Here is a 115,343-nt window from a genome sequence, read left to right on the forward strand (position 1 = left end):
GGTAATGAAAGTGCGGGCGGGGTTGCAGCCCCGCCCGCTTCGATACGCTTCTTGCTTTTAATCCTTAATGTTTCGCTCTTCAAAGCCTGGCCTTTTGCCAGGCTTCTTTTTTTGCATCATTGCGCCGGCGGACGTGCACCAAGCTGGCTGCGCAGCAGTTGTATCTCGGCCATCATCGCTGCAACCGCCTCCTTCAATTGCGCAACAGTCACGACGTCATCCGGTTCGGTGCCCTTCGCCACGTGGATGATCTGCCGCGTGCCGATCGAACCACCACCGATGGAAATCGCGTTGCCACGGTCCGCCACCGCACCATGACCCAGTGCAACACTGCCCATGGCGCCCGCTGCCACACTCGCCTCGGCGCCCAGTGCCAGTGCATCGCTCGCGTTCGCGGCGACCCTCGCACGCCGACCGATCGCGATGCTGTGATCACCATGCACCTTCACACCCTCGCCCATCGCGATGGCGCTTCGGGCAATGGCCCAGGTCTCGTTGCTGCCGACGGCCACTGCATGCTCGCCGTTGGCTTGCACCCGTGTACCGAGTGCCACGGCACGCGGCGCATTGGTCACAACCTCCGACCCCACCGCGACGGAGTACGGGTGATCCACGCCCGTTTGCGCCATGCGGCCGAACGCCACCGAGTAATCGGAGCCCGCCACATTACGCAAACCCACCGCAATCGCGTTGCGGCCGCTGGCCACGGAGAAAACACCGATCGCCGCGGCGGTTTCGCTCTCGGGATCACCACCGTTCAACGAGGCAACGTTGTTGCCACTCCGGCCTTCGATGGCCGCCAGCGGATCAACCACGTCCTTCACGCCCTTCGCTCCACCCGCACGGGTGATGGCGTTCAGTGCCTTGTACACGGCAGACAACTGATCACCGGTGATGGCGTCCGTGCTGCCAGGACTGACATCGCCATTGGCGACGTTGACGACCTTGCGCTCACCGCCAACGCTGCCCACGGCGAACACATTGGGTTGATTGGCCACGGAGTTGGTGCCGATCGCCACCGCATTCATACCCGATGCACGCGCGCCTGTTCCGATGGCCAGCGAATTGTTCGCGGTGGCGCTGGACGCCGAGCCGATCGCTACCGCATTGACACCGCTTGCACCGGCCTGGGTGCCGGTGGAACTGACCTTGATGTATTTCATGTTGATGTTGATCGTGCCATCGACCAATTCGGTCACAAGGTCGCTCAGCCCTGTCGTCAATTGAGCCACGTTGACGCCATCGGTGTCGGCCGTACCGGTCGCGATGTTGTGCAGCGGCACCGGGGTCGTCGACCCCACGCCGCCCAACGTCACGCCATCCTTCGAGGCATCGTCATACGCGACCAACGCAAGAGCTTGGCCTGTGACTGAATCCACCACGCCGGCGTCGGCCAACTTGGTGTTGATCACATCGTAGAGGTTGGTGATCGCACCACCCACGTCGTTCGCCGTCGTACCGTCGATCGCATAGGTGGGTGGCGTCACCGTGCCATCCGGATTCACCGTGGCACCCCCGCCTAGGCCGGTCGCGATGCTTTGCGCCGTGCCGAACAACTGCGAACCGTTGATGGCATCCAGGCTGGTCGCATCGACGCTGCCATCCTGTACGTTCGTCAACAAGGTGCCGTCGGCGCCGTCCAGCGTTACCGTGTCCTTCGCCGCGTCGTCATACGCCACCGCATTGGGATCCGTCCCCGCGATGGCGGCCACCGCGTTGATGGCCGCGCCCACGTCGGGGTAAGGCGTGCCGTCTACCGTGTACGAAGGTGGCACGATGTTGCCATTCGGATCCACACCCGCGCCACCGCCCAAGGCGCTCGTCACGCCTTCCAACTGGCTGATGTTGACACCATCCGTCGCCTGCGTACCGGGCGCCACATTCGACACCGTTACCGGCGTGCCCAAGGTACCGAGCTCAACAGCGGTTTCCGTATCGTCGACGTACGTCACCGCCAACGATTTGCCTGAGGTCGGATCGATGACGCCGCCCGTTTGCAGCGCATTTGTCAAATCGTCGACGATCTGATTCGTCGCGGACAACTGCGAACCGTTCACGGCGTCCGTGCTGGTATCCGACAAACTCCCTGGCGCCAGATTATTCATTCTCACCGTCTGCGTCGCGCCGGTACCGCCCAACGTCACGCTGTTCTTCGACGCGCCGTTATAGGTCACCGCGGCAATGGCCTGACCGCTGCTCGGATCCACCAGCCCGGCATCGGCCAACTTGGTGTTGACCACGGTAACGACATTGCCCAGCGCCGTCCCCACGTCGTTCGCGAGCGTCGGGCCAATCACGTACAACGGCGGGCTGACGGTGCCGTCCGCATTCACCGCCGCACCGCCACCCAGGTTAGTCGCAAGGCTATCGGCTGTGCCGAACAATTGGCTACCGTTGATCGCATCCAGGCTGTCCGCGGCAACGCTGCCATCCTGCACGTTGGTCAGCAGGGTGCCGCCCGCGCCGCCCAGCGTGACGGTGTCCTTCGCCGTGTCGTCGTACGCCACCGCGTTCGGGTCCGTCCCCGCCATGTTCGCCACGGCGTTGAGGGCGGCGCTCACGTCGGTGTACGGCGTGCCGCCGATCGTGTATGAGGGCGGCGTGATGCTGCCGTCCGCACCGACCGCGGCACCGCCACCAATGACATTGGTCACGCCTTGCAACTGGTTGATGATCACCACATCGGTCGATTGCGTACCGGCCGCCGCGTTGATGATCTGTCGCGTGATGGGCGTACTGCTCGTGTTGCCCAGCGACACCGCGTTGCCGCGATTGGCGACCGACCCTTGCCCGAGTGCGACGCCGCCATTCACGGTCACACTGGTGTTTGCGCCCAGCGCCAGTGCATTCGTCACATTGTTCGGCACGTTCGCGCTGGTACCGATGGCGATTGAATTAACCGTGTTGGTGCGCGATTTCGCACTGCTTCCTATCGCAATCGAACCCTGACCGATCGCATAGGTGGCGCGGTTGCCCACCGCCAACGCATAGTCGGCGTTAGCCTGGACATCGTTCCCACCCAAGGCGACCGCATTCATGCCGTTGGTCTGGACGTTGGCGCCGATGGCCACCGAATAGTCCTGACCTGCTCCCGTTTGGGCGTAGGTGCCAATGGCCACGGCGTTATCGGATAGGGCCAGGCAGTTCAGACCAAAGGCCGCCGTATTCAGACCACTGGTGCCCGAACTCACACCGAACGCCAAGGCGGTGCCCGAGTCGAGCGGCTGCCCGTTGAGCGACGCCGTGTTGTCGCCCGACAAGCCTTCGATCGCATACAGCGGGGCGGTGACATCGAACACGCCCGAGCGCGAGCCCGCGACCATGCCCAGTGCAGCAAACACCTGCCCACACGTGGCGGCATCCGTGCTGCCCGCGCTGAAATCGCCGTCGGCCACGTTGATGACCTTGCGCTCTTGGCCAACGCTGCCCACGGAGACGGTGTAGGACTGACTGGTCACGGAATTAAAGCCGATCGCCACGGAGTTCGTGGCCGACGCGCGCGACCCGGTGCCGATCGCCACCGTCGCCGGCGCCGTCGCGTTGGCGGTCGATCCGATCGCCACCGCATCGTTGGCACTGGCATTGGCATTGGTGCCCGTCGAATTGACTCGGACGTACTTGAGGTTGTTGCTGAACTGGCTGCTCAGACCGTTGATGGCACCCGTCAGTTGGTTGACGGTGACCGCGTCGCTACCGGCGATGCCATCGGCGACGTTCATGATCTCCACCGGGGTATTCAGGTTGCCGAGCTGGATCAGGTTCTGCGAGGCGTTGGTGTAGGTCACCGCCAACAACTTGCCCGTGCCCGTATCGATCAGGCCGCTGTTGTCCAGCGTGTTTTCCAGCACCCCCACCCTCAGGTTGGTCGCATTAAGCTGCATGCCCGTCACCGCATCCGTGCTGGTCGCCGATAGATCACCAGCGGCGACGTTGACGATCGTGCGTTCGCTGCCTGGGCTGCCCATCGACACGGTGTTGTCCGCACCCGCTACGGTATGGGCGCCGATCGCCACGGCATTCTTGCCGGTGGCACTTGCGCCGCTGCCCAGGCCAATCGATTCCTGGCCCAGCGCGGCTGCATCCGGTCCGGTGCTGTTGATGGCCAGATACGGGTTGTTCGCGCCGCTCTCGCTCACGGCCTGGTCCAGCGCACCCAGCGCATCCTCGAGGCTGGTCTGCACACCGCCGTTGGCGAGCGTGTAGGTGGGACCTGTCACCTCGCCGGTGCTTGGATCAATCGAGGCATTCCCGCCCAGCGCCTTCATGATCGGCTGCAACTGTCTCACGCTCACCGCATCGTCCGCGTCCGTACCGGCTTGCAGGTTCATCAACCGACGCTTCAGGCCCGCCGGTTTATTGCCGATCGACACGGACAACACCGTATCGGCCAGGCTGTCGCTGCCGAGCGCCACGCCATGGGCGGCCGACGCGCGTGCCCGCACGCCAAAAGCGGCACTGCCTTCAATCGTCGCGATGGCGTCCGATCCGATCGCCACGGCGTCGAGACCGGCCGCATTGGCATCCGCACCGGTGGAATTGACCTTGACGTAGGGGAGGCTGTCGCCCAGTTCGCTACGCACGTTGTCCAACGCGATCGTCATTTGATTGAGGTTGACCGCATCGGTCGCCTGGAGCGCGGGGGCGACGTTCATGAGCTCCACCAGCTGGCCCCGGCTGCCGAACGTCACGGTGGTCTTCGACGCGGTGTCGTAGGTGATCGCCAGCGTACTATTCGGGTCATTCGGGTCGATCAGGCCGCTGCTGCTCAGTGCCGATCGCAGATCGCTCAGAGTCTGGTTGGTGGTGAAGAGCTGTGAACCGTTCACCGCCTGCCGGCTGGTGGCCGTTACGTCGCCCGCAGCCACGTACATGATCTTGCGCAGAAGGCTAGGGTTGCCCACCGACACGGCATTGGCGGTGTCGCCAGTGGAGTTGGTACCCAGCGCCACCGAAAGCGCGGCGTTGGCGACGGCATTGCTGCCGATGGCGACGGCATCGGTGCCTGTCGCCGTGGCGCTCGCTCCTGTGCTGTTGACGACGACATACGGGTCGCTGCCGCCCGCATCGCTCACCGCCTTGTCCAGCGCATCCAAGGCGCCACTGAGCGTGGTCTGCGGGCCGCCGTTGGCGAGCGTGTAGGTCGGGCCCGTCACCACACCCGTATACTGGTCGAGCGCCGCACTGCCGCCCAGCGCCGTCAGGACGGATAGCAACTGGCTCACGTTCACTGCATCGGTGGTTTGCCCACCGGCATCCATGTTGACGAGTCGACGCGTCAGGCCGGTGGACTTGTTGCCGATCGACACCGTCAACGCCCGATCCGCCAGGCTGTTGGTGCCGATCGCTACCGCATCATTGTTGGCCAAGGCTTGGGCACCGGCACCCAGTGCAATGTTGCTGGTCTGCCCCGACTGGGCGCCGTTACCAATGGCCATGGAATTATTGCCGTAAACGCTCGCGCTATTACCGAGTACGATCGATCCGGCTCCCGTGACGGCAGCATCACCACCGTTGGGTTGAACAAGCGCAGTGTAGCCAATCACTATCGCACCCGCTCCCGTGTTATTGATGAGAGCACTCGTACCAATGGCGATATTTCCCTGTCCATTGCCTGTGTTTACGTCGGACCCGATGGCAATGGTATATGGCCCGACGGGATAGGTCGCGTGTCCATAAGCCGTTGAATGGGTTCCGCTAGCAACTGCATACGAGCCGAAGGCACACGACCAATCGCCAGGTGCCGAACCGCCATATTCAACACTGCCGTACCCAGCCAGTGGCGCTATCGTATTGGATTTTGTCTTAGCCAATGCAGCATGGACGCCCGCACTCAACTTTTTTCCAACCATCGAGTAGCCATTACCCTTTTTGGGAACGTTTGGGCGGGCGCTTGGATTGGGTTTTTGCGGAATGCTGGAGTGGACGTTTGGTTTAGCCGTTTTGTGACCGCCGTTGTGGCCGCTGAAGTGTGTGTTCATGACGACTCGTCCTTTCGGGAATGGGGGGAATGGGTGATTGGCTTTACGGCACAGATACCTAAGGCAGGCTTGGCTTCATTCCGATGCGCGACAGTTCAAGTAACTGGCTCGCTTTTGGCACCGGTGATGACGATCCGCACACGCGTATGCCTGGCGTCGTGCGAACCTTTGAAGAATTGCTGCTTCAACACGTTGGCTTTCACACAAAAAAACCCAACAACCCGCGAAGGTGGTTAGGGGATCGATGGTTTATGGGCGGACGACAAACCGACCCCCTCCGTGAAGTAGCTGTGAAATGCAATGAAGCGAGGCACGACTGATTCTGGCCACGCGCGCGTTCACGCATGGGGGAGCAGTAACCATTCGTTTCAAACATGCCGCTCGGTGGAGTGGATTGGCGGCAGTGACCGCAACTTAGATCACGTCACACGTAACTATCGCCGCTTCATGCTGTTCCAATTGATGAAGCGGTTCGTGAACATCACATATACACCGGTAAGATTTGGTGGATGACGCAGAAAGCGGTCGTTAATTTTCACGCGCGAATTCGCTACTGCGTGCTTTGGCCGTCTATTCAAACGCGATGTTCGAGGCACACATCGCATTCGCCACTGAAGGCTACGTCCGGCTTTCGCCGGGACGACGAGCAAAAAAGCACAGCAAGCTGAGATTCGACGCTAATCAGGAGGCTGCATGGGCAAGATCGATCTTCTTCGCAAGTATTAATTGTGCGGCGTTTCTCGCGACGCCGGCATACCAGGCTGCGACGCGCCGGCAACGATGCCGTGCTCGATGGCGTAGCGAAGCAGATCCACATCGCGTTCGATGCCCAGCTTCTGCATGGCCCGGCCTTTCTGGGTGCTGATGGTTTTCTTGCTGCGATTGAGGCGTTCGGCAATCTCATTGACGGTCAGGCCGCTGGCATATAGCCGCAGCACTTCAAGCTCGCGCTTGCTCAGCGCTTCGGAGGTTCCGCGCCGCCCGTTCATATCGAGCATGCGCACAATTTTCTCCATGGCAGGCGAGTAGTACGTACCGCCCGTTGCGGCCGCATGGATGGCGGGAATCAGATGACTGACCGCGTCGGCCTTGCTGACCAGGCAGCAGATGCCCTGATCCCGCAAGGCGCCGAGCATGGCCGGGTTGTCCAGCATGGTCAGCACGACCAGCTTGATCGACGGATAACGGCGCCGGATGAACGAAAACAGCGTCATGCCATCGCCATATTCCTTGCCTGGCATGGAGTAGTCGGAAACAAGGACGTCACAGCCATCCATGTCGAGTAGGCGAATCAGTTCGGTCGAGTTGCCCGCCGTGCCGGTTACCCGGATGGTGCCGACCGAGGACAGGCCCTGCTGCACGCCCGCTAGCAATGCCGGATGATCGTCCGCAAGCACCACGCTTAGTGAAAAACCGTCCATATGTTGGTCTTCCGGATGCGATAGGGCGTTCCGTGTGTCGTGTAGATTATGTGAACACGGTGATCATGAAGGCTGTGTGGAGAAAGTATCGCGCTACCTGCGCGCTCCCTCTCCCCTCCGGGGAATAGGTATCTACACAACTTGCCGGAGGCTCCAATCCACCCCGTCGTCGTCCCAGCGAAAGCTGGGATCCCGTGACGTTGGCTTTTTTGATGTGCCAAGGCGAGGTTGAAAGGCGCTGGATCCCAGCTTTCGCTGGGATGACGGTGAGGAAGGTTCGGACTTCAGAAAAAAATGTAGATACCCATGCCTCCGGGGGAGAGGGAACTGTTCAAGGCAAAGCTAGAGCTTCGGGGCTAATCAGGTCCTGCCAAGCCGATGGTCCGAATGAATCGGACAGCCGGTGATACCCGCGAGCTTCACCCTTGCGCAGTGCCTAACCATAAGCCTTCACCACGCGGCGTACGATTGTGTCTTCGCGAAGCAAAGGCTCAATGGCAATCTGCTCGCCTCATCCACCGGAGGTCCCATGAACATTCAACCGTACATTTTCTTTCAAGGCCGCTGCGAAGAAGCCATCGCGTTCTACCGCGATACACTCGGCGCCGTCGAAGTGTTCAAGTCGCGTTTCAAGGATGCACCGCCGGATCCCTCGTATACGATATCGCCTGAGTCCGCTGACATGATCATGCACGCCACGCTGGCGATTGGCCGCACGCATTTGATGATGTCGGATGGCCAAGGTGGCAAGGACGAGATTACGCACTCCGGTTTCAGCCTCTCTATCACGGCGGACGACGTCGCTTCGGGCGAGAAATCTTTCAACGCCCTGGCGCAAGGCGGCCAGGTCACCATGCCGTTTCAGAAAACTTTCTGGAGCGAAGGCTTCGGCATGCTGGTGGACAAGTTCGGCGTGCCGTGGATGGTGAATGTGCAGCATGAGGGCGACAAGCAATAAGCCCGCTCGTTTCCACTGTTGTCCGTGGACATTTGCGCCGCTCTGCAGAGGTAAAAGCGAAGCGTGGAACAAGCCCCTCCCCCTGCTTGCAGGGGGAGGTTGGGAGGGCGTGAACACTTGCGGGAAAGTTCATGGCAAGTACTCACCCCACCCCAACCCTCCCCTGCAAGCAGGGGAGGGAGTCGATTCCGGCATGGATGGAGATACCCGCACGACTGCTGTTCCCTTCGCTAATTTTTCGCGGACAGCAGTGCACTCGTTCTGGGACCGTCGCGGCACACCCCGGCGACAAGTCCTGAAGCGCGAAGGAATGATGCTTGCGGCAGCACATACGCCGCCGCACTGCGCTCGCTATGATCGGACGCATCGTCCGCCAAAGGAGTGCAGCATGTCGATCCACTATCGAACCGTTCTCGCCGTCGCCATGGCCGCTTTGGGCGCATCGCGGGCGGATGCCGCGGATGGCGCGTCGATCACGCTGTATCGCAGCGACAGCCCTTCCTTGTACGCAAGCAGCGGCGATACCAACGCCAATGATGGTTATGCGGTCGTACGCGAACAGCGCAGCATTGCCTTGCAGTCCGGCGTGCACGACGTAGTGCTGGGCGATCTACCCAATCAGCTCGATGCCGAAGCGATGGCGCTCGGTTTTCCTGGTGGCGAGGCCAAGGTCATTTCGCAGCGCTTGTTGCTTGCGCAAGGCCCCAATTCGGCATTGACGGGTCTGACCGGTAGCACCATCAGCGTGCTTGGCGACAACGGCCAGCCCTTGGCCAACGGCACCTTGCTGCGCGCCGGCGCAGATGGGCTCGTGGTGCGCAGCGGCAATGGCACGACTTTGATCCGGCAATACGCGGCAGTGAATGCTGAGGGTGGGAATTTTCCGACCGGCTCTAGCCTGCGCTTGCGCGTCGACGCCTCACGCGGCGGCCAGGCCGATGCGGTGCTGAGCTATCCCACCTCCGGCATCGGCTGGCGCGCGGCTTACGTCGCCACGTTGCAGCCAGGCAATACATGCAACATGCAATTCGAATCGCGCGCCAGCATCGCCAATCGCAGCGGCCGCGACTGGCACGATATTCATTTGACCTTGATTGCCGGCGAACCCAACTTCGCCAAATCCAGCGCGCCGCGCCCGATGATGATGCGCGCGATGGCTGCACCCGCGGCGGCCGAAGCGATGCCCGAGCAATCGTCCATGGGCGATTACCGCAGCTATACCCTGCCCGCGCCGGTCGACCTGCCCGACGGCAGCATCAGCCAGGTGCCTCTCTATGCCGCGCGTGCGGTCGGATGCGAGCGCACGGCGCTCTATGAGAACGGCGGCAACTGGATGCCACCGCAGCCGATGCTCAACGAAACATTCAACACCGACAACAACACCAGCATCATCAGCACACTGCGCTTCACCGCCTTCGACAGCCTGCCCGCCGGCTATCTGCGCGTGCTGACTGCCGATCGCAACGGTGTGCCGCAATTCATCGGCGAGGGCCGTATCAACGACACGCCCAAGGGCAGCGATGCCATGATCACGCTGGGCACGGCGTTCGATCTGCGAGGCCAACGCGAGCGCACGAGTTTCCATGCAGACAAAGCCGGACGCACGATGGATGAGGCGTTCCGCATCACACTCACCAATGCTGGTGAAAGCGCCCGCACCGTGACTGTGCGCGAACATCCGAACCGCTGGCGGCAATGGACCGTCACCTCATCCAGCGTAAAGCCTAGCAAGCAGACGACCGACACGCTGGAATTTAAGGTCGAGGTGCCTGCCAATGGCAAGGCTGTGCTTGAGTATGCGGTGCGGTATACCTGGACGGCTGATGATCAGCCGCAGCCTTGATCCTTCGTGAGGTTCAAACTTGCCTCATCGTCATTCCGGCGAAGGCCGGAATGACGATGAGGCAAGATACGCCTTTACTCATCATCTGGACTCCTTATGCTCCACATCACCAAACACGACGCCGTCACCGAAATCCAGCTCGCGCGTCCACCCGTCAATGCGCTGAACCTTGAACTGCTGCGCGCCCTACAAAACGCTTTAGCGGAAGCGGTGCAAGAAGGCGCGCGCGGCATCGTGCTGTCCGGCGCGCAAGGCATGTTCTCGGCCGGTGTGGATGTGCCAGCCTTGCTGACACGCGATCGTGCTGGCGTACGCGAATATTGGCGTGAGTTCTTTGCCACTTGCGCCGCGCTCGCGCATTTGCCAGTGCCGGTTGCCGCGGCTATCACCGGCCACAGTCCCGCGGGCGGCGCGGTGCTTTCGCTGTTCTGCGATTACCGCGTGATGGCGCAAGGGCCTTACCGCATCGGTTTGAACGAAGTGCAGGTAGGATTGATTGCGCCCGATTGCATCCAGATGGCGCTGCGCCGCGTGGTGGGTGCGTATCGCGCGGAACGCCTGCTGGTTTCCGGTGCACTGATCGACGCGGACCAGGCGCTGGCCTGCGGTTTTGTCGATGAGCTCACCGGTGTGGAACAGGTCACCACGCGCGCACTGCATTGGCTCAACGAAACGATCGCCCTGCCCTCGCATGCCATGCTGGGGACGCGCCAGATCGCACGTGCGGATCTCACTTACACGTTTGCGGATGTCGATGCGTTGCCGATCGATACGTTTGTGGATGCGTTCTTTCATCCGCAAACGCAGGCGGCGTTGCAGGCGTTGGTGGATAGGTTGAAGAGCAAGGCGAAATAAGCGTCTGACTTATTGAACTTTCCATTATTCGCAACAGGCAAGCGTTCCTTGCGAGGATGCTCGGCCTCGCCTTGTCGTCATTCCGGCGAAGGCCGGAATCCATCTTCACTCTCGCACAGAGCAAAATGGATTCCGGCCTTCGCCGGAATGACGGTAAGGAAATGTTGGATCTTTTCGCAAGAGTGTTGCGAATAGCGAAAAACTCAGTAGTTACTTCGCCACAGGCCGCGACGGATCACTAATCCACCCACTCCACGACGGCGCATACAAGCGCGAACCTGCAAGCCCGGCATGCTCCATCGCCAGCAGGTTGTGGCAGGCGGTCACGCCGGAGCCACACATGTGCACCACGTGTTCCGGCGCGTGATCCCCGATCACCGCGCGAAATGCCTCACGCAACTCGGCAGGCGACTTGAATCGCCCATCGGCTTGCAGGTTTTCGGTAAACGGGCGGTTCGCCGCGCCCGGCACGTGGCCGGCGGCGCGATCGATCGGTTCGACTTCGCCGCGATAGCGCGGTGTGGCGCGTGCATCGAGCAGCAGTTCGTTCGGCATGTTGGCGACGGCGGCGTGGTCGAGCACGACTTGGCTCGGATCGTACTGCACGCTTACCTGTGTCGACTGTCGCTGGGGAATCTCTTGCGACACCGGCAGATGCGCCGCCTTCCACGCAGCGTAACCGCCGTCGAGCACCGCCACTTCACGCACGCCGCACAGCCGCAGCAGCCACCACAAACGCGCCGCTGCGAGCGAACCATTGCTGGCATCGTAACTCACTACTTGCAAGCCGGGCCGCCAGCCCAAGCGCGCCAGCACGGCGGAAAACGCTGCTTCCGAAGGTAGCGGATGGCGCCCCAGGCCGAGCGAAACGCGGCTGAGATCGGAGAGATCGCGATCCAGATTTGCGAAGACCGCGCCAGGAATGTGCTCAGCGTGATAATCGCGCTCGCCCTTTTCCGCATCGGCAAGATCGTGACGGCAATCGACGATCAGCACGCCATCCGGCGGCAGCGCTGCGAGTTCTTCGGCGGAGATTAAAGTGCTTTTCATGGCTGCTCCATCCTCTGCAAGAGATGCTGCACTATGGCTGCCGTAGCGCCCCAGATGCGATAACCCTGGTAGCGGAATTCCACCATCTCACGGCGGTGGCCACGGAAGTCCATCGCATAGCGTTTCAGGTTCGAAGGTTCCAGGAGGAAGTCCAGCGGCACTTCGAACACTTCGGCCACTTCGTCCGGCGCAGGATGGAATTGCGCATCGGCGGTGATGCGCGCAACCACCGGCGTGATGCAGAAACCGCTGATGGTTTCAAAGCAATCCAGGTAGCCCAGCGGCGTCACCAGCGAAGGATGCAGGCCGATCTCTTCCTCGCTTTCGCGCAAGGCGGTGGTCAGCGCATCGGCGTCCGTGGGATCGGCGCTGCCACCGGGAAACGCAACTTGCCCCGCATGTGAGCTCAGATGATCGGTGCGTACGGTGAAGATCATGCGCGGCTCGTGCTCGTCGCGCAGGCCGATCAGCACGGCGGCGGGTCGGCGTTCCATCTCGCCGATCAGTTCGGTCATCTGGACATGATTCCAGCCGGGCGGCGTCGGAGGCTGCGACAGCGGACGCAAGGCGCGCTGCAGGGCTTCCATCATGCGGACTCGCGCGCGGGAAGTACCACGTCCATGTAATGTGAACGCTCGTCCTCGCTCATGCTGAGCCAGCGCGCGATTTCATCGCCGGTGCGATAGCAGCCCTGGCAATAACCGCGCTCGTCGAGACGGCAGATGCCGATGCACGGACTGAGGATGGCTTGGGGAGAAAGCTGGGGAGAGTTCGACATGCGCCCACAATGCTAATTGAAGCGGGGAACGGGGAACAGGGAATGGGGAACTTGTAGTGGGCGCCGGACCTTAAACTTCTAGCACGATTCGCCTTGGTGTGGCCGCAAAACTAACGAGAATGCGCCATTCCACGTTGTTCTACACGTTCCCTGTTCCCCGCTTCCAGTTCCCCGCCTTCAAGGGCTCGGCGCCTGCGGATTCGGCGGCTTGATGTCGAGCAGTTCGATGTCGAATACCAGCGCCTGATTGGGACCGATACGCGGCAGCGCACCGTGTTCAGCGTAGGCAAGCGAAGGCGGAATCACCACCTTCCAGCGATCGCCCACGTGCATGCGCGGGATCACGTACTGCCAACCACGGATCACCTTGTCCACGGTGAAGGTGACGGGCGAGCCGTGCGCCCAGGTGCTGTCGAACTCGGTGCCGTCGATCAGCATGCCGCGGTAGTTGACCGTGACCAGGCTGTCGATGCCCGGGTTGATGGTGCCGCTGCCTGTCTTGATGACCGAATACTGGATGCCCGAAGGGAGCTGCACCACGCCCTGGAGCGTGGCGTTATGGGTCATGTATTCGGTACTCTTTTTCGCGTTCTCGGCCGCGATGCGATTGAACTCCGCCAGAGCCTGCTCGTGCATGCGCTCGCCCAGGCTGACCAACTGGTTGTACATGTCTTCCTTCGACACGGACGGTGCGCGCTTGGCGTAGGCATCTTCGATGGCCTTTTGCAGCACGGCCATGTCCACCGGGAAATCGCCCTCGGAGAACTGGCTGCCGATGCGGTAGCCGATGGCGTAGGAAAGCTTGTGCTTGTCGAGCTTCACCACCGGGGGCTGCGACGGGCTGGACGCATTCGTCCCCTGCGCCTGGACCGCGAACACGGCAAGCAGCAGAAGAACTGGAAGCAGCCAACGCGTATGTGTCATTGCTTTCTCCATGGAGCGGTGCCGCCCAACGCCTCCGTGCGGCCGGCATTTCTTGTGAGCGGCCAACAGAACCGGCATGGATGACCTGGGGACATATGGGCGGGCTCTAAGCATACGGCGAAAACCACCATCCTAAGCGGTTCGGTCGTCCGATGCAGCCATGCCGAAGGTTCGGCGCGATGCGCAGAGGGTTCGACATCCCCGGATGGCAACATCGGACAACATGATCGAAAACCTTGAGGAGACATCGAACAGGCTGTGAGAAAGCCGGGAATGGCAAAGGTTCCCGCTGCTAAAATCCGCGTTTTACGTTGATACGGAGTCCATCGTGGCTTACCGCAACCTTGAGATCGCCAACCGCGGTGCCGTGCGCACCATTACCGTCAATCGCCCGGACAAGCTCAATGCGCTCAATCGCGAGACTTTGAACGAGCTGACCCTGGCCTTCAGCCAAGCCGCGCAGGACGACGCCGTGCGGGCGATCGTGCTGGCCGGCGCCGGCGACAAGGCGTTCGTGGCCGGCGCGGACATCAGCGAGATGAACGGTTGCACACCAGTCCAGGGACAGAGCTTTTCGCGTACTGGCCAGCGGCTGATGAGCAGCATCGAACGGCTCGGCAAACCGGTGATCGCGCGCATCCAGGGCTTTGCGCTAGGCGGCGGCATGGAACTGGCCATGGCTTGCCATCTGCGCATCGCCAGCGAGAAAGCCAAGTTCGGCCAGCCCGAAATCAACCTCGGCCTGATCCCCGGCTTCGGCGGCACCCAGCGCCTGCTGCGCTTGGCGGGTCGTGGCGCCACGCTTGAACTATGCCTGACCGGCGGCACCATCAACGCGCAGCGCGCCTATGAACTGGGCATCGTCACCCGCGTGGTCGCGCCCGAAGCGCTGGATGAAACGGTTAATGCGCTGGCCGATCAACTGGCTGCCGCCGCGCCGCTGGCTGCGGCCAGCATTCTCGATGCTGTGCTGCAAGGTGGTGAGACATCGCTGGACCAGGGGTTGGAGTTCGAAACCCAAGGGTTTGCGTTGATGTTTGCGACGGAAGATATGAAGGAAGGGACGGGTGCGTTTTTGGAGAAGCGCAAGGCTGTGTTTGTCGGAAAGTGAATCCGTATTCCCATGGCCGTCATTGACCAGCTTCGCTGTTGTAAAGCGCCTCCGCGAAAGCACACTGTTGTCCGGAAAAACTGCGGAGCATGATTCGCCGTAATGCTTGGAGCTCGTCATCCCGGCGAAAGCCGGGACCCAGCGACTTATAAATCGTCAAAGTCACTGGACCCCGGCTTTCGCCGGGGCGACGAATCGGTGGCATTGAATTTCAAGGAGAAATTCAAGCATCAGGAGACGTGCGAGACTTTTTCCTGGCGCTTCATTTTCCCTGACAGCAGTTCGCTTTCGCGGAGGCGCTTTACAACAGCGAAGCTGGTCAATGACGGCCATGAGGATTACGCATGTTGTCAGTGCCCGCCGCGGTATTTCTTCTCACCCGCCGTGATCCGCAAATCAAGCCGATTCTCCGGCGGCGCCAACGGGCATGTCGCGAATGGCGTGAACGAGCACGGCGGGTTGTACGCCTTGTTGAAATCCAACACCACTTTGCCGTTCTGCGGTAGCGCGGCGTAGAGGAAACGCGCAGCGCCGTAGGTTTCGTGACCGGAGGTGCGATCGGCAAGCACGAAGAATAGTTCGCCGCCCGGCTCTTCCTGATACGGCAGCAATTCGTAAGTGTGTCCGTCGCGCGTAAACACCGCTTTGCCCGGCACTTTCACCGTGTCGATGGTGCCGATCACCGAACCGATCTGCAGATCGTGCGGCGGATCGAAGGGCACCCAGTCGGCCACGATGTGCCATGAAGGATCGATGGGGAAATAGTCGATGCCAAGGAAGTGCTTGCGCGTGGCGGCTTCGGTGTCCTTTACGCGCAGCGCCTTGCGGCCTTCGCGATCGATCACGTAGAAGTTCGCCTCTCCGAAGGAAACCTTGGTGGGCGATGCGTTGCCGGTTACGTGCGCGTCATCGATCAGCGTGGCTTCTTCCACCGGCTTGCCGTCGATCGTCGCGCCGCCGTTTTTTTCCAGCTTGATATGCAACTGCCCGCTCTTGTCGAGCGTGATCACGCCCAGATGCGCGGGGCCAGCTTGCAGAATAATGTCGTTATCGGATGCGGTGCCGACTTTGTTCGCACCTTCCTGCAGCCATTCCAGCCCGATCAGGCTGAGCCAGCCGTCTGGTGCGGTCAGCCGCGCAACGCGCGCGGTGCGCCATTGCTCGATGCTTTGCTGGTAGGCATCGGGCGTCACAGGTTGTTGCGTTGTATCGGCATGCACGAGGGCCACTCCTGTACTTAGGATCAGTCCGGCCAGGACGTTACGCCACATGGGGTTCACTCCGCTCGATGCAATGGGATGCCCCGAGTATGGACGTCCATTTGTGCGTAGCACAAGCGATCGTTAACGACCGCGCAGAAAAAGCTTATCCAGTTCCGTCATGCCCAGTTGCACCCAGGTGGGGCGGCCGTGATTGCATTGGCCGGAGCGCTCGGTGGCCTCCATCTCGCGCAGCAGGGCGTTCATTTCCGGCAGCGTAAGGCGACGGCCCGCGCGTACCGAGCCATGGCAGGCCATGGTGGACAGCAATTCGTTTTCCAGCTCCTGCAGCTGGCGCGAGCTGCCGTGCTGCGCCAGTTCGCCGAGCACGCTGCGGGTGAGTTCGGCGACATCCGCGCCTTCCAGCAAGGCCGGAATGCGCCGCACCACCACTGCGGAAGGACCGCTGCGCGATAGCTCCAGGCCCCAGTCGGCCAGCGCCTCAGCGTGTTCTTCGGCCGCGGCGGCTTCCTTCGCGCTAACCGGCACCGACAGCGGTACCAGCAGGATCTGCGAACGCAGGTTGCTGCACGCGCGACCGGTTTTCAGTTTTTCATAGGTGATGCGCTCGTGCGCGGCATGCATGTCGACCAGCACCAGACCATGCGCATTCTCGGCGAGGATGTAGATGGTCTTGAGCTGCGCGATGGCGTAACCCAGTGGCGGCGCTTCGCTGGCATCCGCCGCGGGCATGGCCTGAAACGCCACGGTCGTCGGCGCGACTGTTACGTCGCCGCCTAGCAAGGCCGCGTAATCGGCAAGCGGTTCTTCGCGCACACCCAGATGCAGGCGGCTCTGCGCTGCGTTGTTCGGCCAGTTGTTGCTCACTTGTCGGCTGAACTGCTGCACTCCGTTGGACGCCACATCCGCAGAGGCATTCCAGTCCGGCGTTTCCACTGGCACGTGCTGGCCAGCGCGCGTTTCCGCGAGCGCTTCATGCAGGGTGCGGAACAGGAAATCGTGCACGAGGCGCTGTTCGCGAAAGCGCACTTCGCTCTTGGCCGGATGCACGTTGACGTCCACGCCGATGGGATCTAGTTCCAGATAAAGCACAAAGGCCGGATAACGGCCGTGGAACAGCACATCGGCATAAGCCTGCCGCACCGCATGCGCCACCACACGATCGCGCACCAGGCGGCCGTTCACGTAGAAATACTGGGCATCCGCTTGCGGTCGCGAGGCGGTCGGCAATCCCACCCATCCTGACAAACGCATGCCTGCCGAAGCATGATCGATGCGCAGGCTTTGCTGTGGAAACGTCTCGCCAAGCACTTCGGCCACGCGCATCAGCATGGCCTGCTCATCGCGCGCGGACTTCCACACACGCACCGATTTGCCGTTGTGGCTTAGACGGAACTCTACGCTGCCGCGCGCCAGCGCCAGAGATTTGAGCAGATCGTCGATATGCGCGAACTCGGTGCGCTCGGCGCGGAGAAATTTGCGTCGTGCCGGCACGTTGTAGAACAGGTCGCGCACTTCCACGCTGGTGCCTTGCGGATGTTGCGCGGGACGCACGTCTTGCATGCGACCGCTGTCGACTTCGATGCGAAAGGCGTTGTCCGCGCCGCGCAAGCGCGAGGTCATGGCGAAGCGTCCCACCGAGGCCATCGATGCGATCGCCTCACCGCGGAAGCCCATGCTCGCCACATGTTCCAGATCGTCGAAGCTGCCGATCTTGCTGGTGGCATGCGAGGCCACGGCCAGCGGAAGATCCTCGGGAGCGATGCCGTCGCCGTCGTCGCGCACGCGAATCAAACGCGCACCACCGAGCTCGATGTCGACTTCGACGCGCGCCGCACCGGCGTCGAGACTGTTCTCGACCAGTTCCTTCACGACCGACGAAGGCCGTTCAATCACTTCGCCGGCGGCGATCTGGTTGATGAGCTCGGGGGGAAGTGGGCGGATGCGGGACATGGGACGCAAGCTTAGCAGCGCAGCGTCCCATCAACTATCCGGATATCGATGTGGCTCGTAGGCTGGGATGCCAATCCCAGCCTACGCAGCCATTGCTAACTGTTCGGGATCACCAGCATCGTGCCGGTACGCACGCTGTTGCTGTTGATGCCATTGACGCTCTTGAGCGAGTCCACACTCACGCCGTATTGCTTGGCGATACTGCGCAAAGTTTCGCCATTGGCAACGCGGTGCAAGTCGCGCGCATCAGCATCCGCAGGCTCGGAAGCGCTGGCGATCGTGTCCGATTTGGCTGCTACGTCGCTGTCAGCCGGCGACATGCCTTTGCGGCGCGCGGCTTCCATCGCAAACCAGGTGCCAGGCGGCGGGCTGCTCATGAAGTAGCCCTTCACGCCATCCATAATCGCTGTCGCCAACTGCTGCTGATGCGAGGGATCGCGCAGCTTGCGCTCTTCCGTCGGATTGCTGATGAAGGCCGTCTCGACCAGGATCGAGGGTACGTCGGGCGAACGCAGCACCACGAAGTTGGCGTGCTCCACGTAGCCACGATGCGTCGGGCCGATCGCCGACAGGGCGTTGAGGACGTTCTGGGCCACCGTTTCACTGGCCTGCACGGCCCAACCCTGTTGCATATCCAGCAGCACGGAAGCGAGGCCGTCGTTCTCCGCGGCCAGCGATACGCCACCGATCAGGTCGGAACTGTTTTCGCGATCGGCCAGCATCTGCGCGGCCACCGAACTCTTGCCGCGCGGGGACAACACCCATACCGACGCGCCCTTGGCGTCGCTGCCCGGGTACGAGTCGGCGTGAACGGCGACGAACAGGTCGGCCTGATTCTGGCGGGCGATTTCGTAGCGCTGCTTCAGCGGGATGAAGTAGTCGCCATCGCGCGTAAGGATGGCCTTCATGCCGGGCTGGCGATTGATCTGGGCAGCCAGTGCGCGCGCCACCGCGAGCGTGACATCTTTTTCCAGCACGCCGTTGGGGCCATGCGCACCCTGGTCCTTGCCGCCGTGGCCCGCGTCGACGGCCACGACTACCTGGCGCTGGCTATTGAGCAATACCGCCGCTTGGCGTGTGGTAACCCCTTTGCGCGAGGTCAGCTTGCTGCTGGCGTTGACCACCACCGGCGCCGGAGCATCGTCGTCTCTGTCGGCGACCGTGGAAGCGTTGGAACTGGTCGGCGCCGGCTTGCTCGACGCCACGGCCGTATCGCCTGCCTCATCCGGCGCGGCGGACTTGGCGGGTGCCTGGCCGCTACCCGGGTAAAGATCCAGCACCAGTCGATAACCCGACTGACCGGACGGGCCAAGCAGGAAAGTCTTGGGCTGGCTATTCGGCGCTACCGACGCCGTGATGCGCAGGCCATCGCCCTGTGATGCGCTGTTCAACCCCTTAAAGAGGCCTTGCGCCGAAGGCGCGAGCTTGCCCGCGGCGCGGCTGTCGGCCAGATCGAGCACGATTTGGTCGCCATTCTGGCTGAGCTTGTACTTGGCTGGGCCGGAAAGATCGAACACCACGCGGGTGTAGTCGGGGCCGGCCCAGACGCGGGCGTCCTTCACATCGGAGGCATGCAGGACAGCACCCGGCGCCGCGACCAGGATCGCGGTACCAACCAAGCTAGCAATGCGAGTGAGATAGCCCCTCATGGTGCCGCATTGAAGCGCAGCAGTTGGCTGAATGCAAGAGGTTTTCCCTTGTTTTTCCATGACCTGCACGGCATTTGTCAGATCAGGTCAAGCTATCGGCCATAAGCCACGCATTTTGCGGGGTAGGTTCTGCGCAGTCTGCCCGTTCAGTTTTCCTAATTGGCTCCAGCACTTATGGCAGGCTGCGTCTCATCCGAGGCAAGCCAGCGCCCGTTCGCCGCGTGCCGTTTTCGATTGCAGACGCGCATGGCGGCCGGTGCCGCGATATCCCAGTTGCACTTCCATATCCGGCGCGGGCAGCGCGCCCCGGCCACGCTCGGGCCATTCCACCAGCACCACCGCGGCGGAGTCGGCCAGCGCGTCCAGGCCCAGCCATTCGAGTTCACCGGGATCTGCAATGCGATATAGGTCCAGATGCCAGGCGGGGCGACCATCCCGGGTCTGATAACCCTCGACCAGGCTGTAGGTCGGGCTCTTGATGCGTTCGCCCACGCCCAACGCCGTCAGCAGCGCCCGAGCGAAGCTGGTCTTGCCGGCACCCAGCTCGCCGCGCAGGTAGATGACCAGGCCGCCGTCCAGCGCACCGGCAAGCTGTGCACCCAAGGTACGCGTGGCGTCCTCGTCGGGCAGGTCCCAGTGTTGTTCAGTCATGCTCGATTCCATTGCCGAGCGCGCGCAGCGGTTCCAGCAGATCGCTGGCAAGCAAGCCGCGTTCGCCCTTGCGAGCAGCAATGTCGCCGGCGCGCGCATGCAGGCCGACACCAATACGCGCCGCATCCCAGGCCGAGCAACCCTGGGCCATGAGCGAGGCGATCACGCCGGTGAGCAGATCACCCATGCCGCCGCTGGCCATGCCGGGATTGCCCCACGTACAGACGTCTAAACGTCCATCTGGATTAGCGATGAGAGAACCCGCTCCTTTCAGCACGACCACGGCGCCATAGCGCTGCGCCAATTCACGTGCTGAGGCGAAGCGATCCGTTTGCACTTCGGGGTTATTCTTTTCGAGCAGTCGCGCCGCTTCGCCGGGATGCGGCGTAAGCACCGCCGGTGTCGTAAAACGACGCTGCTCGCGCGCGAGCAAGTTCAGTCCATCAGCATCCAGCACCAGCGGCTTGCCGCTGTCGAGCGCGGTCAGCCACAGTGCGTGGCCCCAGGCGCCCTGCCCCAAGCCAGGTCCCACGGCGAGCACGGTGGCGCGTGCAAGCAGCGGCTGCAGCTCCTGCGGGCCGTGGATGCCGTACGCCATCAGTTCCGGGCGCGCACTGTTCAAGGCAAACAGGTTTTCTTCGCGTGTGGCGACGCTTACGAGACCGGCACCGCTACGCAGCGCCGCTTCGCCGCACATGCGAATCGCGCCCGCGGTGCCGTGATCGCCGCCGATCGCCAGCACATGTCCGGAATCACCTTTATGCGCATCGCGTGCGCGCGGCCCAAGGTGCATGGCATCGAGCAGCGATGCGTCGGCAGGCATGCCTTGCCAAAGGATGTCCGGCAGGCCAAGCGGATCGACGAATATCGTGCCGACTTTCGTTGCTGCTTGTCCGGTGTACAGGCCCCGCTTGGCGGCGATGAAGCTCACCGTTACCTGCGCGCGAGTCGCCACGCCCGGACAATGACCGGTATCTGCGTTCAATCCCGACGGCACGTCCAGCGCCAGCACGGGAATGCCCGAAGCGTTGATACGTTCGATCAGCGTGCTCGCGACAGCATCCGGCGCACGGTTCAAACCGGTGCCGTAGAGCGCATCCACGTACACGTCGGCTTGCGGCAGCGAGGCATCCTGATGCCAGCGATGCGTTACACCCGCACCGCGTTGCCAGGTGTCGCGCGCGTGCGCGGCATCGCCGCTCGCCGCATCGGTGAGTTCCACCACCTCGACACCCATGCCCGCGCCATAGGCAAGACTGGCCAGCAGATAACCGTCGCCGCCGTTATTGCCTGGCCCGCAGAACACCACAAGCCGCCGTGCTTGCGGCCATTGTCGACACAGGCAAGCGAGAGCCGCAGTGGCGGCCCGGTTCATCAGCTCGAAGCCACTGATGCCCAGATCGCCGATGGCGCGCCGGTCGAGGGCGCGAACCTGCTCGACGGTGTAGAGATCGCGAAGATGGCGGTCAGCGTGCATCGGCGGATTATAGGGATGGCTCTAAACTATGCACATGTCCACGCACATCGCCCCCGATTACGCCGCACTCGCCCGCGATATCAAGCGCTGGGCGCGCGAGCTCGGCTTTGCCGAGGCCGGCATCAGCGGCGTGACACTGGAGCAGGACGAACAGCATCTACAGAATTGGCTGGACGACGGTTATCACGGCGAGATGGATTACATGGCGCGCCATGGCACCAAGCGCAGCCGGCCGGATGAACTCGAACCTGGCACGCAGCGCGTGATTTCGGTGCGCATGGATTACCTGCCGCCCGGTACGCAGCATGCCTGGGATGTCATCCGCGACACCGAAGCAGGTTACGTGGCGCGTTATGCGTTGGGCCGCGACTATCACAAGCTGATGCGCAATCGGCTGCAGAAGCTGGCGGAACGCATCCGCGGCGCAGTCGGCGATTTCGGCTATCGCGCTTATGTGGATTCCGCGCCTGTGCTGGAAAAGGCGCTGGCACGCAATGCGGGCTTGGGATGGATTGGCAAACACACCGTGCTGATCGATCGCAACGCAGGCTCGTACTTCTTCCTCGGCGAGCTCTATACCAACCTGCCGCTGCCGGTCGACAAACCAGCCAGCGCGCATTGCGGCACGTGTCGCAAGTGCATCGATATCTGCCCGACACAGGCGATCGTCGCGCCATATCGGCTCGATGCCCGTCGCTGCATTTCCTATCTCACGATCGAACTGAAAGGCTCGATTCCGGAAGAACTGCGCGCGCCGATGGGCAACCGCATCTTCGGCTGCGACGATTGCCAATTGATCTGCCCGTGGAACAAATTCGCGCAAGACGCGACCGAACCGGATTTCGCGCCGCGGCACAGCCTGGATGGCGCCAAACTGGTGGAATTGTTTGCTTGGAGCGAAGAGGAATTCTTGCAACGCACGGAGGGCATGGCGATTCGCCGCACCGGTTATGAAGGGTGGTTGCGCAATATCGCAGTGGCGCTGGGGAATGCGCCGTCATCGGAGGAAGTTTGCGCGGCACTGCGGGCGCGGGCGGAGCATCCTTCGGCAATTGTGCGTGAGCATGTTGCTTGGGCGCTGGCGAAACACAGCTAAAGTTTCATTCGACGTCATGCCCGCGAAAGCGGGAATCCATTGTTGCCCTCAGGCGAAAAGCGAAAATGGATTCCCGCTTTCGCGGGAATGACGACCATGGACGACCATGGGGATTACACACCGGGGAGATTTCAGGCCAGTTTGGCCCCTCACCCTGCCCTCTCCCCGAAGGGGAGAGGGAAAAGCACAGCGGCGATTACGCCGCAGCCATCTGCTTCGGAATCGAGCGATTCATATGGCTGATGCGGTTGCCTTCGCCCACATAGACGAGCGTCGGCTGGAACTTCTCCACTTCCGCCTCGTCGAGGTGCACGAAGGCCGCGATGATGACCAAATCGCCGGGCTGCGCGCGGTGCGCGGCGCTGCCGTTCACCGAGATGATGCCGGAGCCTTCTTCGGCACGTAGCGCATAGGTGACGAAGCGCTTGCCGTTGTTGATGTTCCAGGCGTGGATCTGTTCGTATTCGCGAATGCCCGATGCGTCGAGCAGCAGGCCGTCGATAGCGATCGAACCTTCATAGTGCAGTTCCGCGTGGGTCACGGTGGCACGATGGATCTTCGCCTTCAGCATGTTCAGGTGCATGACTTCATTCCAGCAGGAACTGCCTGCATAGCTCGCTATTATCCAGCCGCTACCGCCATGGCTGCAACGGCACACGGGCCGTAAATGGGGATGGCCGTTAGGCGTTCAATCCCCCGGTAACCGCTAGTCGAACAACAGGTTATCGATCAACCGGGTAGTGCCGAGGCGGGCCGCGATCAGCGCTACCAGGCCCTCGTGCTCGCCGTCGGCAGGTTCGGCGAGGTCCTCGGCGCGCCGGATGGCGGCGTAATCGGGGACGAAGCCGGCGCGTTCTAGCTTGGACGCCGCCGCCTGCTCTACCACCTTGCGGGCGTGCCCCTTGGCGATCAGGTCGCGCATCTGCTGCAGGGTTTCATAGATCAACGGCGCAGTGGCGCGGTCGGCCGCCGACAGGTACTGGTTGCGGGAGCTGAGCGCCAGGCCATCGTCGGCGCGCAGGGTCGGGCCGCTCATCACCTTCACCGGCAGGGAAAGGTCGCGCACCATGCGTTCGATCACTTTGAGCTGCTGGAAATCTTTCTGCCCGAAGATCGCGATATCCGGCTGCACCAGGTTGAACAGCTTGCAGACCACGGTGGCGACGCCGTCGAAATGGCCGGGGCGATGCGCACCTTCCAGCGTGTCGGTAAGTTCCGGCACATGCAGGCTCACGCTTTTGTCGGAGCCGAAGGGATACACCGTAGCCACGTCCGGCGCGAACAGCACATCGCAGTCCGACTCGGCCAAGCCGGCTTGATCCTGCGCCAGCGTGCGCGGATAGCGTTCGAAATCCTCGTTCGGCCCGAACTGGGTGGGATTGACGAACACGCTCGCCACCACGCGATCGGCGCGGGCGCGCGCCAGCTTCACCAGCGAATGATGCCCCGCGTGCAGGTTACCCATGGTCGGCACGAAACCGATCATGTGCCCTTGCGCGCGCCAGCCGCGAATTGTGGCGCGCAGGCCTGCTGCGTCTTGAATGGTTTGCATGAAAAGACTGCTCTAGTTGTAACCGTGTTCGGCTGCGGGAAACGCGCCGCTGCGCACGTCGGCGACATAGGCGGCAATCGCCTCGTTCACCGAACCGCGGCCGGCAAGGAAGTCCTTGCTGAATTTGGGACGCTTGCCGGGCGTGATGCCTAGCATGTCGTAAATCACCAGCACCTGACCATCGCAATGTGGGCCAGCGCCGATGCCGATGACAGGTATGTTCAGCGCCTTGGTGACGCGCTCGCCCAGCGGCGTGGGTACGCCTTCCAACACCAGAATGTCGGCACCGGCCTGCTGCACCGCCAGCGCCTCGCTGAGCACACGCTCTGCCGCTTCGTGCTCACGGCCCTGCACTTTGTAGCCGCCGAACTTGTGCACGGACTGCGGCGTAAGGCCCAGATGCGCGCAAACCGGAATGGCGCGTTCGGTGAGTGCGTGAATCGCTTCAAGAATATGCGGCGCGGCGCCTTCGATCTTCACCATCGCTGCGCCCGCTTCGCCGACCAATCGCGCGCCGGCTTCCAGTGCGTAATCGACGTTGCGATCGGCCATGAACGGCATGTCGGCCACCAGCAACGTGGCGGACAAGCCGCGCGCCACCAACTCAGTGTGATAGACCATCTGATCGAGCGTTACCGGCAAGGTGCTACGCTGGCCTTGCACCACCATGCCCAACGAATCGCCGACCAGCGCGATGTCAACGCCAGCCAGTTCCAGTTGTGTAGCGAAGCTGGCATCGTACGCGGTGAGCATCACGATCTTGCGCCCTTCCGCCTTCATGGTGTGAAGACCCGGCACGGTGACCGGCTTACGAGACGGAGCGCTAGCGTTTTCCACGTACATGGGTCAGTGCAGCCTTATGTTGCGATGAACAATTATCCGCGCGGGGTAGGCAACGCTCAAGCGAGCGCTTCACAGCCTTGCGTATCAACGGTTCGCAGAAGGTCGAGCACCTTACCCTGCCCCGGAATCTCGAGATCGGACGCCACGTCGTGCAGAGGCAGCAGCACGAAGGCGCGATCAGCAATATGTGGGTGAGGCAAGGTCAAGCGCTCATCGTTGACCGTTTTGCCGGCAACATGCAGCAAATCCAGATCGAGCGTGCGCGGCCCCCAGCGTTCGCCGTTGCGTTGCCGCCCGGCGGCGCGCTCGATCTGTAGCAGCGCATCGAGCAGCTCGTGCGGCTCTAGCACCGTTTCCAGCTTCACCACCGCATTGAGGAACTCCGGCTGATCGACCACGCCCCACGGTGGCGTGCGGTAGATTTTTGAGCGTGCGATCACCTGGGTATGCGGCAACGCTGCCAGCGCCTCGATGGCGTCCAGCAGGTGTTGTCGTGAATCGCCGAGATTGCTGCCCAAGGCAACGTAGGCCTGCATCAAGCCGTCCCGGATTTGCCGGCAGCAGGCTTGCGCCGGCGCTTGCGTTTGCGCGTAGCGGCTGCACGAGGCGCCGGTTCGGGCTCGCCTGCCGCGGCTGCCTGATGCAGCGGCAGCGCCGCGGCCAGCGTCTCATGCGGCAGCTGTTGCGCATGCTCCCACCACTGGCCGAGTTCGCCGATGGCCGGCGATTCCGCCGCACGCAGCAGCAGGAAATCGAACGCAGCGCGGAATCGCGGATGCGCCAGCAACCGAAACACTTTCTTGCGCTGGATCTGCTCGAAACGCGGCTGCAAGGACCAGATTTCTTCCATGGTGATGGTGAAGCGGCGCGGGATCGCCACGCGCTGGCACTGTTCGGCCACCACGTGCATGGCAGCACGCGACCATGCTTCGTTGACGTCCTTGCCGTGCGTGATCCAGGTGTGCGCCAGATCGCGCACTTCGCCCCACAGCAGCACTGCGAACAGGAAAGCCGGCGTCACCGACTTACCTTCGTCCACGCGCGCGTCGGTGTTTTCCAGGCCCTGCTCAATCAGCGAGCGCAGCGCCTTGTCACCACGCTTGAGCGCGCGCGCCGTGGCCGGGAACATGTATTTGAGCAGTCCGCTTTCCTCGAGCATGCGGAAGCTCTTCAGGCCATGTCCGGCCAGGAACATCTTCAGCGATTCGTCGAACAGTCGCGCCGGCGCAACGCCGCTCAGCAACGGCCCGAGTTCCGCGAACGGCGCGGAAGCGGAAGGATCGATGCGAAAATCGAGCTTGGCCGCCAGGCGCGCGGCGCGCAGCATGCGCACCGGATCCTCGCGATAGCGCGTGGTCGGATCGCCGATCAGGTGCAGCACGCGATCCTGCAGATCCCGCATGCCGCCGACGTAGTCGCGCACCGAGAAATCGCTGATGTCGTAGTACATCGCGTTGACGCGGAAGTCGCGGCGTAGCGCGTCTTCCTCGATAGTGCCCCACACGTTGTCGCGCACGATGCGGCCATCGACGATGTGGCGGTCACCCTCGGTGCCCTCTTCCTCGCTGGCACCGCGCAGTGTGGCCACCTCGATGATCTCATTGCCGTACACCACATGCGCGAGGCGGAAGCGGCGGCCGATCAGGCGGCAGTTGCGGAACAGTTTCTTGACCTCGTCGGGCGTGGCGTTGGTGGCCACGTCGAAGTCCTTCGGGTGCCCGCCCAGCAGCAGATCGCGCACGGCGCCGCCGACCAGATAGGCGTCGTAACCGGCTTCGTTCAGGCGATAGAGCACGCGCAAGGCCGCCTTGCTGATGTTCTTGCGGGAAATCGTGTGCTGCTCGCGCGGAAAGATGCGCAGGGCAAGCTTGGCGTCGTTCCTGGCTGTGGGATTCAAGCGATCGAAATCCTTGCGGGTTTCCAAATCCGGACGGATGGGCGAGCACGTCTGGCATGCGTCGACCATCCGAAACCGGTCGTAAGCATTGTCCTGCAAGTGCTTGAGCTGATGCGAGGGGGCGTCTGCAGGCGTTGCCGGACGGGGCGATTCAGCTATACTAGCGCGCTTCGCAGCAATACGCTCCCATCGTCTAGTGGCCTAGGACACCGCCCTCTCAAGGCGGGAACACGAGTTCGAACCTCGTTGGGAGCGCCACCCTCCGATTATGATCGGATTTTTCGATCCAGAGGCACACGGCAGCATGACCTTCGTCGTTACCGACAATTGCATCAAGTGCAAATACACCGATTGCGTCGAAGTTTGCCCGGTCGACGCCTTTCACGAAGGTCCCAATTTCCTGGCGATCAACCCCGACGAGTGCATCGACTGCACGTTGTGCGAGCCGGAATGCCCGATCAATGCGATCTATCCGGAAGATGACGTGCCTGCCGGACAGGAAGGTTTCACTGCCCTGAACAAGGAACTCGCCAAGGTTTGGCCGGTGATCACCGTGCGCAAGGATGCCTTGGCGGATGCGAAGGAATGGGAAAACAAGCCGGATAAGTTGAACTTGCTGGAGCGCTGATAAGCGCTGCGTTCAGTACTGCAAGAACGAAAAAAGGCACTGCGCGAAGCGCAAGTGCCTTTTTCTTTGTTCTGAATGCACGTTTTTCGATAAGCGTAAATCTTACCTGATGTCATTCCGGCGAAGGCCGGAATCCAGTTCAGATACGCCGTCCGAAGGACACCAAACCGATTTCGAGTGCTTCGCACGGTTTATTGAAACTGGATTCCGGCCTTCGCCGGAATGACGATAAGGTGGGATTCGGTTTTTCGCGCAACTGCTCATTCGCGCTAACAGCAGAGCCGAATCCCGCAAAAAATCAGCCCTTGCCACCCAACCGCGACTTCAGGCTATCCACCACCTTCGCCACCGCTGCGGCCTCACCCTGCGCACGCACTTCGCTCGAACCCTGTCCACTGCTGGCAACGGTGACCACCACCTGACGCGGCGCAACGTTCGGGCCACTCGCACCACTGCTGCCATGACCGAACATACGACCGAAGAAGCCCGGCTTTTCGGCCGGCTGGTCGGAGGCCAGCACGCTGATGTTGTAGCTATGCGAGGCGTCGTCATGCCCCTGCAGGGTGCCGATTTCGCCGTTGCTCAGCGCCTCGCCGACGCGGCGATAGGTTTCATCCACGTTGTCGGCCAGGACGAAGCCGTCGGTGATGGTGCTCGGTGTGTTGCCTACGCGCGCAGTAGCGCCGTTGGCGGTCGGCCGATTGGCGCCGCCCGGCGGGATCACCAGCGCGGCACTGGCGTTGGGTGTATCCATGCCCGGCGGAATTTCCAGCGGCGATTCCTGCTTGGCCGACTGCCACGCTTTTTCGGAACGGAACATACCGCAGCCCGAAAGCAGCAGGCCAGTGATAACCAGGGCCGGCAGGGCGACGGCGAGAGAAGATTTCTTCATGTAATTGGATTCCGTTGTATTCCGAAGTTGAGTCGAGCAGGTCAAGCGGCATCCGCCAAGGATGCCAGAGTCGCCAAGGCCTTGCGCAACTGCTCGCGCGCCGGCCCCTGTTCCAGCTCCACCAGCGGCAGACGCGGCATCGCCGTGCCTAGCCCCAGTTCCGGCAAGCCGGCCTTTACCGCGATCGGATTCGGCGCGCAGTTCAGCGCCTGCACCAACGGTTCGAGCGCGGCATCGCAGCGTGCGGTGGCAGCGCGGTCGCCCGCGGCAGCCGCATTGCACAACGCACGGAAAGCCCTGGGCACCAGGTTGGCTACCACTGAAATGACGCCGGCGGCGCCTGCCAGCATGGCTTGCGCCCCGCTGGCATCGTCGCCGGACAAATAGACGAAATCCGGCCGTACAAGTTCCGCAGTGCGCTGGATGCGCTCGGCATCACCGCGGGCTTCCTTGATGCCGATGATGGCGTGATGCTCGCGCAGCGCCGCCGTGGTTTCCGGCAGCAGGTCGCAACCGGTGCGGCTGGGCACGTTGTAGAGGATCGTCGGCAGGCCGCCATGCTCGGCCACTTCCAGGAAGTGCCGGCGCAGGCCCTCCTGCGTGGGCCGCACGTAGTACGGCGTCACTACCAGCGCGACATCCGCGCCCAGCGTCCGGGCGCGCTTCGTGATCGCCACTGTTTTGGCGGTGCCCGCCTCGCCGGTACCGGCGATCACCGGGATACGACCGGCGACGTGCTCGACCGCAAAGGCCAGCAGGCGATCGTATTCATCGTGTTCGAGCATGTGGGCTTCGCCGGTGGAACCGGCAACGACCACCGCTTGGGTACCGCCTGCAATCTGGAAATCGAGCAGACGACCGAAGGCCACCAGATCGAGCGCCCCATCCGAGCCGAATGGAGTCACCAGGGCGCAGACGCTTCCGTGAATCTTCATGGCGCGATTCGCACAAATATGGACCAGGCATATTACTTGCGGGCTTCGGGGACGGGCAAGTAAGCTGGCGTATCGTTCGTCGTCATCCCGCACGACGCGGGGTCGCCACCATCCATGTCCACCAACCCTTTTTCCGCGCGATCCAGCAATGACCATCAACTGCTGATCCAGACGCTGACGCCGGCTACTCGTACGCCGCTGCTCGCACTGGCCCGGCGCATTGCCGATGCCGGCTGCAATCTTTCCGATGCACGCGTCTCCACCATCGGCGCAGATACGTCGCTCACTCTGCTCGCCAGCGGCGCCTGGGATGCGGTGGCCAAGCTCGAAACCGCGCTCACCAAACTGGCCCGCGAGGAAGAACTGCGCCTCACGCACTATCGCACCAGCTTGCGCGAACCCAGCGGCCATCTGCTGCCCTATCTGGTTGAAGTGGTGTCGTCCGACCGCCCAGGCATCCTGGTGAAGATCGTGGATTTCTTCAGCCGCCACGACATCAGCGTGGAGCAGTTGAGTTCCATGCGTTACCAGGCCATGCAGACGGGCGCCGCGATGTTCCAGGCGCAGTTCACGATCGGGGTGCCGGATAAGTTACACATCGCCGCCTTGCGCGACGATTTCCTGGAGTTCTGCGATGGCCTGAATCTGGATGCCATCATGGATCCGGTGAAATTCTAGAATGCTCCGTGCGGAGCGATCTGACAAGGCTGTTTCCGTCACATAACACGCGCTAGTCTCCGTTCCAGCAAGTGCAATACGCAAGCTGGCTACCGGAGAGCCCATGCCCGAACTAGGCAAGAAAGTCCCCAAGCTGCAAGGCGTCACCGGCGACGGCAGTACGCTGAAACTCGATTCACTGAAAGGCCAATGGGTAGTGCTCTACTTCTACCCCAAGGACAGCACTCCTGGGTGCACTAACGAAGCGAAAGACTTTCGCGACCTCTATCCGAAGTTCAAGAAGCGCCATGCCGAAATCCTCGGCGTCTCGCGCGACTCGGTGAAATCCCACGCCAATTTCGCTGCCAAGCAGGAACTGCCCTTCCCGCTGGTATCCGACCCCGACGAAACCTGGTGCAAAGCCTTCGACGTGATCCACGAGAAGGTGCTGTACGGGAAACGTCATATGGGCGTGGTACGCAGTACCTTTCTGATCGATCCCGACGGCAAGCTCGCCGCGGAATGGCGGGGCGTGAAAGTGCCCGGTCATGCCCAGGCGGTGCTCGACGCCATTCCTGCCCGGTGATTTCCACGTCTCACGCTCTCGTCAACGTGCCACGTTTCCTCCACCTCCTGCCTCGCGAGGTTCCTTCCGCATGACCGGAAGCAAGCGCATCTACGCTCTCGATACCAACGTATTGCTGCATGATCCCACGTCGTTGTTCCGCTTCGAGGAGCACGACATCTTTATCCCGATGACGGTGCTGGAGGAATTGGACGAAAAGAAGAAAGGTGCTTCGGAAGTCTCGCGCAACGGACGCCAGGTCAGCCGTTTCCTCAATGAACTGATCGAACGCGGCAATGGCCACGGCATCAGCAACGGGCTGGCGCTGGAGAACCCCGAAGGCGTGTCGCTCAAACGCGGCGGCGCGGTAGGACGCCTGTATTTCCAACAGCGCACTAGTAACGGGCACGGCAAGGCGGACAACCAGATCTTGTCCGCGGTGATCGAGCTGCGCGAAGAGAATCCTGGGCGCTCGGTGATCCTGGTCACCAAGGACATCAACCTGCGCATCAAGGCCAAGATTTACGGCATCGATGCGGAGGATTACGAGAACGACCGCGCGCTGGACGATTTCGCCCTGCTCTACACCGGTTCGTCCGCGCTGCCGGAGGATTTCTGGGATCGCCATCCGGAAGTGCAATCGTGGAACGAGCGCGGCCGCACTTTCTACAAGTTCGATCGCCATGAAGACGAGGATTGGTACGCGAACCAGTGTCTGTACCTGCCCGGCGACAACAGCGTGGAACTGCGCGTGCTTCACGTCGACGAAATGCGCGCGACACTGGTGTTACTGGACGATCACAGCCACAGCAATCACAGTGTGTGGGGTATTGCCGCGCGCAACCGCGAACAGAATTTCGCGCTCAACGTGCTGATGGATCCGGACGTGGATTTCGTCACCCTGCTCGGCACTGCCGGCACCGGCAAGACACTGCTCGCGCTTGCAGCGGGCCTGGCGCAGGTAATGGACCAACAGCGCTATCGCGAAATCATCATGACGCGCGCCACCGTGTCGGTTGGCGAAGATATCGGCTTCCTGCCTGGTACCGAAGAAGAAAAGATGACGCCGTGGATGGGCGCCCTCACCGACAACCTCGAAGTGCTCGCCAATCCGGAAGAAGGCGGCAGTTGGGGGCGCCAAGCGACCAACGATCTTCTCGCTTCGCGCATCAAGATTCGCTCGCTCAACTTCATGCGTGGGCGTACCTTCCTTTCGCGCTATCTGATCATCGACGAGGCGCAAAACCTCACGCCCAAGCAGATGAAGACGCTGATCACGCGCGCCGGTCCCGGAACGAAGATCGTGTGTCTGGGCAATGTGGAGCAGATCGACACGCCTTACTTGACTGAAACCACGTCAGGTTTGACGTATGCGGTGGATCGCTTCAAGCATTGGGCGCATTCGGCGCATATCACGCTGCGGCGTGGCGAGCGTTCACGCCTGGCGGATTTTGCGTCGGAGTCGTTGTAATCCTCACGGCCGTCATTCCCGCGAAAGCGGGAACCCATTTTGCTCCGATGCAAAAGCAAAGATGGATTCCCGCTTTCGCGGGAATGACGGCCAGGCAAGTTTTACCTACACGGTAAACTGTGATTCCTGGCTAGGGAATCAAAATGAAAAGTGCCCCTCCCCTCATCGCCCTCACCATCGCCGGCTCTGACTCCGGCGGTGGCGCAGGCATCCAGGCCGACCTGAAAACCTTCCACGCGCACGGCGTACACGGTGTTTCAGTAATCGCCGCCATCACCTCGCAAAACACGCGCGGCGTTACGGCCGTGCATCCCGTTCCGCTCGCACATATTCGCAGCCAGCTCGATGCCGTGTTCGATGATTTCCCCATCGCCGCGGTGAAAACCGGCATGCTCGGCAATGCCGCCACGGTGCGCCTGGTAGCGAAGGAGCTGCGCAAGCGCAAGCCCGCATGGCTGGTGGTCGATCCGGTGATGATTTCAACCAGCGGATCGCGTCTGCTCGACGAGGATGCCGTTGAAGCGGTGATCCATGAACTGATTCCGCTGGCCAACATACTGACGCCCAACCTGCCTGAAGCCGAAGCGTTGCTGGGGCATCCACTAAAAACGTCGAAGCAACTTGCGAAAGCCGGCGAAGCTTTGCTTGCCCTTGGTGCGCAAGGCGTACTGCTGAAAGGTGGCCACGGACGCGGCAGCGAAGTGATCGACCGCTATTTCGACGCACACGGCGTGATGGACATTCGCCATCCCCGTTTGCAGCGCGAAGGCCACGGCACCGGCTGCACGCTGGCTTCAGCCATCGCTGCGGAACTGGCCAAGGGCGCGGCGCCGCGCCAGGCGGTACGCCGGGCTGTGGCTTACGTGCAACGCGCGCTGAAAAACGGCTATCGCCCGGGCAGCAGCGTGGCCTTCGTGCTCCGTCACTGACCGGGATTTGCCGTAAAATTGACCAGCGGCCATCCGGCCACATATTCCCGGGTATTGTCCCAGGCGCATCCGAGCCGCTTCCACGATGGATTTCCTCAGCCCCCGTTTCATCATCCTCTACGTGCTGCTGGCCTTCGTGCTGTGCGTGCTGCTGGTGCATTTGCGCGGCCGTGCGCGGCTTCGCTTTGATCGCCAGTTGGTGGATCACTCGGCCGTGTTCGCTCCGTACAACCTGTTGATGTACGCCTTCTCAGCGGTGCCGGCGCGACCGATCCTTGATCGAAACGGTTTTCCGCAACTGGACCTGTTGCGCGACAACTGGCAAACCATTCGCGAGGAAGCACTGCAATTGTTCGACGAAGGCCATATTCGCGCTGCGGAAAAGCACAACGACGCCAGCTTCAACAGCTTCTTCAAGCAGGGCTGGAAGCGTTTTTACCTGAAGTGGTACGGCGAGCCACTGGCGTCGGCCGAAACGCTGTGCCCGAAAACCGTGGCGCTGCTCAACGCCATCCCCAGCGTGAAGGCGGCGATGTTCGCTACGCTTGCGCCCCACAGCAAGCTCAATCCGCACCGCGATCCGTTCGCCGGCTCGTTGCGCTATCACCTGGGTTTGATCACACCGAACTCGCGCGACTGCCGCATCTTCGTCGATGGTGAAGAACACGCGTGGGGCGACGGCAAGGACGTGGTGTTCGATGAAACCTACGTGCATTGGGTGGAAAACAAAACCGACCAGACGCGTGTGATCCTGTTCGCCGACGTAGAGCGCCCGCTGCGCACCGGTTTCATGAATGCCATCAACCATCGCGTCGGCGCCTTCATGGGTAAGATCACCGCTTCGCCCAACACCGAGTCGCCGGAAGAGAAAACCGGCTTCGTCAACCGTGTGTTCGCGCTCAATCAGCGTGGGCGCGATCGCAGTCGCGTGTTCAAGAAGAAGTATCCGAAGCTGTTTCGCACGGTGAAATACGTCGGCATGCTGATCTTTATCTGGCTGGTGTTCTTGGCGCCTTGGCCGTTCGTGCACTGAGCGTTGTCACGTTTCCTAGGGCTTGCGCGTCCTAGCCATAGGCCCCAATGGAAACGATCATGGATTCGCACACCGAACTGTTTCAGAAACACCGCCCGCGCCTGCTGGGACTGGCCTACCGCATGCTAGGCACCCAGGCGGATGCCGAGGACGTATTGCACGACGCCTGGCTGCGCTGGCACGCGCAGGACAAAACCAGCCTGGACGATGCCGAAGCCTGGCTGGTCACCGTTACCACTCGTCTCGCGCTTGACCGGCTGCGCCACGCCAAGGTGGAACGTGCGCGCTACACCGGCCCATGGCTGCCCGAACCGCTGGTGGCTCCGGAAGAGCAGCCGGATTCGCAAGCCGAGCACGCGGAAACGCTCACGCTATCGTTTCTGCTGATGCTTGAGCGCTTGAGTCCGGAAGAGCGCGCTGCATTCCTGCTGCGCGAAGTGTTCGATTACAGCCACGCGGAAGCGGCGGCCATTCTCGGCATTACGGAAGAATCCTGCCGTCAGCGCGCACACCGCGCCAAGCAGCGGCTGCGCGAGGAACGCACCCGTTTTACGGCGAGTGCGCCAACGCAGAGGCGTCTACTGGAGTGTTTCGCGCATGCTTTGCAGCGCCCCACGGAAGAAAACCTGCGCGCTTTGTTCGCTGAAGATGCCATCCATATCTCCGATGGCGGTGGCATCGTGACCGCCGCGCTGCGTCCGTTGCTCGGCGGCGAACGAATCACTCGCTTGTATCTGCAAGTGGCCAAACACGAACAGGATCACGACGTACGCCGCAACCTCCATACCTTGAACGGCGCACCCGTGCTGCTGACCTGGGTGGATGGGCAACTGGCTACTGCCAGTTGGATCGAATGCGACGACGACCGCATCGTCGCTGTGCACTCCCTGCGCAACCCGGAAAAACTGGCCCGACTAGCTGGGAGTCTCTCCAATATCTCAGCGTAGTTCGCGTTGTGTTCAAGCGGTCGTCAGGTGGTAGCTCGTGGCGCAGCGCTTGACCGGTGGTCAAGTCAAGCCGCGCGCTGCCGCATGACGGCCGCTTGGGCGCAACGCGGGCCACGCTGAGGTATTGGAGAGACTCCTATGTCACGAAATGGCCGGGCAACACGTCCTTGCATTGAACGGCCGATGATGGCCGCGCCACACGAGGACCCAAGCCATGTCACGCTTTTCCTATTACACCTATCCCGAAGCCCTGAAACCGCTGTTCGCGATGAAGGCGCATATCGACAAATCCGGTCTCGAAGCAAGCCTGGTGCATCTGGTGACGCTGCGCGCCTCGCAGCTCAACGGCTGTGCCTATTGCATGGACATGCACAGCAAAGAAGCACGCGCGGAAGGCGAAACCGAGCAGCGCCTGTATGTGCTGCAGGCCTGGCGCGAAGCACCGTTCTACAGCGCACGCGAACGCGCGGCGCTTGCCTGGTGCGAAGCGGTGACACGTCTCGATCCACTACACGGCGTGCCGGATGAAGTCTACGAGCAGGCACGCGCGCAATTCAGCGAGCGCGAGCTGATGGATCTGAACTTGCTGGTGATCATGATCAACGGCTGGAATCGCATTGCGATACCGTCGAAGACAGAGCCGGGAAGTTTTCAGCCGGCGAAGCGCGAAGCGGCGTGATGCTGTAGCCCCCTCTCCCCTCCGGGGAGAGGGCTGGGGTGAGGGGCCAACCTCGCGATGAAGGTAGATCGAAGCGCCGTGTCAATTGAAAGATGAGGCAAGCCTTGCCCCCTCACCCTAACCCTCTCCCCAAAGGGGAGAGGGAATGGATAACGCTTAAGACTTCACCCGCTTGGCAATCGCCTCACCAAAACTCTGCGTGCTGCCCTTGCCACCCAGATCCGGCGTGACGTGCTCGCGATCGTTCGCCATCGTGTCGCGGATCGCATCGCGCAGCTTGGTGCCCTTATCCACCATGCCCAAATGATCGAGCATGTCAGCGGCAGCAAGCAGCAGCGCGCACGGATTGGCGATGCCTTTGCCGGCGATGTCCGGCGCGGAGCCGTGCACGGCTTCGAAGATCGCCGCGTGCTCGCCGATGTTGTCGCCCGGCGCCAGGCCGAGGCCACCGACCAAGCCGGCGCACAGATCGGAAAGAATGTCGCCGAACAGGTTGGTAGTGACGATCACGTCGAACTGTTCCGGACGCATCACCAACTGCATGCAGGCGTTGTCCACGATCATCTCGTTGAACTCGATCTGCGGAAAATCCTTGGCGATTTCACGCGCAACGTTCAGGAACAGGCCTGACGCGGTCTTGATGATGTTGGCCTTGTGTACGGCCGTGACTTTCTTGCGGCCTTTCTTCACCGCCATCTCGAACGCGTACCGAACGATGCGCGCGCAACCCTTGCGGGTGACGCGAATCATCGAAGTGGCTAGTTCACCGTCTTCCGACAGCGTCTGCCCTTCGGAGAGATACGCGCCCTCGGTGTTCTCGCGCACGGTGATGATGTCGATGTTGTCGTAGCGCGCTTTGGTACCGGGGAAGCTGATCGCAGGACGCACGTTGGCGTAGAGATCGAAGTGGCGGCGCAGCGTAACGTTGATCGACGTGAAGCCGCCGCCCACCGGCGTGGTCAACGGCCCCTTCAACGCCACCTTGTGCTTGGCGATGGCATCGAGCGTAGGTTTGGGCAGCAGGTCACCGTGCTTGTCGAGCGCGATCATGCCGGCTTCGACCGTGTCGTAGGTCAGGCCGCAATCGAGCGCGTCGAGCACGCGCAGCGTGGCGGTCATGATCTCCGGGCCGATGCCATCGCCCGGGATCACCGCAATGGTCTTGCTCATGGGGGAACTCCTTGGGAATGAAGCGGGGGAGCCGGCGCGCAGGGGACGGCGCCTGGCTGAAATCCGCTCAATTATCCCTGATGGGCCTGTCGGCGAATAGCCCAAAATGCTGCTGAGGCGTTGCAAATGCTCGTATGGAGCATCGCCTCAATTCGAACGTTCACCCTCTCCCATCGCACACCTCATGGCCGTCATTCCCGCTTTCGCGGGAATGACGGCCATGAGGACTACGCAGGCTTGTCGCGAGGTTGGCCCCTCGCTCTCCCTGGAGGGGAGAGCGAATACATCACGCATGCTCGCCGCAATTTTCCGCAGCCGTGTCGCCAGCTTCCAGCCGATCCAAAAAATCCACCGCGCGGCGCAAGTGCGGAATCACGATCGATCCACCCACCACCAGTCCCACGCTGAACACTTCGAAGAATTCATCGCGCGTCACGCCCACTTCCTTGCACTGCGCGATGTGATAGCTGATGCAGTCGTCGCAACGTAGCACCATCGAGGCGACCAGGCCGAGCATTTCCTTCGTCTTCACATCCAGCGCGCCGGCCTTGTATGTCTGCGTGTCCAGCGCGAAGAAACGGCGCACCACCTGGTTGTCTTCGGCCAGGATGCGTTCGTTCATGCGCTGGCGAAAGGCGGTGAATTCGGCGACACGATCCTTTTCGGTGCTCATGCGGCGGCTCCCAGGAGCTGCGCCAGCTTGCCGCTGCGGTCGGCGGCGACCAGGTCGTCGTAACCGCCCACGAGTTGATCGTTGACAAAAATTTGCGGGACCGTGCGACGACCGCCGCTGCGCTGAAGCATGGTGTCACGCTGGACCGGGTCGGTATCCACCCGCACCTCTTCCCACGCCAGGCCCTTGGCCTTCAGCAGGTTCTTGGCGGCCACGCAGTAAGGGCATACCGCGGTGGAATAGACTTCGATCTTGGGCATTGCAAAAGCTCCCGGAATAACCTGCGCAATAAATGGCGGTAGCGGTGTTCGAAAGCAAGCGAACCGCCACACCGTTGAAGGGTCTCAGTGCTATTGTCGTTCATCTATGATCATGCCGCATCGACACCTCCATAAACGTCTGCTGACCGCGCTGGTCTCGGCCGCCGTGGCATTCGCCGCCGAGGCCCAGGACCGACCCGACGACGTCCGCCTGCCGGACCTCGGCAGCTCAGCCAACGCCTTGATTTCACCGCAGGAAGCGCAGGATTACGGCGCCACGATGCTGCAGCAGATGCGCGCACTGGACATGGTGGTGGACGATCCGCTGCTGGATGACTACATCAACAATCTGGGCTTCCGCCTCGTCGCCAATTCGGCCAAACCCAAGGACCACTTCGCCTTCTTCATCGCCAAGGATCCGGTGATCAACGCGTTCTCAGCGCCGGGCGGCTACATCGGCATCGATTCCGGACTGATCGTGATCACCCGCAGCGAGGACGAACTGGCTGCGGTGATGGCGCACGAAATCGGTCACATCACGCAGAACCATCTGCAGCGTGCCTACGAAGCGGCTAAGAAAGACACCCCGCTGATGGCGCTGGTCGCCTTGGGCGCGATCGCCGCCGGCGGCGCGGCAGGCGGACAGGCCGCGGCAGCCGCGCTACTGGGCGGCCAGGGTGTGCTGATGCAGAAGGAAATCAACTTCACCCGCAAGGACGAAGCCGAGGCCGATCGTACCGGCATCGAAACGCTGTCCAAATCAGGTTATGACCCGAACGCGATGGCCGGTTTCTTCCAGCGCATGGAAGATGAAATGAGCGCCGATTCCGCCATCGACGTGCCTTCGCTGCTACTGGATCACCCCGTCACCGCGCAGCGCATCAGCGACGCCAAGGCACGCGCCGGCGCGCTGATCGCCGCGCAGAAACTGCAACCCAGTGGCAACCTGCTGGACAAGGATCGCTGGGCGCAGCAGACCGCACCGATCGCCTATGTGAAGGATCCCACCGCCCTGCTCACCGCTCGCGGCGCAAGCAAGGGAGGGGCAAACACTTATCTGTTTATGCGCGAACGGGTGCGCGTGTTGTCGAACGATGCGTACCGCATGAGCACCTACTACGCCGGCTTACTCGGCCACCAGGACGGTCGCTACAACACGCCGGAAAACCATTACGGCTATGCCTTGGCGCTGATCCGCAGCGGCCAGGGCGCCAAGGCTGTCGCCCAGCTGCAGCTGTTGCTGGAGAAATATCCTGACAACCTGGTGCTGCGCCTGGCAATGGCGGATGCGCGCCTGCAAGATGGCCAGCGCGCCGCGGCGCTGGAACTGTACGCCGCGCTCAACACCGAATCGCCGCGCAACAAGGCCATCGGCTTGGCGTATGCCACCGCGCTTACGCAGGGCGGCAGCGCGGAACAAGCCACACAGGCCGCCAATCTGCTGCGCCCGATGCTGGAAGACACCGACGAACCGAGCCTGTTCACCGCCTACGCCCGCGCCAGCGAACGTGCCGGCGATACCGTGCGCTCCGGCGAGGCCTACGCTCAGGCGAGCTATCTTTCCGGCCGGCCGTTCGACGCCATGGAGCAGCTCAAGACCCTGCTCAAGCGTAACGACCTGGATTACTACGCCCGCGCCCGCATCCAGGCCCACATCGCCGACCTCACCCCGCTGGTGCTGGAACTGCGCAAGCGGCGGGTGTCCACCGATGACAATCCGGATGGCACCAGTCAGACACAGCAGCAGTTAGGGCCTGGCTGCAAGGGAAGGTTTTGTTTCAACATGGGAGCGGTCCGCTGACCCGATCCGGGGTAGATCGCAGCAAGTAGGGGGCTTCAACCGTGCCAAAAGGCTCATTCGGACAGCAATTTCCTGCTGTGTCATCGCCACGTAACATTGCACCGCTGCAATATTTGCGTCATAGGCCACCCACTCGGAACTTCGCGTGCACAAACGCATCCTGATAGTTGAAGACGAAGCTTCCATCCGCGACATGGTCGCCTTCGCCCTGCGCAAGGCTGGAATGGATACCGCACAGGCCGCTGACGCACGCACCGCGCAGATGTCCATCGCTGAGCAAGTGCCGGATCTGATCCTGCTCGACTGGATGCTTCCGGGCACCAGCGGCCTGGACCTGGCCCGACGTCTGCGTAAGGAAGAGCTCAGCCGCGAGATCCCCATCATCATGCTCACCGCGCGCGGCGAGGAGATGGACCGCGTAAACGGCCTGGAGGCCGGGGTGGACGACTACGTGGTCAAGCCCTTCTCCACCCGCGAACTGATCGCCCGCATCAAGGCCGTGCTGCGACGCAGCCAGGGCGACGACGGTTCGGGCATGGTGGAGCTGGGCCGACTACGCATCGATGGTCCTGCTCATCGTGTCTTCGCCGGCGACGAGCCGGTGCCGATCGGGCCTACCGAATACCGTCTGCTGTATTTCTTCATGACGCATCCGGAACGCGTCTACTCGCGCGCACAACTGCTCGACCACGTATGGGGCGGCAGCGTGTACGTGGAAGAACGCACCGTGGACGTGCACATCCGCCGACTGCGCAAGACGCTCGAGCCGTGGAAGCTCGAGGACATGGTGCAGACGGTAAGAGGCGCCGGCTATCGCTTCTCGGCGAGCCCTTGAGGCAAGCGCCCGCATGAAAACCCTGGTCGAAAGCGCCTGGAAACTTCCCCTCGCGCTGACCGGCGGCTTGTTCGTGGGCGGGTTTGGCGGCTGGCTAGCCAACGGTCATGTAGCCACCGGTGTGGCGTTAGTCGCTTTAGCAGAAATTGTCTTGCTGCTGACGCATTTGCGTCACATCGCTAAGCCCATTATGAGCTTATCGCCCGCCGCCCCAGGCGATGCTCCCTCCGACCCCCGGCATGACCGATTCATGATGCGCTCCCGACGCCTAGCCGCCAACCTGCATGATCTACGCCGTGCCGCAGGCAGCCTGCCGGACGCGATCGTGTTGCTCGACCAGGACCAGCACGTGCGCTGGTTCAATCACGCGGCGGAAAGCCTGCTTGGCCTGCGCCGTCCGCAGGACCGCGGCGTGGTGCTCAAGGAAAGACTGCACAACTCCGAACTGGCCGGCTGGTTGGAAGACCCCTCGCCCGAGCCGCTCAACGACGTAAGCGCGCCGGGCGCGCCCAGCCGCCACATCAACGTAACCCTGCTGCCGTTTGGCCAACGTCAGCGCCTGCTGCTGGCGCGCGACATCAGCCACATGTCGCGGCTGGAGCAGATCCGCCGCGACTTCGTCGCCAACGTCTCGCACGAGTTGCGTACGCCGCTTACGGTGATCCACGGCTATCTCGAACTGCTCGATCCGGAAGACGTGCCGCACCTTGCGCCGGTGCTGAGCGAAATGCGCGCGCAGTCCAAGCGCATGGGTCAGATCGTGGAAGACCTGCTCACGCTGTCACGCCTGGAAACGCAGGATCACGTCAGCGAAGAGCGCGTGCAGATGGCGCCGCTGCTGGCCACCCTGCGCAAGGAAGCCGAGGCGCTGAGTCAGGGTCGTCACAGCATCACGGTCGAAAACGTCGCGAACATCGATCTGCTCGGCTCGCCCAAAGATCTGCACAGCGCGCTGTCCAACCTGGTCAGCAACGCGGTGCGCTACACGCCCACCGGCGGACGCATCACCGTTCGCTGGGAGCGCACGGCCGAAGGCGCGAACTACTCCGTCACCGACACCGGCTACGGCATTCCTGCCGATCATCTGTCCCGACTTACCGAACGCTTCTACCGCGTGTCATCCAGCCGCTCGCGCGACAGCGGCGGCACGGGCCTGGGGCTTTCCATTGTCAAGCACGTGCTTGGGCTGCACCAGGCGCGCCTGGATATCCGCAGCACGCCGGGCCAGGGCTCTACCTTCACCTGCTGCTTCGGCCGCGAGCGGTTGCTTGCGCCAGAGACGCATGAGTCCAGGTCCCTGGAAAACTAACCTCGTCGAAGCAGACTTCTCTCGGAAGTCGCACTCTCTATGGCCGTCATTCCCGCGAAAGCGGGAATGACGACCTGAGGTTGGGTCACATTACAAAACGTTGAACGACTTCTTACAAATGCATAGGCGTAAGCCAGCGCATGAGTAAGAATGTGCGAATGCCTCGTCGCCAAGCCGCCCAACCTGCCGTCAACGAAACCTCCCAGCCCGAGCTGTTCCTGAGCCGCGAGTTGGCCACGCTCGAGTTCAATTTCCGGGTGCTTGCGCAAGCGCGCGATACCAGCATGCCGCTGCTGGAACGCTTGCGCTATCTCAGCATCGTGGCGAACAACCTCGACGAGTTTTTCGAAGTGCGCGTGGCGATGCTCAAGCATCATCACCAGTTCGGCTCGGCCGCACCCGGCCCCGACGGCATGCCATCTGGAGAATTGCTGGCGCGCATCCGCGAGCGCGTGCTCGACTTGGTAAGTGCGCAGTACACCACTTGGCAGGACGAGCTCGGCCCCGCGCTTGCCGCCGAGAGCATCCATTTCCTCACCCGCAAGCAGTGGACGCCGCGCCAACGCCGCTGGCTGCACGGCTACTTCGAAAATGAAGTTTTGCCGGTGCTGTCGCCGCTGGGGCTCGATCCCGCCCATCCGTTCCCGCGCATCCTCAACAAGACCTTGAACATCGCGGTAGTGCTGCAAGGCCGCGATGCATTCGGTCACGAAGGCCACATGGCACTAGTGCGCGCACCGCGCTCGCTGCCACGCATCATCCGCATTCCCAATGAAGTCTGCGGTCCGGGCGATCACTACGTGTTCCTGGCCGAGCTGCTGCAAGCCTTCGTCGACATGATGTTCCCCGGCTTCAAGGTGGCCGGCTCGTATCAATTTCGCGTTACCCGCAACAGCGAGCTGATCGTCGAAGAAGAAGAAGTCGACAACCTGGCGCGCGCACTGGCAGAAGAACTACACGGTCGCGGTTATGCGCGTCCGGTACGGCTGGAAATCGGCGTCGATTGCCCGCAGCCGATCGTGTCGATGCTGATCAGCAACTTTGAGCTGGAAGAAACCGACGTCTATCGCTGCAACGGGCCGGTCAACATCATTCGCGCGGGACTTGTCTACGACGACCTCGACCGCCCCGCGCTGAAATTCCCGCGCTTCACCTCCGCCCTGCCCGAAGCACTCGGCAACGGACGCAAGATCTTCGACGTGCTCGGCCAGCGCGACATCTTGCTGCATCATCCGTACGAGTCGTTCAACGCGGTGGTCGATCTGCTGCGTGAAGTCGTGCAGGACCCGGACGTGCTGGCGATCAAGCAGACGCTCTACCGAGCCGGCAAGGACACACCGCTGGTGGATCTGCTTGTCGAAGCCGCACGCAATGGCAAGGACGTCACCGTAGTGATCGAATTGCGCGCGCGCTTCGACGAGGAAGCCAACATCCGCTTCGCCACGCGCCTGCAGGAAGCCGGCGTGCAAGTGGTTTACGGCGTGGTGGGCTTCAAGACGCACGCCAAGATGATGCTGATCGTGCGCCGCGAGAACGGCCATCTGCGCCGCTACGTGCACCTGTCCACCGGCAACTATCACCAGACCAACAGCCGCCTCTACACCGACATCGGCCTGATGACGGCGAACCCGGAAATCGGCGAAGACCTACACAAGATCTTCCAGCAGCTCTCCGGCCTGGGACCGGTGATGAACTTGAAGCGCCTGCTGCACTCGCCCTTCACGCTGTACAAGAGCGTGGTGGAGAAAATCGAGCGCGAAACCGCGCACGCGCGTAACGGCAAGCCGGCGCGTATCGTCGCCAAGCTCAATGCCATGAACGAATCGCATGTGATCGAAGCGCTGTACACGGCAGCGCAGGCGGGCGTGGAGATCGACCTGATCGTGCGCGGCGCCTGCACGCTGCGGCCGGGTTTGCCGGGCATTTCCGAACGCATTCGCGTGCGCTCGATCGTGGGGCGCTTCCTCGAACACAGCCGCGTGTACTGGTTCGCCAACGATGGCACGCCGGAAGTCTACTGCGCCAGCGCGGACTGGATGGAGCGCAACCTGATGCGGCGCATCGAGGTGGCCTTCCCGATTCTCGATCCGCTGCTGGCAACACGCGTCTACGAGGAAGCGCTCGCCAACTACCTGGCCGACAACACGCAGGCGTGGCTGCTGGACAGCCATGGCAAGTACACGCGCGCCACGCCAGGCGAGGACAAGCCGCACTCGGCACAGGAAACCTTGCTAGTGCAATTGTGCAGCGCCGCTGCTGTCGCGCCTTCGCGCTCGCAGCTTCCTACTAGGCTCAGGGAAGAGGAGTAGCGTTGGAGTGAAAACCTCAACATCCTCATCTTCATGCGCATGAACATGGAGATACCGGGTTGATGCCAGGCTGATACATGCGAGAATCCCCGCCAGTTCGAACAGGAGTCCCGCGTGAGCCTCGGTGACCAGATGCAGATCAAGGATGGCGAGCTGATGGCCGCCGTCGACATCGGCTCAAACAGTTTTCATATGGTGGTCGCCCGCATGGAGCACGGCGAGCCGCGCGTGATCGACCGGCTGCGCGAAACCGTGCGTATGGCCGCCGGCCTGCGCGCTGACGGTACGCTGGATGCAGAACACCGCTCCCGCGCGCTGAACTGCCTGGCCCGCTTCGGCCAGCGCATCGCCGGCATTCCTACCGCCCGTGTGCGCGCGGTGGCCACCAACACGGTGCGCCGCCTCGCTTCGCCGCAGGCGTTCCTCACCGCGGCAGAAGCCGCGCTGGGCCATCCGGTGGAAGTGGTGTCCGGCCGCGAGGAAGGCCGACTGATCTTCCTCGGCGTGGCGCACGATCTGCCAACCTTGCGCGAACCGCGCCTGGTGATCGACATCGGCGGCGGCAGCACCGAATTCATCATTGGCCGCGGCCTAGCGCCGCTGCACACCGAAAGCGTGCAGGTGGGCTGCATCGCCACCACTCAGCGCTTTTTCCCCGGCGGCAAGCTCACTCGCAAACGCTGGCAGCGGGCGCGCGGCGAGATCGGTGTGCTGCTACAGCAGTTCTCGGAGGAATACCTGGAAGCCGGCTGGACGGACGCCTACGGCTCCTCCGGCAGCGCCAAGGCCATCGGCTCGGTGGTGCAAGCCATGAAGCTCTCCGACCACGGCGTAACGCCTTCCTCGCTGGCCACCTTGCGCGATGCCGTGCTCGAACAAGGCCAAATCAGCACGCTGAAGCTGCCCAGTCTGGCGGAAGAACGCGCGCCGGTGTTCGCCGGTGCGGTGGTGATCTTCGAGGCGGCCTTCGCCGCGCTCGGCATCCAGCGCCTGCAGGTATGCGAAAGCTCGATGCGCGAGGGCCTGCTGTGGGATCTGATCGGCCGCGCTGGCGGCACCGATCCACGCACCGCCAGTATTGATGCGCTTGCCAACCGCTATGGCGTGGACCGCGCACAGGCACGTCGCGTGGAATCCACCGCCCTCATGCTGTTCGACCAGGTCGCTCCCAGTTGGAAGCTGGACGCCGAAGCGCGCGAATGGCTGTCGTGGGCGGCGCGCGTACACGAAATCGGCTTGGCCATCGCGCACAGTCAGCATCACCAGCACGGCGCCTACATCCTGCGCAACGCCGACCTGGCCGGTTTCTCCAAGCAGGAGCAGCATCTGCTCGCCGCCGTGGTGCAAGCGCATCGACGCAAGCCGGAAAAGACGGCTTTCTCCAGCTTGCCACAGCGTTACCGCCAGCTCGCCAGACACATCACCGCGCTGCTGCGCCTGGCCGTGCTGTTCCGGCGCGCACGCCGCCCGGAATCGCTGCCGCCGATGCGCCTCGTCACCACCGCGCAGCGCCTTGGCTTGCGCCTGCCCGCTGTGTGGGTGGAGCAGCATCCGCTTACTCAGGCGGATCTGGAGCAGGAAATCACGCCGATGACGGAGCTTGGTCTGACGCTGTCGATTGGAACGGATTGATAAAGCGGGGAACGGCAAGCTTGGCGACAATGCCGTTGACGTCAAGCAGCCGTTTTTGCAGCGCAATGGCCGTTCTGACGTAAAGCCTCACGTTCCATGTTCCTCGTTCCCTGTTCCCCGCTCCAATAAGCCGCGTATCATGCGCGGATATTTCAGCCGTACAGCCCCTTATCATGCCCAAGTACCTGCTGACCGCCCTCTTCCTCGTCGCTCCGCTCGCCGTTGCGCAGACCACCAAGCCGGCCGCCGAGCCTGCTGCACCGGCGGTCGCCAATCCAACAGTGATCGTGCACACCTCGCAAGGTGACATCACGCTGGAGCTCTACGCGGATAAATCGCCCAAGAGCGTGGCGAATTTCCTGCGCTACGTGCACGAAGGCTTCTACGCCGGCACCGTGTTCCATCGCGTCATTTCCGGCTACCTCGTCCAGGGTGGTCTCTACACCGCCGAACTGCAGCCGCGACGCACGCACTCCCCCGTGCCCAGTGAAGCGGACAACGGCCTTTCCAACCTGCGTGGCACGGTCGCCGTCGCGCGCGGTGCGGACCCCAATTCCGGCACGTCGCAATTCTTCATCAATCTGGTGGACGATCGCCGCCTCGATTACGCCGGCAATCAGAACGGCCTCACCTGGGGCTACACCGTATTCGGCAAAGTAGTGAAAGGCATGGACGTGGTGGACAAGATCGCCGGCCTGCCAACGCGTGCGCAAGGCCCCTTCGCCGCAGACGTGCCCAATCCGTTAGTGGCGATCGGGAGCGTGAACGTGATCGGCGAAGAAGCACCGGCTGTACCTGCCTCCACAGCAAAACCTGCCGTCGCTACACCACGCAAGTCGAAATGAGCACGCTGTTCATTTCCGACCTGCATCTGGACGACAGCCGCCCGCACATCACCTCGCTGTTCGAACACTACCTGGCCGGCGACGAAGTGCGCCGCGCGGATGCGCTGTACATCCTCGGCGACTTAGTCGAGGCATGGGTCGGCGACGATGACGATGCGGAATTGCCACAGCGCATCGCCCGGGCCACCGGCGCCGTGCGTGACGCTGGCGTGCCGGTGTACTTCATGGTCGGCAATCGTGACTTTCTGCTCGGCGAAACGTATGCCGCGCGCGCCGGCCTCACGCTGGTCGAAGACGGCGCGGTGCACGATCTCTACGGCACGCCGACTCTGCTGATGCACGGCGATGTGCTATGCACCGACGACGTGGCGTACCAGCAGATCCGCCGCCAGGTGCGCTCACCAGAATGGAAACAGCAGGTGCTGTCCATGCCGCTGGAAGCGCGTCGCGCGCTTGCCGCGAAGGCGCGTGCAGAGAGCCGCGCCCACACCAGCAGCGCCCAGGAAACCATCATGGACGTCAACGCCGACGCCGTGGCCCAAGCCATGCGCAATGCTGGCGTGAAACACCTTATCCACGGGCACACTCATCGCCCCGCCGTTCACCATTTCGAATTGGACGGCCAGACGGCCGAACGTATCGTGCTGGGCGACTGGTACGAACAGGGCTCGGTGTTGCGCGTATCGCCCGAAGGACGCGAGTTGCGCGCCATTCGGGAATAAATCGTGCCAACAAAAACGGCAATCTGTATGCATTTTCGGAAATAGCGCACCACGTCACGCAATGTAACGTCGGGCTACACGGATTCTCCACAATCCATTCACCTGTGTGCACGCAGGATCAAGACGCCCGATCCCACTCATGTAGGCATTCAGGCAATCCACACTAGGGGTCCCAAGCTACGAGCGTCGCCGGCGTGCATGAGCCGGTCGGGGGGATTGATGTCTACTTTCACTGGCGCATCCAAACAGGCGCAACGCCTGCGCTGGAACGCACCGCGTTCAAGGAGTGATGAGTCATGCGTAGCGTATCTTCGGGCAACATTTTCAAGCAGACCCTTCTGGCCAGCTTGATCGCAGCAACCGTCTTGTCTTTGGCGGCGTGCAGCGGATCAGGTTCGGTGCGCAGTTCGTCGGGAGGTCTAGGGGTTGGTCCTGCAGGCAGCGGATCGAGTAGCAGCGGCAGCTCTGGATCGGAAGGTTCGGGTACTTCCGGTAGCAGCGGCAATAGCGGCACGGGTAGCAGTGGCAGTGGTAGTAGTGGAACAGGTACGGGTACCGGCAGCGGTTCCGGCTCGGGCAGTGGTGGTATTACCGGCACAGGTGGTAGTGGTAGCGGCAGTGGTGGCAACGGCAGTGGTAATGGAGGAAGTGGTGGCGGTAATGGAGGCGGCGGCGGTGGTAATGGCGGCTCCGGCACGCCGCAACCTTCCAACCTGATCGGCAGCGTGGCCACTGGCGCGGGTGGCGTGGTATCGGGTCTTGGCGGTGCCGTCAGCACTGTCGGTTCGCAACTGACCAATCAATCGCTATTGGGCAACAACGCCCTTACACAAGGATTGAGCGGTGTCATTGCCAACACCGGCAATGCCGTTGTCGCACTGGGTAGTGGCGTAAGCAGCGGGCTCGGCCAGATCGGCAACAGCAGCGATCCGGTCGGCACCACAGTACAAAGTCTGGGCGGCGTCGTGAACGACTCCGGTAAAGCCGTGAACGATCTCGGCCAGACAGTGGCCAGCGTCGGTTCTTTCCAGGGTTCGCCGATCCAACCGATCACCTCCACGCTCGGTGGCGTGGTATCGACCGTCGGCAACGATGTTTCGGCGGGCAGCACGCCACTCGATCACACCTTGAGCACCGGATTAGTGAAGACGGTGACGCAAGCCGTCAGCAACACGGTGACGCCCGTAGCGACGCTGGGTCAAAGCAACACTGCCGGCGGCGGCAATCTGGTCGCAACAGCGTCGCAGGTGGGCGGCAACGCCACCAGCGGCGTGGGTAGCATTGTTTCTGCGGTGGGCGCACAGGTGGCCAGCACGGGTTCCTCGGTGCCCGGTGCATCACCTGTCACGCAGTTGGTGGGCAATACGGTGCAAGGTGCTGGCAGTGCCGTTACGACGCTTGGCAATGGCGTTACTGCCGGCCTCGGTCAGTCGGGCAGCATCAGCAATCCGGTAGGTGTCACCGCGGCAGGTGCCACGAACGCAGTCACCGGCGTTGGCCAGACGCTCGCAAGTACAGGCCAAGCGCTTGCCAGTGCCACAGGCTCTGGTACGGCCTCGGGACTTAGCCCGGTGACCAGCCTCGTCGGCAACGTCGTCACTACCGCTGGCAATACGGTCGCTTCGGTAGGCAGCGGCGGTACGGCCGGTGTCAACGGCGCCTTGCAACCGGTCACGCAAACCGTGAGCAACGTGGTCAATGGTGTGGCCAGCCTCACCGGCACCAGCGGCACGGGTGGATTGATCGGCGCGGCGACCGGCAGCTCCTCATCGAGCAGCAGCAACAAAGACCAGGGCCTGCTCGGCTTGCTCGGCAAGCACAGTCTGTAACTGACACGACGACAGCGATGAAGCGTTGAACGGAGGCGGCTTACCGGCCGCCTCCGCCTTATCGGTGTGAACTCTTTTCGCGCCTGAAACTGCAAACAGGGGCATCGCATGAAGGCATGGATCGGCCCAGCTCTCGGCGTCTCAATCGTGATGTCGATGCCGGCGGAGGCACAAGTGCGTCCGCCGGTAACCGCCAACCCACTGCAAAACCTGCCACGCGTGGAAACGCCGGTGGCGCCCAAGGTCACTACCGAAGTACAAACTCGCGCGGCCAATCCGCGTCTGGCCGCACTGCTCGCTACATCCATCACGCCGAGGCGTTTCGACGTGGTCGGTGTCCACGCGGTGCCGTTCAAGGAAGTCGCTGCGCTGTTCAGCCCGATGACCGGCAAGACAGTGCACGTTTCCGATGTACTCGATGCGGCGGCGAAAATCAGCGCCGTCTACAAGGCGCATGGTTACGCCCTCTCGTTCGGTTTTGTGCCCACGCAGGATTTTGCCAACGGCGACGTGCACATCATCGTGGTAGAAGGCTACGTGGCGGAAGTAGACGTCCATGGCGACGCGGGCAACGTCGAACCGAAAATTCGCGCGATCGCCGCGCACATCGCGAAAGACCGTCCGCTGCGGCAGAAAACCTTCGAGCGGTATCTGCAAGTGTTGGGCATGCTGCCAGGCGTGCATATCGATGCGAACGTACCAGCGCCCACCACCACGGATGGCGCGACCCGCCTGGTGCTCACGGTGAAGCGCTCACGCTTCAATGCCACCACCGGCATCGATTTCAATCATCCTGGCGTGCAGGGCCTGACCAGCGTGACAGAAAACGGGCTACTGCCGTTCGCCGAGCAAATCGGCTTCTCCATCCTGCTCCCGCCCGGCCCGGGCCATCAGCACCTGTATTCGCTCAGCTATCTGCAGCCATTGGCCTCGGACGGCGCGATGCTGCACTTCAACGGTTCGCACTACCAAGGCAATCCGAATACCGACAACCAGCTGCCCTACTACCTGCAGCAGACCTTGCACCAGGATCAGTTCGCGCTTTCCGTCAGCTACCCACTGCTGTTGAACAACCACACCAATGTCACCGCAACCGGCGGTGCTTACGTCACCACGCTCACAGAGACGTACACCAACACCATCACCGGTGCACGCCTGATCCAGCACGACGGCCTGCGCGTCTTCAACGGCAAGCTGGACTACCTCAAGGCTAGCGACACGAGCGTGCAGAAGATCAACCTGGAGATTGCGCGCGGCATCGATGGTCTTGGTGCCAACGCCAGCGTGGTGACTCGCTTCGGCAATCTCGTGCTGGTCTCGCCGGTCGACCCGACCTTCACACGTTACGACGCTACCTTTCTGCAAAGCGACGTATGGCCACATCGCTTCGGCACGGTTTTCAGCATCACCGGGCAATACAGCCACAACACACTGCCGACCACCGAGCAGGTGAGCTTCGGTGGTCCACGCTACGGCTTGGCGTACGATCCCGGCGAAACCGCCGGCGATAGCGGCTGGGGCGCATCGTTCGAAGTGAACCAGCATTACGACTTGTCCAACCGCTGGGTAAGGCAAGTTACACCGTATGTGGTCACGCAGTTGGCGCGGGTGTATCTCAACGTCGGCGCGCCCGCACCTGCCAAACTCGGTTCTGCCGGCATCGGCGTGCGATGGACGGATAAGCACTACTATTCGTTCGATCTCACCGTGGCGCAGCCGGTGGGCGACAAGCCGCTGGGTACTACGCATCGCTCGCCGCGGGTGAATTTCGCTTTTAGCTATCAGCTGCGCTGAGGCATCCCATTTCCCTCACCGTCATTCCGGCGAAGGCCGGACGGAGCGCGAAGCGCGGAGAACGTCCGAAGGACGGCCCCGAAGGGGTGAGCGAAGCGAATCATCCAGTGCAAATACGTTGTGCGAAGCACTCAATACAAAAAGTGTTGTGTCCTTCGGACGCGTATTCAAACTGGATTCCGGCCTTCGCCGGAATGACGGTGAGGCAAGAACGAACCTACTTACCAAATTGATGCCGTAAAAAAACGGCCACCCTCACGGATGGCCGTTCGTTTGGCGATGCGAAGCCGTGAATTACTTCTTCGCAAACAAATGCTCGACGCCAGCGCGCTCTTCACGCAGTTCCTTGTCGGTGGCTTCCATACGGGCACGCGAGAAGTCATTGATCTCCAGGCCCTGCACAATTTCGTACTTGCCGTTCTTCACGGTTACCGGATAGCCGTAGATCACGCCTGGTTGGATGCCGTACGAGCCGTCGGACGGAATGCCCATCGACACCCAGTCACCTTCCGCGGTGCCGAGTGCCCAGGTGTGCATATGATCGATCGCGGCGGACGCGGCCGAAGCAGCGGAAGAGGCGCCACGCGCCTTGATGATGGCCGCGCCGCGCTGCTGCACGGTGGGGATGAAATCCTTCTCGTACCAGGTCTGGTCGACCAGGCTGAGTGCAGCCTTGCCGCCCACAGTGGCGTGGTGCAGGTCCGGATACTGCGTGGAGCTGTGGTTGCCCCAGATGGTGACCTTCTTGATGTCGGTGGTGTGCTTGCCGGTCTTCTCGGCGAGCTGCGATAGCGCACGGTTGTGATCCAAGCGCACCATCGCGGTGAAGCACTTCGGATCAAGACTTGGCGCATTCTGCTGTGCGATCAGCGAATTGGTGTTGGCCGGGTTGCCGACCACCAGCACGCGCACGTCGCGCTTGGCGTGATCGTTCAGCGCCTTGCCCTGCGGCGCGAAGATGGCGCCGTTGGCTTCCAGCAGATCCTTGCGCTCCATGCCCGGGCCACGCGGACGCGCGCCGACCAGCAGCGCGTAATCGACGTCCTTGAAGGCAACATTCACGTCATCGGTGGCGACCACGCCGGCCAGCAGCGGGAAGGCGCAATCGTTGAGCTCCATCACCACGCCCTGCAGCGCGGGCAGTGCCGGGGTGATTTCGAGCAAGTGCAGAATTACCGGCTGATCTGGACCGAGCATGTCGCCGGCGGCGATGCGGAACAGCAGGGCGTAACCGATCTGGCCGGCTGCGCCGGTCACGGCAACACGAACGGGGGCTTTCATCGTGGCAACTCCTTCAGGTGCATAAAATGACAAAGCCCGCATCGTAGCGACGCGGGCCGTAAAAAGAGGTCAAGTCAGCTCGGCGAAGAACTCGGCGATGCGCGCAAGGCCGGGTTCGAGCTGAGCCGTAGGACAGGTATAGGAAATACGCATGGCGCGCGGCTCGCCGAACGCCGAGCCGGGCACGCAGGCCACACCTTTTGCGCCCAACAGCGCGGCGCAGAAATCCACGTCGGTCTCGATGCGCGTGCCGTTGTGGCTTTTGCCGAACGCCACCGAGATATCCGGGAATGCATAGAAGGCGCCTTGCGGACGCGGACACACCACGCCCGGAATCTGCGCCAGCGCGGCCAGCACTACATCGCGTTTCTGTGCGAATTCCTTGCACTTGGCCTGCGGAACATCCTGCGGGCCACTGAAGGCGGCGATGGCCGCGGCAGCGATCACTTCCGGCACGCTGGTGATGTGATTGGAATTGAGCGTGGTTACTGCCTTGGCCACGTTTTCCGGCCCGGCGATCAGGCCCACGCGCCAGCCCGGCATGCCGTAGGTCTTGGACACCGAATCGACGAAGATCAAGCGATCGCGCAGGCCCGGCTGCGAAAACACAAAGTTGTGATAGCCGATGCCATCGAACACCATCGAGTTGTAGATGTCGTCGGTGATGATCCACGTATCTGGATACTGTGCCAGCACGTCCGCCAGCGCCGCGATTTCCTCGCGCGTGTAGACCATGCCGGTGGGATTGGACGGATTGTTGAACAGGAACACTTTCGGCTTGCGCGCCAGCGCCGTTTCCAGTTGCTGCGGCGTGAGCTTGTAGTGCTGCTCCGGGCCGCAATGCAGCACGTTGGTTTTCGCGCCCACGATGTCGGCGATGTCGTGATAGGTGGTCCAGTACGGCGCGGCGAAGCAGATCTCGTCTCCTTCGTTGAGCAGCGCTTCGGCCAGGTTGTACAGCACCTGCTTGGCGCCGATGCCCACCGACAGGTTCAGGCGCCCATAACCGGTAAAGCCGAGCGCCTCGATGTGTTTGAGGAAGGCATCCAGCAGCGCGTCGGAGCCGCGGTTACTGCCGTACTGGCCGCTGTCATGCGAAAGCGCTTCACGAGCCGCCGCGTACACGTGTTCGCCGGGCAGGAAGTTAGGTACGCCGATGGAAAAGCTGATGATGTCGCGACCGGCGGCCTTGAGCTGCTTGGCCGTTTCGGCGATGACCATGATCGCGCTGGGTTTGGCACGACCGACGCGTTGAGCGAGCTGGGGCATGGCTTTCCTCGGGGGTACGGGACAGCAAACCGGCGGATTTTAGCATGCGGCGCTGCGTCAACCGGAGGGGCAGCGGATACAGACCCAGAAAATTCCTATTGCGTCGACATGCTGCACTGGCATGATGGCGCGGGACCGCCTTAAGGCGGTGGGGTGTCACGACCAACCTGCAAGGCTCTGACAAAGGGGAAGTCCATGTTTCATATCATCTGGTCCATCATCGTCGGTTTCGTCGTCGGCCTGATTGCACGCTGGATCGTGCCCGGCGCCGAGCACTATGGGTTCATCATGACCACCGTGGTGGGCATCGTCGGTTCCGTGATCGGTGGTTTCATCGGTACGTTGTTCAGCAAACCCACGCCCGGTCAGAAATTCCACACAGCGGGTTTTCTGCTGTCGATCGTCGGCGCAATCATCCTGGTGTACCTGCTGCGCTTCATCCAGCACTGATATCTCAGCGCTCAATGGACGTAAAAAAAGCACGGCGGGGGAATCCGCCGTGCTTTTTTGTATGCACTACGCTCAGGCTGTCTTCGAGGCGAGCAGCTTTTCGGCCAGACCGCCCAACATGGAAAGATCGAAACCGCCACCACCGTTCGACGGCACTTCACCGTTCGGTGTGAGGTGATCCACCGCGTGCGGCAACACCTGCGCGAGCTGACCAACCAGTTGGCCGGGATCCACGCCGAGCTTGCCGGCCGCGTTGTTCACCACCGAATCCAGGCCAGACTTCTGCAGCACTTCATTGAGCTGATCACCGGAAATGGCCTGGTTCACACCCGTGCCGACCCAGGATTGCACCGCTCCGCCCAGACCGTGCTGCTGCAACGTGCTGGTCAGACCCTGCACGCCACCGGCCTGCTGGATCAACGCCCCGGCTACCGATATCAACGAATTGCCGCCACCGCCCTGATTTCCGCCCAACAGACTGCCCAAGCTATCGAGTAACGACATGGCCGTGCTCCTTTGAGAAAGATCCAAGCCTGCCGATTCTATGTCGACGCGGGCTACACAGTCGTAACAGTGGCGTGAAAACGCGTCTGATATCGTTCCCTCTCCCCGAAGGGGAAGAGGGAACTAGCAACCTTCAGCCGCGCTGATCGAGCACCGCGTTCCATTCCTTCACACGCTCGGCCTGGGCGGCCAGCAGGGCGTCCACGTCACCTTCCACGGTGACCTTCTCGATCGCGTCACCCTGTTTGATCGCATCGACCACCTTCTGGTCTTCGGCGCCAACCACTTCGCCGAACACGCTGTGCTTGCCGTCCAACCAGGGCGTGGCGCCGTGGGTGATGAAGAACTGGCTGCCGTTCGTGCGCGGACCGGCGTTGGCCATGGACAGGATGCCCGGCTTGTCATGGCGCAGTGAGGTATGAAACTCGTCCTCGAAACGATAGCCCGGACCGCCGCGGCCGCTACCCTCGGGGCAGCCGCCCTGGATCATGAAGTCGGGGATGACGCGATGGAACGCCAAACCATCGTAGTAGCCGCGACGCGCCAGGTTGACGAAGCTCGCTACCGTCACCGGCGCCTTGTCGTCATGCAGGCGCAGGTGGATCGGGCCGCGGTTGGTGGTGATCGTGACTTGGATGGTCATGGATATTCCTTGTGGTATTGAACAAACGTGCGCCCCGGAAACACAGGGTGCCGAACCCACAAGAATACCCCCAAGAACGCCTCAGGCGTAGGTCGGGGTGAGAACCCCAACCTACATGCCGAGCATGCTCGCTTGCAGCTCACCTGTACCGCGTGCAGTCCCTGCCGGTACCGGCAGTTCCGCCGGCCAATGCTGCGCCTGGAACAGATGCGCCCACAGCCGATCAAGCGCTGCATAGCCATACGGCAGCAGCGGCAGGTGCTTGTCGCCAAAGCCGGGCAGCGCGAGGAAGGCATCGAAGTGCTGTGCATGCGGCACCTTCCAGTACAGCGGCTGGCGCCCTTCTGCATGCAGCCATGCGATATACGGTTCCGAAGTGAATGCCGTGGGCAGCAGGCCATCGTCGGCGCCATGCAATACCCACATCGGCAAATCCTTGCGCGGAAGCCGCGCCGCCAACGCCTGCACCGATGCATGCAGTGCGCGCGCATCCGCATCGTCACTCGTCCACAGCTTGCGCAGGCAGGCGATGCCGGCAAGCTGCGGGTCGGCGCTTTCATCGATACCGCCGAACAGGCCGATGCCGTTGCCGGGTGGAATACCGGAACCGTCCGCCCACCAGCTTGCGCGCATGGCTTCGTCGGCCACGCCCGGCTTGCCGTTGATGATGGCCGCATAGCGATAGCCGCATGGCATGTTGTCAGCGTCGCGGCGCAGATACGCCGATGCATACGCTGCGCTGATCACGCGCCACAGATCCAGCGCGGTCGATGACGCGGCGGTGGCCATGGCTTGATCTGTCCAGCCGGTGCCACGCAAATGCTCGTACGCTTCGGCCGCTTGCTGTTCGGGCGTAGCGGTTTTCAGCAAACCTTGTGCATGCAGGCTTGCGCAGCGCGTCGCCCATGCAGCGTGCGGCGCGCCCTGCGCATCGCGTGCGAACGGCGTGGATGCAAAGCGTGCATCCATCAAGGCGCAAGGCAGCCACATCGCCGCTTCGGTCGCGTAGTCGTACAGCGCGCGTCCGTGGTTCGGCGTGTGCACGTTCGGTTCCAGGGCCACTACGCCGGCAAGCATGTGATGCTCATCCAGCCCCGCCGCCTGCAGCACTGCGCCGCCGCCATTGGAAAGGCCGGTCGCGATAATCTTGGTGTTCTGCGGTGTGAAAGGCGCCTGATCCGGAAACGCGCGATCCAGCATCGACAGACCAAACTGTGCAGCCTGCAACACATGGCGACCCCAGTCGGCTTCCGGGTTGTCGCCCGAATGCGCGTGCTTGAAGGCAATACCCTCGCTTTTCGTCGCGGGCGGTTCGAATTCCAGCATCGTCGTGCTGCGCTTCGCACGTTCGCCATTCAAGGCGACGCCGCTGTTGTCGGCATAATCGAAATAACCGGAACCTGTGCCCTTGTCCGTGTACGCAACCGCACAACCGCGAGGCAGGCCCCACGCACCGGCCAGCGCGATCGCGCCATAGATGCCACGCGAACCGGACGAAGCCGTCACCACCAGGCAGCGATGCGCTTTGTCGAAATGATCAGGCACCTGCACCATCACACGATGCGACGCATGCGCACCGGGAATCTTCGCGAAAGCCTGATATTCCCGCCCCGGCACCGCGGGAACGGCGCCGTAGACCGTGCCGTATCCACCCAGCGGGCCGAGATCAGCGATGCCCTTCCAACTCATCTGGATCGCGCGACGACGCAATTCCTGCACGGTGGGCTGCGCCGGGTTCGCAAACGGTGCGGGCGCTCCCTTCAAACCTTCCAGGCCAAGGCCCGCACTGAGCAGATCATCATGGTCGCGATGCGTGGTAACGCTCACCTCACCCTGCACGAATTCGATTCCTTGCATCGAAGGCTCCGTCGCAAATGCCTGCGCAGCGCAAGCGAAAAGGGCCAGTGCGGCGATGCTCGTCACGGGATTGCGGATATTCATCCGCCTACCATAGCAAGCTCGCACAGCCACGCCATCGTACGAAAGTACAACATGCCGAATCAGTGACGTCACTGACCGGCATCACCGGCTCGGCCTCCGGCGGCATGAGCATCGCACTTGCCGCGATGGCAGAGACATTCGTGCAGAACGCGAAGGCGGCGGGTATTCCGATGGACGTGTTGCATCGCGTGGCTGCGATGGCTTCGGGCGGCATGGACACGCTGCCACACAACGGCGCGGTGATCACCTTGCTGGCGGTCACGGGGCTGACACATCGGCAGTCGTATCGGGATGTGTTTGCGGTGACGCTGATCAAGACGGCGGCGGTGTTCGTGGTGATCGGCGTCTTTTATGTGACCGGCCTGGTGTGACAGCGCACATCCGCTTGCACGCTTGCGATCGTCATGCACGCCAGTCATGCTTGCGCGTTCTCATCACGCGGAGCTGTCATGTCCAAGCAAACGAACATTCTGCAGATTCTTCCCGCCACCGGCTGGGTCGCTGTCTACGACGAAAGCGGCGAGGAAAGCGCCGCGGCGCTGGTCTGTTTCGCCTTGACCGAAACGCTCGACAACGGCAACAAGCAGCAGGAAGTGCGCCCAATGTGCGCCAATGGCAAGCGCATCGTCTTTGCCGATGAAATCACTCACTTCCTGCGCGTCGAAGAGCTGTCCGAATTCGCCGAAGACGAAGAGGATGACGAGGAAGAAGAGGACGACGCCGAGGCCTGATCGGCATCGAAGCGAGGTAGCACGTAACTCTCCTTGGCCGTCATTCCCGCGAAAGCGGAGGCGCTTTTCAACAGCGAAGCTGGTCAATCCATCTTCGCTTTTGTATCAGAGCAACATGGATTCCTCGCTCCTCAAAGCCGAGCACATCCATGTGCTCTCCCCGCGTACCCGCTTTCGCGGGAATGACGGCCACGGAGCTATGTTCTATACCTATTGACGATTTTCGATTCCCTTTCCTATTGTGGCGCACCACTCTAAACAGAGCACTCCAGCGCTCTACCTTCGCGCCATGACTGTGTCGCCAGCTCCGCGAGTTCCAGCGCCTTAATGCCGTCCTCGATGGTGGTGCGCACCGGCGTGCCGTTGGCGAGCGCATCGAAAAAGTGTTCGATTTCCAGCGCGTACGCATCGCGGTAGCGCTCCAGGAAGAAGGCTTCCGGCTTGTCGCTGCTGATCGCCTGCTCGCCCCACGCAACGACCTGCGTCGGCCGCACATTGCCGGCCTGCAGCAGGCCCTTGCTACCAAGTACTTCGAAACGCTGGTCATAACCGTAGGCAGCGCGGCGCGAGGTGTTGATCTGGCATAGCGCGCCATCACGCGTGCGCAAGGTGACGGCGGCGTGAGAGATGTCGCCAGCAGCTGCGACCTCCGGCAGGTTCGGCGAAGCGCCAGTGGCGTGCACGCTGACCGCTTCGCCGCCAAGGATCCAGCGAAAGATGTCGAAGTCGTGGATCAGCATGTCCTTGAATACACCGCCTGAGCGCGCGATGTAGGCAGCCGGCGGTGGCGAAGGATCGCGGCTGGTAACCACCAGCATTTCCGGCGTACCGATCTCGCCTGCATCCAGTCTTTGCTTGAGCGCGGCAAAGGTGGGATCGAAGCGTCGCTGGAAACCGATCATGCAAGTCACGCCGGCTTTCTTCACCGCCACGGCACAAGCGCGTGCGCGCTCCACATCAAGGTCCACCGGCTTCTCGCAGAAGATCGCCTTGCCGGCGGCGGCGGACCGCTGGATCAGATCGGCATGCGTATCCGTGCTCGAACCGATCACCACGGCACGGATCGCCGGATCGGCCAGCGCCTGCTCCACGGTAGCAACGGCAGCACCGTGTTTCGCAGCCAGCTCTTCAGCGAAGGGTGCGTGCACGTCGACCACGTAGCGCAATTGCGCGTGCGGATGACGCGCCAGGTTTCCGGCGTGGATCTTGCCGATGCGACCGGCGCCAAACACCGCTACGCCGATACGTTGCGAATCAGTCATCGTATTCTCCGGGATGCGAGGTCTCTTCGACCTTCAGTTCGAGTTTGTAAGCCAGTGCCACGAACAGCGCCTGGCAAAGACAGATGGTGCTGGTGAGTGCGCGGAAGGCGAACGCGCTGCCTTCGTTGACCTTGAGCAGTGCGGAGGCATCGCGCGCCAGCGGACCCAGTGCGCTGTCGGTTACCGCCAGCACCTTAGCTTTGTGCTGATGGGCAACCCGCGCGCAATAGAGAGTTTCCTTGCCGTAAGGCGGGAAGCTGATGGCGATCAGCACATCGTTCTTGCCGATGCTGCGGATCTGCTCGCGAAACATGCCACCCAGTCCACTGACCAGATGCACGCGTTTTTCCGTGTGTTGCAGGGCGTAGGCGATGTAGCTGGCGATGCCGAAAGTGCGGCGCACCGCAATTACGTAGATATTCTCGGCCTTCACCAACAGATCGACTGCCTCGTCAAAAGCCTTGCTGTCGAACTCGCCGGCCAGTTCGTCGAGGCCGGCACGGCTGGCGTCGATGAAGCGCAGGGCCATCTGCGCCGTGGTCATCGGTGCACTTTCGTCGGCGATCACTTTGCGGATGCGCTGTTGATAGCTTCGTGCCGGCGTCACAGCTTCGGTGTAGGCGCTGCGAAACACCGTTTGCATCTCGCTATAGCCCGAGTAGCCGAAGCGCTGGGCGAAACGCACCACGGCCGAAGCGTGCACGCCGCAGCCGTCGGCCACTTCATTGATGCGCTGGACCATGATGTTGGCGCGATGCTGCTCGATGTACGTGGCCACACCCTGCAATTGGCGCGGCAGCTCGTCGTACTCGTCGGCGATCCGTTGCAACAACTCGTCCACCGGATTGCGTTTGCTCATGACCATTTCCTGCGATGGGTATCCGCCGCCCCGCCAAGAAGGCGCAAACCAAGCGGCGCGCCATGTTATGCAACAGATAGAATTTTTCTTCCAGTTTTTTCTATGTTGCAATGCAAATTGCAAAATCGGGATCGGCGTTCCTATTCTCGGCCTCTCTGACCCGGCGCCGCTCCGCCTGGATGCAGCGCTACCCGATAACCGCCGGCCGGGATGCCGACCTGCTCGAGGAAAGGCTTTATGCGCGTATGGAAATGCTCTCTGTGGCTGGCGGCTCTCATGGTCGCCGGCGCGGGTCTGTCGGCATGCAGCGGCAAGAGGGAGGCTCCGCAGAGCAGCGAACGTTACGTGCTGATAAGCCACGCACCCGACTCCGATTCATGGTGGAACACCGTGAAGAACGCCATCAAACAGGCGGGCGAGGATTTCGACGTGCAAGTGGACTATCGCAACCCACCAAACGGTGACTTGGCCGACATGGCCCGCCTGATCGAGCAGGCTGCTGCGCGCAACTACGACGGAGTGGCTTTCGACATCGCCGATTTCGACGTGCTTTCCAAACCCGCTGTGCGTGTTACCGCCAAGGGCATCCCGCTCGTCACCATCAATTCCGGCACCGCCGAGCAGAGCGCCAAGCTGGGCGCGATCATGCATATCGGCCAGCCCGAATACGACGCCGGCAAGGCCGCCGGCGAGCGCGCCAAAGCGGCAGGCGTCAGTTCGTTCCTGTGCGTGAATCACAACACCACCAACGTGGCCGCGATGGAGCGCTGCAAGGGTTTTGCCGATGCCATCGGCGCCGATCTACATACGTCGATGATCGACACGGGCGTTGACCCCACCGTGGTCGCCAGCAAGGTGGGCGCCTACCTGCGCAACAACCCGAATACCCAGGCAGTGCTGGCACTGGGCCCGAATTCCGCTGAACCGACTATCCAGACGCTGCAGCAGATGGGTCTAGCCGGCAAGATCTACTTCGTCACTTTCGACCTATCGCCCGCGATCATCCAGGCCATCAAGCAAGGCACGGTGAACTTCGCCATCGACCAGCAGCCTTATCTGCAGGGCTACATGGCGATCGCGGCGCTGGTGATCGCGCACCAGGACAAGACCAAAGACCCGGCAGCGATCGTCGCCAAACTCCAGAGCAACCCGAAGTTTCAGAACCGCTTGAAGGAATACGGGCTGGAACCTGTCTACAACAAGGATGGCGTGAGTTCCGGCCCCGCCTTTGTCACCAAGGACAACGTAGCAACCGTCGAGAAGTACGCAGGCCAATACCGCTAAACCCGCGAACCGTATCGTCGAACGCTTCACTACAGGTACGTAAACCATGAGTGCGACCTCCCCCGACATGACCATCGAACTCGGCCACAAGAGCTCAACCACCGCCAGCGGCGACGAACGCGTACGGCGCATTTCGCCCTGGCGTGCCCTGCTGCATCGCCCGGAGGTCGGTTCCATCGCCGGCACGCTGTTGGTCTTTGCCTTCTTCGGCGTGTTCGCTGGCGACTCGGGCATGTTCAACCTTGATGGTGTGATGAACTGGGCCCAGGTCGCCGCCTATCTCGGCATCATCGCGGTCGGCGCTTGCGTGCTGATGATCGCCGGCGAGTTCGATCTATCGATCGGTTCGATGATCGGCTTCGCCGGCATGATGATGGCGGTGCCTTCGATGTTCATGGGCTGGCCGATGTGGGCGGCGATGTTGTTCGCCTTCGCAGGCTGCATGGCGCTGGGTTGGCTCAACGGTTATCTGGTGGTGCGCACCAAGCTGCCAAGCTTCATCGTCACCCTCGCCTTCATGTTCATCCTGCGCGGACTTACTCTGGTGCTGTCCACGCATTTCTCCAACAGCACGATCGTCAGCGGCGTCGGCGAGAGCGTGACGCGGGATCCGGTAGTGCACGCGCTGTTTCAAGGCAGCACGCTGCAGGGCGTGTTCGGCTGGCTGGCCAGTGTCGGCCTGATCGACAAGCTGCCCAATGGCGCGCCGGTGGTAAACGGCCTGCCCAAGGTGATGCTGTGGTGGCTGGTGATAGCGGTGGGCGCGGGTTTTGTGTTGTCGCAAACACGCTATGGCAACTGGATCTTCACTGTAGGCGGCGACGCCAACGCCGCCAAGAACGTTGGCGTACCGGTGAACCGCGTGAAGATCAGCCTGTTCGTGTTTACTGCGTTCTGTGCCTGCCTGTTCGGCGTGCTGCAGGTGGCCGACGTGGGCTCCGCCGCTGCGGATCGCGGCCTGCAGAAAGAATTCGAGGCGATCATCGCGGCCGTCATCGGCGGCACGCTGCTCACCGGCGGCTACGGCTCAGTGCTGGGTGCTTGCTTCGGCGCGCTGATTTTCGGCGTGGTGCAGATCGGCATCTCCTATACCAACTTCGATTCTGACTGGTACCGCGTTTTCCTCGGCGCGATGTTGTTGCTGGCGGTGCTGTTCAACCACTACATCCGCTCGCGCGCGGGCAACGGCAAGTGAGGGCATGGTCATGACTACCGATGGCAACGACTACATCCTCCAGTTGGAAAGCATCAGCAAGTTCTTCGGCACCGTGATTTCGCTGCAGGACGTAACCCTGCGCCTGCGTCGCGGCGAAGTGCATTGCTTGCTCGGTGACAACGGCGCCGGCAAATCCACTTTGATCAAGACCCTGGCCGGCGTGCATCGGCCGAACAAGGGCCGTTATCTAATCGAAGGCAAGGAAGTGCAGTTCAAATCCCCTCGCGAAGCGCTCGACATGGGCATCGCCACGGTCTACCAGGACCTGGCCCTGGTGCCGCTGATGAGTGTGGCGCGCAACTTCTTCGCCGGCCGCGAGCCGATGCGCAAACTGTTCGGCGTGATTCCGGTGATGGATATGCGCCATGCGGCGGAAGTCTCCGTCGAGAAGCTGGCCGAGATGGGCATCCACGTGCGCTCGCCGCACCAGCCAGTGGGCACCATGTCCGGCGGTGAACGACAGTGCCTGGCGATCGCCCGCGCGATTCACTTCGGCGCCAAGGTGCTGATCCTCGACGAGCCCACGGCCGCACTCGGCGTCAAGCAGAGCTGCAACGTGCTCAAGCTGATCCACACGGCGCGGGCGCGCGGCATTTCGGTCATCTTCATCACACACAACGTGCACCACGCCTACCCGATCGGCGACAGCTTCACCCTGCTCAACCGCGGCCAATCCATGGGCACGTTCACCAAGAACGAGATCAGCAAGGAGCAGGTGCTCGACATGATGGCCGGCGGCACCGAGATCCAGAGCCTGGTCGATGAACTGGAAGGCCGCGCCGCAGCCTGAGCGCGCCTTCTCACCACTTAAGTAGCCAGCGATGACCTCACACAAGTACGACTTGATCTGCCTCGGCCGCCTCGCAGTCGATCTGTATGCCCAGCAACCTGGCGCCCGGCTCGAAGATGCCTCCAGTTTCGCCAAGTATCTGGGCGGCTCCTCCGCCAATACCGCCTTCGGCGCGGCACGGCTTGGACTGCGCACAGCCATGCTGAGCAGGGTGGGTGATGACCATATGGGTCGCTTCCTGCTGGAGACGCTGACGCGCGAAGGCTGCGACGTCAGCCAGGTACGTGTCGACCCGCAGCGGCTGACGGCGCTAGTGCTGCTCGGCATCAAGGATCGCGACACGTTTCCACTGATCTTCTATCGCGAGAATTGCGCGGACATGGCGATCAACGAGGCCGACATCGACGAGGCATTCATCGCTTCCAGCGGCGCGCTCGCCATCACCGGCACGCATTTTTCGACACCCGGCGTTCATGCCGCCAGCAGCAAGGCGCTGGCCTTCGCACGCAAGCACGGCGTGCGCACCGTGCTGGATATCGATTACCGCCCGGTGCTGTGGGGTCTGACCGGACGCGGCGATGGCGAAACCCGCTTTATTGCCAATGACAGCGTGACCGCGCATCTGCAAGGCATCCTGCCGCAGTTCGATCTGATCGTCGGCACCGAAGAGGAATTTCACATCGCCGGCGGCAGCGACGATCTCATTACGGCCTTGCGTGCCGTACGCGCGCTCACTTCCGCCACGCTGGTCGTAAAGCGCGGCGCATTGGGTTGCAGTGTGATCGAAGCGGCTATTCCTGCACGCATCGACGAAACACCGACCTTCCGCGGTAGCCGTGTCGAGGTGCTCAACGTGCTGGGCGCGGGCGACGCTTTCATGGCGGGGTTTCTCTTTGGTTGGCTGCGCGACGAAGGCATCGAACGCAGCTGCGCTTATGCCAATGCATGCGGCGCCATCGTGGTATCGCGCCATGGCTGCGCGCCGGCAATGCCCAGCCGCGCAGAACTGGACTACTTCCTCGCCAACGCCGAACGCCTGCAGCGCCCGGACCAAGATGCCGAGCTGGCGCATCTGCATCGGGTGAGCGTGGCGCGCCCGATCTGGAACGACCTGCATGTCTTCGCCTTCGATCATCGCAGTCAGTTCTTCGAACTGGCACGCGAGTGCGGTGCGGATGAAACGCGTCTGCCGCGCCTGAAGCAGTTGCTGGTGGAAGCGGTGGCCCGCAGCGAACGCGAACTTGGGCTCCACGGCCGCATCGGCGTACTGATCGATCAGCGCTATGGCGAAGATGCACTCCACGCGGCAACCGGCCGCGGCTGGTGGGTCGGCCGTCCGGTCGAAACACCCGGCTCCAACCCGCTCGAATTCGAATACGGCCGCTCGGTGGGCAGCCAGTTGCAACATTGGCCGGCCGAACATGTCGTCAAATGTCTGGTGCCGTTCGATCCGGACGGCATGCCGGAAGCCCGGCTGGAGCAGGAAACCCAGTTGCATACGCTATACGACGCGGTGAAGCAGAGCGGTCACGAACTGCTGCTGGAAGTCATTCCTCCAGCCAACCCGGCCGTCACCGCCAGCCAAGGTGAGCGCGTGCTGCGAGCGATGAAGCGCATCTACAACCTGGGCATCCGCCCGGAATGGTGGAAGCTCAAGCCGCTGCCGCGCGCCGATTGGGATGCGATCGATGCACTGATTGCCGAGCGTGATCCGCATTGTCGCGGTGTGTTGCTACTCGGCCTCAATGCCCCGTTCAACGAATTGGCCGAAGGCTTCACTGCTGCCGCGCATAGTCACAGTTGCCGTGGTTTCGCCGTCGGTCGCAGTCTGTTTATGGAGCCGGCTGCCGCGTGGCTACGCGGCGAGATCGACGACGATGCGCTGATCACGCGTGCAGGCCAGCAGTTCGCCGAACTGGCAAGCATCTGGCGCCAAGCTCGCGGCGTCGCGACGCGAACCGCTGCCGGAGCGGCCGTATGAGCGCCACCGTGCGGCTGACCATGGCGCAGGCGCTGGTGCGCTATCTCGATGCGCAGAAGGTCCATGATCCCGAAAGCGACGCCTTGCTTCCGCTGTTCGGCGGCGTGTTCGCCATCTTCGGCCACGGCAACGTCGCCGGATTAGGCGAGGCGCTCTATCAACAACGCGAAACCTTGCCCACCTATCGCGCGCACAACGAACAGGCGATGGCGAACGCGGCGATCGCTTATGCCAAGGCACATATGCGCCGGCGCATGATGGCGGTAACCACATCGATCGGGCCCGGCGCAACCAATCTCGTTACCTCCGCCGCGTTGGCCCATGTGAATCGCCTGCCGGTGCTGTTGTTGCCTGGCGATGTTTTCATGTCACGCGCACCCGACCCGGTGCTGCAACAGCTTGAGGACTTCGGCGACGGCACGGTGAGTGTCAACGATTGCCTGCGTCCGGTATCCTGTTACTTCGACCGCATCGTCAAGCCGGAACAACTGCTCACGGCACTGCCACGCGCGATGCGTGTGCTGACCGATCCGGCCATGTGCGGCCCGGTCACGCTAGCGCTTCCGCAAGATGTGCAGACCGAAGCCTACGACTGGCCGGTGACGTTCTTCGAAGATCATTTGCACACCTTACGTAAGACCACGGCCGCGGCCGAGGAGATCGCGACGGCGGCGCAGGCGCTGCGCGATGCGAAACGTCCGGTACTGATTGCCGGTGGCGGCGTGCTTTATGCGCAGGCCAGCGCCACGTTGCGTCACTTTGCCGAAACCCATGGCGTGCCCGTCGCTGAAACCCAGGCCGGCAAGGGTGCGCTGCCCTGGAATCACGCGCTTCAACTGGGGCCAGCCGGCGTGTGCGGCTCAAGCGCTGCCAACGAGTTGCTGGCTGAGGCCGATTTGGTGCTCGCCGTCGGCACACGCTTGCAGGATTTCACCACCGGCTCCAATGCGCTTTACAACAGAGCGCGTATCGTCACGCTCAACGTCAATGCGTATGACGCCTTGAAAGGTGGCCATCTGGAAATGCTTGCCGACGCACGGCTCGGGCTTGAGGCGCTGTCCACTGCGCTGAGTGGCTGGCAGAGTGACATGGCGTGGCGCCAACACGCCGAACGCGGCGCCGATCAATGGCGCGCCGTGGTCGATGGCATCACCGGCCGCCACGAACTTCCCGCCGGCACCCTGCCTTACGACGGCGAGATCATCGGCGCCGTGCAACGCTCGAATCCCGACTCCACTCGCAACGACATCGTGGTCTGCGCCGCCGGCACGCTGCCGGCCGAACTGGAAAAGCTGTGGCGCACCGAAACACCCGGTGGCTACCACATGGAATACGGCTACTCCTGCATGGGTTACGAGATCGCCGGCGGTCTGGGCGTAAAGATGGCCAAGCCGGATCGCGACGTGATCGTGATGCTCGGCGACGGTAGTTACCTGATGCTCAATGCAGAGATCGCCACCTCGGTGATGCTCGGCCACAAGCTGATCGTTATCGTGCTGGATAACCGCGGCTTCGGCTGCATCAATCGCCTGCAGCAAGCCTGTGGCGGCGCGCCGTTCAACAACATGCTTGACGACTGCCTGCATGGCCCCGACGGCGTACCGACCATCGATTTCGCCGCGCATGCCCGTGCCATGGGCGCGCAAGCGGAGCACGTGGGCGGCATTGCCGAACTGGAACAGGCACTCGTTCGCGCCCGTGCTGCAACACGTACCTATTTGATCTCGATCGATACCGATCATCGTCGCACTACCGAAGAAGGTGGCTGCTGGTGGGAGGTCGCCGTGCCCGAAGTGTCGCCGCGCGAAACCGTGCGGCAGGCGCGGCGCGATTATGAAATAGCCAAACAGAAACAGCGGCACGACGGCGGCACACCATAGGTATGCACGCATTTGGAGCCAAGCCTGACATTTCCTCACCGTCATTCCGGCGAAGGCCGGAATCCAGTTCAAATTGGCGTCCGAAGGACACAAAAAAGCTGCTTTTGAGTGCTTCGCACGGTTTATTAAAACTGGATTCCGGCCTTCGCCGGAATGACGACTGGGCACAGTTGAGCCTCGCGAGAGATCTGTATATACCTATGCACCACAGGCAAGACGCATGACTAAAACATTCGACGTGAAGATCGGCATCAACCCGATCAGCTGGAGCAACGACGACCTGCCCTCGCTGGGCGGCGAAACGCCTTTATCCACCGCGCTCACCGAGGGACGCGCGATCGGTTATCAAGGCTTCGAACTCGGCAACAAGTTCCCGCGCGATCCTGCTGCCCTGCGTGAATTGATGGCTGGCTACGGACTGGATGTTGTGTCTGGCTGGTATTCGGGCCAACTTGCCACGCGCACAGTGGAAGAAGAGATCGTCGCGGTTGAACCGCATCTTCGCCTGCTCGCCGAGAACGGCTGCAAAGTGATGGTGTACGGTGAGGTCGCGGACTCCATCCAGGGCGAACGCACGATTCCGCTCTACAAACGTCCACGATTCAGGAGCGACGACGCGTTCAAGCGCTATGGCGAGCGCCTCACGGCATTCGGCCGTCATCTGCTCAAGCATGGCGTGCGACTCGCTTACCACCACCACATGGGCGCCTATGTGGAAGCGCCCGCAGACATCGATCGCGCCATGGCTTACACCGGCGAAGAAGTCGGCCTGCTGTTCGATAGCGGCCATGCATATTTCGGTGGCGGCGATCCGCTGACCGTTCTCACTAAGCACATCGGTCGCGTCTGCCATGTGCATTGCAAGGATGTGCGTCCGACGATCATCCGTCACGCGCGCAACCGGCAATGGAGCTTTCTCGACTCGGTGTTGAACGGCGTGTTCACCGTACCCGGCGATGGCGCCATCGATTTCGCCGCCATCATCGACACGCTGCGTACGTACGGTTATCAGGGCTGGCTGGTCGTGGAAGCCGAGCAGGATCCGGCCGTGGCGCCGAGCTATGCCTATGCGAGCAAGGGTTACCGCACCTTGCGCACGCTGGTCGACGGCACATCGCTGGAGGATGCCGCATGAGCTTGCTGGTAAAAGGGCGCCCGCAAGGGCGAGAGATCGTCAAGGTCACGCCGGCCTCCGCGGGATGGAAACACGTCGGTTTCGAGGGTCTGCGCCTGGCGGCAGGCGAAAGCCTGCAGATTGCGCTACCGGCCGATCGCGAAGGCTGCCTGGTGGTGCTGATCGGCAGTGCTGACGTATCCACCAATGACGAATCGTTTGCACGACTCGGTGGTCGCTCCAGCGTTTTCGACGAGCGCGCTCCCGACGCGGTCTATGCACCGCCCGGTACGATCCTGGAAGTGAAAGCGCATGACGCCGTCGAACTGGCACTCGCCAGCGCGCCTGCGAGCGGGCGCTATCCGATGAGGCTGATCCCCGCTGCCAGCATGAAACGCTCGATACGCGGCAAGGACACCAACACGCGCTACGTGTGCGACATCCTGCCGGAAACCGAGCCGGCGGAATCGTTGCTAGTGGTGGAGGTCGTCACGCCTGCCGCGCACTCCTCCAGCTATCCACCGCACAAGCACGACACCGACAACCTGCCCGAGGAAAGCTTCCTCGAGGAAACCTATTACCACCGCATCGATCCGCCGCAGGGCTTCGCCTTCCAGCGCGTCTACACCGACGAGCGCGATCTGGACGAATCCATGGCCGTTGGCGACCACGACGTGGTGATGGTACCGCGCGGCTATCACCCCGTCGTGATGCCGCACGGTTATCGCGGCTACTACCTCAACGTGATGGCCGGCCCCCGTCGCGAGTGGCATTTCAAGAACGATCCCGCGCACGACTGGCTGATGCCGCGCTGATCTTATCGACAGGAACCACACTCATGTCCGCCCAGCTTTCCGAACGCACCTCGCCCCGGCCGATCGGCCATTACATCAACGGCCAACATCTGCCCATCAGCGGCGCTAGCGTGCCCTCCTACAACCCGGCCAGCGGCGTTGCGATCGGCGCGGTCGCGCTGGCATCGTCGGCAGAAGTCGATCAGGCTGTGCAGGCTGCCGAAGCGGCTTTCCACGCCTGGTCGCAGACTCCACCATTGAAGCGCGCACGCGTGATGTTCCGCTTCAAGGAACTGATCGAGCGCGACATGGACAAGCTCGCCGCCACCATCACTCGCGAACATGGCAAGGTGCTCTCCGACGCCAAGGGCGAAGTGGTGCGCGGCCTGGAAGTGGTCGAATACGCTTGTGGTATTCCCGAACTGCTCAAGGGCGACTACACCGAACAGATCGCCAACGGCATCGACGCCTGGACCATGCGCCAGCCGCTAGGTGTGTGCGCCGGCATCACGCCGTTCAATTTTCCGGCGATGGTGCCGATGTGGATGTTCCCGATGGCGATTGCCTGCGGAAACAGCTTCGTGCTGAAGCCATCCGAGCGCGATCCTTCTACTGCCCTGCATCTGGCGGAGCTGCTCAAGGAAGCCGGCTTGCCTGACGGTGTGTTCAACGTCGTGCAGGGTGACAAGGTCGCGGTGGATGCGCTGCTCGATCATCCGAAGGTGCGCGCGGTGAGTTTTGTCGGCTCCACGCCGATCGCCGAATACATCTACGCGCGCGGCACCGCCAGCGGCAAGCGCGTGCAGGCCCTGGGCGGCGCCAAGAATCACATGCTCGTGATGCCGGATGCCGACCTGAACAACGCCGCTGACGCACTGATGGGTGCCGGCTACGGCGCTGCGGGCGAGCGCTGTATGGCGATCTCAGTAGCCGTGGCCGTCGGCGATGCCACGGCTGACGCTTTGGTCGCCAAATTGGCGCCGAAGGTGCGCGCGCTTCGCATCGGCAACGGTATGGACGAACAGGTCGAGATGGGCCCGGTGATTACCTCCCAGCATCGCGACAAGATCACCGGCTACATCGACGACGGCGTCGCTGCCGGTGCCGAACTGGTGGTCGATGGCCGCGGCCATCGCGTGGCCGGTTGCGAACAGGGCTATTTCCTGGGCGGCTCGCTGTTCGATCGCGTGACGCCGACCATGCGCATCTACAAGGAAGAAATTTTCGGCCCCGTGTTGTGCGTAGTCCGCGTACCCGACTTCGCCAGCGCGCTCAAGCTCGTCGACGAACACATGTACGGCAACGGCACCGCCATCTTCACCCACGACGGACACGTGGCGCGCGAATTCGCTCATCGTGTACAGGTCGGCATGATCGGTATCAACGTACCTATTCCCGTGCCCATGGCCTTCCACAGTTTTGGCGGCTGGAAGAAGAGCCTGATGGGCGATCACCACGCACATGGTCCGGAAGCGGTGCGCTTCTATACACGGCAAAAAGCGGTCACGCAGCGCTGGCTGGCTGGAGCCTCCGGCAACGGCGCAGAGTTCGCGATGCCGACGCACTGACCATCGATAAGTGCACCACACATGACAAGCGTCTTTGCAGCATCGCCAGTGCTGAGACTTGCGAGGAAATTTGCTGAGTGAACCCTTCCCCCTCCGGGAGAGGGTGCCAAGAGGCGGGTGAGGGTTCGGACGAAGCGCGGTGATGGCTTCTTGTGCAAGCCGTTGTGATCGCGCGCTGATCGCACCCTCACTCACCCCAACCCCTCTCCCGGCGGGAGATGGGCTTGCAGCGGGTTGCGAAGGTCTCTCTCCGGGGAAGAGAGGAAGCCTCCAGAAAGCAAGCAAGCTGTCACACAACCCCGTATAATCCGCAGGTTAACCCTACCGAAACCTGCGTGGCGGCCTTACTGCCCGCCTGAGCCCTGTACTCATGTCCATCGAAAACCTGCGCAATATCGCCATCGTCGCTCACGTCGACCATGGCAAAACCACCCTCGTCGATCAGCTGCTGAAGCAGTCGGGCACGCTGTCCGAACGCACGGTGCTGGCCGAACGCGTGATGGACAGCAACGACCAGGAAAAGGAGCGCGGCATCACCATCCTGGCCAAGAACACGGCCATCAAGTGGCGTGAAAACCGCATCAACATCGTCGACACACCAGGCCACGCCGACTTCGGCGGCGAGGTGGAGCGCGTGCTGTCGATGGTGGACACCGTGCTGATCCTTGTCGACGCGATGGACGGCCCGATGCCGCAGACCCGCTTCGTGACGCAAAAGGCGTTTGCGATGGGTTTCAAGCCGATCGTCGTCGTCAACAAGGTTGACCGCCCGGGCGCCCGTCCGGAGTGGGTCGTCGAGCAGGTGTGGGATTTGTTTGACCGCCTCGGCGCCACGCCGGAGCAGATGGACTTTCCGATCGTCTACGCCTCCGCACTGAACGGTTACGCCTCGCTCGACCAGGACGTCCGCGAAGGCGACATGACCCCGCTGTACCAGGCCATCATGGACCACGCGCCGAAGCCGGAAGTGAATCCGGACGGTCCGTTCCAGATGCGCATCAGCCAGTTGGACTACAACAACTTCGTCGGTGTCATCGGCATTGGCCGCATCCAGCGCGGCACGCTGAAGAAGAACATGCCGGTCGCCGTGATCAACCGCGAAGGCAAGAAGCGCCAGGGCAAGGTGCTGCAGGTGCTCGGCTTCATGGGCCTGGAGCGCATCGAGCAAGACAGCGCCGAAGCCGGCGATATCGTCGCCATCTCCGGCATCCAGGATTTGACCATCTCCGACACCGTCTGTGCGCTGGACACCCCGGAAGCGCTGCCGGCCCTGACCGTCGACGAGCCGACGATCAGCATGACCTTCCAGGTCAACAACTCGCCGTTCGCCGGTAACAAGGATCTCTCTGGCGGCAAGTTCCTGACCAGCCGCCAGCTCAAGGATCGTTTGGAGCGCGAACAGGTGCACAACGTGGCCCTGAAGGTCGAGCAAGGCTCCGATGCCGACAAGTTCCTGGTCTCCGGTCGCGGCGAACTGCATCTGTCGGTACTGATCGAGAACATGCGCCGCGAGGGCTATGAGCTCGCCGTGTCGCGCCCGGAAGTGATCATCAAAGAGATCGACGGCCAGAAGATGGAACCGTTCGAGCAGCTCGTGATCGACGTCGAGGAAACTCACCAGGGTCCGGTGATGGAGCGCCTGGGTGTCCGCAAGGGCCAGCTGAAGAACATGGAGCCGGACGGCAAGGGTCGCGTGCGCCTCGAGTACATGATCCCGGCGCGTGGCCTGATCGGCTTCCAGAACCAGTTCAAGACTCTTACCCAGGGTTCGGGTCTGCTGTTCCACGTGTTCGACCACTACGGTGCGAAGGAAGAAGGCCAGATCGCCAAGCGCCTCAACGGCGTGATGATCGCCAACGCAGCCGGCACCACCCCCGCCTACTCGCTGGGGCCGCTGCAGGAACGCGGCAAGCTGTTCGCGGCCGAAGGTGACTCGGTCTATGAAGGCCAGTTGGTCGGCATCCATGCCAAGGACAACGACCTCACCGTCAACGCGATCAAGCCCAAGCCGCTGACCAACATGCGCGCCTCGGGCAAGGACGATGCGATCCAGCTGACCCCGGCGACCAAGTTCTCGCTGGAACAGGCGCTGGACTTCATCGATGACGATGAATTGGTCGAGGTCACACCCAGGGAAATCCGTCTGCGAAAGAAGCACCTGACGGAGAATGATCGCAAGAAGGCGTCGCGCGGCGGGTGAATGACTCGTCAGGATGATAAGAAAGGCCACCCTTGAGGTGGCCTTTTTTTGAGTTCCATGCGGCTTGTGGGAATGCTTGCCTCCACCTCACCGTCATTCCGGCGAAGGCCGGAATCCAGTCTAAATACGGGTCCGAAGGACACAACATTTTTTTGTTAAATGCTTTGCACGCTGTGTTTGCACTGGATTCCGGCCTTCTCCGGAATGACGGTGAGGCAAGGAACTGCATTACCGCAACGTTGACACCCCAACACCCACCCTCCAGCATCATCCGCACGCAGCAACAGGGGTTTGCTTCGTCATCGCTCATGACCAAAACGTCGAAACATCGTCACAAGCTTTTGTCATACCTGCTGCTCATCGCCCTGCCGTTGTGCTCGCATGCCGATGACGCCCCACTGTTCATCCCCCAATGGCTCGGCGCGCAGTACACCTTCGTCGATCAGAACCAGTCGCGCGTGCATTCGCCCTACAGCGGTCCGCTCAGCCTGAAATCGGATGGCTCGACCGCGCGCTCGCACACCTTCGGCGCGTATTTCGGCATCGCCCTCCCCTGGCATCTGCAGTACTACTGGGACGTGGAGATGTTCAAAGGCGAAGGCGTAAGCAACGCCACAGGCCTTGGTGGACTCACCAATGGCGACATCATCCGTTCCGGGACAGCCAGCCTGGGCAAGCGTCCGTATGTGGCACGCAATTACCTTCGCTGGGTGTTGCCGTTGGGCGACGAGACCCAGGTTGTGGAACGTGGCCAGGACCAACTGCCCGGACACGAAGCGGTCAAGCACATCGAAGTGAAGGTCGGCTTCATGGCCGTGAACGACGATTTCGACAAGAACCGCTACGCCAACTCCACGCGTACGCAGTTCATGAACTGGTCGCTATGGAACAACACCGCGTGGGATTTTGCCTCCGACACGCGCGGCTATACCGATGGCTTGATGATCGGCTGGGTGATGCAGGGCTGGAGTTTGCGCTATGGCATCTACCGCATGCCGGTCGAAGCCAATGGGCAGGCGCTGGTGAAATCGCTGAGTGCTTCCAACGGACAGCAACTCGAATTGACCGTGCAGCCTAAACCGGACGGCTGGGCACTGCGCTTCCTCGGCTATCGCAACAAGGGAAACATGGGCATTTATCAGCAAGCGATCGAGATCGCCGAGCTGACCGGACAAACGCCCGATATCCATACCGATGACAAGCCGGACCGTCACAAATTCGGCTTCGGCATCAATGGCGAACTGCCCATCGCTGACAACGGCGATACCGGCTTTTTCATGCGCACCGGATGGAACGACGGCCATACCGAGTCCTTCATCTTCGCCGAGGTCGACCGGTTGCTGAGCGGCGGTTTTCAGTTATCGGGCGCGCATTGGCATCGTTCCGACGATCGCTTTGGCGTGGGTATCGCCATTGAAGGGCTTTCGCATGGGCACGCCCAATATCTATCCATGGGCGGTGACGGTTTTATGTTGGGCGACGGCGCATTGCGCTACGGACCGGAGCAAATCCTGGAGATGTACTACAGCATTGCGGTGATCGATCACCTAACCATCAGTCCTGATCTGCAGTTCATTCGCAACCCGGGGTACAACCGGGATCGTGGGCCGGCACGGTTTGCCGGATTGCGAGCGCATGTTCAGTTCTGAAATTTGCCGACCATCTACACATTGCCGTCATTCCCACGAAAGCGGGATTCCACTTTTGCTTTAGACGCAACAGCACAATGGATTCCCGCTTTCGCGGGAATGACGGCATGTGTGAAGTAGCTTGCTAAAGATTACCCCATCAACCGATCACTGCAACGAATCGCCGTCGGCATCACGCGATGCATGTCGAATACCAGCAACTCATTGTGCCTGCGTGACAGCCATGAAGCCGGGCAATACAGCCGCTGCTGCGGTCCAATGCGCCAATAACGCCCGAGCAGCTTGCCATTGACCCACAGATAACCCTTATCCCACGCACTCATGTCGATGTAGCAATCGCCAAGTTTGTCGAGCGTGATGAAGGCTTTGAAAAACATCCCCGGGCGAAGCGTCGAGGGTGAATTCCCAGTCATCGGCGGAAGGCCCGCCACATAGGCCTCGTCCATGGGCAGACTGTGCGCCTGCCAGTCGTGCAATTCCTCGCCGTCCAGCGTTACGGCGCCGACGATGCCCTTGAAGTCGTACATCGCCTGGCCATAACCCACGTGGCCGAAACTGTCGACCAGAATCTCCATCGTCGTACCCGCGCCATTTGCCGGCGGCGGAATATCCACGTAGTTCTTCACGTGCAGGCCTGGCTTGTTGACACGCGAAACGTAGTCCAGGTACTTGCCGTCACTGAACACGATACCGTAATCGCGCAGACCTTCGATATTTAGCATGCCACCGCTCAACAGCGTCTTGCGATACACCACCATGCCCTGATTCTGTGCAAACAGAATCTCGTTCGGATCGGGCTTTTTCACCAGCCTCGACGGCAGCGGGAGGTTGTCCCAGATCGATGCGAACGGACGCGCGATCACTTCGGCGAAATGGCTCGTCGGCGGCGCTGGCGGCGGCTCGGGAATGGGATGCGCCACGCGTGCCGCAATCAAGCTGCGGAAGGCGCGGTAATCCGGCGTCGCCTCGCCGCGCTCGTTGATCGGCGCGCCGTAGTCGTAGCTGGTGATGACCGGTTCGAATTCCGCGTAGTCGTTGCGCGCATTGGCGCCAGCCGTGAAACCGAAATTGGTGCCACCGTGCACCACGTACATGTTGAACGAGCGGCCTTCGGCCATCAGCTTGCGCAAGGTCGGTACGTAGTTGCCGCTTTGAAACGTCAAGTCGCCCCAGTGCGTGAGCCAGCCGGGATAACCTTCGCCCACCCACACCGGCGCTTCGCCGGCAATCGTCTGCGCTGCGGCGAAATCGGTATCGCCATCCAACCCCAGCGCCACACCCGGCACATAGGTCTTCGTTTTCTGGATTTCACCCAAGCCATCGGCGATCGAGAACGGCCCTTCGATGCCATGCTGCTGCCACATCGTGCGTAGGCGCAGCAAGTAATCGAGATCGTGACCGAACGAGGCGTACTCGTTCTCGATCTGCACCATCAGGATCGGGCCGCCGCGGCTCGCCATCAGCGGCGCAAGTTTTGGCGCGATGGCATCCAAGTAGCGCTGCACTGCCTGCATGTAGCGCGCATCGTCCTTGGTGCGCACGCGAATGGTGGGATCGCGCAGCAGATACGCCGGCAAGCCGCCTAGATCCCACTCAGCGCACACATAAGGGCCGGGGCGCAGATACACCCACATACCCTCCTGCTGGCATAGCTTGATGAAGCGCACGAAATCGCGACGCTCCGTGGTGAAATCGAACACACCCGGTTCGCTTTCGAAGTAGTTCCACATCAGGTAGATCGCGATGGTGTTCAACCCCATCGCCTTGGCCATGCGGATGCGGTGTTCCCAGTATTCGGCAGGAATGCGCGCCGGATGCATTTCGCCGCTGCGAATCTGGAACGGTGCGCCGTCGAGCAGGAATTGACGACGGCCGAGTTCGAAGCGGCGCGTCTTGCCATCGGGCAACGGTTCGACGGTGGCCTTTGCGGTGACCTCGCCATAAGCCAGCGGTACGGCGGCGGCGAGTGGTGTCAGTACAGCAAATCGAAGAAAGTCGCGTCGTTGCATGGATCCCTCACTTCCACATGATGCACCTCACGGCCGTCATTCCCGCGAAAGCGGGAATCCATTTTCGCTGTTACTCAAAAGCAAAGTGGATTCCTGCTTTCGCGGGAATGACGGCCATGAAGATTGCGCCAATCCGCGCACGCGGAAAGTGGCCGAGCGTACCTCAAGGCGTCAATTCAAGGGTCAATACCTCGAACGGTGCCAGCGTGATCGTGCTCACATGATCAGCATCCAGTTGCTTCGGGACGTCGCCCCCGCTCTTCCATACATCGCGCACGGTGAACCCGCGTGCGGCACCTTTCGGCAATTCCAATTGCCGCTGCAAGTCGATCACTGCCACCTGCGAATGCGCATCCGGATTGCGCAGCGTAATGATCGATTTATCCTGCGACCATGCCGCCCAACCATACACATCGAGGCGGCCAGGATCACCGCCGATCCAATGCGTATCGCGCAGCACGTCGGCATTGGCCCGCGACCACTTCGCAGCCTCGGCCAGCACGTCCCAATCTTGCTGGCTGAGCAGCGAGGGCGTGATGTACATCTCCTGCAACTGCGTGCCGGTGGCGAAGTATGAGCGCACCTCGTTGACGAAATCGTGACCAGGATCGGTATTGAGCCGCTTGTTCATCTGCGCGTAGATGATGCCGTGAAGCATCAGCGAATTGAGTGGGAACAGCGGCCCCTGGATCACGATGTTCTCGTAGGTCTGCTGGTCGCGATAGGTGATCCATTGCTCGCGCTCGGTGCCCACGCCCGCATGCCAGTCGTCCTCGCCACCGCGCCAGATCGAATCGGCATAGCGCAGCCAGAACGTCGAGGCCCATGTGCCGGTGGTGAGGTTGATGAAGGTCTCGGGCTTGTCGGCGCGGATGTCCTTGATCAGCTCGATCGCGGCGGCGAAATCGCTGTCGAAACGGCTACCCGGAAATACGCTGTCCGCATTGCCGGTGCCATCGAACTTGAACTGGTTGATGCCGTCCTGGTCCAGCAACTTCATCACCACGTCATGAAAGCGCTGGTAATACTTCGGCCCCGACAGTGCCAGCCCGTCGTTGACGATCTCGTAGCCGGCCGCCTTGCCGTTCTTGACGCGCTCATCCTTGGGGATGCTGTAGCCACCCCAGGGCGATAACCACATGCCCGGCGCTGCACCGTATTTCGCTGCAGCTTCGCGCAGCGGCACGAAGCCGCGCGGAAAATCCTTGCTGAAATTCCAGCTACCGGAACGATCGTCCCAGCCGTCGTCGAACAAGAAGGAATCGAGCTTCACGCCGCGCTTTACGCTCAGCTCCTCGCCGAATGTGTTGATGCGATTGAGCGCTTCTGATTCCGTGTACGGCGTGAAGTAGCCGATGTCGTACCACGAGTTGTAGTGCAGAAACGGCCGATAGGGATGCGCCCGCTCACGCTCGACATAGGTGGCGAGATCGCGGCGAAGCTGGCCATCGCGCACCACGCCGACTACCGCCGAATAGGTGATCGACTGGCCTTTGTGCAGTGGCAGCGTGCGCGCCATGGACAAAGTCACATGCTTCCCACGCACTTCGCTGTCGGAAAGCGGATTCTCCAGCCCCATGTAGACATTCCCGGCCACTACCGGCGAGCCCTTCACCACGCCACTCACTTCGGCGTGATCGATATGGGAAGGCAGCAGGGAAATGCTGGTGAGCGGCTCGTCCTGTTTCAACGCGGTGATCGTCACGATCTCGCGCAGATACGCCGAGCCTTCGCGCTGCACCAGCTGCCAATCGACGCGGAAACGTTGCTCCGCATCGCCGAAGCTGACACCGATCGCCTTGCCCGGCACACGATCTGCCAGATTGGACGCCTTGGCATCCACAGGCAGCGCATGCTCGGATAGTGGCGTCAGCAGATGCATGCTGCTGCTCTTGATCGATTGCTTTTCGGGCAGTGCCAGCGCGAAAAGATCGTCCACGCTCAACACCTGGCTGTCGTCGCGATCGGTAATCGTCATGGTCGAGAGCTTGCCGTCCGCTACGTTCCAATGGGCTTCGATGGCTGCGTTGCCGAAGGTCGCCTGCCCTGCGTTGGTGGCATAGTTCGGTGCGCCTGGTTGGAGAATGGTAGCGTCATTGGCGAATGCCACGACGCCAGTACCCAGCCATGCGTAAAGTGTCAGCGCAGCAATGGTCTTTGGATGAAACATGTGGACCTCTCAAGATGTTGCAACTTAGCATCGAACTTCATGCATGCCACGAGCCGCTCCCTCCCCTGCTTGCAGGGGAGGGTTGGGGTGGGGTGAGTACTTGCCGGAAACTTTCCCGCAAGTGTTCACCCCCTCCCAACCTCCCCCTGCAAGCAGGGGGAGGAGCAGCTCGCTTCGCCGCGCTGGTTAGAACCTCTGCTGATACCGCATATACACAAACCGACCCAAGTCATACGACGAATTGAAATCAAACGGCGTATCGCCACTGGCGTACCCACCATAGACGTTCGGGCTCACGCGATTGAAGACGTCGTTCGCCCCTAGCGAGATGGTGGCATTCCACGGGGCATTCCAATACACCTGCACGTCGTTGAAGGTTACCGACGGAATCTGCGTTTGCGGCATCACACCCACGCCTGGTGCGTAGTAGTTCGGCAAGGTGCACGGGAAGGCGGTAGTGCCGAGCGAAGGATCAAACGCGCAATTCGACTTGTACGGCGAGAAGTAGCGCGCGGTCCAGCTTGCACCAAAATTATGCCAGCTCCAGTTCAACGTGACGTTTCCGCGCAGGCGCCAGGAGCTATAGAAGTTCTGCGTGTTGCCCGCCATGTAAATGACGTTGGAACCAATCGTCGGCAGCATGTTGAACGCGCTGATGTACGTGCCGTTCATGCCCAGCTTGAAGTTGCCGAAGCGCGTCTCCGGGAAGCGGTAATTGAAGGCGAAATCGTAACCGCGCTCCTTCAACCAGCCGGCATTTGTTTCCAGATTGAGCATGTTGACGATCTGGCCGGTGGCGGGGTCACGTGTGAACTGCCCGCACGCCGACGTGATGCTGTACTGATAGCAATCGGCCAGCAGTTGGTCGTTGCTGATGTTGGTGATCAGGTTGCGGATGTTGTACGACCACCAGTCGACGCTGGCGTCAAAGCCCGGCAACCACGAAGGGCTGTACACCAGGCCGACGTCACCGTTGTAGGACGTCTCGGGATGCAGCTTCGGATTGCCGCCAGTCCAGTTAGTGCTGGGCTGATAGCCCTCACCGCTGGGCGTGGTGATGGGAAGGCCGGTGTTGTCGGTCTGGCGGAAATTCGCCGGTACGCCCGCAATGCCGCCGTAGCCGGTCAGACAGCGCTGCGCCACCACGGTGCTTTGCCCGTAGGCCGAAGGGCCGTATACCGCATCGCACGGATCGGTGAACGTGCCGGCCGGATAACGCCCCTGGTACAGATCATTGACGGTCGGCGCGCGAAAGCCCGTGCCGTAGCTGGCACGCACCAGCACGTCGTTGATCGGTTTCCAAGTCAGCTTGAACGAGCTGTTGGTGGTGCTTCCGAAGTTGCTGTAGTGCGAGTAGCGCGTGGCAACGTCGATGCTGAGGCTCTGCGCGCCGGGTAGATCCTTGAGCAACGGCGCGTTGATTTCCGCATAGGCTTCGTTGAGGTTATAGGCACCGCTGTTCGGGCCGACGCCGCCATCCGTGGAATAGCCGGCATAAGCGAAGGAATCGGGACTGTCGTAACCGGATTCATCGCGATGCTGCACACCGGTGGAAAAGGTCAGGTCGCCGCCCGGCAGTTCGAGCAGATCGCCACCGAAATCCGCCACCCACGCGCGCTCGTTGCTGCCGTAATGCTCTACGCTGTTGATCGCGATGTAGTTCATCATCTGCGGCGTAAGCGGCGCCAACGGATTGATCGGCACGCAGCCGGCAATCACATTCCCCGGTGTACCGCACACCACGCTGCCGTTCTGCAAGAAAGAAGGCCCCAGCGCATTGGCGACGTTGATCAGGTTGAAGTAACCCGTGCGCACGTTCACACCGCTGATCTTGCTGTCGTACATGTACACATCCCAGTTGAACTGGTGTTCGCCGAGGCTGAACACGCCATCCAGGCCAAAGCTATAGCGGTAGTTCTTTGGGTCGTTGTAGCTGCGATAGCTGTCGCTGGTGAGGCGCTGGGCAATGCTCAGATCCTGCACACCGTACAGCGGGTTGTAATAGCTGTACTTGGAGAGTAGCGAAGGGAAGCTGCTGTTGGCGCCCATGCCGGAATAGAACAGTGGCGCGCCGGATTTGGCGTACTCGTAGTCCGCGTTGTAGCCGTAGTTGAACTTGAAGGTGATGTTGTTGGTGATCTTGTAGTGCGTGTCCAGATACAGGTTCTTGGTCTTGTCGGCGGTCAACACCATGGTGCGGCGCGCGGCATTGTTGTTGTAGTTCTGGTCGCCCGGATCGGTCACGTCGCCATTCGGTCCGTAGGTAGGTGATACGAACGTATGATAATCGCCGGGATTCATCGGATTGCCGCCCGGATTGAGCACCAATCTGCCGCCACCTGCGAATGAGGCGGGTGCATTGCGGATCTGCGGCTGCGAACCATACGTACTCAACCCGTAATAGGGATGCTGCGCGGTATAGGGATACGCGGAGAACGACCGGTCATCTGCCCACACCGGGCTCTGGTTCTGATACGAAACACTGAAGATGATGCCGAACTTGTCGGTGCTCTTGCCCGCCGTGAAGCTGCTCTGCGTCTGACGGCCATCACCGTGCGGCATGTACTCGCCGTTGTACGTGTCGAGCTGCACGCCGTTGAAGTTCTTCTTGGTGATGATGTTCACCACGCCGGCAATCGCATCCGAGCCGTAGACCGCCGACGCGCCGGTGGCCAGGATGTCGATGTGATCGACAACAGCGGTGGGAATCACGTTGATGTTGGTGTAACCGCCGTGCGCTGCGCCGATGCGCTGGCCGTCCACTAGCACCAGCGTGCGCATGGCGCCAAGCCCGCGCAAATCGATAAACGCGCCGCCTTGGTTGGGGCCGAGGTCGCCCGGCGCCGAGCGGCTGAGATCCGGCGGCGACATGGACGAAACGTTCTGCAGTAATTGGCCGACGGTGGCGAAGCCCTGCTTCTGGATATCGTCCGAGCTGATCGTCACCACCGGCTGCGCGGCTTCGACGTCCACGCTGCGGATGTTGGAGCCCGTCACCGTTATCGCCTGCAGATTCACCGTCTTCTTGGTGGATGGCTGACTGCTGTCGCCCGTCTGCGTAGCGCCGTCGGATGTCTGCGCGCCCGCGCATCCCATGAAAGAAAGGCCCGCCAAGACCATGCTTACCTGCAGCGCCAGGTATTTCTTTCGGCAAGCCGAGCCCGTTGTGCCGCGCGTCGCTTCGCGGCATCTCGTGTTGTTTGCAAACATCAGAACCATCCTCCCGTTTTGTTATGCCGCATCACGCGGTATGTGGGGCGCGCGTGCGGTGCTGATGTCCGGGCGAAAGCTCCCCTTGCGCGCCGGACTTTGTCAGTGCTTCAAAACTCCCGTGTCACTTTCCATTACGCCGGCTGCAGCCGACGCACCATCACGTTGGGCAGCAGCGCATCCACGCTGCTGCGCTTTGCAAAACCGGTTTCTTCCGACTCCGCGTTGGCAACGCCGCATGCCACGCCCAACTGCAAGGCATGCTCAAGCGGCATGCGCCGCTGAATCGCCACCGCCATGCCGGCAAGAAAGCAATCGCCAGAACCGACAGCGTTGCGCGCACGCGTGGTGGCGAGCTGCGCATGCCACACGCCGGTATCGTCCGCAGCCACCGCGCCCAGCTCGCCCATGGTCACCACCGGCATGGCGATGCCTCGCTCGCGCAGCGCCATCACCGCCATTTCGGCGGCCTGCAGATTGATGACGGGATGGCCGACCAACGCGCTGATCTCGTCGCGATTCGGCTTTACCAGGAAGGGCTTCGCGCTCACCGCGTCGCGCAACACCCCGCCGCTGGCATCGACCAGGCAGCGTTTGCCCAGACCGTGCACGAAGTCCACCAGGCCGGCGTACAGCGTTTCGGAAAAACCGCGCGGCAAGCTGCCGGAGAGAATCACCAGGTCGCTCTCTTCGGCGCTGCGGCCAAAATCGCGCAGCAAGTTGTCTTGCTCGATCTGGCTGAGCTGCGGCCCCTGACCAAGAATCTCGGTGATGCTGCCGCCCGCTTCTTGCAAAGCCAGGCATTGGCGCAGCTCACCGTCGATCTGCACACCGCGAAACAGCACGCCGCGCGCGCTCATCTGGCGCGAAATCAGTTGACGATGCGTGGTATCCACCAGGCCGATCAGGCGCACACGTTCGCCCAGCTCGGCGATGGTTTGCGCCACATGCACACCCTTACCGCCGGGATAGATCTTTTCTTCGCGCACACGATGCACTTCGCCGAGCGTCAAGGCATCGACCTGGATAAAGCGATCGATGGCGGTATTGAAGCCGGCGACGGTGATCATGGCGTCTCCGTGATCAATGCCTGCGCTTCGCTCGCGGTGGCCTGGCGGGTGGTGCCGCCGACACCGCGCGTGGACAGGCTGCCGCACGCGCTGCCCCAGCGCATGCAGTCGACCCATGACATGCGACGCAACCATGCGTGCAGGAAGCCTGCGTCGAACGAATCACCGGCGCCGGTGGTATCGACCGCATCAAGGGGATACGCCGGCACGTTGAGCCATTGCTGATCGTGCAGGCTGGTGCAGCCTTGACGCCCGCGCTTCACCACCGTGCGTGTGCGCCCGTTCTGCACGAAGCGCAACGCGGCGTGCAGATCGCTGCAGCCGGAGATCGCTAGCAGTTCTTGCTCGTTGGGAAGAAATACGTCGACGTCGTTCAAGGTGTCGATCAGATCGTCGCCCCAGTGCTGCGTGGGATCGAAGCCCGGATCGAGCGACGTGGTGAGCCCGATGGACGTGGCGCGTTCGAACAGTTCACGGCAACCCGCGCGCAAGCCTCGCTGCAGGTAGTACGAGGAAACGTGCAGATGGTCGGCATTTTTCAGCCACGCATCATCGATGTCTTCCGCGCGCAGTTCCGACATCGCGCCGGCAAACGTGACCAGCGCGCGATCCTGTGGTGTGGACAGGGATGCAGTCACACCCGTGCGCAAGGTGTGATCCGGAAATACCGTCGACACATCGATGCCTGCATCACGCAACGCCTCAAGGCAAAACGTGCCAGAAGCATCCGCACCCACGCGGCCGTGGAACATCACATGATTACCCAGACGCGCGAGGCCCATCGCGCAGATCATCGACGAGCTGCCGGGCGTCATCACGAAATCCTCAGCCAGCACTTCCCTGCCTGGCGTGGGCAGCGCGTGGCAACCTTTGAACACGAAGTCGACGTTGATCTCGCCGACCACCAGGATGCGCGCGATGTGCTCGAGCGTGGTCACGGCGTGGTTCCATGCAGGGCGAAATCTTCCACCACGCGCGTCAGCACGCCTTCGGAAGGTGTATCGGGTTTGCCGCCCAGTTGCAGGCAGCGAAAGAACGCCAGCAACTGCGTAACGGTCACGCCCGCCAACACGGCGGGCACGTCCGGATTCGACACGCTGGCCGACGTTTCGATGGCCACATCGCCTGCGGCTAGTACATCGGCAGGAATGTCATGACCAACGATCAATTTCGCCATGCCCAATTGCTTGCGTGACAGCTCCCGCAGCAGATCGCACTCGTAGCGGCGCACGGCCGCATCGGCCGATAGCAACGCGACGATCAACGTCTGCGGATGGACGAAGGACATCGGCCCATGGCGCAGGCCGAGAAAGGTTTCCGCCATGGTGATGACCTTGCCGCCGGTCATCTCCAGCATCTTCAGGGCGCCTTCGCGCGCAGCACCGAACATCGGGCCGCTGCCCAGATAGACGGCCGAACGCATGTCGCGTTCCGCCAGCGCAGCGATGGCATCGGAATGGCTATCGAAAATGTTTTGCGCATTCGCCGCGGCTGCCTCGACGGCACTTTGCACAATGCCGGCGCGCGTGCTCTGCAGCAGGCCCAACCCACCCAGCAACAAGTTGGTGAAGCTGCTGGTCATCACCAGGCTGCGGTCGTTGGTGCGCTCGTCCAACACCAGGGCCGTTACGCGCGGCTCGTTGCGGTACTGCGTGGCGAGTTTGCCGTCGGCATTGCAAGTGATCGCCAAATGTCGCCATGCCGGCGCTTCGGCCAGCAAGGTGTTCACCACCGCCGCGCTTTCGGGGCTGTCGCCGGAACGCGCCAGCGAAATGAGCAGGCCCGGCCCCGGCGGCAGCACGCTGCGCCAATGCGTAAGCAAGGTACCGGCGGCGATGGCCTGCACCGGCACGCCAAGGCCCGACTGCAGCAGCGGCGCAAGGCATTCGCCAATGTAGATGGAGCTGCCTGAGCCGGTCAGCACGATGTGCGCCGGTCGCGGGTCCAGCGCCTTCGCCAGCCGCTGTTGCGCTACCGTGCCGTGCAGCAGATCGAAGGTGTCCTGCCAGGTGCCGGGTTGCTGCAGGATCTCGCGCAGCGTATCGGCATAGCCCGCGGCCTGCCGTGCCTCCACCGGCTTTTCGTGGAGCACGTCCAGCTTGTTTTTTTCTTTCGTTTTCTTATGAAGACTTGACATTTTGTCCGTTTCACCCGAATGTGAAATCATTCGATGACGCCTCCAGAGTATTCGAAATGAAAGACTCGTTACAAGACCTTTCGATAGCTTCCGAAAAGTTTTCCCGCCTTTCCCTTTCCCACGGCAAGCGCACCCGCCTGTGGCGACTGATGTACGGGCACGGCCCGCGCAATGGCAGCCTCTTGGTATTGCCCTTGGACCAGGGCTTGGAACACGGCCCCACCGACTTCTTTCCCAACCCGCCGGCGATCGATCCGGATTACCAGTTCCGGCTCGCGGTGGAGGGCAACTTCTCCGCCATCGCATTGGGCGTCGGGTTGGCCGAAAAGTACATGGGTGAGTGGTGCGGGCGGATTCCGCTGATCCTCAAGCTCAACGGCAAAACCAATATCCCCAGCGACGCGGAGGCAACCTCGCCGCTATTCGCTTCCGTGGAAGACGCCGTTCGCCTCGGCGCGGACGCGGTCGGCTACACCATGTACGTGGGCTCGCCGCGCCAGCATGATGAGTTCCGTCAATTCGAAAAAGTGCGGCAGGATTGCGAACGCTTCGGCATGCCGCTGGTGCTGTGGTCGTATCCGCGCGGCGCGGCGATCGACGCCAAGGGCGGCAAGGGCAGCTTGTATGCGCAGGATTACGCCGCGCGCGTGGCACTCGAACTGGGTGCGGACCTGGTGAAGCTGCACGAGCCCGACGACAACACCGCCAACGTGCCGAAACCTTATGACACCCTGCAGGAAGATGCCTCCACCCGCACCCAGCGCGTGGTGCGCTCGGCCGGCCGCACCATGGTGCTGTTCTCCGGCGGCGAGAAAAACGATGACGATGCCGCGGTGCTGCGCAAGGTGGAGTTCTACATGGCTTCCGGCGCAACGGGTGTGATGTTCGGCCGCAACATGTGGCTGCGGCCGCTCGATCAGGCGATTGCGCTGGTGCAGCAAGTACATCGGATCATGGCGAAGTATCCGCGGTAAGTTTCCGCGCTGCTGCCGGGAACCTCCCCACCCCCTGCTCCCGGCGGCGTTGCGCGGCGCCCCTTCCTCCCCGGTGGAAATCACCGGGGAGGAAGGCCAGGCGATAAGCTGCCTTTTGCTCGTCATTCCGGCGAAGGCCGGAATCCAGTACAAACATGCTGTGCGAAGCACACGATAAAAGTAGGTTTTGTGTGCTTCGCACGACGTATTAAAACTGGATTCCGGCCTGCGCCGGAATGACGATAGGAAGCATCCCGAAGGGTTTGAATCTCTTCACTCTCATCCTGCCGCGAAGCGATGCCACACTCCCACCGCAAACCTACCCCATCCACCTGGTCCTTCCGCACGCAAACCCGCGCCGGCTGCTTTTGCTGCGCGCCGCCCCGTGGCGCAGGCACCATCCACGCCAACGATAAAAATCCGCTGCAAACCGCCGCCGACCGCAGCAAAAGCGATCTGCGCCTGCAGGACTTCAAACCTCGCAGCATGCTGCGCGTGCCGAAAAACCGCATCGAACGTCCGCGTTTTCCGGTGATCGATGCGCACACGCACCTCACGTGGTCCAGCAAGGTGCGCAACGGCGTGTCGGTGGGCGAAGACATCACCGTGTTCGCCAGACCGGAAGATCTGCTGCCGGTGATGGATCGCAAAGGCGTGCGCACGCTGGTCAATCTCACCGGCGGCGTCGGCAAGGGATTGGAACAAAGCATCGCGCTATTCGATAAGGCCGCACCCGGGCGTTTCATCACACTCACGGAACCTTCGTACGAACACTTTCCCGCATCGAATTACCCGCAGCTGCAGGCCGATGCCATTGCACATGCGCACCGCGTTGGCGCGCGCGGATTGAAGCTGCTGAAAACACTGGGGCTGTATCTGCGCGAGCAGCTCGACAGCGGTCCGCTGGTGGCCGTGGACGACCAACGCTTCGATCCGATGTGGGAAGTCTGCGCCGCATACGGCATGCCGGTATTCATGCACGTGTCCGATCCGGAAGCGTTCTTTCTGCCGACTGACGAATACAACGAGCGTTACGAGGAATTGAGCAAGCATCCAGACTGGTCGTTCTACGGCCCGGAATTTCCCAGCAACCAAGAACTGCTCGCCGCGCGCGACCGTGTGATCGCGCGCCATCCCAAAACCACCTTCGCGCTGATGCACGTGGGCAATTGGGCCGAGAATCTTCAAGCAGTGGCCGATTGCCTCGACCGCTTTCCTAACACCCTGGTGGATATCAGCGCGCGCATCGGCGAACTCGGGCGCCAGCCGCGCACGGCCCGGCGATTCTTGGATTGTTACCAGGACCGTATCCTGTTCGGTACCGATGCCGTGCCCTCCCCTTACGGCGACGACGTGCCCCAGCAATTGTTCGGCGACGAGCTCTACGAAATCTATTACCGCTTCCTCGAAACCGAGGACGAGTACTTCGACTACGCCCCCGCCGACACGCCGCCGCAAGGCCGTTGGTCGATCTACGGCCTGGGTTTGACAGACACGGTGCTGCGCAAGATATACCATGACAACGCCGCCCGACTTTTCAGCCTCCCGCCATGAATGAAACCCGCGCCTCCGCTCCGCCGCAACGTCTGCTGGTCGAGGAGCGCCGACGCCTGATCGTCGATCACGTCGAAACCCAGGGTCGCGCCACCGTCGAGGAATTGGCCACGCGTTTTGGCACTTCGACCGTCACCATCCGCAACGATCTGGAAGCGCTGGCACGCAACGGCGCTCTTGCGCGCTCGCACGGCGGCGCGCTACCGACCACGCAGACCGTCACCAACGACGTGCCTCTGAATATCAAGGAGACACGCTCGCATCCGCAGAAACTGCGCATCGGCCAGGCCGCCGCCAAACTGATCAAAGATGGCGAAACGATCATCCTCGACTCAGGCTCCACCACCGCGGAAATCGCGCGGCAGATCCGGCAGATGAAATTCGAGTCGCTGACGGTCGTAACCAATGCGCTCAACATCGCACTGGAGCTTTCCGGCCTGCCGAACATCCGCGTGATGATGCTCGGCGGCCTGTTGCGACCCACGTCGTATTCGCTGGTCGGACCGGATGCAGAACAGGCGTTGTCGCGCATTTCCGCGGACAAACTGTTTCTAGGCGTTGACGGTCTCGACCCGCTGGTCGGCGTGACGACACCCGATCCACTGGAAGCCTCGCTCAATGCGCTGATGATTCGTGTATCGCGCGAAACGATTGCAGTGTTCGATGCGAGCAAGCTGGGACAGCGCAGCCTTTCGGTAATTACGCCGGTGTCGACGTTGAACGCGGTGATTACTGATGGCAGCGCACCGGAAGAGATGGTCGATGCGCTGCGTAGTGCGGGTGTGGAAGTAATGCTTGTCTGACGAGTTCCAGAGAACCGTCAGCCTTCCCCGTCAGTAACACCTCCCTGATCGTCATTCCGGCGAAGGCCGGAATGACAACTTAGGAGATTCTCGCCATGGACTGGCGACAACCATGTACCTATATGCTCGCAAGCCAGAAGAATGGGACGCTATATGTCGGTGTTACGAGCGATCTCGTTAAACGCATCTGGCAGCACAAGACTCATGTCGCCGAAGGTTTCTCTAGTCGATACCATGTGCACGCGCTGGTGTGGTACGAACTTCATCCAACCATGGAATCTGCCATTACCCGAGGGAAGACGTTAAAAGGATGGAAGCGTGCTTGGAAAATTCGCCTGGTTGAAGAGGTTAATCCTCAATGGAATGATCTCTACCCAACGCTCCTGTAACCCACATTTTATCCTCAGCGTCATTCCGGCGAAGGCCGGAATCCAGTACAAACATGACGTGCGAAGCACACAACATAAATGAGGTTATGTGTGCTTCACACGGCGTATTAAAACTGGATTCCGGCCTTCGCCGGAATGACACTCAGGTATATCCGAAATTACCAGCAAGCTCACGCCAACCACGCCCTCTCCAACGCCGCCACCTGCCTCTCCAACCGCGGCCCCAAATAGCACTGCGACCCGCACGGCAACAACCCCACCTCGCGAAACTCGCGCAAATACCACGCCGGTGACCGCAGCCGCAGATCGTGCCGATCGCCTTCCAGATCATCGCGGTTGGTAAACACTTCCAGAAACGCAATCCCTTCCAGCATCTCGCCGATGCCGATCAGGCCCGCGCGTATCTCGGCGGGTTTCAAGTAATGCAGCACATCCGTGCACACGATCACGTCGAAACGCGTATCGAAGCGCAGCTCCGCCAATTGCCCGAAACGAGCCAAACCGATATTGCGGCTGCGCCCGTAGCGCTGCACCGCGTACTCGCTCGCATCCAGGCCGCGATATTCGACCGCCGGACGCAACGCACGCAGCGGCGCACGCCACACACCCTCCCCGCATCCCACGTCGAGTACGCTGCGAATGGGGCGCCCCAAGTAATACTCCGCCAGGGCCACCACCATCGTCACTTTGCGCTTCACATCCGACGGGGACTTCACGGCATGTTTTGGGTCGCGGTACCACTTGTCGAAATAAGCCTGGTCGTAAGTTTTCTGCATGCTTCAGCTCCCTGGAAGCGCGCATGGTAACCGGGCTTTAACAGACAGAGCGCAAATTCGTGAATCGCAGCCGAATATTCCTTACGCTTCGCCATGGCCCGGTCAGCGCCGCGCGTCGCCGAGCGTTGAGGGCTTATGTGCCATAGGGGGACACCTGCCATGCCCATTCGCTTGAAGTATCTGGGCCTGTTGTTGCTAGCCATGACGCCGCTCGCGCAAGCCTCCGGCGGCAACGCGCTCAGTACCGACGATATTGCCTGGCTACGCCGTGCCAGCTTCGGCCTGGATAGCGCGACGGTGGAGCGCTACCGTGAACTGGGCCGCACCCGTTTTCTCGACGAAGAACTGGCCGGCGGCGACGATCCCCTTCCCCCACCCGTCGCGCCATTGATCAACAGCTACGAGGTGTACACCACCTCCCCCGCAAAGCTGATCGCCGACTACCGCGACGAGGCAAAAAAAGTAAAAGAGGTCGACGCCGCCGACACCAGCGCCAAGGACATGGCGAAGAAGGATTTTCAGATGTACCGCCGCGATCTCTACAAACAGAGCGCGGAAGTGGAGCTGCTGCGCGCCATCTACGGCCGCAATCAACTTAAGGAACAGATGGTGTGGTTCTGGCTCAACCACTTCAGCATCTACGCGGCCAAAGGCGGTGTGGGGCTGTTCGCCACCGATTACGAAGAAAACGCAATTCGCCCGCATGCGCTGGGCAAGTTCAAGGATCTGGTGATGGCCACGCTGGAAAGCCCGGCCATGCAGTTGTACCTGGACAATGCACACAACATACGTGGCAAGACCAACGAAAACTACGCGCGTGAGTTGATGGAGTTGCACACGCTGGGCGTCAACGCCGGCTACACCCAGCAGGACGTGCAACAACTGTCCTTGATCCTGACCGGTGCCGGCATCGAGCCGCAGCGGGGCCCTAACATCATCAACGGCATTGATGACCGCTTCCTCTATCAGCGCCCCGGCGTGGTGCGTAACGGCCTGTTCGTATTCCTGCCGGGGCGGCATGATTACTCCACGAAGCAGTTCCTGGGGCACACCATCAAAGGTAGCGGTTTCGATGAAATCGAAAAGTCGGTGGATCTCATCGTGCACCAGCCTGCGTGCGCGCAGTTCATCTCTCGCAAACTTGCCACCTATTTCGTGGCGGATGATCCGCCGCCGGCCCTGGTGGATGCGATGGCGCAAACCTTCCAGCGCACCGACGGCGATATAGCCGCCGTCTTGCGCACCATGTTCCTGTCCAAAGACATCACCATCGGCTACGGCAAGAAATTCAAGGACCCCACGCAGTTCCTGGTCTCGGCCATGCGCATGAGCTACGACGGTAAGCCAATCACCAACGCCGATCCGCTGGTGAACTGGCTCAATCAGATGACTGAACCGGTGTACGGCCATAGCACGCCGGATGGCTGGGCCAGCGATAGTGCAAGCTGGTCCAGTTCCGGACAGATGGCGAAACGCTTCGATGTTGCGCGCGCCATCGGCAGTGGTCGCAATCGCTTGTTCGCGAATACAGATGGCGACGTGCCGCATATCGATCCGCCCATGCTGAACTCCTCACTGTTCCAGCAGACGCTCGAACCGGCTTTGTCCGCTGCCACACGCGATGCATTGGCCAAAGCAACTTCGCAAGTAGAGTGGAACACCTTCCTGCTGTCCTCACCCGACTTCAATTACCGCTGAGGTATCGTCATGAACCGTCGCGAATTCCTGCTGGCAGCCGCCGGCGCCGCCGCGCTCCCTGCGCTGTCCTTCTCCGGGCGTCTTTTCGCAGCACCGACCACCTCGCCGCGCTTCCTGTTCGTGTTTCTGCGCGGCGGCTACGACTGCAACAATTTCCTGGTGCCTTACAGCAGCGATTTCTACTACGAATCGCGCCCGACCATCGCCATCGCAAAACCCGCTGCTAACAATCCCAACTCGGCCATTGCGCTGGATGCGAACTGGGGCATGAATCCCGTGCTACGCGATTCGATCTATCCGCTGTGGCAAAAGAAGCAGGTGGCTTTCATTCCGTTTGCGGGCACGGATGATCTCTCGCGAAGCCACTTCGAAACGCAGGACAACATCGAGCGCGGCGAACCTTCCAGCACAAACGGCAACTATCGCTCCGGCTTCATGGCGCGATTGTCTAGCGTGCTTACAAGCGTTCCCGCGATCGCCTTCACCAACAGCCTGCCGCTCAGCTTCCAGGGTGCGGGCAAGGACATTCCCAACATCTCGCTCAAGGGCAATACCAAGGCCAATTTCGATGAGCGCCAATCGTCCATCCTGGCCGGCATGTACAAGAACACGCCGCTCGCTTCCGCCGCGGCCGATGGCTTGAGCCTGCGCAGCACGGTGTCGATGGACCTGCAAAACGAAATGGTCGCCGCCAGCCGCGGCGCGCCGAACGCATCGGGCTTTGCGCAGGAAACGCAACGCATTGCCACCTTGATGCGCGATCAATATCGCTTGGGCTTCGTCGACGTCGGCGGCTGGGATACGCACGTAAACCAGGGCAACGTCACCGGCGGCCTAGCCAACAACCTGCACAATCTCGGCGAAGGCCTCGCCGCATATGCCGCCGCGCTCGGCAATGAGTGGAACAACACCGTGGTGGTGGTGGTATCCGAATTCGGCCGTACCTTCCGCGAGAACGGCGACCGCGGCACGGATCATGGCCACGGCACAGTACATTGGGTAATGGGTGGCAAGGTCAACGGCGGGCGCATTGCCGGCGAGCAGGTCGCCGTGAACCAACAGAACTTGCTACAGAATCGCGATTACCAGGTGCTCAACAATTACCGTGATGTGTACAGTGGTTTGTTGGCGCGGGTTTGGGGTTTGCGCGGCAATCAGCTGCAGGCTGTGTTTCCGCAAGCGAAGCCGCGGGATTTGCAGTTGGTTTAAGCCGTAACAGAGCCTCGAACAAACTCCTCCCCCTGCTTGCAGGGGGAGGTGGGAGGGGGTGAACACTTGCGGGAAAGTTCATGGCAAGTACTCACCCCACCCCAACCCTCCCCTGCAAGCAGGGGAGGGAGCCAATTCCCGCAGTTGGTCGATACTTGCTTCTTCGCAGAGAGATTCGACGCAAATTCATTCACAAGAGTCCGATACCATCCGCAACCAAGTAGTTTCGTTTGAACGTCATTGCGCTCATGGAAACCGTCGCATGCGCCTCATCGCCCTCACAACGCTCTCGCTATCGATAAGCTTGCTGTTGCCCGCTCCTCTCACCTATGCGGCAAGCACCACCGCGCCCAACCAAGACGACATCGCCTGGCTGCGCCGCGACAGCTTCGGTCTCAATACCACTACCGTCACGCAATACCGCTCGCTAGGCCGCAAGGTGCTGCTGGATAAGCAACTCAACGATAAGCTCGGGGACACGCTACCCACCCCTATCGCAACACAAATCGACGGCTACGAAGCCTTCCACACACCGCTCGATCAACTACTGACCTCGTTGCAGCAGGAACAGCAGCAACTCAACACCATGCCTAACGGCCCTGAAAGACAAGCCGCTAACAACGCCATCCAGGCGCACGGCAATGAGGTCGGCCTGGAAGCGCAACAGGCAGCATTGCTGCATGCCATCTATGGCCCGAACCAGCTTAAGGAGCAGATGGTTTGGTTCTGGCTCAATCATTTCAGCGTCTATGCCCCCAAAGGCCGCGTGCGCTGGGAACTGGCCGATTACGAGCAGAATGCCATTCGCCCGCACGCGCTCGGCAAGTTTCGCGATCTAGTCATGGCAACGCTGCAAAGCCCGGCCATGCAGGAATTTCTCGACAACGCGCAAAACGCGAAAGGCCACGTCAACGAAAACTACGCGCGCGAACTGATGGAGCTGCATACGCTGGGCGTCAATTCCGGCTACACCCAGCAGGATGTGCAGCAGCTTGCCCTGATTCTTACCGGCGTCGGCATCGCCCCAGTGGATGGCAAGCCGCAAAATTTCAATCCCAAGATGGCACCGCTGATTGTTCGTGACGGCATGTTCGAGTTCAATCCCCAGCGGCACGATTTCAGCGATAAAGTGCTGCTCGGCAAGACCATCAAGGGCAGCGGCTACGATGAGGTGAAGCAGGCCGTCGACCTGATCGTAAAGCAACCGGCCTGCGCGCAATTCATCTCGCGCAAGCTGGCGGAATATTTCGTTGCCGACAATCCACCGCCCGCGCTGGTGAACAAGATGGCGCAAACCTTCCAGCGTACCGATGGCGATATCGCCCAAGTGGTGCGCGTGATGTTCCAATCGCACGACCTGGTTGCCGGGACCGGCAAGAAGTTCAAGGACCCCACGCAATTCGTCGTCTCGTCCGTGCGCCTTGCTTACGATGGCTCGCCGATCGTCAATGCGCAACCACTGGTAAATTGGCTCAACCAACTCGACCAGCCCATGTTCGGCCGAATCACGCCAGACGGTTGGCCGCTCGATGGCGAAGCCTGGTCCAGCTCCGGACAAATGGCCAAGCGCTTCGATATCGCCCACGCGATCGGCACCGGCAACAATCAGCTGTTCACGCCCGTGGGCAGCACCACACGCACCGCTGGTTTTCCGATGCTGACCACGCGTCTTTACTACGACGTCATCGATCCGTACTTATCGAAGGCAACGCGCGATGCCCTGGCGAAAGCAACTTCGCAGCAGGAATGGAACACGTTCCTTCTTTCGTCACCTGATCTCAACTACCGCTAACGACTTTCTTTTAGCTCCCTCTCCCATCCGGGGAGAGGGCTGGGGTGAGGGGCAGCCTCGCGACGAACCACATTGCAGCCGCGTAGGCTGGGATGCCAATCCCAGCTTTTCTGGCGGTTTCAATGGTGCTGTGATTGGCATCCCCCCGCCTACTCGTCAGCCACGCGGCGATAATCCATCAACAAAGCCTTGCTGCCGAGATCAAAGCGCACATGCACACGCCTGATCGCAGGTCCGCCCCGGCCCCAACGCGTCGCCGCGATCCTTTCCTCGCCGATCTACTCGCCCGCAAAAGCAGCCAGCGCATTGCCTTCCAAGGTTGTCATGCCTGATTCCCTTATCGAAGTGTCCGAAAAGGCTTGATCAAGACGCCGTTTTCACATGGCGCCCCTTCAGAATATCGCCTGCCAATCAAGGAGGAATGCTCTATGGCTACAAATTCCGCTGTTCGCCCTACGCCGTTCGAGCGCGCCACCCCCACCCGACCATCCCTATTCGAGTTTCCCTTCGTCTGGCGAGTGAGTCCGGACGCCGACGCCGCCGATCGGCATCACCTGGAATGGGCTCAGCGTTTCGGCCTGGTCGCCAGTCCTCGCGCCATCGCAAGCTTGGAACAAGTAGCGTATGGGCTGATTACCGCAGTAATTGAGCCCGGATTGCGAGGCGAGGATTTGAACCTAGTCACAAACTGGATCGGCTGGATCGTTACCTTCGACGACCAGTTCGACGGGCCCTTTGGCGACAAACCCCACTTGGTCGCCCAGATCATGGAGAACATGATCGACATCCTTCGCGGCAAACCCGGTGCCCCACCGCATTCCTACCACCCTTACGAAAAGGCCCTCGGCGACCTGATGGCCCGCACCCAAGCCAGAATGTCGCCTGCCTGGTGCGAACGCTACTACAACCACCAAGCCAGCTTCATGACGGCGGTTTCCACCGAGATGACACAGCGCCAGACCTCCCGCGTGTGGGACCTGGACGAATACCTGGAGCGCCGCTACGACACCATCTGGGTCCGCGCTTTAGTCGACTTGGTTGAGATATCCGTCCGCTACGAACTGCCCGACGTAATCAACCACTCATGGGAATGCGCCACCATGCGCAAGGAACTGGTGTTCTCCATGAGCATCTACAACGATTTTTACTCGCTACCCAAGGACATCACGCGCAAAGACTCTCACAACGCGATCTTCGTCCTATCCCGATTGCACAACATGACCCATGAGCAAGCCATGGCCAAGCTCCGCGACCTGCTCGACCAATCCTTGGCCCGCTACCTGGCCGCCCAGGCTGAACTGCCTCGTCTATTCAATTCCCTGGCGCTATCCAACATAGACAGGGAAGGCTGCCTGCGCTGGTCTACAGGCATGGATAACTTGTGGGCCGGCATCAACAACCTCCATGTCTACCATCACCGCTACTCTGCCGAGACCATGAGCAAACCTCCCGCCGAGGCAGACCTCCTCGACTACTGGGATCTCCTGCCAGACCACAAGAACACTACCAACGTCCTCAGCCGCAACCCCCACACGTGAACCAACGCGGCTGAGCTACCCGCTGATCGCGGCAGCATCATGGATGACGCTGCCGCGCGTGAACCAGTCACTAGCACCGTTCAACTTCGAGATATTCGTACTCGGCGCGGGTAACTTCGCGTTCTGGCGTGGAGACAGGTAAGGAACAATGTACGCATCACTCAACCCGCCGATACTCCCCTTCCATCACCCGCTCCCAATTCACTCCGCCATCGAAGGAGCTTTCCAACACCAGGCGATAAAGGCCATCTGCCACCCATTCATAGATATGCCGCGTCTGTCCGCGCAGCGAACTGCGTAGAAACACCAAACGCTTGCCATCCCAGTGACCGGTTGCCGGTTGCGAAGGTGTGAAGCCGTAGCTATCGAACCAATACAGCGCATATTCCCCGGGCTCCTGCCCAGCCACGAATACCGCATCCGCCTGCAGCGAGGCTTTACCATCGCGCTCTTGGCGATAATCCATCAACAAAGCCTTGCCACCAAGATCGAAGCGCGCATGCACTCGCCCGATCGCCGAACCGCTCTGCCCCCAGCGCGTGGTCGCAATCGTCTCGTCGCCCGTCCAATCACCCGCCAAAGCCGCCAGCACATTCCCTTCTAATAGGCTCATGCGTGCTTACTCCCTGGCTGTGCCTGCTACCAGCAGATGCTTGGCAATCTGTCCATGCAGATAACCCAGTGCGCGCACCAAGTGCAGCGTGGCGAACAACATGACGATCCCGATCAGCGACGCACAGATCGTGCCCGGCCAGCTGTTCCACCAGGACACGAATTCGCACAACTGTGATGGACCATCACAATTGGAGTAAGGAATACCTAGCGACTCCAGCACCACTTTCGCTATAGGCGCCAATGTCAACGCCAGCGAGGTAGCGAGCATGGTTATAGCAATCGTGAAATACACAATACCCAGCGGCAGCATCATGAACATGTAGAACAGCGTGCCCCAGGTACGCGGATCTCTGAACACCGCACTGATTCGCTGCCAGAACGACATGCCGCGCGTGGAAAACACCGGTCGCCGCGGCATGCGCACGCCGAGCATGGTTTCGACGATGCGCCCTTCCACCAGCGACAACATGCGCACGGAACCGAGGAACAACAACGCAAAAGGAATGCCGATGATCAGTACTAACAGGCCGAATGACATGGAGATACCCGTCACCGCCCAGGTGAAATAAAAGATGCCCGTGGCCAACGACAACACCATGTAGAACAGGGCACCGTAAGTGTGCGGGTCCGCCGCTACACCAAAAAACTGGCCAAGCCATGAACGCTGCTTCGGTGGTCGTGGTGGACGCAGTGCTCTCTGTATCTTTATTTCCTGATCGCGATAGATTTCCGCGACTTCCTCCGGGGCACCGTAGCTTCCCACCACTTTCGCCAGCATCTCAGTTTCGCTGCGCCCAGGCTGCTCAGCCAGTTCGGCACGCAGATGTTCTTCCGCGTCGTACAACGCATCCTGGATCAGCGCCGGGTCCGCGCCGCGCAGCGCGGCTCGTAATTGCTCCAAGTATTCGGCTATCGTCCTTGGCAGTTTGGGTGCATCTGCATTCATCGCCAGTCTCCTTGCAAAACTTTATCGACCGAATCGCGCGTAGCCTCCCACGCCGCAATCCACTCACGCAGCACTTCACGTCCGAATTTGGTAATGCGGTAATAACGCCGTGGCGGCCCGCTCACCGAAGGCTCCACCTCGCTAGCCAGCAGTCCGCTCCCTTCCAGATTGCGCAGCACCGGGTAAAGCGCGCTCTGCTTGCCTGCAAGCGCACCTTCGTCTCCCAGTTCCTCCAACCGCTTGGCAATCTGATAGCCATACAACGGCTGCCGCGACTGCCCCAGCACCGCCAGCAACACCAGCGAAACCGTGCCCGTGGACAGTTCCTTCTGAAACTTCTTGAGTTGAGCCCCACTATCTTCCACGGCTGCCCTGCTCTGCCGCTTATGGTGGAGAGAATAGTAGTGTGGAGTTCGCACTAGTACATGGGTATGAAGTCATGGCTCTTTGGCGCTACGACTTGTGGGCATGACACCAAAGTACGTACACGTTGTACAAACATTGGTGTCAGCCGGCTCGGCTGGCCCTGAGATTTGGCAGCGAAGGAGCAGCCACGATCGACGAAGTGGCCGCAACCGAACTTAACAACGGCTTCCTGAAGCCCGAGAGGACAAGTTGCGCCCCGTACACGGGATTGAACCATCAATCCTCGGCGATTGCCGATTGTGAGCAATGACAACCTTCATATGCTTAGATGGACTTCGAGCAGTACGCTTGGGGGAACGATTGGTGCACCCCTTCAATAGGACACTGTTATGAAGCCCGTGGACCGCCCCGCAGATCGTAAGCACTTCCAAGCTATGCGCCTTCTCACGTGTCTCGTTGGGTTGCTGCTAGCAAACAGTGCGCTTTCCACGCCCCTCAGCGATAAGCCAACATTGATTCGATCCGTGCCGGTTCACGCAGCAACCTTTAGAGATGACGTGTCATCGACAGGGTGGATTAACTTCGACTTCGCAGACGGAAGAAGCATCCTTGTTCCCGCAAAAGTCAACGGTCAGAGTGTGCTGGTGAAGCTCATTGACGGCGCCGACACCTCTTACATCGACAAAGATTTTGCGGCATCCATTGGATTTCAACCGCCCACTGGTACTAAAACGTTTGGAAGTGTTAGCACGCAGGTTCAGCTGGGTGCGCTAACGCTAAGGCGCGTTAAGACGACGACCGCAGACTTGGGCGCCAAACGTACCGATTCTTTATTTGCTCCGTTTATCCTGAGCGATGATTTGTTCAACCAAGTAGTGGTCGACATTGATTTTGCGCATCGCCGCGTCGCCTTTCAAGATCCCCGTAGTGCGATACAACTGCCAAACGGCGCAGTGGAAATTCCACTGATCCGGCACTTGGATTCGCGAACAGTCCCAGTCTCGATCGAAGGCACAGCACCTGTCCCATTTGAATGGTTCCTAGGTGACCCGTCTCCCGTCACGGTGTATCAGCCTTATTACGAGACGCACAAACTGCTAGAGAGCAGATCTACCTCCGTCAGGCTCGGTGGTGGCCTCAATGGCCAGCGTCCGCAGGAGCCCGTAGCGACTCTGAGTCGTGTGCAGTTTGCTGGCGTAAATTTCTATCAGGTGCCGGGCGTGTTCCCGTCCAACGCAGTGCGCGGGAGTGACTCTCCGCTTATCTCGGGCAATATAGGCTTGGAATTACTCGCACGATTTCGGCTGATCATTGACTATCCCCACGCTCGTCTCTATGCAGTGCCCAACATCGAAGCCGAAAGTGCACCTTTCGTCAAAGATCGGTTAGGTCTGTACCTAAGCAAACAAGGCGTCACTTTTGTCGTGGATTTCGTTTCTCCAGGAAGTCCCGCGCAGGCAGCAGGTTTTAAGGTCGGCGAACGGATCGCCATGATCAATCAAAAAGCAGGACCGGCCTGGACTCAGGCCGAGCTTACCAATCTGCGCTTTGCCACCAAAGAGACCGCTATCGTGTTCACCATGGAAAGCGGCAGCACACGGCAAGTCAAAGCCAAGGACTATTTCTGACGAACGCTCAACTGGCTCTATAGCAAGAGCCACAAGAATGATTTTCGAATCACTGTTCGCATTGGTTCCAGCGCTGCACGTTAATCTGCTTTAGGTTGCAGAAATCTAACTAGATGCTTCCAGCACACACTTTGGTTATCAAAGAGCCCCCACTGACCTAAATTCGAAATTCCTAACCAATTGCTTTACTTGCCCATGCACATACTTTGCCATCCAAGAATAAGCAAAGTATGTGCTGTAAGGAGCTAGTTAAATGTCTGCTTTTGGCTGAAGCGGACAGATTCGAAGGAGATAGTCGTGCCCTACGAATTCCAAGTTGAGTGCATATCGCAAGATGGCCTCATTCTGGGTCGAAACGGCCTGGGTGATATTCCACTTGGAACGGTGTTCGTTACTCTTGCAAAAAGCCTGCTTGAAGCGGATCGCACAACGCTGATCGATCTAGGATCGCTGGCTAATGTGGATCTCCGATTGGCAGAAGTACAGTGGTACCGACGATCGATCGGCCGAATTCCGGCAGGCCATACTGCCGGCCTTAGGTTGGAAGGAACCGGCTGGAGGAGATAGCGGGGGCTCTCGCTACGAAGCGAGAGAGGGAGTCAATTCTGCTGCGGACGTAACGCCTGCTTTCGACTGCGACTTCACCCGAGCTATCCGGCACGCGCAGCATTAGCCGTTGCAAAGCTGTCTTCGAGCATAAGGAAGCGAGTAATCTCGCCACCCGAAATCGTCAGCACAATCGCGAAGGCCTGCTCGATGACTTTGCCTGTGCTTTTGATACGCGTGGCTAGCTCACCAAAAATAATGGCGCGCTCGTCGCTGGCGATCACATCGTGAATTTCCAGGCCAAGTCGTTCGATCATGCGCCCGGTATCGCGCACGAATTCAACGACGGCACCACGCCCTGTCTTGTGACCTATCCAAGGCAGCACACCGGTGTCTCCGGGGATGTCCCAGTCCAAATTCGCACTAAACAGCTTCGCGATTTCGTCGGGCGACGCACCACCACCGAGTTTGGCCAGAAACTGTTGGGCGATATCGAGATTCTTTTTCACGCTCATGATGATGATTCCTGCGGTGAATGATTGATGTTGCGGGATCAGATCTGCGTCATACCGCCATCGACCACCAGCTCAGCGCCGGTGATGTAGCTGGCGTCATCAGATGCCAAAAACGACATGGCCTTTGCCATCTCGTCTGCGCTTGCTACGCGCCCCAGCGGTATGCGGTTGACGACGTCCGTGAGGTACTGCTCGATATCCTGATCGCTCATCCCCAGCTCGGATTTGTAGGCCGGCGTGACGACCACACCCGGCGCGATGAGATTGACGCGAATGTCCCGGTCTTTGAGGTCAGAGGCCCAGGTACGGACAAACGACCGGAGCGCGGCTTTGGTCGCGGCATAGACGCTGAAAGCCGGCGTGCCCTGATTGCCGGCGATCGAACCGGTCACCACGATGGCACTCCCCTTACCCATCAGGGGCAGGGACTTCTGCACGGTGAACAGTGTGCCCTTGACGTTGATGCCGAAGTATTTGTCCACCTGGGCCTCCGTGATGGTGCCGAGTACGGCAAATTCGCCGCCGCCCGCGTTGGCAAACAGGATGTCCAGGCGCCCGTGCATGTTCTTGATGGCGGCGAAGATGCGATCCAGGTCCGCCGCCACGGCGACGTCGCCTTGAAAGGTCGTGACGCCGTGCCCGATGTCGGCCTTGGCTTTGTCCAATTCAGTCTGGCGACGGCCTGTAATGAAGACAATTGCACCCTCGCGGGCGACGCGCTTGGCCGTGGCCAGGCCAATGCCAGAGCTGCCTCCGGTGATCAGGACAACCTTGCCGGCATGCTTGGTAGTGTGGAGATGGGTGAGGTCTGAAATCTGCATGGGGAGGACTCCGTAAGCCGACATATGCGGCGTGACGAAGCCCAATCTATGTCTTGCAAAAATGGTAATAAACTAGGTAGAAGCATTTTCTTTTTCCACACAGGTGAATAATGGATCACTTCCAGGCCATTCGTGTCTTCGCCCGGATCGTGGAAACCGGTGCATTCAGCCGCGCAGCAGAATCGCTGCAAATGCCTAACGCCACGGTGAGCAAGTCGATTCAAATGCTGGAACGGCACCTCGGCGTAAAACTGTTTGAGCGCAGCACGCGGCGAGTCAGCGTTACCGTGGACGGCGCTGCCTATTACGAGCGTACGCGGCATTTAATGAGCGAATTGGAGGACATCGAGGCCACCCTTGGTAGATCGCAACGTAATCCTCGGGGGCCACTCCGAGTGGATACGGGCGGATCGACTGCCAGCGCTGTCATCATTCCGAAGTTGCGAGAATTTCGATCTCGCTATCCGGACATCCAGGTACAACTAAGCGTCACCGACCGGACGTTGGATCTGATCGGTGAAAACATCGACTGCGCAATTCGCAGTGTTGCGGATGACCCCGCACTGGTGACTAAGCGATTAGGCTCGCTACGGTGGACGACATGCGCAAGCCCAGCGTTCCTGAAACGTCACGGAGTACCTAAGCACCCACGAGACATCAGCCGGAAAAAACTGCCTGTCGCAGGGTATTTCTCGGCGCGGACTGGCTTGGTCCAACCTTTGCAATTTCTTGATCAAGGAGAACTCATCGAAGTGCCGGCTACTAACAGCGTCCTGGTCAACGAAAGCAACGCGCACCTAGCAGCAGGCCTGGCGGGCCTCGGTCTGATCCACACCATGGATTTCAACGTTCGGCCGTGGATTGAACGAGGTGAGTTAAGACCCGTTCTCGAACCCTATCGGCCGAGGCCTTTAGAGGTTTATATCGTTTACCCACCCAGCCGTAGGCTGAGTACGAAAGTCAGGGTGTTCGTAGAATGGGTGACAAGCATTTACGAGGCGATGGATCGTGGATAAGAGCTGCGATGCTTAGAGCCCCGGAATATTAACCGCAGAACAAAAGCAGACTTCTAGCCAAATGCTTCCAGCACATACTTTGGTTGTCAAAAGCTCAGCACACACCCGATTAGCAAGCATCAAAGTGGTTGTTTTAATTAGGCACGCACATACTTTGGTTTCCAAGGGTGCACAAACTTTGATGTCAGAAGCCTTGATTCGCCCTTTCAACATCGGGTCGAACCTCAATACGAGGGCCCGCCAGGGCCGCGTGCGAACCGCCCTATAGGCTTCGAGATGCATGGCGCCCGGCCCGTCCGAGCCCCCTACCCCCGACGAGCGACGTTTACTTGAGCAAGCCCACTTCGCCCGCCTTGCAGTTGAGCCAACGACTCTTCTCTTCATCTGTTGGTGCGCGATGGAGCATGCGATCGGCAGCACCACGAAACACAGATCACTAGTAGAAGCGATGCTCGAATTGCTCGAGGAGAGTGGCAAATATCACGAGGATTTTTCGATTTCGCAAATGCACCTATATTAGGTCGGGGCACCCGCCTAATCCTCGTTAATGAGTCAGTGCCGACTCTGACTCGTTCAAGCGCGAGCCGGATGCGTCTGACCGGGGTTTTCCATCGGTGCTTTGTGCGGAACGAAAGCCAATACCAGCCATGCCGTCAGCGCGATCAAATCCAACCATGCGAACCAGTCTCCCCATTGCGCATAGAACGTGTGCGTTTCGTGCAGCGGAAGATCGCCCACCAATTCGGCATCGCCAGCTTCGCTGGATGCTTCCGCCACGACACGGCCGCGGTCGTCGCTGAGCGTGAGCCGGCCGGCATGCGCGGCACGCGCGACGGCGAAGCCGCTTTCCACGCCGCGCATGATCGCAATGCGGCTGTGTAGCCAGCCGTCCACGGTAAAGTCAGACGCAGGCACCAACAACAGTTGCGCGCGGCGCGCGGCATAAGCGTCGCCAATGTCATGGAAATCCATGTCCTTGCAGATCGCCAATCCGATGCGCGGGTCGCCTTGAAGCATGGTGTAGTTGTCGCCCGGTATAAAAGGGTCCATGCCGGGGAGCAAATGGTGTTTGTTGTAGGTGGCCGGCGACGTGGCGCCAGGTTGAAACACCATCAGCATGTTGCGATGTCCGTGCGGATCGCCGTAGAAGTCAACGCCAGAAGCTACGATCAGATCGCGCTGTTTCGACATTTGAGAAAATGCGGGAATGCTCGTATCCGCGGCGGCGAATGTCGTTTCCGTATCCAGCACGATATGTGCGCCGTCGTTGGCAAGACGACCGAATGCTTCCATATAACGTGCTTCGAGAGCTTGCCCCTTCGGCTCGCTCAATGCAGCATCGGTCGGCTTTTGCAGCGATACTAGGCCAATGCGCATCGTTCCGGTCGCAGGAGCCTGAAGTCGCCAGCCGCCATACGCCACAGTGCCGGCCACCAAAATAGCTGTAAGTACGGCCACCGTGACACGACTGCGTTTGGAAGCGTGCGGCGTCGCTTGCAACGCAACGGCCGTGGGCAGCAGCAGCAACAGAAAACCAATGCCCCAAATGCCAGTTATCGCCGCAATTTGAATGACGGCCAGCGCATCCATTTGCGTGTAGCTGATATTGGTAAACGTGGCGTGCGGCGAAGTCAGATTGGTGACGTATTCGATGGCGACCCACATCGTCGGCACCGCCAGTGCAGCGGCCAGCGTATGACCCCGCAGCAGCAATCGCCGATATAGCAGTACGCACAGCATCAACATGACGCCCGATGCGCTAATCGCATACACATCGAAAAGCCAAGGCAGGCCGATATACGTGTGGAGATAAGTCCAGGCGCTAAACGCGCCTGCGGTATACGCGACAAATGCCGACAAAGCGGCCGAGCGCGCTCGAACCCGTGGTGCGAGCCATAGCACGGGCAAAGGTGCGAGCCATGTCAGCCACCACTGCGGATGTATGCCGCCACCGAACCACCAGCACAGCGCGGAGAGGGCGGTCGCTGCAAACCAAGTCTGCAGCGCGGAATAATCATGCTTTGATGCCATCGAGCAACCTCCTCAAGGATTGCAAGTAGAAGGCGCGAAACTGCGCCTCGTCATAGCTGAAACGTCCGGCGCGATAGAGCGCGATCAAGCCGTGCTGATGCGCCCACATCGTCATAGCGACGTCATGCGGGTCGTCCTTTTTCAACACGCCCTGGGCCATGCCCTCGATCACAGCATCGAGTGCGACATTGAAGGTGGGCGAAAGGCGCGCATGAAAATCTTCCGGGTAACGCCGCGCATCGTCGCGACGCACCGAAAAGGCGTGATCAAATAAATGCGGATGCGTCAGCGCATAATCCAAATAGGGTTCCATTAACGCGGTCAGCCGCTTTAGCACGTCCCGGCTTCGCGCGCGCGATTTCCATTCGTGCGCAACGCTTTGGAAGCTGTCGTCGGAGAGCTTTTTCAGCAGCGCGTCCCGATTTGGAAAATGGCGATAGATCGCCATGGGCGTAATGCCCACCGCATCGGCGACCCGGCGCATGGTCACCGCTTCGGCGCCTTCGCGTTCAAACAGCGCGTGCGCGGCCTTGAGAATCTTTTCGGGGGTCGTCAGGCGGGCCATGTATACACTGTATACATGATGGCCACGACGCAGCAATACTTACTAATGGGCTAGTCGGGTCGTGTCACAAAGCGACCGCCGGGGAAAAGCGGGCCGCGACTTTGGAGGCAGTTTGTTGACCGCTAGAGGTGGTTTTTTGTTCGCTCGGGCGTTCCAGGCCAGGCAAGCCCCGAATCGGTAGATACGTGAAGGTATGTTTTGAGCATCATCCAAGGTGCGCTTTGGGTCGAAGGCGAACGGCTCTTAAGGCTTCCAGCACATACTTTGGTTGTCAAAAGATTCGTATGCGCACAAATCGAGTACGCCTAAGTCATTGTTTGAGTTGTACCTGCACATACTTTGCTTTCCACCAACAAGCAAAGTAGGTGCATTGCGAGCTGAAACTGCCCACACTTTGGTTTCCAAAGCTGCACATACAATGGCGTCATGCCCGCATTGGGCACTAATGTCTGTAACTAACTATAGATGTCCATGGCGCTCGTCTATACTCGCCCCATGCGCCTTATCCTGCCATCTATCAGACGTTCGCTGCCGCTACGCGTGCTCGCGGCCGTCGCCTGGTGGATGCTGGTGTTGCCGGTGTTCGCGACGAACGTGACTATGACGGCAACTGCGGACGCCATGCCGGCGATGCATGCCGCCGACACAACGATGCATCGGTTGGTTTCCTCATGCGACACCATGAGCATGCAAACCGGCGGCTGCCCTGATCATCATCACAACGCACATCATCTGAACTGCACGTGCCACTGCCCGACGTCCTGTACGGGCCTGCTTTTGTCGATCGAATATGACCCCGCGCTGGCTTTCGTCTTTTATACAGACGAAGGTATGTTCGCTGTCGCCGATGCGCCGTCACCGATAGCTTCTCCTCCGCTCAGGCCGCCGGCCACCTGAAACTCCTCGCAATGCCGTCGCACTCCACGCACCGTCGCTGATCCGCGATGGTCCGGCGTGCATGTACGCATCGTTCGCCGATGCTTTGAGGAATACATCGATGACAATCTCAAACACTGTAACAAAGCGCTCTCTCGTTGTCGCAATCACCCTTCTGATGGGAGGTGCCCATTTCACCGACACATTCGCCCAGGCCAGCGATGCGCCGGCCGATGTCAGGAACGTGCTGTATGCCAACGACGAGCTGCTGCTCACTGCCATTCATCGCGGTGATCGGGCGACGTGGGCGCGGCTGACCACTTCCGACTTCATGTATGTCGAAGAGGGGCAAGTTGCCCGGCGCGATGAGTTCTTGCGTGAACTAGAAGACGACGGCTCCCTGCCGCTGATCATTCGCAACTACGAGGTAAAGATCATCGGCAACACCGCGCAGGTCTTTCATCAGGATGATGTACCGCAACGTCCCGGCGGTATTGACGTAAGCAAGGCTCACCTGCTCATGACGGAAACTTGGCAACGCATCGATGGCAAGTGGTTGCTTCGGATCGTGCACACCGACCGGATCCGCATCAATCCGCCGCCGATAACGCTTACCTCAAGCCAGATCGACGCGTTGGTCGGAACGTACCGAAACATCGAAGGAACCTACGTGATTCGGCGCGAGGGCGATCGCATCCTGGGCGGCAAGCCCGGCGGACCTTTTGTGGTGTTGAAGGCGGAAACACGCGACGTGCTGTTCCAGCCCGACAACGTCTACAGACGGGACGTGTTTCAGCGCGGTGCAAACGGACGCGTCACGGGCTTCGTCATGAGGAACGAAAACACCGATCGTCCATGGGTGCGCGTCGGCGCGTGATGGCCACGTTCTACGCCCATCCAGCATGTCCCCTGACATCGCTGCGAGGTGACGTTCAAGGAAACAGGTCACCTCATTGCGACGCTATGCTTCACATGCCACCAGGATAGTGGCTGCCGTGCGGGCGGCAGATGCCGTCCGCACGTTGCTGGCCGCTTCTTACTTCAGCTCAAAGATCCGGTCTCAGAAACACGCAGCTGTTGAAGATCAGCAATCAACCCAGGTCCGTTCGGGTGCCATCCCAGCTTTTTCCGCGTCTGCTCGCTGGATGCGGGAGAATCGCGCCCGGCAAACATGGCGAGCCATCCGAAAAAGGCTTGAGCTTCGTCTGGTGCGATGGATTTGACCGGCAGGTTCAGGCGTGCACCAAGGGTTTGTACGGTATCGCGCAGCGATACGCCCTCTTCCGCAACGGCGTGATACTTCGCATTCGGCTCAGCTTTTTCAATTGCCAGTCTGTATAGGCGGGCCACATCGAGAACGTGCGCTGCTGGCCAACGGTTGTGTCCTTCTCCGATATAGGCGCATACACCCTTTTCACGAAATATCGTAATGGCTTGGGTGATCAGGCCCTGCTTGACCGGGTCGTGAACTTGCGGGAGACGCACCACCGACACATTGACGCCATCCGCCGCGACAGCGGCAGCGGCTTCTTCTGACGCTGCGCGTGGAATGACGTTTGAGGCGATCGTTGCATTGTCTTCCTTGGCCGGCTCACCAGGCACCGTGTTGGCTAATCCGGTTCCGGAGGTGACGATCAACGGTCGATTAGAGCCTGCGAGAACCGAGCCGAGTGCCTTGATCACATGTCGATCATCTTCGCAATTCGCTACGAATGTCGAGAAATCATGCTTGAAGGCAAGGTGGATGACACCATCACATTGGGCGGCCCCCTTCTCGAGGCTATCCAAGTCCTCAAGCGATCCGTGATAAACCTCTGCACCAGCGGCAGCCAGACTCGCAGCTTTGTCATCCGAGCGACAGAGGCCGAGCACTTGATGGCCTGCCCCGATCAACTCTTTGACGAGGGGTGTACCGATAAATCCCGTAGCACCTGTGACGAATACACGCATGATCAACACCTCCGGAGTTCTTTACATATAAATCTCCATGCTTGATCTATGCTAGTAAAGTAGTGAGATTATCCTGTTATAACGGTTAATAGGATGGACACACAGATCACGCACGAAAACCAGCTTGGCACCTATCTGAAGAATCGACGCCTGAAGCTCGATCCGGCCGCATTCGGTTTTTCCGCTGAGCGACGCCGTACGCCAGGGTTACGTCGCGAGGAAGTGGCGCAGCGCGCCAACATCAGTTCGACTTGGTACACATGGCTGGAACAAGGCCGAGGTGGCGCGCCATCGGCTGATGTGCTCGATCGGATCGCTCATGCCTTGATGCTGACCGATGTCGAGCGCGAGCATCTGTTTCTGATTGGGCTCGGTCGCCTACCGGACGTGCGCTATCAAAAGAATGAAGGCGTCACGCCGCGACTGCAGCGCGTTCTCGATGCGTTGAACCCCACACCCGCCATCATCAGGACCGCCACATGGTACGTCGTCGCGTGGAATCGTGCAGCCACCACGATGATCATGGACTATGGATCGTTGCCGCCCGAACAGCGAAACATCCTGCGCTTCATTTTCCTCGATCCGCGCCCTCGCGCTTCACAGTACGACTGGGAAAGCGTGGCGCGGTTCGTATTAGGCGCGTTCCGAGTGGATGCAGCCCGCGCGGGGGCCGCGGAGGAAGTGGAACCGCTTGTCGAAGAACTCTGCCGACTTAGCCCGGAGTTCAGAGCGATGTGGCGCGAAAATGATGTTCAAGGCCCGCATGGCGAGAGAGTCAAGCACATACGGCACCCGATTCTCGGCCTGATCTCTTTCGAATATTCGGCTTTTGCTGTGGATGGCCGACCAGATCTCAGCATGGTGGTCTATAACCCGGCGACGCCTGCGGACGCCGAGCGAATTACGTCACTGATGGAGGCGCAGTCATCTGCGAGTTGACGCTTATCTCCTTGTGCGCTCTTCTGCTTTTTTGTGTCGAGGGGCGCCGAAATTCTCAGGCGTTTCACTGCTCAACTTAAACGCGCTGGCCCGCTCCGCTTCAATGGGTCGAACCTCATACATCAAACCGCAGGCTAGGCAAGGATTCTGCGCGGCAAGTGCCGCAGCCTCGGCCAGGCTACCAGCTAAGAAGAACCAGTATCCGCCCACAACCTCTTTGCCTTCGGCAAAAGGGCCATCAATCACGCCGAGTCTTGAGACAACTTTTGCCTCTCTGGCGAGCCGCTGCCCCGTTTTCATCACTCCTTCACTGACGAGTCGATCGTGCCAGATATAGAAGTCGTCAATCGCCTTCTGTATTTCCTCGGGCGATCTGTCTTTGTCCCACTGCCCGCGGGAGATGACGAGGTACTCCGATAGCGAGGTTGTGTCGGTCATGGATCCTCCCGAGGGTGCCATTCGTTCGTCTTCAGGGTTCCGGGGGCCTCTCGACCCCGCATTGAAGCGACGAACGGGGTTTCCGGGAATCGACACTGTCCCGCGATTTTTCCCCGACGGTTCTTGATCTAGTGAAAATACCCTTCTAGCCAACAATCGGTGAGTCAGGACTGCATAGGTTTCGACAATATCGGCTTTCGACCTATAGCTGACAAGCAAGGCTTAGGGGGAGTCCATATACAGACGTTGACGGCGATGCCTTTAATGGCCCCTCCGTTCGCATCGGCTACAAACCACTTTGTCTATCTTCAAGTGCTTGTCGGACACGGTCCAGGCCAACATCGACTGCCCTCCAAACACCCTCATTACCAACTACTTGGCAAAAAAGTTCATTGATCCCACCCGGGGTAGCGTGCTCTTGCATAAGCCCTCTGAAGTCGGGATCAGGTTCATGCAGAGATACAGCGACCTCCCCAAACATCGCTGCGACATATTGCTGGGCTTCCGATTGGGAAATCCCGTGAGCCGCAAGCCAATTACTTATCTGGTTCAGATAAAGAAAATGCGCAGCAATGGTCGCCGTCGATGCTGAGAAGTGGTCGAAAGCAGTTTCGTCGGCGACCTCTATAACACGGCCGAGCCGATCGAATAGACCACGCGCAGGTTCTATAGCAGGGCACAGGGGTGTGATGCCACGCCGGATCGCAACGGACGGCAACGGGATGGCACGCACGATGTTCTGCACTGGCGCGGCAAGTTCGCGCAACATCCGGAGAGGAACACCTGCCATCACACTTATCAGGCTCTGATCACCAAACGTGAGCGCCGACATCACCCGTCGTGCATCTGCGGGTCGCACACACAAAAGCACGACGGCAGATTGTTCGACGACTGCCTGATTGCTATCCGCTACGCGAACGTTTGGATAGGAGGCCGCAAGCTTCGCCACCACTTCTGCGTTGCGAGGCGAAAGCAGAATTTCCGGCGGATCCTTGCCTTCACTCAAACCTGAGACTATGGCAGCACCTATCGCCCCTACCCCAATAACACCAAGCATCGTATGGGTTTCCTTATGAAATCAGTGGGTACGCCCTCGGTTCGGTAGACACATGGTAGCTTCACGAAAGATGATCGGGAGAAGGTCGTTTACAGGACGGGGAACAACCAGAATGCGAGCCCAACGAGTCCGATAAATGCCCCGCTCAACACCTCGCCGTAGCGTTCAATGGCACCGAATCTAACGCGTTGAAGCGACGCGGTTGAGTACACACAAAGCAGCACATAGGTAACGATGGTACTCGCCGCAAACACGAGCGCCATGATGATGATAAGACTCAGCCCATACTTTCCGGCGGCGAAAAACGCAGGGATTCCCTCGACCATGGGTGAAGAACCCAGAATCAGCAGAAGCGCGGTTCGCGATGACGTTTTCTGCGCAGCTCCAGAGCTGTCGCGGTGGTTGTGTGGGTGGCTATGATCATGGTGATCGTCATGCTCATGGCCCCCGTGATGATGCTCATGCTCCGCGAATACCGTCTGGTACACATGAGCGTGGTCATCGTGATGTACGGTGACTTTAAGGTCGAATCCATGCGGCTCGGGAATGTCGTCCAGGGATTCCCAATACTCACCGCGTCGTGTAAAGGCAAATGTCTGGCGACTGCCGTCGTCACGACACGTTTCGACGGTGACGGTGCCTACCAAGTCGGGCCGCGTCGAAGTGAAGCGGAAACGCGGCGGCTGACCCCATTCGTAGATGGACAGCTCGAGCACACCGTGCTCTCCGTCCATCCGCTGCAATTCCGGGCCATGAATAACCTCGTCGGGGCCATTCGCACCGGCCAGATGGGAGAAGTCGTGCGTGTGCCCGTGCGGGCCGTGACTGTGTCCGTGCCCTTCGCCCGAGCGCAGCTCAAGCCATGACGAAATCCCAATCCACAGCCCAAACGCGATGAGTGCCACGCTGGAAATAGTGTCGACCCAATGTCCAAACTTCGCTGCCACTGCGACACCGGCAAGCCAGACTATGGCAGCGAGGATGAGCGTCGTGACGATATGGCCCGTTCCAGCCTGAAGCGCTGCCCGAGCAGTCTCCGCCTTGCTCCAGCCTCGCTGCCGGGCGATAAGCGTGATGGGCACCCAGTGGTCAGGGACGATGGTATGCAGGACACCCACAACAAGAACTGCGCCGACGAGCAGTGTCGCCGACCCGGTATTCAATTGCTCAAAGGAAAGAAGGCTCATGACTGCTCTTAGAGATATTTGCTAATTTCTTTGAATTCGACGAGCGCAGCTTTGGCGGACTTGGCGTCAGCGCCAGTTTGCGCCTCGAGGCAGTGATCCACGTGGTCGTGGATAAGTGCCTTCTTCGCATTCGCGATGGCCTTTTCGATTGCGTGAAGCTGCTGGGCAAGCTCGACGCAGTTACGACCGGTTTCAATCATCCCGATCGTGCTATGCAAGTGCCCTTCTGCGCGTTTAAGCCGCCGAATGATGTCGGCATGGGAAGTGTGAGTGGCTGTCTTGTTCATTTACTTATCCTATCCTCCTGGATAGGATAAGTAAATGCCGATTGCCACAGTGCCCAGACACCTAACCACGTAAGCTGCCTTAGTGGCTCGGATGTATCCGCCATCGTCCAAGCAAAGGTGGACGCCGGCATGACGGGACATCCGTGCTCTCAACTAGCGTGAAGGATCCGAAAGCGATCGGGTTCATCCGGATCGCGATCAACGACTTGGACTGGCGGCCAAGTCCATTGCCACACGCTGATGCCTGGCGTGCGTGAGAACTGGATTTTCCCGCGAGTGCCTTCGACGACAACGTGCGACCAGGGCTCTGTACTACCCACCCGATTCACGCCGTGGGACCGCAGCACATCGGTAAGGACAGTGATCGTGTCGTAGCCCTCGAAGGCAACGAAGGAAGGTGCTTCAGTCAGTCGCTCGCGGAGGCTCGCCTCGACTCGTACACCGAGTGAGCTGAGGCGCTCGGGCAGGTAGCGCAAGAACGGGATCGAGACGCCGTCGTCCCCCAGCAACGTCGCCCATTCGACGAACTCCGGTTGTCCCGCGGGAGCACCAATCAGTATCTCGGCTAGACGCTGGTCGCGGCGGACAGACCTGACGATCGACACCGCCGGCTCCGGGTGGCCGACCAGAAGAAGGAGGGCTGTCGCGCGATGGTCGACCAGTTCGTCGCACACGGCCTCGGGCGCAAGCGTGCGCATATCGAGTTCGAGGATGGTGCCGCCGCGTGGCGCAAGGTAATCCCGCAGAATGCGAGCCCCAGATGCCCAGTAGATACTCGGCTGGGTTGCTACGGCGATTCGACGATGGCCCGCGCTGAGGAGGAAGTCTGCATAGATCTGCCAACCGTGTGACTGTGCCGGGGCGAGGCGCGCGACCCAATCCGTTGGCTGTTCGGTAAGCGCGTCGAGAACCGCTGACGAGCAAAGGAAGGGCAAGCCGAGAGCGTCGGCCCGGGCAGCTACGGCGCGAGCGACAACGCTGTGATACTCCCCCGCCAACGCGACCACGCCTAGACGAGCCAATTCATCCACGGCTGCTGCGGCTTTCTGTGGATCAGCCGCAGTGTCTCGGACTATCAGTTCGAGTGGTCTTCCCAAGACCCCGCCGTTGTCGTTCACGTCGCGAACAGCCAGATCGAGGCCGGCAAGCAAGTGTTGGCCCGCCTCGACCCAGCCGGGCCGACTCAGCGGAACGAGCGCGCCGATACGGACAGATGCTCCGTCGGTCCTTTCCGCTCCCGATGACGACTGTGACGTACTCACCTGTTGATGTCTCCCTTGTAACGGGTTGTGGTTTGCCTGCGTCGCAGAAACACGCGTGAGTGGCAAGCTGCAGTTGATCACTGCGACCCTCGTGTAGACGAAGATACTAACGAGGGTCAGGACCCATAAACCGAACGAAAACCAGGGTGACGACATCGAGCCCGGTACGGAACTCAATCAGGCGGCTGATGGCTGGGCCGTGTTAAACGCCAATTGGGCGGCGAAAGCTCGCTGGTATGCGGGCCGCGCTTCGCCGCGGGCGACATAGGCAGCCAGCTTCGGAAATTCATTCAGAATGCCCGATGGTCTCGTCCTGAGCAGCACCGACACCATCATCAGGTCGCCCGCGCTGAATGCGCCATCCAGCCATTCGGCATCACCCAGGCGCGCGGAGAGTTGGCTCAGCCGATGGCGGATGCGATCCAGGACCAGAGGCAGGCGCTCCTTACTCCAGGGCTTATCGCCCTCCGCAAACTTGACGGTTACGATTTCAAGGATCGGCGGCTCCACCGAGTTGAGCGCGGCAAACATCCATGTGATCGCACGCGCCCGGGCGTTGGCGTCCTCCGGCAACAAACCCGGATGGCGCGAGGCAATATGGAAAATGATCGCGCCTGACTCGAACAGCACAAGATCGCCTTCCTCATAGGTTGGAATCTGGCCGAAAGGATGAACGGCCAGATGCGCAGGCTCCTTCATCGCAGAGAACGAAACAGGGCGAACCTCGTAGGGTTGGCCCGCTTCTTCAAGCGCCCAGCGCACGCGCGTATCGCGCGCCAGTCCCTTGCCGCCATCGGGCGAGCGTTCAAAGGCGGTAATGATGATGCTCATCGTGAGGTTCCTCTTCGTGCAAGTCATTGGCTGCGGGCTGCAAGACTTTGTGTCGACAGCGCCATGAGGTCGAGAACATGTTCGCAAAGCTATTAAAGACTGGTGGCGTATCTCAATGCGCTACGACCACTGCGCCTAAACATTCTTCAGCGCTATCTGCATCACGGCAACCGTTATCTTTTGGCTCGGTCAATGAGTCCTGGCTCTAATAAATAAAACGGCCGAATCTCGATCTCGCTCGGTACCTGCATGGGATTGGGGCAGCGCTTCACCCAGGCGACCGCCTCGTCCATGTCTTTGACGTCCCAGATCCAGAAGCCGGCGATCAGCTCTTTGGTTTCGGTGAATGGTCCGTCGATCACCGTGCGGCCGGAGCCATCGAACGCGACACGCTTGGCCTCCGAGGTGGGCTTGAGGCCCTCGGCCATGAGCAGCACGCCGGCATTGCGCAGCTCGTCGTTGAACTTGCCCATCGCCTCCATCATCTCAGCCATCCACTCCGGCGAGGCAGTCCCCTTTTCGCTGTCATCAGTCGCCTTCACCAACACAATCACACGCATCGCCTGTCTCCTTGTTTGAACCGGATTTATCGACCTAGCATCGAAACGACGAACGGGGTTTTCGGAAATCGACATCATCCTGCAAATTTCTTCGACGGTTTCCAGGCCAGCGGTCAGCCACGTGATTCCAGATTAGGATCATCCACTGCGAAGGTACGGTTTAACCACTGCTTTTGACAGGGCTGGGAGCCACGTTTAACCTCTTTCGCGCAATCACGCTTTGGCCGTATGTCCTGTAGCCACCGCTTCATCTGACGGGGGAGTGCCATGCAGACGATTGGCGTACTGGCGTTGCTGCGCAAAGAGCGCTTTCTTGCCATTAGCGTGCTGACGACTCTGGCGTTCTATTTATTCGGCGATACGTTATTCGGCGGCTTGTCCAGCCTCTATCGCCTTGCCCTGGTTTTCTTCTGGTTGTTCTCGGTGGTGCTCGGCTCGGCGCTAGCCGTGGTGCGCCATGCCGAAGGGTTAGCTGAAAAGCTGGGTGAACCCTATGGCACGCTGATCCTCACCTTGTGCATCACTTCGATTGAAGTGGTCAGCATCACGGCCATCATGTTGCACGGGGAAAACAACCCGACGCTCGCGCGCGACACCTTGTTCGCCGTGACCATGATCGTGCTCAACGGCATGGTCGGCCTCTCTCTGCTGCTGGGTGGCTGGCGCTATCACGAGCAGTATTACAACCTGCAGGGAGCCAATACGTATCTTGGGGTGATTATTCCGCTGGGCGTGTTGTGCCTGGTGATGCCGGATTTCATTGTGACGGCATCGGGTCCACCGAGGATGTCTGCGGCACAGAAGATCTTCGTAGCTGCCGTTTCCCTGGGGCTTTACTTAGCATTCCTGGCGTTGCAGACCAGCAGGCACCGTGCGTATTTCACCGTACAGAACACGGTGATGGACGAAAGCAAAGCTTCCGACGCCAAGCCCTCCGACTCGCCGCTCGCGCTGCATGCGATTCTGCTGGTGGTCTATATGTCACTGGTGG

Annotated in this window: 98 protein-coding genes, 1 tRNA gene and 1 pseudogene (2 of these 100 only partly in view); 51 read left to right on the forward strand and 49 right to left on the reverse strand. The window is 60.9% G+C overall.

Features of this window, described 5'->3' with window-relative positions; genetic code table 11:
* Positions 1-5, forward strand: partial view of a YadA-like family protein gene (locus tag ISP18_RS04230; protein ID WP_380017312.1) — the 3' portion only. It extends 1,867 nt beyond the left edge of the window; the window shows 5 of its 1,872 coding nt (coding positions 1,868-1,872); the start codon falls outside the window, past its left edge; it ends in the stop codon at positions 3-5.
* Between the two features lie 111 nt (positions 6-116).
* Here ISP18_RS04230 and ISP18_RS04235 read toward each other — a convergent pair whose 3' ends face one another.
* Together ISP18_RS04235 and ISP18_RS04240 are read right to left on the reverse strand one after the other, a co-directional pair.
* Positions 117-5,978 (reverse strand): hypothetical protein, encoded by a 5,862-nt coding sequence (locus ISP18_RS04235; protein ID WP_380017314.1) that lies wholly within the window; start codon positions 5,976-5,978, stop codon positions 117-119.
* A gap of 722 nt (positions 5,979-6,700) precedes the next feature.
* Positions 6,701-7,399, reverse strand: a complete 699-nt coding sequence (locus ISP18_RS04240) for a LuxR C-terminal-related transcriptional regulator (RefSeq protein ID WP_380017316.1) — start codon at positions 7,397-7,399, stop codon at positions 6,701-6,703.
* 529 nt (positions 7,400-7,928) lie between these two features.
* On the opposite strand from ISP18_RS04240, the gene ISP18_RS04245 reads away from it, so the two are divergent.
* The 3 genes from ISP18_RS04245 to ISP18_RS04255 all read left to right on the forward strand — a co-directional run bounded on the left by ISP18_RS04245 (position 7,929) and on the right by ISP18_RS04255 (position 11,055).
* Positions 7,929-8,357 (forward strand): VOC family protein, encoded by a 429-nt coding sequence (locus ISP18_RS04245; protein WP_380017318.1) that lies wholly within the window; start codon positions 7,929-7,931, stop codon positions 8,355-8,357.
* 388 nt (positions 8,358-8,745) lie between these two features.
* On the forward strand, positions 8,746-10,200 hold the full coding sequence (locus ISP18_RS04250; protein WP_380017320.1) for a DUF4139 domain-containing protein: 1,455 nt from the start codon (positions 8,746-8,748) through the stop codon (positions 10,198-10,200).
* Positions 10,201-10,296: 96 nt separating this feature from the next.
* Positions 10,297-11,055: an enoyl-CoA hydratase/isomerase family protein gene (locus ISP18_RS04255; RefSeq protein ID WP_380017322.1), complete on the forward strand. Its 759-nt coding sequence runs from the start codon at positions 10,297-10,299 to the stop codon at positions 11,053-11,055.
* Positions 11,056-11,265: 210 nt separating this feature from the next.
* Here the strand turns inward: ISP18_RS04255 and ISP18_RS04260 are convergent, their stop codons facing one another.
* From ISP18_RS04260 to ISP18_RS04270, 3 genes and pseudogenes are all read right to left on the reverse strand, one after another.
* Positions 11,266-12,105: a sulfurtransferase gene (locus ISP18_RS04260; protein WP_380017324.1), complete on the reverse strand. Its 840-nt coding sequence runs from the start codon at positions 12,103-12,105 to the stop codon at positions 11,266-11,268.
* Positions 12,102-12,883, reverse strand: a pseudogene (locus tag ISP18_RS04265) (CoA pyrophosphatase). Before ISP18_RS04265 ends, ISP18_RS04260 begins: the two are co-directional and overlap by 4 nt.
* Before the next feature lie 177 nt (positions 12,884-13,060).
* Positions 13,061-13,807, reverse strand: coding sequence for an FKBP-type peptidyl-prolyl cis-trans isomerase (locus ISP18_RS04270; RefSeq protein ID WP_380017326.1), 747 nt, complete (start codon positions 13,805-13,807; stop codon positions 13,061-13,063).
* Between the two features lie 328 nt (positions 13,808-14,135).
* On the opposite strand from ISP18_RS04270, the gene ISP18_RS04275 reads away from it, so the two are divergent.
* Positions 14,136-14,918, forward strand: coding sequence for an enoyl-CoA hydratase/isomerase family protein (locus ISP18_RS04275; RefSeq protein ID WP_380017328.1), 783 nt, complete (start codon positions 14,136-14,138; stop codon positions 14,916-14,918).
* A gap of 350 nt (positions 14,919-15,268) precedes the next feature.
* Here the strand turns inward: ISP18_RS04275 and ISP18_RS04280 are convergent, their stop codons facing one another.
* The 5 genes from ISP18_RS04280 to ISP18_RS04300 all read right to left on the reverse strand — a co-directional run bounded on the left by ISP18_RS04280 (position 15,269) and on the right by ISP18_RS04300 (position 21,868).
* Positions 15,269-16,189 (reverse strand): DUF1684 domain-containing protein, encoded by a 921-nt coding sequence (locus ISP18_RS04280; protein ID WP_380017330.1) that lies wholly within the window; start codon positions 16,187-16,189, stop codon positions 15,269-15,271.
* A 72-nt stretch (positions 16,190-16,261) separates the two neighbouring features.
* Complete coding sequence (gene mutL, locus ISP18_RS04285) at positions 16,262-18,091, reverse strand: DNA mismatch repair endonuclease MutL (protein WP_380017332.1); 1,830 nt, start codon at positions 18,089-18,091, stop codon at positions 16,262-16,264.
* 95 nt (positions 18,092-18,186) lie between these two features.
* A complete protein-coding gene (locus ISP18_RS04290) occupies positions 18,187-19,740 on the reverse strand; it encodes an N-acetylmuramoyl-L-alanine amidase (RefSeq protein WP_380017334.1) in 1,554 nt (517 codons plus the stop codon).
* A 189-nt stretch (positions 19,741-19,929) separates the two neighbouring features.
* A complete protein-coding gene (tsaE, locus tag ISP18_RS04295; protein ID WP_380017336.1) occupies positions 19,930-20,391 on the reverse strand; it encodes a tRNA (adenosine(37)-N6)-threonylcarbamoyltransferase complex ATPase subunit type 1 TsaE in 462 nt (153 codons plus the stop codon).
* Complete coding sequence (locus ISP18_RS04300) at positions 20,384-21,868, reverse strand: NAD(P)H-hydrate dehydratase (RefSeq protein WP_380017338.1); 1,485 nt, start codon at positions 21,866-21,868, stop codon at positions 20,384-20,386. Before ISP18_RS04300 ends, tsaE begins: the two co-directional genes overlap by 8 nt.
* Positions 21,869-21,896: 28 nt before the next feature.
* On the opposite strand from ISP18_RS04300, the gene queG reads away from it, so the two are divergent.
* Positions 21,897-22,964, forward strand: coding sequence for a tRNA epoxyqueuosine(34) reductase QueG (gene queG, locus ISP18_RS04305; protein ID WP_380017340.1), 1,068 nt, complete (start codon positions 21,897-21,899; stop codon positions 22,962-22,964).
* Between the two features lie 196 nt (positions 22,965-23,160).
* On the opposite strand, the gene panD is transcribed toward queG, so the two are convergent.
* The 5 genes from panD to pcnB all read right to left on the reverse strand — a co-directional run bounded on the left by panD (position 23,161) and on the right by pcnB (position 27,256).
* Complete coding sequence (gene panD, locus ISP18_RS04310) at positions 23,161-23,547, reverse strand: aspartate 1-decarboxylase (protein ID WP_380017342.1); 387 nt, start codon at positions 23,545-23,547, stop codon at positions 23,161-23,163.
* A gap of 123 nt (positions 23,548-23,670) precedes the next feature.
* A complete protein-coding gene (gene panC, locus ISP18_RS04315; RefSeq protein ID WP_380017344.1) occupies positions 23,671-24,516 on the reverse strand; it encodes a pantoate--beta-alanine ligase in 846 nt (281 codons plus the stop codon).
* 12 nt (positions 24,517-24,528) lie between these two features.
* Complete coding sequence (gene panB, locus ISP18_RS04320) at positions 24,529-25,359, reverse strand: 3-methyl-2-oxobutanoate hydroxymethyltransferase (RefSeq protein ID WP_380017346.1); 831 nt, start codon at positions 25,357-25,359, stop codon at positions 24,529-24,531.
* 56 nt (positions 25,360-25,415) lie between these two features.
* On the reverse strand, positions 25,416-25,898 hold the full coding sequence (folK, locus tag ISP18_RS04325; protein WP_380017348.1) for a 2-amino-4-hydroxy-6-hydroxymethyldihydropteridine diphosphokinase: 483 nt from the start codon (positions 25,896-25,898) through the stop codon (positions 25,416-25,418).
* Entirely contained in the window at positions 25,895-27,256 is a 1,362-nt protein-coding gene (gene pcnB / locus ISP18_RS04330; protein WP_380017350.1) for a polynucleotide adenylyltransferase PcnB, read from the reverse strand. The genes folK and pcnB overlap by 4 nt, the downstream gene beginning before the upstream one ends.
* A 182-nt stretch (positions 27,257-27,438) precedes the next feature.
* Between pcnB and ISP18_RS04335 the strand changes: the two genes are divergently transcribed.
* Positions 27,439-27,514: transfer RNA gene (locus ISP18_RS04335), tRNA-Glu, on the forward strand.
* 46 nt (positions 27,515-27,560) lie between these two features.
* Positions 27,561-27,884: a ferredoxin FdxA gene (gene fdxA, locus ISP18_RS04340; protein ID WP_380017352.1), complete on the forward strand. Its 324-nt coding sequence runs from the start codon at positions 27,561-27,563 to the stop codon at positions 27,882-27,884.
* Positions 27,885-28,182: 298 nt separating this feature from the next.
* Here the strand turns inward: fdxA and ISP18_RS04345 are convergent, their stop codons facing one another.
* Both ISP18_RS04345 and dapA read right to left on the reverse strand, forming a co-directional pair.
* Positions 28,183-28,776: a hypothetical protein gene (locus ISP18_RS04345; RefSeq protein ID WP_380017354.1), complete on the reverse strand. Its 594-nt coding sequence runs from the start codon at positions 28,774-28,776 to the stop codon at positions 28,183-28,185.
* 41 nt (positions 28,777-28,817) lie between these two features.
* Complete coding sequence (gene dapA / locus ISP18_RS04350; protein WP_380017356.1) at positions 28,818-29,711, reverse strand: 4-hydroxy-tetrahydrodipicolinate synthase; 894 nt, start codon at positions 29,709-29,711, stop codon at positions 28,818-28,820.
* A gap of 114 nt (positions 29,712-29,825) precedes the next feature.
* On the opposite strand from dapA, the gene ISP18_RS04355 reads away from it, so the two are divergent.
* The 7 genes from ISP18_RS04355 (at position 29,826) to ISP18_RS04385 (ending at position 35,992) form a co-directional block, all read left to right on the forward strand.
* Positions 29,826-30,389, forward strand: a complete 564-nt coding sequence (locus ISP18_RS04355; protein ID WP_196240315.1) for a glycine cleavage system protein R — start codon at positions 29,826-29,828, stop codon at positions 30,387-30,389.
* Positions 30,390-30,492: 103 nt separating this feature from the next.
* Positions 30,493-30,954 (forward strand): peroxiredoxin, encoded by a 462-nt coding sequence (locus ISP18_RS04360; RefSeq protein ID WP_380017358.1) that lies wholly within the window; start codon positions 30,493-30,495, stop codon positions 30,952-30,954.
* A 70-nt stretch (positions 30,955-31,024) separates the two neighbouring features.
* Positions 31,025-32,404, forward strand: coding sequence for a PhoH family protein (locus tag ISP18_RS04365; protein WP_380017360.1), 1,380 nt, complete (start codon positions 31,025-31,027; stop codon positions 32,402-32,404).
* Between the two features lie 143 nt (positions 32,405-32,547).
* The gene (gene thiD, locus ISP18_RS04370) at positions 32,548-33,333 is read left to right on the forward strand and encodes a bifunctional hydroxymethylpyrimidine kinase/phosphomethylpyrimidine kinase (protein WP_380017362.1); all 786 of its coding nucleotides are present in this window, start codon (positions 32,548-32,550) and stop codon (positions 33,331-33,333) included.
* 109 nt (positions 33,334-33,442) lie between these two features.
* Entirely contained in the window at positions 33,443-34,366 is a 924-nt protein-coding gene (locus ISP18_RS04375; RefSeq protein WP_380017615.1) for an aspartyl/asparaginyl beta-hydroxylase domain-containing protein, read from the forward strand.
* A 59-nt stretch (positions 34,367-34,425) separates the two neighbouring features.
* A complete protein-coding gene (gene sigJ / locus ISP18_RS04380) occupies positions 34,426-35,313 on the forward strand; it encodes an RNA polymerase sigma factor SigJ (RefSeq protein WP_380017364.1) in 888 nt (295 codons plus the stop codon).
* 214 nt (positions 35,314-35,527) lie between these two features.
* Positions 35,528-35,992 (forward strand): carboxymuconolactone decarboxylase family protein, encoded by a 465-nt coding sequence (locus ISP18_RS04385; RefSeq protein ID WP_380017366.1) that lies wholly within the window; start codon positions 35,528-35,530, stop codon positions 35,990-35,992.
* 156 nt (positions 35,993-36,148) lie between these two features.
* On the opposite strand, the gene ISP18_RS04390 is transcribed toward ISP18_RS04385, so the two are convergent.
* The 3 genes from ISP18_RS04390 to grxC form a co-directional block, all read right to left on the reverse strand.
* Positions 36,149-37,162, reverse strand: a complete 1,014-nt coding sequence (locus ISP18_RS04390; RefSeq protein WP_380017368.1) for an isocitrate dehydrogenase — start codon at positions 37,160-37,162, stop codon at positions 36,149-36,151.
* 286 nt (positions 37,163-37,448) lie between these two features.
* Entirely contained in the window at positions 37,449-37,835 is a 387-nt protein-coding gene (locus ISP18_RS04395; RefSeq protein WP_380017370.1) for a carboxymuconolactone decarboxylase family protein, read from the reverse strand.
* Entirely contained in the window at positions 37,832-38,095 is a 264-nt protein-coding gene (grxC, locus tag ISP18_RS04400) for a glutaredoxin 3 (protein ID WP_380017372.1), read from the reverse strand. Before grxC ends, ISP18_RS04395 begins: the two co-directional genes overlap by 4 nt.
* Positions 38,096-38,207: 112 nt before the next feature.
* Here grxC and ISP18_RS04405 point away from each other — a divergent pair, with 112 nt between their 5' ends.
* The 9 genes from ISP18_RS04405 to ISP18_RS04445 all read left to right on the forward strand — a co-directional run bounded on the left by ISP18_RS04405 (position 38,208) and on the right by ISP18_RS04445 (position 51,171).
* Positions 38,208-39,896, forward strand: a complete 1,689-nt coding sequence (locus ISP18_RS04405) for a M48 family metalloprotease (RefSeq protein WP_380017374.1) — start codon at positions 38,208-38,210, stop codon at positions 39,894-39,896.
* A gap of 145 nt (positions 39,897-40,041) precedes the next feature.
* The gene (phoB, locus tag ISP18_RS04410) at positions 40,042-40,731 is read left to right on the forward strand and encodes a phosphate regulon transcriptional regulator PhoB (RefSeq protein WP_188792565.1); all 690 of its coding nucleotides are present in this window, start codon (positions 40,042-40,044) and stop codon (positions 40,729-40,731) included.
* Positions 40,732-40,744: 13 nt separating this feature from the next.
* Entirely contained in the window at positions 40,745-42,040 is a 1,296-nt protein-coding gene (gene phoR, locus ISP18_RS04415) for a phosphate regulon sensor histidine kinase PhoR (RefSeq protein WP_380017376.1), read from the forward strand.
* Positions 42,041-42,198: 158 nt separating this feature from the next.
* Entirely contained in the window at positions 42,199-44,349 is a 2,151-nt protein-coding gene (gene ppk1, locus ISP18_RS04420; RefSeq protein WP_380017378.1) for a polyphosphate kinase 1, read from the forward strand.
* A 132-nt stretch (positions 44,350-44,481) separates the two neighbouring features.
* Positions 44,482-45,981: a Ppx/GppA phosphatase family protein gene (locus ISP18_RS04425; protein WP_380017616.1), complete on the forward strand. Its 1,500-nt coding sequence runs from the start codon at positions 44,482-44,484 to the stop codon at positions 45,979-45,981.
* Positions 45,982-46,154: 173 nt separating this feature from the next.
* Positions 46,155-46,826 carry a peptidylprolyl isomerase gene (locus ISP18_RS04430; RefSeq protein ID WP_380017380.1) on the forward strand — a complete coding sequence of 224 codons (672 nt, stop codon included), beginning with the start codon at positions 46,155-46,157 and terminating at the stop codon, positions 46,824-46,826.
* A complete protein-coding gene (gene lpxH / locus ISP18_RS04435; RefSeq protein ID WP_380017382.1) occupies positions 46,823-47,548 on the forward strand; it encodes a UDP-2,3-diacylglucosamine diphosphatase in 726 nt (241 codons plus the stop codon). Before ISP18_RS04430 ends, lpxH begins: the two co-directional genes overlap by 4 nt.
* A gap of 296 nt (positions 47,549-47,844) precedes the next feature.
* Complete coding sequence (locus ISP18_RS04440; RefSeq protein WP_380017384.1) at positions 47,845-49,377, forward strand: collagen-like triple helix repeat-containing protein; 1,533 nt, start codon at positions 47,845-47,847, stop codon at positions 49,375-49,377.
* A 108-nt stretch (positions 49,378-49,485) separates the two neighbouring features.
* Complete coding sequence (locus ISP18_RS04445) at positions 49,486-51,171, forward strand: ShlB/FhaC/HecB family hemolysin secretion/activation protein (protein WP_380017386.1); 1,686 nt, start codon at positions 49,486-49,488, stop codon at positions 51,169-51,171.
* 294 nt (positions 51,172-51,465) lie between these two features.
* Here the strand turns inward: ISP18_RS04445 and ISP18_RS04450 are convergent, their stop codons facing one another.
* Positions 51,466-52,452, reverse strand: coding sequence for a malate dehydrogenase (locus tag ISP18_RS04450; protein WP_380017388.1), 987 nt, complete (start codon positions 52,450-52,452; stop codon positions 51,466-51,468).
* Positions 52,453-52,521: 69 nt separating this feature from the next.
* Positions 52,522-53,721: an aminotransferase class I/II-fold pyridoxal phosphate-dependent enzyme gene (locus ISP18_RS04455; RefSeq protein WP_380017390.1), complete on the reverse strand. Its 1,200-nt coding sequence runs from the start codon at positions 53,719-53,721 to the stop codon at positions 52,522-52,524.
* 195 nt (positions 53,722-53,916) lie between these two features.
* On the opposite strand from ISP18_RS04455, the gene ISP18_RS04460 reads away from it, so the two are divergent.
* The gene (locus tag ISP18_RS04460; RefSeq protein WP_380017392.1) at positions 53,917-54,171 is read left to right on the forward strand and encodes a GlsB/YeaQ/YmgE family stress response membrane protein; all 255 of its coding nucleotides are present in this window, start codon (positions 53,917-53,919) and stop codon (positions 54,169-54,171) included.
* Between the two features lie 72 nt (positions 54,172-54,243).
* Here the strand turns inward: ISP18_RS04460 and ISP18_RS04465 are convergent, their stop codons facing one another.
* The 3 genes from ISP18_RS04465 to ISP18_RS04475 form a co-directional block, all read right to left on the reverse strand.
* A complete protein-coding gene (locus ISP18_RS04465; RefSeq protein WP_380017394.1) occupies positions 54,244-54,675 on the reverse strand; it encodes a YidB family protein in 432 nt (143 codons plus the stop codon).
* Between the two features lie 133 nt (positions 54,676-54,808).
* A complete protein-coding gene (locus ISP18_RS04470; protein ID WP_380017396.1) occupies positions 54,809-55,318 on the reverse strand; it encodes a peptidylprolyl isomerase in 510 nt (169 codons plus the stop codon).
* Positions 55,319-55,429: 111 nt separating this feature from the next.
* Positions 55,430-57,175: a 3-hydroxybutyrate oligomer hydrolase family protein gene (locus tag ISP18_RS04475; RefSeq protein ID WP_380017398.1), complete on the reverse strand. Its 1,746-nt coding sequence runs from the start codon at positions 57,173-57,175 to the stop codon at positions 55,430-55,432.
* A gap of 146 nt (positions 57,176-57,321) precedes the next feature.
* On the opposite strand from ISP18_RS04475, the gene ISP18_RS04480 reads away from it, so the two are divergent.
* The gene (locus ISP18_RS04480) at positions 57,322-57,630 is read left to right on the forward strand and encodes a hypothetical protein (RefSeq protein ID WP_380017400.1); all 309 of its coding nucleotides are present in this window, start codon (positions 57,322-57,324) and stop codon (positions 57,628-57,630) included.
* Between the two features lie 78 nt (positions 57,631-57,708).
* Entirely contained in the window at positions 57,709-57,990 is a 282-nt protein-coding gene (locus ISP18_RS04485; RefSeq protein WP_380017402.1) for a hypothetical protein, read from the forward strand.
* A gap of 254 nt (positions 57,991-58,244) precedes the next feature.
* On the opposite strand, the gene iolG is transcribed toward ISP18_RS04485, so the two are convergent.
* Complete coding sequence (gene iolG, locus ISP18_RS04490) at positions 58,245-59,252, reverse strand: inositol 2-dehydrogenase (protein ID WP_380017404.1); 1,008 nt, start codon at positions 59,250-59,252, stop codon at positions 58,245-58,247.
* Positions 59,245-60,111, reverse strand: a complete 867-nt coding sequence (locus ISP18_RS04495; RefSeq protein ID WP_380017406.1) for a MurR/RpiR family transcriptional regulator — start codon at positions 60,109-60,111, stop codon at positions 59,245-59,247. Before ISP18_RS04495 ends, iolG begins: the two co-directional genes overlap by 8 nt.
* A gap of 237 nt (positions 60,112-60,348) precedes the next feature.
* Here ISP18_RS04495 and ISP18_RS04500 point away from each other — a divergent pair, with 237 nt between their 5' ends.
* The 10 genes from ISP18_RS04500 (at position 60,349) to ISP18_RS04545 (ending at position 74,587) form a co-directional block, all read left to right on the forward strand.
* Positions 60,349-61,395: a sugar ABC transporter substrate-binding protein gene (locus ISP18_RS04500; protein ID WP_380017408.1), complete on the forward strand. Its 1,047-nt coding sequence runs from the start codon at positions 60,349-60,351 to the stop codon at positions 61,393-61,395.
* Between the two features lie 46 nt (positions 61,396-61,441).
* On the forward strand, positions 61,442-62,590 hold the full coding sequence (locus ISP18_RS04505) for an ABC transporter permease (protein ID WP_380017410.1): 1,149 nt from the start codon (positions 61,442-61,444) through the stop codon (positions 62,588-62,590).
* A gap of 10 nt (positions 62,591-62,600) precedes the next feature.
* Positions 62,601-63,401 (forward strand): ATP-binding cassette domain-containing protein, encoded by an 801-nt coding sequence (locus ISP18_RS04510; RefSeq protein ID WP_380017412.1) that lies wholly within the window; start codon positions 62,601-62,603, stop codon positions 63,399-63,401.
* Positions 63,402-63,432: 31 nt separating this feature from the next.
* Positions 63,433-65,382, forward strand: a complete 1,950-nt coding sequence (locus tag ISP18_RS04515; protein ID WP_380017414.1) for a bifunctional 5-dehydro-2-deoxygluconokinase/5-dehydro-2-deoxyphosphogluconate aldolase — start codon at positions 63,433-63,435, stop codon at positions 65,380-65,382.
* Positions 65,379-67,262, forward strand: coding sequence for a 3D-(3,5/4)-trihydroxycyclohexane-1,2-dione acylhydrolase (decyclizing) (gene iolD / locus ISP18_RS04520; RefSeq protein WP_380017416.1), 1,884 nt, complete (start codon positions 65,379-65,381; stop codon positions 67,260-67,262). Before ISP18_RS04515 ends, iolD begins: the two co-directional genes overlap by 4 nt.
* 220 nt (positions 67,263-67,482) lie before the next feature.
* Complete coding sequence (iolE, locus tag ISP18_RS04525) at positions 67,483-68,397, forward strand: myo-inosose-2 dehydratase (protein WP_380017418.1); 915 nt, start codon at positions 67,483-67,485, stop codon at positions 68,395-68,397.
* Entirely contained in the window at positions 68,394-69,191 is a 798-nt protein-coding gene (iolB, locus tag ISP18_RS04530; RefSeq protein ID WP_380017420.1) for a 5-deoxy-glucuronate isomerase, read from the forward strand. The genes iolE and iolB overlap by 4 nt, the downstream gene beginning before the upstream one ends.
* Positions 69,192-69,214: 23 nt before the next feature.
* Positions 69,215-70,738 carry a CoA-acylating methylmalonate-semialdehyde dehydrogenase gene (locus ISP18_RS04535; protein ID WP_380017422.1) on the forward strand — a complete coding sequence of 508 codons (1,524 nt, stop codon included), beginning with the start codon at positions 69,215-69,217 and terminating at the stop codon, positions 70,736-70,738.
* 370 nt (positions 70,739-71,108) lie between these two features.
* Positions 71,109-72,938 (forward strand): translational GTPase TypA, encoded by a 1,830-nt coding sequence (gene typA / locus ISP18_RS04540; protein WP_380017424.1) that lies wholly within the window; start codon positions 71,109-71,111, stop codon positions 72,936-72,938.
* Between the two features lie 308 nt (positions 72,939-73,246).
* Complete coding sequence (locus ISP18_RS04545) at positions 73,247-74,587, forward strand: carbohydrate porin (RefSeq protein WP_380017426.1); 1,341 nt, start codon at positions 73,247-73,249, stop codon at positions 74,585-74,587.
* Between the two features lie 131 nt (positions 74,588-74,718).
* On the opposite strand, the gene ISP18_RS04550 is transcribed toward ISP18_RS04545, so the two are convergent.
* From ISP18_RS04550 to ISP18_RS04575, 6 genes are all read right to left on the reverse strand, one after another.
* On the reverse strand, positions 74,719-76,596 hold the full coding sequence (locus tag ISP18_RS04550) for a beta-galactosidase (protein ID WP_380017428.1): 1,878 nt from the start codon (positions 76,594-76,596) through the stop codon (positions 74,719-74,721).
* 163 nt (positions 76,597-76,759) lie between these two features.
* Positions 76,760-78,766 (reverse strand): alpha-galactosidase, encoded by a 2,007-nt coding sequence (locus ISP18_RS04555; RefSeq protein WP_380017430.1) that lies wholly within the window; start codon positions 78,764-78,766, stop codon positions 76,760-76,762.
* 186 nt (positions 78,767-78,952) lie between these two features.
* Positions 78,953-81,976, reverse strand: a complete 3,024-nt coding sequence (locus ISP18_RS04560; protein ID WP_380017432.1) for a TonB-dependent receptor plug domain-containing protein — start codon at positions 81,974-81,976, stop codon at positions 78,953-78,955.
* A 134-nt stretch (positions 81,977-82,110) separates the two neighbouring features.
* Positions 82,111-83,046, reverse strand: coding sequence for a 1-phosphofructokinase family hexose kinase (locus tag ISP18_RS04565; RefSeq protein ID WP_380017434.1), 936 nt, complete (start codon positions 83,044-83,046; stop codon positions 82,111-82,113).
* Positions 83,043-83,984, reverse strand: a complete 942-nt coding sequence (locus ISP18_RS04570) for a carbohydrate kinase family protein (RefSeq protein WP_380017436.1) — start codon at positions 83,982-83,984, stop codon at positions 83,043-83,045. The genes ISP18_RS04565 and ISP18_RS04570 overlap by 4 nt, the downstream gene beginning before the upstream one ends.
* Positions 83,981-85,138: an SIS domain-containing protein gene (locus ISP18_RS04575; RefSeq protein ID WP_380017438.1), complete on the reverse strand. Its 1,158-nt coding sequence runs from the start codon at positions 85,136-85,138 to the stop codon at positions 83,981-83,983. Before ISP18_RS04575 ends, ISP18_RS04570 begins: the two co-directional genes overlap by 4 nt.
* Before the next feature lie 101 nt (positions 85,139-85,239).
* On the opposite strand from ISP18_RS04575, the gene ISP18_RS04580 reads away from it, so the two are divergent.
* From ISP18_RS04580 to ISP18_RS04595, 4 genes are all read left to right on the forward strand, one after another.
* Positions 85,240-86,157, forward strand: coding sequence for a class I fructose-bisphosphate aldolase (locus tag ISP18_RS04580; RefSeq protein ID WP_380017440.1), 918 nt, complete (start codon positions 85,240-85,242; stop codon positions 86,155-86,157).
* Positions 86,158-86,454: 297 nt separating this feature from the next.
* On the forward strand, positions 86,455-87,711 hold the full coding sequence (locus ISP18_RS04585; RefSeq protein ID WP_380017442.1) for an amidohydrolase family protein: 1,257 nt from the start codon (positions 86,455-86,457) through the stop codon (positions 87,709-87,711).
* Positions 87,708-88,514, forward strand: coding sequence for a transcriptional repressor AgaR (gene agaR / locus ISP18_RS04590; RefSeq protein WP_380017444.1), 807 nt, complete (start codon positions 87,708-87,710; stop codon positions 88,512-88,514). The genes ISP18_RS04585 and agaR overlap by 4 nt, the downstream gene beginning before the upstream one ends.
* Before the next feature lie 95 nt (positions 88,515-88,609).
* On the forward strand, positions 88,610-88,903 hold the full coding sequence (locus tag ISP18_RS04595; protein ID WP_380017446.1) for a GIY-YIG nuclease family protein: 294 nt from the start codon (positions 88,610-88,612) through the stop codon (positions 88,901-88,903).
* Positions 88,904-89,073: 170 nt separating this feature from the next.
* Here the strand turns inward: ISP18_RS04595 and ISP18_RS04600 are convergent, their stop codons facing one another.
* Positions 89,074-89,679 (reverse strand): class I SAM-dependent DNA methyltransferase, encoded by a 606-nt coding sequence (locus ISP18_RS04600; RefSeq protein ID WP_380017448.1) that lies wholly within the window; start codon positions 89,677-89,679, stop codon positions 89,074-89,076.
* A 159-nt stretch (positions 89,680-89,838) separates the two neighbouring features.
* Between ISP18_RS04600 and ISP18_RS04605 the strand changes: the two genes are divergently transcribed.
* From ISP18_RS04605 to ISP18_RS04620, 4 genes are all read left to right on the forward strand, one after another.
* Positions 89,839-91,377, forward strand: coding sequence for a DUF1800 domain-containing protein (locus tag ISP18_RS04605; RefSeq protein WP_380017450.1), 1,539 nt, complete (start codon positions 89,839-89,841; stop codon positions 91,375-91,377).
* 9 nt (positions 91,378-91,386) lie between these two features.
* Positions 91,387-92,586, forward strand: coding sequence for a DUF1501 domain-containing protein (locus ISP18_RS04610; RefSeq protein WP_380017452.1), 1,200 nt, complete (start codon positions 91,387-91,389; stop codon positions 92,584-92,586).
* Between the two features lie 262 nt (positions 92,587-92,848).
* Complete coding sequence (locus ISP18_RS04615; protein WP_380017454.1) at positions 92,849-94,378, forward strand: DUF1800 domain-containing protein; 1,530 nt, start codon at positions 92,849-92,851, stop codon at positions 94,376-94,378.
* Between the two features lie 428 nt (positions 94,379-94,806).
* Entirely contained in the window at positions 94,807-95,916 is a 1,110-nt protein-coding gene (locus ISP18_RS04620) for a terpene synthase family protein (RefSeq protein ID WP_380017456.1), read from the forward strand.
* A gap of 157 nt (positions 95,917-96,073) precedes the next feature.
* Here the strand turns inward: ISP18_RS04620 and ISP18_RS04625 are convergent, their stop codons facing one another.
* Genes ISP18_RS04625 through ISP18_RS04635 form a run of 3 tightly spaced genes read right to left on the reverse strand, consistent with a single transcriptional unit; the run spans position 96,074 to position 97,842 of the window.
* Positions 96,074-96,529 (reverse strand): DUF1579 family protein, encoded by a 456-nt coding sequence (locus tag ISP18_RS04625; protein ID WP_380017458.1) that lies wholly within the window; start codon positions 96,527-96,529, stop codon positions 96,074-96,076.
* 6 nt (positions 96,530-96,535) lie between these two features.
* A complete protein-coding gene (locus ISP18_RS04630; protein ID WP_380017460.1) occupies positions 96,536-97,477 on the reverse strand; it encodes a sensor domain-containing protein in 942 nt (313 codons plus the stop codon).
* Positions 97,474-97,842, reverse strand: a complete 369-nt coding sequence (locus ISP18_RS04635; RefSeq protein ID WP_380017462.1) for a PadR family transcriptional regulator — start codon at positions 97,840-97,842, stop codon at positions 97,474-97,476. The genes ISP18_RS04630 and ISP18_RS04635 overlap by 4 nt, the downstream gene beginning before the upstream one ends.
* 390 nt (positions 97,843-98,232) lie before the next feature.
* On the opposite strand from ISP18_RS04635, the gene ISP18_RS04640 reads away from it, so the two are divergent.
* Entirely contained in the window at positions 98,233-99,471 is a 1,239-nt protein-coding gene (locus ISP18_RS04640; protein WP_380017464.1) for a PDZ domain-containing protein, read from the forward strand.
* Between the two features lie 650 nt (positions 99,472-100,121).
* On the opposite strand, the gene ISP18_RS04645 is transcribed toward ISP18_RS04640, so the two are convergent.
* Entirely contained in the window at positions 100,122-100,532 is a 411-nt protein-coding gene (locus tag ISP18_RS04645) for a nuclear transport factor 2 family protein (protein ID WP_380017466.1), read from the reverse strand.
* A 38-nt stretch (positions 100,533-100,570) separates the two neighbouring features.
* Positions 100,571-101,353 carry an SDR family oxidoreductase gene (locus tag ISP18_RS04650; protein ID WP_380017468.1) on the reverse strand — a complete coding sequence of 261 codons (783 nt, stop codon included), beginning with the start codon at positions 101,351-101,353 and terminating at the stop codon, positions 100,571-100,573.
* A 110-nt stretch (positions 101,354-101,463) separates the two neighbouring features.
* On the opposite strand from ISP18_RS04650, the gene ISP18_RS04655 reads away from it, so the two are divergent.
* Complete coding sequence (locus ISP18_RS04655) at positions 101,464-102,369, forward strand: LysR family transcriptional regulator (RefSeq protein WP_380017469.1); 906 nt, start codon at positions 101,464-101,466, stop codon at positions 102,367-102,369.
* A gap of 573 nt (positions 102,370-102,942) precedes the next feature.
* Here ISP18_RS04655 and ISP18_RS04660 read toward each other — a convergent pair.
* Both ISP18_RS04660 and ISP18_RS04665 read right to left on the reverse strand, forming a co-directional pair.
* On the reverse strand, positions 102,943-104,400 hold the full coding sequence (locus ISP18_RS04660) for a nitrilase-related carbon-nitrogen hydrolase (RefSeq protein WP_380017471.1): 1,458 nt from the start codon (positions 104,398-104,400) through the stop codon (positions 102,943-102,945).
* Entirely contained in the window at positions 104,384-104,965 is a 582-nt protein-coding gene (locus tag ISP18_RS04665) for a TetR/AcrR family transcriptional regulator (RefSeq protein WP_404559245.1), read from the reverse strand. The genes ISP18_RS04660 and ISP18_RS04665 overlap by 17 nt, the downstream gene beginning before the upstream one ends.
* Before the next feature lie 471 nt (positions 104,966-105,436).
* Between ISP18_RS04665 and ISP18_RS04670 the strand changes: the two genes are divergently transcribed.
* Both ISP18_RS04670 and ISP18_RS04675 read left to right on the forward strand, forming a co-directional pair.
* On the forward strand, positions 105,437-105,862 hold the full coding sequence (locus ISP18_RS04670; protein ID WP_380017475.1) for a hypothetical protein: 426 nt from the start codon (positions 105,437-105,439) through the stop codon (positions 105,860-105,862).
* Positions 105,863-105,923: 61 nt separating this feature from the next.
* Positions 105,924-106,718, forward strand: coding sequence for a nuclear transport factor 2 family protein (locus tag ISP18_RS04675; RefSeq protein WP_380017477.1), 795 nt, complete (start codon positions 105,924-105,926; stop codon positions 106,716-106,718).
* 164 nt (positions 106,719-106,882) lie between these two features.
* Here ISP18_RS04675 and ISP18_RS04680 read toward each other — a convergent pair whose 3' ends face one another.
* Complete coding sequence (locus ISP18_RS04680; protein ID WP_380017479.1) at positions 106,883-107,791, reverse strand: SDR family oxidoreductase; 909 nt, start codon at positions 107,789-107,791, stop codon at positions 106,883-106,885.
* Between the two features lie 93 nt (positions 107,792-107,884).
* On the opposite strand from ISP18_RS04680, the gene ISP18_RS04685 reads away from it, so the two are divergent.
* On the forward strand, positions 107,885-108,730 hold the full coding sequence (locus tag ISP18_RS04685) for a helix-turn-helix transcriptional regulator (protein ID WP_380017481.1): 846 nt from the start codon (positions 107,885-107,887) through the stop codon (positions 108,728-108,730).
* A gap of 3 nt (positions 108,731-108,733) precedes the next feature.
* Here the strand turns inward: ISP18_RS04685 and ISP18_RS04690 are convergent, their stop codons facing one another.
* From ISP18_RS04690 to ISP18_RS04720, 7 genes are all read right to left on the reverse strand, one after another.
* Positions 108,734-109,168, reverse strand: coding sequence for a YciI family protein (locus ISP18_RS04690; protein WP_380017483.1), 435 nt, complete (start codon positions 109,166-109,168; stop codon positions 108,734-108,736).
* A gap of 286 nt (positions 109,169-109,454) precedes the next feature.
* Positions 109,455-110,225: an NAD(P)-binding domain-containing protein gene (locus tag ISP18_RS04695; RefSeq protein ID WP_380017485.1), complete on the reverse strand. Its 771-nt coding sequence runs from the start codon at positions 110,223-110,225 to the stop codon at positions 109,455-109,457.
* An 89-nt stretch (positions 110,226-110,314) separates the two neighbouring features.
* Positions 110,315-111,412 carry a hypothetical protein gene (locus tag ISP18_RS04700; RefSeq protein WP_380017487.1) on the reverse strand — a complete coding sequence of 366 codons (1,098 nt, stop codon included), beginning with the start codon at positions 111,410-111,412 and terminating at the stop codon, positions 110,315-110,317.
* 8 nt (positions 111,413-111,420) lie between these two features.
* On the reverse strand, positions 111,421-111,699 hold the full coding sequence (locus ISP18_RS04705) for a metal-sensing transcriptional repressor (RefSeq protein ID WP_380017489.1): 279 nt from the start codon (positions 111,697-111,699) through the stop codon (positions 111,421-111,423).
* A gap of 149 nt (positions 111,700-111,848) precedes the next feature.
* Positions 111,849-113,117: an ABC transporter substrate-binding protein gene (locus tag ISP18_RS04710; protein ID WP_380017617.1), complete on the reverse strand. Its 1,269-nt coding sequence runs from the start codon at positions 113,115-113,117 to the stop codon at positions 111,849-111,851.
* A gap of 21 nt (positions 113,118-113,138) precedes the next feature.
* The gene (locus ISP18_RS04715; RefSeq protein ID WP_380017491.1) at positions 113,139-113,792 is read right to left on the reverse strand and encodes a glutathione S-transferase family protein; all 654 of its coding nucleotides are present in this window, start codon (positions 113,790-113,792) and stop codon (positions 113,139-113,141) included.
* A gap of 173 nt (positions 113,793-113,965) precedes the next feature.
* Positions 113,966-114,352, reverse strand: coding sequence for a YciI family protein (locus ISP18_RS04720; RefSeq protein WP_380017493.1), 387 nt, complete (start codon positions 114,350-114,352; stop codon positions 113,966-113,968).
* A gap of 267 nt (positions 114,353-114,619) precedes the next feature.
* Between ISP18_RS04720 and ISP18_RS04725 the strand changes: the two genes are divergently transcribed.
* Positions 114,620-115,343, forward strand: partial view of a calcium:proton antiporter gene (locus tag ISP18_RS04725; RefSeq protein ID WP_380017495.1) — the 5' portion only. The gene runs 401 nt beyond the window's last position; only the first 724 of its 1,125 coding nucleotides appear in the window; the start codon lies at positions 114,620-114,622; the stop codon falls past the right edge of the window.

It is taken from the genome of Dyella humi (genome assembly GCF_044904605.1).
Taxonomy (GTDB): Bacteria; Pseudomonadota; Gammaproteobacteria; order Xanthomonadales; family Rhodanobacteraceae; genus Dyella_B; species Dyella_B humi.

What these genes read in the sequence shown, in the direction of transcription:
- ISP18_RS04700 (WP_380017487.1), bottom strand. Translation starts at nt 111,412, where the DNA reads ATGAGCCTTCTTTCCTTTGAGCAATTGAATACCGGGTCGGCGACACTG.
- ISP18_RS04595 (WP_380017446.1), top strand. Translation starts at nt 88,610, where the DNA reads ATGGACTGGCGACAACCATGTACCTATATGCTCGCAAGCCAGAAGAAT.
- phoR (WP_380017376.1), top strand. Translation starts at nt 40,745, where the DNA reads ATGAAAACCCTGGTCGAAAGCGCCTGGAAACTTCCCCTCGCGCTGACC.
- ISP18_RS04255 (WP_380017322.1), top strand. Translation starts at nt 10,297, where the DNA reads ATGCTCCACATCACCAAACACGACGCCGTCACCGAAATCCAGCTCGCG.
- ISP18_RS04715 (WP_380017491.1), bottom strand. Translation starts at nt 113,792, where the DNA reads ATGAGCATCATCATTACCGCCTTTGAACGCTCGCCCGATGGCGGCAAG.
- ISP18_RS04245 (WP_380017318.1), top strand. Translation starts at nt 7,929, where the DNA reads ATGAACATTCAACCGTACATTTTCTTTCAAGGCCGCTGCGAAGAAGCC.
- ISP18_RS04460 (WP_380017392.1), top strand. Translation starts at nt 53,917, where the DNA reads ATGTTTCATATCATCTGGTCCATCATCGTCGGTTTCGTCGTCGGCCTG.
- ISP18_RS04465 (WP_380017394.1), bottom strand. Translation starts at nt 54,675, where the DNA reads ATGTCGTTACTCGATAGCTTGGGCAGTCTGTTGGGCGGAAATCAGGGC.
- ISP18_RS04660 (WP_380017471.1), bottom strand. Translation starts at nt 104,400, where the DNA reads ATGGCATCAAAGCATGATTATTCCGCGCTGCAGACTTGGTTTGCAGCG.
- ISP18_RS04670 (WP_380017475.1), top strand. Translation starts at nt 105,437, where the DNA reads ATGGCGCTCGTCTATACTCGCCCCATGCGCCTTATCCTGCCATCTATC.
- ISP18_RS04655 (WP_380017469.1), top strand. Translation starts at nt 101,464, where the DNA reads ATGGATCACTTCCAGGCCATTCGTGTCTTCGCCCGGATCGTGGAAACC.
- ISP18_RS04580 (WP_380017440.1), top strand. Translation starts at nt 85,240, where the DNA reads ATGAAAGACTCGTTACAAGACCTTTCGATAGCTTCCGAAAAGTTTTCC.
- ISP18_RS04405 (WP_380017374.1), top strand. Translation starts at nt 38,208, where the DNA reads ATGCCGCATCGACACCTCCATAAACGTCTGCTGACCGCGCTGGTCTCG.
- ISP18_RS04535 (WP_380017422.1), top strand. Translation starts at nt 69,215, where the DNA reads ATGTCCGCCCAGCTTTCCGAACGCACCTCGCCCCGGCCGATCGGCCAT.
- ISP18_RS04610 (WP_380017452.1), top strand. Translation starts at nt 91,387, where the DNA reads ATGAACCGTCGCGAATTCCTGCTGGCAGCCGCCGGCGCCGCCGCGCTC.
- ISP18_RS04425 (WP_380017616.1), top strand. Translation starts at nt 44,482, where the DNA reads ATGCAGATCAAGGATGGCGAGCTGATGGCCGCCGTCGACATCGGCTCA.
- iolB (WP_380017420.1), top strand. Translation starts at nt 68,394, where the DNA reads ATGAGCTTGCTGGTAAAAGGGCGCCCGCAAGGGCGAGAGATCGTCAAG.
- ISP18_RS04600 (WP_380017448.1), bottom strand. Translation starts at nt 89,679, where the DNA reads ATGCAGAAAACTTACGACCAGGCTTATTTCGACAAGTGGTACCGCGAC.
- ISP18_RS04440 (WP_380017384.1), top strand. Translation starts at nt 47,845, where the DNA reads ATGCGTAGCGTATCTTCGGGCAACATTTTCAAGCAGACCCTTCTGGCC.
- ISP18_RS04650 (WP_380017468.1), bottom strand. Translation starts at nt 101,353, where the DNA reads ATGCAGATTTCAGACCTCACCCATCTCCACACTACCAAGCATGCCGGC.
- ISP18_RS04250 (WP_380017320.1), top strand. Translation starts at nt 8,746, where the DNA reads ATGTCGATCCACTATCGAACCGTTCTCGCCGTCGCCATGGCCGCTTTG.
- ISP18_RS04665 (WP_404559245.1), bottom strand. Translation starts at nt 104,965, where the DNA reads ATGGCCCGCCTGACGACCCCCGAAAAGATTCTCAAGGCCGCGCACGCG.
- ISP18_RS04505 (WP_380017410.1), top strand. Translation starts at nt 61,442, where the DNA reads ATGAGTGCGACCTCCCCCGACATGACCATCGAACTCGGCCACAAGAGC.
- ISP18_RS04360 (WP_380017358.1), top strand. Translation starts at nt 30,493, where the DNA reads ATGCCCGAACTAGGCAAGAAAGTCCCCAAGCTGCAAGGCGTCACCGGC.
- ISP18_RS04510 (WP_380017412.1), top strand. Translation starts at nt 62,601, where the DNA reads ATGACTACCGATGGCAACGACTACATCCTCCAGTTGGAAAGCATCAGC.
- iolE (WP_380017418.1), top strand. Translation starts at nt 67,483, where the DNA reads ATGACTAAAACATTCGACGTGAAGATCGGCATCAACCCGATCAGCTGG.
- ISP18_RS04615 (WP_380017454.1), top strand. Translation starts at nt 92,849, where the DNA reads ATGCGCCTCATCGCCCTCACAACGCTCTCGCTATCGATAAGCTTGCTG.
- ISP18_RS04620 (WP_380017456.1), top strand. Translation starts at nt 94,807, where the DNA reads ATGGCTACAAATTCCGCTGTTCGCCCTACGCCGTTCGAGCGCGCCACC.
- ISP18_RS04270 (WP_380017326.1), bottom strand. Translation starts at nt 13,807, where the DNA reads ATGACACATACGCGTTGGCTGCTTCCAGTTCTTCTGCTGCTTGCCGTG.
- ISP18_RS04675 (WP_380017477.1), top strand. Translation starts at nt 105,924, where the DNA reads ATGTACGCATCGTTCGCCGATGCTTTGAGGAATACATCGATGACAATC.
- ISP18_RS04280 (WP_380017330.1), bottom strand. Translation starts at nt 16,189, where the DNA reads ATGTGGCGTAACGTCCTGGCCGGACTGATCCTAAGTACAGGAGTGGCC.
- ISP18_RS04640 (WP_380017464.1), top strand. Translation starts at nt 98,233, where the DNA reads ATGAAGCCCGTGGACCGCCCCGCAGATCGTAAGCACTTCCAAGCTATG.
- mutL (WP_380017332.1), bottom strand. Translation starts at nt 18,091, where the DNA reads ATGTCCCGCATCCGCCCACTTCCCCCCGAGCTCATCAACCAGATCGCC.
- thiD (WP_380017362.1), top strand. Translation starts at nt 32,548, where the DNA reads ATGAAAAGTGCCCCTCCCCTCATCGCCCTCACCATCGCCGGCTCTGAC.
- ISP18_RS04515 (WP_380017414.1), top strand. Translation starts at nt 63,433, where the DNA reads ATGACCTCACACAAGTACGACTTGATCTGCCTCGGCCGCCTCGCAGTC.
- ISP18_RS04385 (WP_380017366.1), top strand. Translation starts at nt 35,528, where the DNA reads ATGTCACGCTTTTCCTATTACACCTATCCCGAAGCCCTGAAACCGCTG.
- ISP18_RS04390 (WP_380017368.1), bottom strand. Translation starts at nt 37,162, where the DNA reads ATGAGCAAGACCATTGCGGTGATCCCGGGCGATGGCATCGGCCCGGAG.
- iolD (WP_380017416.1), top strand. Translation starts at nt 65,379, where the DNA reads ATGAGCGCCACCGTGCGGCTGACCATGGCGCAGGCGCTGGTGCGCTAT.
- ISP18_RS04495 (WP_380017406.1), bottom strand. Translation starts at nt 60,111, where the DNA reads ATGAGCAAACGCAATCCGGTGGACGAGTTGTTGCAACGGATCGCCGAC.
- ISP18_RS04560 (WP_380017432.1), bottom strand. Translation starts at nt 81,976, where the DNA reads ATGTTTGCAAACAACACGAGATGCCGCGAAGCGACGCGCGGCACAACG.
- sigJ (WP_380017364.1), top strand. Translation starts at nt 34,426, where the DNA reads ATGGATTCGCACACCGAACTGTTTCAGAAACACCGCCCGCGCCTGCTG.
- ISP18_RS04605 (WP_380017450.1), top strand. Translation starts at nt 89,839, where the DNA reads ATGCCCATTCGCTTGAAGTATCTGGGCCTGTTGTTGCTAGCCATGACG.
- ISP18_RS04545 (WP_380017426.1), top strand. Translation starts at nt 73,247, where the DNA reads ATGACCAAAACGTCGAAACATCGTCACAAGCTTTTGTCATACCTGCTG.
- ISP18_RS04475 (WP_380017398.1), bottom strand. Translation starts at nt 57,175, where the DNA reads ATGCAAGGAATCGAATTCGTGCAGGGTGAGGTGAGCGTTACCACGCAT.
- ISP18_RS04685 (WP_380017481.1), top strand. Translation starts at nt 107,885, where the DNA reads ATGGACACACAGATCACGCACGAAAACCAGCTTGGCACCTATCTGAAG.
- tsaE (WP_380017336.1), bottom strand. Translation starts at nt 20,391, where the DNA reads ATGACTGAACAACACTGGGACCTGCCCGACGAGGACGCCACGCGTACC.
- iolG (WP_380017404.1), bottom strand. Translation starts at nt 59,252, where the DNA reads ATGACTGATTCGCAACGTATCGGCGTAGCGGTGTTTGGCGCCGGTCGC.
- ISP18_RS04240 (WP_380017316.1), bottom strand. Translation starts at nt 7,399, where the DNA reads ATGGACGGTTTTTCACTAAGCGTGGTGCTTGCGGACGATCATCCGGCA.
- ISP18_RS04585 (WP_380017442.1), top strand. Translation starts at nt 86,455, where the DNA reads ATGCCACACTCCCACCGCAAACCTACCCCATCCACCTGGTCCTTCCGC.
- ISP18_RS04235 (WP_380017314.1), bottom strand. Translation starts at nt 5,978, where the DNA reads ATGAACACACACTTCAGCGGCCACAACGGCGGTCACAAAACGGCTAAA.
- ISP18_RS04450 (WP_380017388.1), bottom strand. Translation starts at nt 52,452, where the DNA reads ATGAAAGCCCCCGTTCGTGTTGCCGTGACCGGCGCAGCCGGCCAGATC.
- lpxH (WP_380017382.1), top strand. Translation starts at nt 46,823, where the DNA reads ATGAGCACGCTGTTCATTTCCGACCTGCATCTGGACGACAGCCGCCCG.
- ISP18_RS04710 (WP_380017617.1), bottom strand. Translation starts at nt 113,117, where the DNA reads ATGTCGTCACCCTGGTTTTCGTTCGGTTTATGGGTCCTGACCCTCGTT.
- ISP18_RS04290 (WP_380017334.1), bottom strand. Translation starts at nt 19,740, where the DNA reads ATGAGGGGCTATCTCACTCGCATTGCTAGCTTGGTTGGTACCGCGATC.
- ISP18_RS04455 (WP_380017390.1), bottom strand. Translation starts at nt 53,721, where the DNA reads ATGCCCCAGCTCGCTCAACGCGTCGGTCGTGCCAAACCCAGCGCGATC.
- ISP18_RS04430 (WP_380017380.1), top strand. Translation starts at nt 46,155, where the DNA reads ATGCCCAAGTACCTGCTGACCGCCCTCTTCCTCGTCGCTCCGCTCGCC.
- typA (WP_380017424.1), top strand. Translation starts at nt 71,109, where the DNA reads ATGTCCATCGAAAACCTGCGCAATATCGCCATCGTCGCTCACGTCGAC.
- ISP18_RS04365 (WP_380017360.1), top strand. Translation starts at nt 31,025, where the DNA reads ATGACCGGAAGCAAGCGCATCTACGCTCTCGATACCAACGTATTGCTG.
- dapA (WP_380017356.1), bottom strand. Translation starts at nt 29,711, where the DNA reads ATGAAGATTCACGGAAGCGTCTGCGCCCTGGTGACTCCATTCGGCTCG.
- ISP18_RS04485 (WP_380017402.1), top strand. Translation starts at nt 57,709, where the DNA reads ATGTCCAAGCAAACGAACATTCTGCAGATTCTTCCCGCCACCGGCTGG.
- panC (WP_380017344.1), bottom strand. Translation starts at nt 24,516, where the DNA reads ATGCAAACCATTCAAGACGCAGCAGGCCTGCGCGCCACAATTCGCGGC.
- agaR (WP_380017444.1), top strand. Translation starts at nt 87,708, where the DNA reads ATGAATGAAACCCGCGCCTCCGCTCCGCCGCAACGTCTGCTGGTCGAG.
- ISP18_RS04260 (WP_380017324.1), bottom strand. Translation starts at nt 12,105, where the DNA reads ATGAAAAGCACTTTAATCTCCGCCGAAGAACTCGCAGCGCTGCCGCCG.
- ISP18_RS04690 (WP_380017483.1), bottom strand. Translation starts at nt 109,168, where the DNA reads ATGACCGACACAACCTCGCTATCGGAGTACCTCGTCATCTCCCGCGGG.
- ISP18_RS04705 (WP_380017489.1), bottom strand. Translation starts at nt 111,699, where the DNA reads ATGAACAAGACAGCCACTCACACTTCCCATGCCGACATCATTCGGCGG.
- queG (WP_380017340.1), top strand. Translation starts at nt 21,897, where the DNA reads ATGCACATGTCCACGCACATCGCCCCCGATTACGCCGCACTCGCCCGC.
- panD (WP_380017342.1), bottom strand. Translation starts at nt 23,547, where the DNA reads ATGCACCTGAACATGCTGAAGGCGAAGATCCATCGTGCCACCGTGACC.
- ISP18_RS04445 (WP_380017386.1), top strand. Translation starts at nt 49,486, where the DNA reads ATGAAGGCATGGATCGGCCCAGCTCTCGGCGTCTCAATCGTGATGTCG.
- ISP18_RS04565 (WP_380017434.1), bottom strand. Translation starts at nt 83,046, where the DNA reads ATGATCACCGTCGCCGGCTTCAATACCGCCATCGATCGCTTTATCCAG.
- ISP18_RS04470 (WP_380017396.1), bottom strand. Translation starts at nt 55,318, where the DNA reads ATGACCATCCAAGTCACGATCACCACCAACCGCGGCCCGATCCACCTG.
- ISP18_RS04395 (WP_380017370.1), bottom strand. Translation starts at nt 37,835, where the DNA reads ATGAGCACCGAAAAGGATCGTGTCGCCGAATTCACCGCCTTTCGCCAG.
- ISP18_RS04500 (WP_380017408.1), top strand. Translation starts at nt 60,349, where the DNA reads ATGCGCGTATGGAAATGCTCTCTGTGGCTGGCGGCTCTCATGGTCGCC.
- grxC (WP_380017372.1), bottom strand. Translation starts at nt 38,095, where the DNA reads ATGCCCAAGATCGAAGTCTATTCCACCGCGGTATGCCCTTACTGCGTG.
- panB (WP_380017346.1), bottom strand. Translation starts at nt 25,359, where the DNA reads ATGTACGTGGAAAACGCTAGCGCTCCGTCTCGTAAGCCGGTCACCGTG.
- fdxA (WP_380017352.1), top strand. Translation starts at nt 27,561, where the DNA reads ATGACCTTCGTCGTTACCGACAATTGCATCAAGTGCAAATACACCGAT.
- ISP18_RS04680 (WP_380017479.1), bottom strand. Translation starts at nt 107,791, where the DNA reads ATGCGTGTATTCGTCACAGGTGCTACGGGATTTATCGGTACACCCCTC.
- ISP18_RS04720 (WP_380017493.1), bottom strand. Translation starts at nt 114,352, where the DNA reads ATGCGTGTGATTGTGTTGGTGAAGGCGACTGATGACAGCGAAAAGGGG.
- ISP18_RS04625 (WP_380017458.1), bottom strand. Translation starts at nt 96,529, where the DNA reads ATGAGCCTATTAGAAGGGAATGTGCTGGCGGCTTTGGCGGGTGATTGG.
- ISP18_RS04355 (WP_196240315.1), top strand. Translation starts at nt 29,826, where the DNA reads ATGTCCACCAACCCTTTTTCCGCGCGATCCAGCAATGACCATCAACTG.
- ISP18_RS04345 (WP_380017354.1), bottom strand. Translation starts at nt 28,776, where the DNA reads ATGAAGAAATCTTCTCTCGCCGTCGCCCTGCCGGCCCTGGTTATCACT.
- ISP18_RS04300 (WP_380017338.1), bottom strand. Translation starts at nt 21,868, where the DNA reads ATGCACGCTGACCGCCATCTTCGCGATCTCTACACCGTCGAGCAGGTT.
- ISP18_RS04550 (WP_380017428.1), bottom strand. Translation starts at nt 76,596, where the DNA reads ATGCAACGACGCGACTTTCTTCGATTTGCTGTACTGACACCACTCGCC.
- ppk1 (WP_380017378.1), top strand. Translation starts at nt 42,199, where the DNA reads ATGCCTCGTCGCCAAGCCGCCCAACCTGCCGTCAACGAAACCTCCCAG.
- ISP18_RS04695 (WP_380017485.1), bottom strand. Translation starts at nt 110,225, where the DNA reads ATGCTTGGTGTTATTGGGGTAGGGGCGATAGGTGCTGCCATAGTCTCA.
- ISP18_RS04630 (WP_380017460.1), bottom strand. Translation starts at nt 97,477, where the DNA reads ATGAATGCAGATGCACCCAAACTGCCAAGGACGATAGCCGAATACTTG.
- ISP18_RS04645 (WP_380017466.1), bottom strand. Translation starts at nt 100,532, where the DNA reads ATGAGCGTGAAAAAGAATCTCGATATCGCCCAACAGTTTCTGGCCAAA.
- ISP18_RS04555 (WP_380017430.1), bottom strand. Translation starts at nt 78,766, where the DNA reads ATGTTTCATCCAAAGACCATTGCTGCGCTGACACTTTACGCATGGCTG.